Here is an 83794-nt window from a genome sequence, read left to right as displayed (position 1 = left end):
ACGCCCGGTCACATTCCGAACCCGGAAGCTAAGCCTCACAGCGCCGATGGTACTGCAGGGGGGACCCTGTGGGAGAGTAGGACACCGCCGGACTCTTTTTAGTCAAGAAGGCCACCCAATGCTGGGTGGCCTTCTTGCGTTAACGCGATCGCTCCGCGGCGCGGCCCGCAGGACGGACTCAGCGCGCCAGGCGTGCCTCGAGCGTCGCCGCGGTCTCGCGTACCGCTTTCGCCAGCGCAGATTCCCTGCCGTCGTCGTCGGCCCAGGTGACCGCCACGGCGGCGACCGGCCATCCCGCAGCGTCCCGCACCACTGCGCCCACGGAGCGCAGTCCGTCCGCGACCTCACCGTCCTCGGTCGCATACTCGCGGACGCGGACTTCGCGGAGGAGTTCGCGCAGTTCGCCGGGCCTGCGAGGACCGCGCCCTGTGCGGTCGGAGAATGCGGAAGCATCCGGATACAGCGCCCGCACCTGTTCGCGGGGGAGCGCGGCGAGCATCGCGCGTCCCGTTGCGGTCAGATGCGCCGGGAGGCGCACGCCCACGTCGGTCACCAGTGCCGGGCGTCGCGGCGCCCGTTCCTCGACGATGTAGAGCACATCGCCGCCGCTCATCACCGCGAGGTGTGCGCTTTCCCCGAGATGGTCGGAGAGTGCGGCGATGAGCGGACGGCCGAGCCGTGCCAACGGCTGCTGCCGCGCATAGCCCCCTGCCAGCTCGAAGGCCGACGTGCCGAGTCCCCATCGACGCTCCTCACGGAGGTGCAGGACGAAGCCATGTGCGGCGAGCGTGCGGAGCAGGTGATAGACGGTCGACCGCGGGAGCGAGAGCTCGCGGGCGATTGCGGACGCCGCCACCGGAGCCGGTCGGCCTGCCAGGTAGCTGAGGATGCGCAGGGTCTGCGCGGCCGCCGGCACCTGAACGTGGTCGGTCTCCTCGGTGTCTGGTATCACAGACACAGGTTCCCACGAAGCCGCGTCCGCGTCGACTCCATGGGTGTGGAATCGAGACATGAGCGATCCTGCCCCTGTCATCGTCGGCGCCGCCCCTCTCTCCCCGGCGGAGGTCGTCCGCGTGGTCCGGCATGACGTGCCCGTCCGGGTGGATCCCGCCGCGCTGGCGAGGGTCGCCGAGAGCCGCCGTGTGATCGACGGCCTCGCCGCGGACCCGCACCCGCACTACGGGGTGTCCACCGGCTTCGGCGCGCTGGCGACGACTTTCATCGCTCCTGAGCGGCGACTGCAGTTGCAGGCGAGCCTCATCCGCTCCCATGCCGCGGGGACCGGCGCCGAGGTCGAGCGGGAGGTGGTCCGCGGGCTCCAGCTGCTGCGCCTCCAGACGCTCGCCTCGGGGCGCACGGGCGTGCGTCCTGTCGTGGTCGAGACCTACGCCGCGTTGCTCAACGCGGGCATCGTCCCCGTGGTCCGCGAGTACGGGTCACTGGGGTGCTCCGGAGATCTCGCCCCGCTCGCCCACATCGCCCTCGCGGCGATGGGAGAGGGCGAAGTGCGCGACGCCGCCGGGCGTCTCGTCGACGCGGCCGACGCCCTCGCCGCGGCCGGCATCGCTCCGCTCACCCTCGTCGAGAAGGAGGGGCTGGCCCTCATCAACGGCACGGACGGCATGCTCGGCACCCTGGTGCTCGCGCTCCACGACCTCGAGACGCTGCTGCTCACGGCGGACGTGGCGGCGGCGATGTCGGTCGAGTCGCAGCTCGGCACCGACGCCGTGTTCGCCGCCGACCTCATGGCGCTGCGTCCGCAGGCGGGCCAGGCGGTCTCCGCCGGCCACCTCCGGGCGCTGCTCGCCGGCTCGCCGATGGTCGCGAGCCACAAGGGCCCGGAGGACGGCCGCGTCCAGGACGCGTACTCGCTGCGCTGCTCGCCGCAGGTGCACGGCGCCGCACGTGACACGCTCGGGCACGCCGCGATGATCGCGGAACGTGAGCTCTCCAGCGTGATCGACAACCCCATCATCACCCTCGATGGACGCATCGAGTCCAACGGCAACTTCCACGGGGCCCCGGTCGCCGCCGTCCTCGACTTCCTGGCGATCTCCATCGCCGACGTCGCCTCCGTGTCCGAGCGCCGCACCGACCGGGCGCTGGACCCGGCCCGCAGCCACGGGCTCCCGCCGTTCCTGGCGGCGGAGGTCGGCGTCGACTCCGGTCTGATGATCGCGCAGTATGCGGCGGCCGGCATCGTCTCGGAGCTCAAGCGCCTCGCGGTTCCGGCCTCGGTGGACTCCATCCCGTCCTCGGCGATGCAGGAGGACCACGTCTCGATGGGCTGGGCCGCGGCGCGGAAGCTGCGGCGCGCGGTCGACGGCCTCTCGCGGGTCCTCGCGATCGAGATCCTCACCGCGGCCCGTGCGCTCGACCTGCGCGCGCCGCTGCAGGCGGGCCCGGCGACCGGAGCCGTGCGCGACCTCGTCCGCACCGTCGCCGCAGGCCCCGGACCTGACCGCCACCTCTCGCCCGAGATGGAGGCCGTGACCGCCCTCGTCCAGTCGGGCGCCGTCGCCCGTGTCGCAAAGGAGCACATGCATGACTGAGGACACCGCAGCGCGTACGGTACGCGCAGCCCGAGGTGCCGAGCGCACCGCGAAGAGCTGGGGCGCGGAAGCGGCCAAGCGCATGCTCATGAACAACCTCGATCCCGAGGTCGCCGAGCACCCGGAGGATCTCGTCGTCTACGGCGGGACGGGCAAGGCGGCGCGCAACTGGGCGGCGTACGAGGCGATCGTCCGCACGCTCGACGAGCTGGAGCCGGATGAGACGCTCCTGGTCCAGTCCGGGAAGCCGGTGGGGGTGTTCCGCACCCATGAGTGGGCACCGCGCGTGCTCATCGCCAACTCGAACCTCGTCGGTGACTGGGCGACCTGGCCGGAGTTCCGCCGCCTGGAGGAGCTCGGGCTGACCATGTACGGCCAGATGACCGCCGGCTCCTGGATCTACATCGGCACGCAGGGCATCCTGCAGGGGACGTACGAGACGTTCGCCGCTGTGGCCCGCTCGCTGGGCCGGGATTCCCTGCGGGGCACGCTCACGTTGACCGCCGGCGCCGGCGGTATGGGCGGGGCGCAGCCTCTCGCGGTGACCCTCAACGAGGGCGCGGTCCTGATCGTGGACGTCGACGAGACGCGGCTGGCCCGCCGCGTCGAGCACCGGTACCTCGACGAGTACACCACCGACCTCGACGCGGCGGTGGCCCGGGTCGTGGCGGCGAAGGACGCCGGTCACGCCCTCTCGGTCGGCGTCGTGGGCAATGCCGCGGAGATCTTCCCCGAGCTCCTGCGCCGGGGCGTGCCGATCGACGTGGTCACCGACCAGACCAGCGCCCATGACCCGCTCGCCTACCTGCCGATCGGTATCGACGTGTCGCGCTGGAAGGCGGAGGCCGCGCGCGATCCGGAGGAGTTCACCCGGCTGTCCCGCGCGTCCATGGCGGCCCACGTCGCCGCGATGGTCGGCTTCCAGGACGCGGGGGCGGCCGTCTTCGACTACGGCAACTCGATCCGCGCGGAGGCGCAGCTCGGGGGCTTCGACCGGGCGTTCGCGTTCCCGGGCTTCGTCCCCGCCTACATCCGCCCGCAGTTCGAGGAAGGGCGAGGACCGTTCCGCTGGGTGGCGCTCTCCGGAGACCCGGAGGACATCTTCAAGACGGACCGTGCGATCGCCGAGCTCTTCCCCGAGGACGCCGCGCTGCACCGCTGGCTCGACAAGGCGGGGTCGGCCGTCCACTTCGAGGGGCTGCCGGCGCGCATCTGCTGGCTCGGCTACCAGGAGCGGCACCTCGCCGGGCTGAAGTTCAACGAGATGGTCGCGTCGGGAGAGCTCTCCGCACCGATCGTCATCGGCCGCGATCATCTGGACTCCGGGTCCGTCGCGTCCCCGTACCGGGAGACCGAGGCCATGAAGGACGGCTCCGACGCGATCGCCGACTGGCCGCTGCTCAACGCCCTCCTCAACACCGCCTCCGGGGCCTCATGGGTGTCGCTGCACCACGGCGGCGGGGTGGGGATCGGCCGCTCGATCCATGCCGGGCAGGTGACGGTGGCGGACGGTTCGGCACTCGCCGCGGAGAAACTCGCGCGCGTGCTGACCAACGACCCGGGAACCGGCGTCATGCGGCATGCGGACGCCGGTTACGAACACGCCAGGGAGGTCGCGCGCGACCGCGGACTGAAGGTGCCGATGCTGTGACGACCACCCTCATCACCGGGATCGGGGAGCTGACGACCAATGTCGCCGCCGAGGGCGATCCGAGCGGCACGCTCAGAGACGCCGCCGTGCTGGTCGACGGCGAGCGGATCGCGTGGGTCGGTCCGTCCGCGGGGGCCCCCGCGGCCGACGAGGTCGTCGACGCCCGGGGGAGGGCCGTGATCCCCGGATTCGTCGACAGCCACAGTCACCTCGTCTTCGGAGGCGATCGCGCGGCGGAGTTCGAGGCGCGCATGGCGGGGCAGCGGTACGCGGCGGGCGGCATCCGCTCGACGGTGCAGGCGACCCGGGCGGCGAGCGACGACGAGCTGCGGAGCCGGCTGCGTGGCTTCATCGAGGAGCTGCGGACGCAGGGCACCACCACGGTCGAGATCAAGAGCGGCTACGGTCTCGCCGTCGCGGAGGAGGAGCGCCTCGTGCGCCTCGCCGCCGAGGTGACGCCGGAGGTCACCTTCCTCGGGGCGCACGTGGTGCCGGTCGAGTACGCTGACGATCCCGATGCCTACGTCGACCTCGTCGTCGGGCCGATGCTCGACGCCTGCGCCCCGCACTCTCGGTGGATCGACGTGTTCTGCGAGACCGGCGCCTTCACGGTGACGCAGTCGCGGCGGATCCTGGAGGCGGGCATCGCCCGGGGTCTCGCTCCTCGCGTGCATGCGAGCCAGCTCGGCCCGGGCGATGGCGTGCGGATGGCGGTCGAGCTCGGGGCCGCCTCCGTGGATCACGGTACCTACCTCACCGACGCGGACGTCGCCGCGCTCGCCGCGTCGGACACGGTGCTCACGCTGCTCCCCGGTGTGGAGTTCTCCACGCGTCAGCCCTATCCGGACGCCCGCGGACTCCTGGACGCGGGGGTGACCGTGGCGCTCGCGTGCGACACCAACCCGGGGTCGAGCTTCACGTCGTCGATGGCCTTCTGCATCGCCATCGCCGTGCGCGACATGGGTATGACCACGGCGGAGGCGGTCTGGGCCGCCACGGCCGGCGGGGCGCGCGCGCTCCGGCGCGACGACATCGGCCGGATCGCCCCCGGTGCGCGCGCCGACCTCGTGCTGCTCGACGCCCCCTCTCGCGTGCACCTCGCGTACCGGCCGGGGGTGCCGCTGGTGCAGCGCGTCTGGAAGGACGGGACGGCCGTCGTCTGACCGTCCCGCCCCTCATCGCAGGGCTTCGGCGCAGACCACGGCGGCAGCGGCGGACCATGCCTGCGGACGGCAGGCGGCCGGGTAGGGGACCGGTCGGCCGCCGTCGACGCGAGGCTCGCCCGAGTGCAGCTCCGGCACGCGGTAGTCGAAGCCCTCGGCGAGATCGAGCAGCTGGGCGGCGATGCGTCCGGCATGATCGGTGAGGCCGGCGCGGAGCATCCCGTGCACGGCGATCGCGGTGTCGTGGGTCCACACGCTGCCGCCGTGGTAGCTCAGCGGCCAGTATCCCGAGGCCTCCGTGGACATCGTGCGGACGCCGTAGCCGCTCGACATCGTCTCACCGACGAGCAATTCCGCGCAGGCGTGCTCCTCGTCCGGATCGAGCAGCCCGGTGCCGATGAGATGGCCGATGTTGCTGGTGAGCGTGTCGACCGCGGCGCCGTGGGCGTCGAGGGCGATGGCGGGGTACCGCCCCTCCGGCGTGGTGACCCAGTAGGCCTCCCGGAAGCGTCGCCGCAGGTCCGCCGCCCACGAACGCAGGTCGTCACCGCCGGCTGCGCCCAGCTCGTCGAGGAGCGCTGCTCCGCGCACTGCGGCCTCGTAGGCGTATCCCTGCACCTCGCTGAGCGCGATCGGACCTTCCGCGAGACGGCCGTCGCGCCACTGGATCGAGTCGCCGGAGTCCTTCCAGCCCTGATTCGCCAAGCCGTGGCCCGACTCATCCGCATAGTCGATGAAGCCGCTGCCGGAGGCGTCGCCGTGCTCGATCATCCACGTCACTGCGGCGCGCAACGCGGGCTCCAGGTCCTTCAGCTCCGTGATCGTCAGGCCGGCCGCGCGCGCGTCGGCGAGGAGGCAGATCCACAGCGGTGTCGCGTCGACCGTGCCGTAGTAGAGCGGAGGCAGCAGCACCCCCTCGCCGGGGAGGGAGAGCTCCGCGCTGCGGAGCTCGTGCGCGATCTTGCCCGGGGCCTCCGCGGTGCCGGGGTCGTGCACCGTGCCCTGGAGACGCGCGAGCACCCGCAGGGTGGAGGCGGCGATGTCGCGGTCGGCGGCGAGGGCGAGACGGGCCGCCCAGATCGAGTCCCGTCCGAACAGGGTGAAGAACCAGGGGGCGCCCGCGGCGTAGAACGCCTCGTCCGGCTGATCCGGCAGGGCCAGTCGCAGGGCATCGAGGTCGGCGCAGGCGCGCTCCAGCCAGCGCGCGGCGCGAGGGTCCGCTCCGGTGGGGACGGGCCGGACGCCGGCTGTCCGTGGCGACGACGTCACGACCAGGGTCGGATCGTCGAGGTCGACCGACCACGTCACCTCGACCTCGCCGCGCGGAGGGACGGTCACCCGCCAGGCGAGCAGCATCTCCCGACCGTCGATCGACACGGCGGCGTCCACAGCGTGCAGCGTGAACGACGCCTGCCCTGCGCGGCAGCGCTCGCCGTCCCACGACCACTCCTCGCTCCGGGCCACCCCCGCTTTGACGAGCTGCAGGGGGGTGAAATCCGGGCGGATGCGCACCGTGAGCTCGGCCGTCACCTCGTGCATGAGGTGCGAGGACACCCGCAGGGTCTCGGTCAGTCTTCCCGCCTCGACGGTGCGATCCCGGTCGAGGCGCACCTTCGGATCGGCGGCGGCATCGTCGAGTCCGCGCAGCAGGCCGGTGAACAGCGCACGCTGCGGGACCGGCGCCGAGCAGGCGATGGCTTCCAGGGCGGTGTCCCGCACCTCGAGTCCGATCGTGGCGATGTGACGGACGTCGCCGTGGTAGACCCCGTGGATCGGGGCGCCGCCCACGTCGCCGTCGCGGTCGGACCAGACCTGGGTGGGGGCGTCGAGCACCACCACGGCGTCGTCGAGCAGCGGCTGGAGGTGGGGGCGGTCGGTCATTCCTTGACGGCTCCTTCGGTGGAATTCATGATGCGGCGCTGGAAGATGAAGAACATCACGGCGACGGGGATCGTCATGATGAGCGCCGCGGCGAGCTTGAGCGGGTACTGGGTGCCCTGGCTGAGCTGCCCGCTGGCGAGCGAGGCGACACCCTTCGTGAGGGTCGTCAGCGCGGGGTCGTTCGTGGACACGATGAAGTGGCTGAGCTCGTTCCACGACCCCTGGAACGACAGGATGACGATCGTGATGAGGGCGGGCGTCGCCATCGGGAGCACGACCGACCAGAAGGTCCGGAACGCACCGGCTCCGTCGATCCGTGCCTGCTCCTCGACCGAGGCGGGGATCGACTCGAAGAAGTTCTTCATGATGAAGACGCCGGCGGCGTCGACCAGCAGAGGCAGGATCATGCCGGCGTAGGAGTTGAATATGCCGAGCTGGTTGATGACGAGGAACTTCGGGATGAGCAGGACGACGGTCGGCACCGACATCACGGCGACGAGGGCCGCGAACACGACTCCTCGACCGCGGAAGCGCAGACGCGCGAGCGCGTATCCGGCGAGGGAGTTGAAGAACACCCGCCCCGCGGTGACGAAGATCGTCACGATGGCGCTGTTGACGAACCACGAGGGGAAGTCGGAGTTGGCGAAGAGCCGTTCATAGGCGGCGAACGTCCACGACTCCGGGAGCAGGTTCACGCCGGAGCTCGCGGCGTCCTCGTCCGTCTTGAAACTCGTGAACACCTGGATCAGGAACGGGTAGATGTAGATGACGGCGAGCACGATCAGCACGGTGTACAGCACGATCTGCCAGGTCAGCTGCGTGCGCGAGAGCCTCATGACGTCCCTCCCTCGCGCCCGACCTCGTACGCGCGGATGCGGCGCCGCGATACCGGCCGGTCGCGCAGCACCCAGCGCTGCAGCAGTGTGAAGATCACGATGATGACGAAGAGGATGAAGGCGATCGCCGCGCCCTGACCCCACTCCTGGTCCGTGAACGCCGTCTTGTACGACAGGTACGCCGGGGTGAGGGTCGTCTTGCTGGGGGCGCCACGGGTGCCGGTGTAGATCTGATCGAACACCTGCCAGCAGCCGATGAGCCCGAGGGTGAGCACCGTGAACAGCGTCGGCCGCAGCTGCGGCAGGGTCACCCGCCAGAACCGCTGCCACCCGTTCGCCCCGTCCATCATGGCCGCCTCGTCGACGTCCGCGCCGAGATTCTGCAGACCGGCGAGGAAGAGCAGCATGAAGGTGCCGGAGGTCGTGAAGATGGCCATCAGGATGTAGGCGCTCATGGCGATCGACGGACCGGCGAGCCACTCCCACCAGGAGATGCCCAGCATCCCGCCGCCGGCGAGCGCGGCGGGTCCGGTGTCGATGCCGATGCCGCTGAGCGCGAGATGCAGGATGCCGCGGGGGTCGTTGAACCAGTTCGGACCGTTCAGGCCGAACCAGGCGAGCACGCTGTTGACCGCTCCGCTCGCGGAGAACAGGAAGAGCCAGAGCACCGTGATCGCCACCGAGCTCGTGACGGAGGGGAAGTAGTACGCGGTCCGGAAGAACCCGCGGCCGCGCAGCACCGCTCTGTTCACCAGGACGGCGAGGAACAGGGCGATGGCCGTCTGCAGGGGCACGACGAGCAGCACGTACCAGGAGTTGTTGCGCAGTGCGGTCCCGAAGTCCTTGGTCGCGAGGCCGCCGTCGGCCAGCACGGCCGAGTAGTTCTCGGTGCCCACGAACGAGACCGACGGCGAGAGGGGGCTGCCGCGCCCCGCCCAGTCCGACATGCTGACCCAGAGGGCCATGAGCACGGGGACCAGCAAGAAGACGCCGAGGATGAGGATGACCGGCGCCGTGAAGAGCCACCCGGCTGCGGCCTCGCCGCGGCGGAGTCCGGAGGCTCCCCCGCGGCGAGACAGGGCCTGTCCCGCCATCGCTACTCGACGATCGCTTCGAGGTTCGACTGCACGGTGTCGAGGATCTGTGCGGGGTCTCCCGTCTTCAGCGACTCGAGCTGCGCGTTGAAGTCGGCGATCACGTCCGCAGCGCCGTCCTGGTTGGGCGGGAACTGCGCGTAGTCCGCTCCCGCGAGGAAGGGCGCGAGGTCCGGGTTGTCCGCGGTCCACTGGTCGGCGGCGGAGGTGATCGACGGCATCGGGCCGAACGCCTTCGAGAAGGCGAGCTGGCTGTCAGCACTGGTGAGGTACTCGACGAGGTCGAGGGCCGCCTGCTGGTTGGGGCTGTCGGCAGCCATGCCCCAGCAGTTCGTGAACTGCAGGGTGCCCTGGCCGCCCGGTCCTTCGGGAAGCTCGGCGACGGTGTAGTCCACGGAGCCGAAGTCGTTCGCCATCGCACCGGTGATCCAGTTGCCTTCGATCACCATCGCGGCCAGCTCCTTCCCGAGTGCCTCGCCGCCCCAGCCGGCCCCGACGTCCTTCGCGTAGGCGAAGGTGCCGTCGACGAGGTGGGTCTGCACGTACTCCAGCGCCTCGACGTTCGCGGGGTCGTCCGCGATCGCCGTGCCGTCCTTCACGAGCCCGCCGCCGGCCTGCGCCATGAACGTGCCGACGCGCTGGTACTCGGCTCCGAAGGCCAGACCCACGTGGTCGGCGGTGGTGAGCTTCTGCGCGACGGCCGCGAGGTCGTCCCAGCTCTTCGGGAGGTCGGCATCGGTGAGTCCCGCCTCCGCCCACATGCGTGTGTTGATCACGAGCGCGAGCGTGGAGAAGTCCTTGGGCGCACAGTAGAACGTGCCGTCGAGGGTGAAGTTCTCGACGAGGGAGGGGTAGAAGTCGTCCTTGTTCGAGAGCTCGTCGCCGTACGCCTGGAGGGAGCCGTTCGAGGCGTACCCGGCCATCTGCTCCGGTGCGAGGTAGAAGAGGTCGGCGGGGTTCCCGGCGGCGAAGCCCTGGGAGAGCTCCTGCGCCAGGTCGCTCGCCACCTGGAGGTCGACCTCGGTGCCGGACTCCTCGGACCAGGCGTCGAGCGCCGACTGCACTGCGGCGGTCTCGGCGTCGCCCGACGAGCCGATGAGGATCGTGAGGCCGTCGTCGGAGGAGGTGAGGTCCGTGTCGCCCTCGCTCTGCTCCTCGCCTGAGAACCCGGAGCCGCACCCGGTGAGCACGAGGGTGGTGGTGATCAGGACCGCTCCGGCGCCGAGCCAGGCGCGTGTGGTCTGCCGTGTCATGTCTCTCTCTCCTTTGATGAGGGCCGGCGGGCAGGAATTTGAACGATCAAACTCTGCATGGAATACGCTAGGTGCGGCAGTGCGGACGTGTCAAGCCGCCGGGATCGAGGAGTGCGATGGCCAAGGCCCCCACGGTGGAGGATGTGGCGGCACACGCCGGCGTCTCCCGCCAAACGGTGTCGAACGTCCTGAACACCCCGGACATCGTCCGGCCGGCCACCCGGGAGCGCGTGCTCGCCTCCATCGACGAGCTCGGCTACCGTCGGCACGCGGCGGCCCGCCGGCTGCGCCTGCGTCGGAGCTCGACGATCGGCATCCGGCTCGACCCGTACCTGGGCGGGATCTCGGGGGTGGTGCTGGATCGGTTCGTGCACGCCATCACGGAGCGGTCGAGTGATCGCGGCATGCGCATGCTCGTGTACGCGGCACGGACCCCGGAGGAGGAACTCGGCCGGCTCGCCGAACTGTGGGACGGATCCGAGATCGATGCGGCGATCCTCACCGGCACCGTGCGCGACGATCCCCGCGTCACGCGGCTGGACGCGCTCGGTCTGCCGTTCATCTCCTTCGGACGGCCGTGGGCGGACGACGACATCTCCGATCCGATGCATCTCTGGGTCGACGTGGACGGCGCGGCGGGCACCAGGGCGGCGACGACGTATGCGCTCGAGCACGGGAGCGCGGTGACCTTCCTGGGCTGGCCGTCGGGGTCGGGCACGGGGGACGATCGAGAACGCGGGTGGCGCGAGGCCGTCGCGGAGGCGGGGGCGCACGGCGCCAGGGTCGTCGCCGAGGACTCGGTTCCCGAGGCGCGTCGGGCGATCACCCAGGCGCTGGAAGACGGCATCCGGGCGGACGCCATCGTCTGCGCCAGCGACTCTCTCGCCGTGGGGGCCCTGCTCGGCCTCGCCGACGCCGGGAAGACCGTCCCGGTCATCGGGTTCGACAACACGCCCACCGCCGAAGCCTTGGGATTCTCCAGCGTCGAGCAGCGACCGGAGGATGTGGCGGAGGCGATCCTCCATCTATTGATGGGGCCGACGGGGGACGTCGTCGCGCCGCGTCGGGTCGAGTCCGGCTCGGCGCACGCGCTCATCACGCCCGAGCTCGTCGTGCGCTGATCCGGCGCGTCGCCCGGGCCGCTCCTCTGCTCAGCGCGCGGCGAGGCCGGCGAGCAGCTCGAGCACGCAGAGGGCCGCGAGTCGCACGGTGCGACCGTCCTCGGCATCCGCTGTCGCATCGACCTCGGCGATGTCGGCGCTCCGGACCCGCGGGTCGGTGGCGACACCGCGCGTGAGGGCGCGCAGCTCCCACGCCGCCAGGCCTCCGGGGACGCTGGCCGGGCACCCCGGGGCGACCGCGCGGTCGCACACGTCCACGTCGATGTCGAGGTGCACGCGGGGCTCGACGCCCGCCCCCGCGATCTCGACCGCCTCGGCCACGACGTCGGCGATCCCGCGACGGCGCACGTCGTCGAGCGTGACGACCCGGATGCCCCAGTCCGCCGCCCGGCGCGCGTAGGCGGCGGAGTTCGCGAAATCGGCGAGGCCGATCTGCACGATCCGGGTGGGGTCGATGCGGGCGGTGGGGAGGCCGGACGCCGCCGGGGCGTCTTCGACGAGTCGTCGCACCGGCGTGCCGTTGGAGACGCCGTCGCGCAGGTCGAAGTGGGCGTCGAACGTGATCAGGCCCGTGGCCTCCGCACCGAGGGCGACAGGGTAGGTGAGGGAGTTGTCGCCGCCGAGAGCGATGACGAGGTCGGACGCTCGCGCCAGCTCCCGGACCCGCTCGATCGTCCGTGCCTCTCCGGTGTCGCCGTCCGGCTCCGGCACGTCCCCGGCATCCGCGATGCGGAGCACCTCGTCCAGGTCGATCGTCGGCGGGCCGAGGACCGTCGTGCCGTAGCGGGGGAGCGCCTCGCGGATCGCGGCCGGCGTCGCGTGGGCTCCGGTCGGGGACAGCGAGGTGCGCCAGGTCGGGACGCCGAGGAGCACCGCATCGGCCGTGTCCTCGAACGCGGGCCAGGCCCCGGCGCGCGGCCAGGACGGATCGTGGGACAGCGCCATGTCAGACTCCCGGGATCAGGGCGTGGGCGACGGTGAAGATCGCAAGGCCGGCGAGGGCGCCGACGACGGTGCCGTTCAGACGGATGTACTGCAGGTCGCGGCCGACCATGAGCTCGATCTTCTCGGTGGTCTCGGCGGGATCCCAGCGCTCCACGGTGTCGGTGATGATCGAGGCGATGTCGTGCCGGTACCGGTCGACGAGGAAGACGGCCGCGTCCGAGACCCACGTGTCGACCCGGCGCTGCAGGGCGGCGTCGGTCGTGAGCCGCTCGCCGACCTCCTGCAGGGCCTGCACGGCGCGACGCCGCAGCCCGCTCTCCGGGTCGGCGAGGGAGGTGAGGAGTCCGTTCTTGGCGGTGTTCCAGGCCTCCGCCGCCAGGGCGCCGACGCGCGGGCTGTCGAAGAGCGCGGCCTTGGCGTTCTCCAGCTTCTCGCGCGTCGCGGGGTCGTTCTGCAGAGCGTCAGCGAGGCGGGACAGGTACCCGTCGATCGCGAGGCGGGCCGGATGCCGCGGATCGGCCTGCACGGCGCGGACGAACTTGACCGCCTCGTTGTACACCGTGTCGTCGATCAGGCGGTGCGCGATCTTCGGCATCCACCCGGGGAGTCGTCGGGAGACGAGTCCGGCGAAGGACGCGGCGTTCGCGTCGAGCCACCGCCCGATGCTGTCCACCGCGAGGTCGACGGCGCCGTGGTGCGCTTCCGCGTCGACGATCTTCTCCAGCCACGCTCCGGCGGGCGGCCCCCACTCCGGTGCGACGAGGTGCTCGCGGGCGAGGTCGGCGAGGAGGTCGCGCACGTCGTCGTCGCTCAGCGCGTTCAGCACCGCCGTCGCGACCGTCGCGCCCTCGGCAGCGACCCGCTCGGCATGCGGGGTCTCGCGGAGCCACTCGCCGGCGCGGAGGGCGATCGCGGTGCTGGTCAGCTTGGTGCGCACGACGTCGGCAGCGAGGAAGTTCGTCTCCACGAACTCGCCCAGCGTGCGGCCGATCTCGTCCTTGCGGTTCGGGATGATCGCGGTGTGCGGGATGGGCAGGCCGAGCGGACGGCGGAACAGCGCCGTGACCGCGAACCAGTCCGCCAGCGCGCCGACCATCCCGCCCTCCGCCGCGGCTCGCACGTAGGCGAGCCCACCGACCCGCTCCTGGAACGCGAACGCGACGATGAAGGCGAGGGCCATGAAGATGAGGGCGCCGAGCGCGACGGCCTTCATCCGCCGCAGCGCGCGCCGACGCTCCTGGTCGGCGACGGAGAGCAGCGTCGTGGGTGTTCGCGGCATGACGTCATCCTTTCACGGGGCGAGTAGCCTCGATACGTGATCGAAGACATCAAGAAGCGCGCTCTGCACCGCACCAGCATCCTCGAGGGTCAGATGCGCGGTGTCGCGCGGATGATCGAGAACGAGGAGTACTGCATGGACATCATCACGCAGTCCCGCGCGATCCAGCGCTCCCTCGAGTCGCTCAACCGTCTGCTGTTGGAGAACCACCTGCGCACGCACGTCACCCACATGTTCGAGGACGGCGGCGAGGAGCGCGACAAGGCCGTCGGCGAGCTCCTCAAGGCGTTCGACTTCGACCGCAAGTAGGCGGGCGCCGCCGGCCGCTCAGCCGGCGGCGATATCGTCGGCGACCGTCAGCGCCTCCTCGATCCCGGCCAGTCCCCGCACCAGCTCCGCCTCCTCGATCACCAGCGGCGGGGCGATGTGCACGCGGTGGAAGTGCGTGAAGGGCCAGACTCCTGCCCGCTTCGCGGCGGCTGCGAACGCGGTCATCGGCGCGGCATCGGTACCGGTCGCGTTGAACGGCACCAGCGGCTCCCTGGTCTGCTGGTCCCGCACGAGCTCCACCGCCCAGAACAGGCCGCGGCCGCGTACCTCACCCACGCTCGGATGCGACGATGCCCACGCGCGCAGCGTCGGGCCGACGATCCGCTCACCGAGGTCGCGTACCCGTTCCAGGATGCCGTCGCGGCGGTACACCTCGAACGTGGCGACACCGGCCGCGCAGGCGAGAGGGTGTCCGGAGTACGTGAGCCCGCCCGCGAACGGAACGGTGTCGAAGGCTGCGGCGATGCGGTCCGAGATCACGACGCCGCCGAGCGGGACGTAGCCCGAGTTCACCCCCTTCGCGAAGGTGATCAGGTCGGGGCGCCCCTCGAAGGCGTCGATGCCGAACCATTCGCCGAGCCGGCCGAACCCCACCATCACCTCGTCGGCGATGAAGACGATCCCGTAGCGGTCGCACAGCGCGCGCACCCCGGGCAGATAGCCGGGCGGCGGAAGCAGCACGCCGTTGGTGCCGACCACTGTCTCGACGATGATCGCGGCGATCGTCTGCGGGCCCTCGAGCTGGATGGTCTGCTCCAGATGCGCGAGGGCGCGCTCCGTCTCCTGCTCCGGCGTCTCGCTGTGGAACGGGGAGCGGTACAGGTACGGGCCGAAGAACCGCACGGCGCCGGTGTCCGTGACGTCGTTCGCCCAGCGACGGGGGTCGCCGGTGAGGGAGATCGCGGTGGCGGTGGAGCCGTGGTAGCTGCGGTACATCGACAGCACCTTCCGGCGGCCCGTGGCCTGCCGGGCCATGCGCACCGCGTACTCATTCGCCTCCGCGCCGCCGTTCGTGAAGAACACCTTCTCGAAGCCGTCCGGGGCGACCTCGGCGATGAGGCGCGCGAGCTCACCCCGCACATCATTGGCCATCGACGGCTGGATGGTCGCGAGCCGCCCGGCCTGCCGCTGGATCGCAGCGACGAGGTCCGGGTGCTGATGGCCGAGGTTGAGGTTCACGAGCTGGCTGGAGAAGTCGAGGTAGGCGGTGCCCTCGTAGTCCCAGAACGTCGAGCCCTGGCCGGCGGCGACCGGCAACGGGTCGATCAGCGCCTGGGCGCTCCAGGAGTGGAAGACGTGGGCGCGGTCGTCGGCGCGCACCTGCGCTTCGGCGTCGGGGGCGGGGAGGGGAGAGGAGACTCCGTGGCGGTCGGTGAAGGTCGTCATCGTGATCGCTCCTCGTCAGTGGTTGCTCGGGAAGCCGAGGTCGATCTGCGACGGGGTGTGGTCGGGCCACCGCGTCGTCACGACCTTCGACCGCGTGTAGAAGTGCACGGACTCCGGGCCGTAGATGTGCGCGTCGCCGAAGAGGGAGTCCTTCCACCCTCCGAAGGAGTACGCGCCGACGGGCACCGGGATCGGGACGTTGACGCCGACCATGCCGACCTCGATGTCGAACTCGTACTGCCGTGCCGTCCCGCCGTCGCGCGTGAAGATCGCCGTGCCGTTGCCGTAGGCGTTCGCGTTGACCAACGCGACGGCCTCCGCGTAGGAGCCCACGCGCACGACGGACAGGACCGGGCCGAAGATCTCGTCGTCATAGACGCGCATGCCAGGGGTGACCTCGTCGATCAGGCTCACGCCGAGGAAGAAGCCGTCGCCGTCGAACTCCGCGCTCGTGCCGTCGACGACGACCCTGGCGCCCTCTCCGGGGGCTCCCGCGACATACGAGGCGACGCGATCGCGGTGCTCCGCGGTGATGAGCGGGCCCATCGCGCTCGCCGGGTCCGTGCCGGGGCCGATCGAGAGGCCGTCGATGCGGCGGGCGATCGCGGCGACGAGGTCGTCGGCGATGTCGCCCACCGCCACGAGCACGGACACCGCCATGCAGCGTTCGCCCGCGGAGCCGTAGGCCGCGGAGACGGCGGCGTCGGCGGCCGCGTCGATGTCGGCGTCGGGCATCACGACCATGTGGTTCTTCGCGCCACCGAGCGCTTGGACGCGCTTCCCGGCGGCAGACGCCCGCTGGTAGATCGCCCGGGCGATGGGCGTCGATCCGACGAAGCTCACCGCCTGCACCCGCGGGGACTCGAGAAGCGCGTCGACGGCCTCCCGGTCGCCGTGCACGACGTTGAGGACGCCGTCCGGCAGGCCCGCCTCGTGGAACAGCCGTGCGAGCCACACCGCGGCGGACGGATCCTTCTCACTGGGCTTGAGGACGACGGTGTTGCCGCAGGCGATGGCCGAGGCGACCATCCACAGCGGCACCATGACCGGGAAGTTGAACGGGGTGATGGCGGCGACCACCCCGACCGGCTGCTTGACGGAGTGCACGTCGACCCCGCGGGCGACCTGCTCGCTGCGCTCGCCCTTGAGCAGATGTACGAGGCCGGCCGCGAACTCGACGTTCTCGATGCCCCGGGACACCTCGCCGGCCGCGTCGGACAGGACCTTGCCGTGCTCGGACGTGACGATCGCCGCCAGCTCGTCCGTGCGCTCCGTGAGGAGCTGGCGGAGCCGGAAGAACACGTCGGCGCGTTTGATGAGGCTCGTCTCCCGCCACGCCGGGAGTGCCGCAGCCGCGGCGGCGACGGCGGCGTCGACCTCGGCGGCCGAGGCGAAGGCGACCTCCTTCGTGACGGCTCCTGTGGCCGGGTCGAAGACGGGGCCGCGGCGCGCCGCAGCGGCCGTCTCGGTGCCGTTGATGAGATGACGGACGGTGTCCACAGGTGCTCCTTCGCAGTGGGTCGCGTATCGCACACTCTGACCGAGGGTCGCTACGCTGGGGCTCGGCCCATGCTCACAGAGAACGGAGCCCGTGCAGAGTGGCAGAGCGTCAGGAGTTCTTCTTCGGTCGGACAGACCGTCCGGATCGGCGCTCGTCGGCGCTGCTCGTCGGGGACGTCCTCGCTCTTCCCGCGGTCCAGGAGGGAGCGCCGACCGTCCTTGTCGGCGGCCCGGCACTCGAGGCCGGGGTGCGGTGGGTCCACGTCTCGGACAGCGCCGACGTCGCCCGCCTGCTCGACGGCGGCGAGCTGCTGCTCACGACCGGCGCCGCCTGGCCGACCGGCACCGCAGCACTGCGCGTGCTCGTGGCGGAGCTGGCGGCGATCGGGGTCTCGGGCATCGTGATCGAACTCGGCCCGCGGATGTCCCGCGTCCCGGACGCGGTCATCGAGGCCTGCGCCGCCGCCGGTCTCGCCCTCGTCGCGCTCGCGGTGGAGGTGAAGTTCGTCGCGGTGACCGAGGCCGTGCACCGGGCGCTGATCGAAGCGCAGACCGCGGCGCTCCGCGAACGGCAGCGTCTGCATGATCTCTTCACCGCCCTCAGCCTCCGTGGCGCACCGGCCGACCTCATCGTGTCGGAGGTCGCCCGTGCGCTCGACGTCCCCGTCCACCTCGAGAACCTGGCAGGAGAGGTCGTCGCCGTCGAAGCTCTCCGCGTTCCGGTCGGCCAGGCTCTCCGTCCGCCCGGCCCGGATGGCGGTGACCGTGTGCCGGTGCAGGCGCGCGGTGTGCGCTGGGGCTGGCTCATCGCGGCGGACGGTCCACCGCATCCCGCCGGTCGCGCCACCGTCTTGGAGCTGGGGGCGACCGCCCTCGCCTTCGGTTGCCTCGCCGACGGGGAAGGCGCGTGGACCGTGCTCGCGCACCGCAGCCTCATCGAGGATCTCCTCGGCGCGCGCTTCGCCCGTGAGGAGGATGTCGAGGTCCGGCTCCGGCGGCTCGGGCTGGATCTCGCGGGCACCACCGGCACCGGGCTCGTGTTCCGCACCGACGAGGCATCGGACCGGCTGATCGCCCGTGCGCGTGCGGCCGGTCTGGCTGCGGTGGGCTCGCGGCGCGGCGCCGACGTGGTGCTGCTCGTCGCGACCGGCGTCGGCGCCCTGTCCGATGCGGCCGTCCGCCACCTCTCCGGCGGTGCGCCCGCGATCCTCGGTCCGAGCGCCGAAGGCGTGCTCGGACTCCTGGCCTCGACCCGTGCCGCGCTCGACCTCGCCGCGCGGCCGTCCGGGGGTGACGTGCCGCCGGTCCGCCGCGTCGCCGACCGGCCGCTCGAGCGCCTCGTGTCCGCCCTGCGCGACGATCGGCGACTCCAGGCGCACAGCGAGCAGATGCTGGATCCGCTCGTGCGTCACGACAGGGATCGCCGAGGCGATCTGCTCGCCGTGCTCGCCGCTCTCGTGGCGCACCCGGGCAACCGCTCCGCCGCGGCGGCCGCGAGCCACCTCTCCCGCTCGGTGTTCTATCAGCGCCTCGCGCTCATCGGCGACCTGCTGGGCGCGGATCTGGACGACGGGGAGACCCTCGCCGCCCTGCACCTCGCCCTGCTCGCCCGCCGTCGTGATACGGCGCCGCCGCTCTGAGCGGGACGGTCAGCGTGTGCCCCAGGCGAACTGCTGCTTCTGGAGCTTCGCGTAGATGAAGGTCTCCGTCGACACCACGCCCTGGATCGGACGGATGCGGTCGTTGACGAGCGCCAGCAGATGGTCGTCGTCCTCGCACACCGCCTCGACGAGCACATCGAACGATCCGACCGTGATCACGACGTAGTCGACCTCGTCGATGTCGGCGATCGCCTCGGCCACGCCCCGCGCGTCGCCGGCGACCTTGACGCCCACCATCGCCTGCCGGTGGAAGCCGAGCTGCATCGGATCCGTCACCGCGACGATCTGCATGATGCCCGACTCGGTGAGGCGCTGCACCCGCTGGCGGACGGCGGCCTCGCTCAGCCCCACGATGCGGCCGATCTCGGAGTACGAGCGGCGGCCGTCCTCCTGCAGCATCTCGACGATGGTCTTGGAGATCGCGTCGAGGGTGTGGTCCTTCTTCGACGGTGCCATGGTGCGATCCTGGCACTGCGGACGATCGCGGACAACGGGGTCCGCGTGCGCCGATCAGGCCTCGATCGGGCCGAGCCAGGCGCTCGCCGCTGTGGCGTGAGCCGACTCGGGGTCGGAGGGGTGGAACGCCCCGGCGAGGACGTCGCGGTACAGCCGGGAGAGCTCGTTGCCGGAGAAGTACGAGCCGCCACCGGCCACCAGCATCGCCTCGTCGACCACCTGCTTGGCCATCGTCACCGCCCGGTGCTTGACTCCCGAGAGCGCGGGGAACCAGCCGGCGCCGCGGTCCGCGCGCTCATCCACGTCGCGGGCGAGGGCGGCGATCTGCGGCGGGAGCGCGTCGTAGGCGAGGGCCATGTCGGCGATACGCCAGCGGATGTCCGGATCCTGGCTGTACGCGGTGCCGCTCTTCTTCGAGCGACGTCGGTGCGCCGCCGCCACGGCCAGCTCGAGGGCCCGGCGCGCGATGCCGGTGTAGACGGAGGCGAGGAGGATCTCGAAGACGGAGAAGATGCCGAAGACGATCGGGTCCGGGCTGGGTCCCGGGTCGATGCGCCGCACCACGTGCGCCGCATCCGCGACGGCGCCGTCGAGCCGCGTGGTCCGGCTCTGTGTGCCGCGCATGCCGAGGGTGTCCCAGTCATCCGCAGTGGTGACCGCGGACGTGCGGTCGACGAAGGCGAACACGAGCTTCGGCGCGTCCGGGCTCGTGGTGTCGAGGCCGTGCAGCCCGAGCTTCGTCCACACGGGGGCGAGCGAGGTGAAGATCTTGGTGCCGGTGAAGGCGTAGCCGCCGTCGCCGTCCGGGGCCGCCGCCGTGTCGCTCCCGAACAGCACGAGGTCGTTGCCGCCCTCGCTGATGCCGAACGCGAAGACCTCTCCGGCCACGGCGCCGTCCTGCACGAACTCGAGACCGGGGACCCCGCGATCCGAGAAGACCTTGGCCACGCCGGTCCAGACCAGGTGCATGTTGATCGCCAGGGCCGTTGCGGGCGCGGCGCCGGCGAGCCGCTGCTGGAGGACGGCCGCCTGCTCCAGGCCGAGTCCCGCGCCGCCGCGCTCCCGGGGCACGAGGATGGACAGGTAGCCGGCTGCGCGGAGCTCGTCGAGGTCGGCCTGGGGGAAGGTGTTCTCCCGGTCGTGGATCGGCGCGCGTTCGCGGATGCGGTCGAGCAGGTCGTCGGGGAGATACGCCGACGGGTCGAAGTCGTTCATGCCAGAGCCTCCAGGAGCTGTCGGATCGATTCCTCCGGGCGGTCGCGATGCACCGAGTGGCCGGCGCCGGCCACGACCGACAGGGAGATGCGGGGGTTGCTCGCGAGCACCTCGTCGGCGAGAGCTCCGGCGAAGATGCTGTAGACGGCGGGGTCGCCGCCGATCACGTGCGTGGGCACGGTCAGGCGGGCCGCATGTCCGCGGACGTCCCACGGCTGATTCTGGGCGCTGGTCTGCTCGACCGCCCACGCACTCGCCCGCCGGACGGCGTCGACCTTGAGCTCCTGGTCCTGCGGGTGCCAGTGCGGATGCTCCTGCCGCACGGCGTCGAGGCGGTTGTCGGCGAAGGCGCGTTCCTGGCTGTGGCGGACGATGGCCGCATCCCGCTGGACGATGTGGATCGCGGGGTCGATGAGGACCAGGCGGTGCGTCCAGCCCGTGTCGTCGGCGGCGGCCACCGTACCGGCCGCCCCGCCGAGCGAGTGCCCGACGACGGCGTCCCAGGCGCTCGACCCGGCAGGCCGCGTCGCGACGAGATCCGCGGCATACGCCGCGACGGAGTAGTCGAGGGCCCGCGGGGCGTCACCGTGGCCGCGCAGGTCCACCGCCGTCGCGTGCCAACCGGCCGCCGCGAGAGCATCGCCGAGCCGCCACATGAGTGCGCCGGACGAGCCGAGACCGTGCACGAGAAGGGCGCGTCGCCCCGCCGCGGGATCGCCCCAGCTCAGGCGGGGAAGGGTGACGGGAGCGGGCATGGCACCAGCCTACGACCGCGCCAGGACGCGGCGGGCGGAGTCAGCGCGCCGGCTCCAGCGGCGGCAGGTCGGCCGCGATGCGGAGCACTCGCGCTGCGGCCTCGTGTCCTGCGGCCAGGCGGGTCTCGAGGTCGGCGCCGTCGAGCGTCGCGGCCAGGAACCCGGAGGCGAAGGCGTCCCCCGCACCGACGGGCTCCACCACGTCCACGGTCGGCGCGGGCACGAAGACCGGGTCCGCGTCACCGGCGAAGGCCGTGGCGCCGACGTCGCCGTCCTTGACGACGAGCAGACCGCAGTGCGGAAGGTGCGCGCGGATCTCCGCGGCCGTCGCGGTGCCCCAGATGCGCTCGGCCTCGTCGCGGCCGACGAAGGCGATGTCGGCGGCGTCGGCCAGGCGCGTGAGGGTCGCGGCCGCCTCCTCGGGGCTCCACAGCGCCCGGCGGTCGTTCACATCGAAGGAGACGACGGCTCCGGCGGTGCGCGCGTCCGCGAAGAGCTGGTCGACCATCGCCAGGCAGGTCGCAGACAGCGCCGGGGTGATGCCCGTGGTGTGCACGATACGGACGCCGGCGAGCTGCGCGGGGGACAGGAACCCGGGTGCCATGCGCGAGGCCGCGGAGCCGCGACGGTAGTAGTAGACCGCCGAGGACTCCACACCGGGATCCTTGAACATCACTCCGGTCGGCGCCTCCGCGTCGAGCTCGGTCCACAGCTCGACGCGACGCTGCTCCAGCTCCGTGGAGAGGCGGCGGCCGAGAGGATCGTCGCCGAAACGGGAGGCCCAGACGGCCCGGTGGCCGGCGGCCGCGACGCCGACGGCGACGTTCGCCTCCGCACCCGCGTGGGTGATCGACGCGGTGTCGGCGGTCGTGAGGTCGGCGCCGGTCGGCGTGATCAGGGCCATCGACTCGCCGACGCACACGATCGCGGGGGAGGAGGACGGGACGGAGGGGCTCATGAGGGGGTGACCGCCAGGGGCTCGGTGTCGGGATGGGGGCTGGCGTCGCGGTGACGCAGATCGGGGAAGGACCGCACGCACACGATGGAGACGAGCAGTCCGACCGCCGCGAAGATGGTGGCGGCCAGGTACGCACCGCGCCAGTCGCCGACGTCGACGAGGAAGCCGGCGACCGCCGATCCGGCCGCGGCGCCGATGAGCTGCCCGGTGCCCGCCCAGCCGAAGGCCTCGGCGGTCTCGCTGAACTTCACGCTGGCCGTGGTGATGGCGAACAGCACCGCGAGGGCGGGGGCGATGCCGATGCCGGCGAGGATGAGCGTGCCGCCCAGCCAGTAGACGTTGAGCATGACCATCGTGAGGGCGAGGCCCACCGTGACGATGAGCAGGCGGCGCGCCATCGCCCAGGGGCCGATCGGGATGTGGCCGAAGGCGAGGCCGCCGGCCAGGCTGCCGGCGGAGAAGACCGCGAGGACGAGACCCGCCGCGAGGCTGCCGTGCTCGAACGTCGCGACCACGCCGACCTCGACCGCGGAGCAGGCGCCGATGAGCAGGAATCCGATGACGGTCGCGAGGAGCACGGGCGGCTTGAGCACGACCGTGCCCAGCGCGTTGCGGCTGCGCGGGATGCGCACGCGGCCGACCTCGGGGGAGAGGATGAACCACGCACCGCCGGCGACGAGGACGATCGCCACCAGGAGCAGGCCCTCCATGGTGCCGACCTGGGTGGAGACGAGGGTGATGACGACCGGCGCCAGCACCCAGATGATCTCCTGCAGGGACGCGTCGAGGGAGAACAGCGGGGTGAGCTGACCGGCGTTCACGAGCTTGGGGTAGATGGTGCGGACGGCCGCCTGCACCGGCGGCGTCGAGAGGCCGGCGATCATGCCCAGGGCCATGTATCCCGGGACCGAGAGGGGCAGCAGTCCCAGGCCGAGTACCGCGATGACGCAGACGGACAGGGTGAGGGTCAGCACCCGCCGCATGCCCCAGGCTCCCATCCACCGGCTGGTGATGGGGCCGGCGACCGCTTGGCCGACACTGGTCGCGGCGAGCACGAGGCCCGCCGATCCGTACGATCCGGTCTGCTGCTCGACGTGCAGCAGGATCGCCAAGGACATCATCCCGTTGGGGAAGCGCGCGGTGAGCTGGGCGGCGATCATGCGGCCCACTCCCGGCGTGCGAAGAAGATCCCGATAGCCCGCCACCCGACAACGGTACCGGGCGGCGGGGACGTCGGTGCGATGGGCCGGCGATGGACACGCCGCGACACGCCGTGGACACGCCGGACGACGAATTCCACAGGCCTGGGGATGTCGGATGCCCCTCGTAGGGTGCCTCCTGTGGATGGATCTCTCCCAGGCTCCTCCCAGCCGCGATTTCCCGCGGGTCGCCGACCCCGGGAGAGGGGGTCCGCCTGTGGAAGAAACGGTGGACAACCTGTGTTGTATCTGTAGAGAGCGGTGGAAAAACTACACGGATGTAACTACTACCCCTTGTGGTCGCACCGAATGTCCGTCCCTATATGTAGTATTGAGATCCCGGCGGAGGTCTGCCGGAGAAACCAGAGATTTGAGGGGTTCAGATGTCGATCACGGTGTACACCAAGCCTTCCTGCGTCCAGTGCAACGCGACCTACCGTGCCCTGGATGCCAAGGGCATCGAGTACGAGATCCACGACCTGTCGGAGGACCCGACGGCGCTGGAGCAGGTCAAGGCGCTCGGCTACATGCAGGCTCCCGTCGTCGTCACCGACGAGGACCACTGGTCGGGCTTCCGTCCCGACAAGATCGACGAGCTCGCGTCCCGCCTGGCGTAGTCCGACAGGCTCACCGACCCGGCCCTTCGACAGGCTCAGGAACCCAAGGAGAGAGCTATGAGCGCCGTCGCGACCGCTGCGCCGCTCCTGGTCTACTTCTCGAGCGTGTCGGGTAACACCGCGCGCTTCATCGAGAAGCTCGGGCTTCCCGCCCGACGCATCCCCCTCCACCGGAACGAAGAGGACCTCGTCGTCGACGAGCCCTTCGTCCTGGTCACCCCCACCTACGGCGGAGGTGCCGGGCGCGGGGTCGAGAAGGGGGCCGTGCCCAAGCAGGTGATCCGGTTCCTCAACGACGAGCGCAACCGGCGTCACATCCGCGGGGTCATCTCCGCGGGCAACACCAACTTCGGCGACGCGTTCTGCCTCGCCGGCGACATCATCAGCCGCAAGTGCCACGTGCCTCACTTGTATCGGCTCGAGATCTTCGGCACACAGGACGACGTGGATCGCGTGAGCGACGGATTGGAACGACGGTGGAATCTTCAGTGACCGAGACAGTGGCATTCAAGGTGAACCCCGCATACGAGGGTCTGGACTACCACGCCCTCAACGCGATGCTGAACCTGTACGACGCGAACGGGAAGATCCAGTTCGACGCCGACAAGCGCGCCGCGCGGGAGTACTTCCTGCAGCACGTGAACCAGAACACGGTGTTCTTCCACTCGCTCAAGGAGCGCCTGGACTACCTCGTGGAGAAGGAGTACTACGAGGGCGCCGTCATCGAGAAGTACTCGTTCGACTTCGTGCAGAAGCTCAACGACCTCGCCTACTCGAAGAAGTTCCGCTTCGAGACGTTCCTCGGCGCGTTCAAGTACTACACGAGCTACACGCTGAAGACGTTCGACGGCAAGCGCTACCTCGAGCGCTTCGAGGACCGCGTCGTGATGACCGCGCTCGCCCTCGCGGACGGCGACGAGAAGCTCGCCGTGAACCTCGTCGAGGAGATCATCTCCGGTCGCTTCCAGCCGGCCACCCCGACCTTCCTCAACGCGGGCAAGGCGCAGCGCGGCGAGCTCGTCAGCTGCTTCCTGCTGCGCATCGAGGACAACATGGAGTCGATCGCCCGCGGCATCAACTCCGCGCTGCAGCTCTCCAAGCGCGGCGGCGGCGTGGCCCTGCTGCTGTCGAACATCCGCGAGTCGGGTGCCCCGATCAAGCAGATCGAGAACCAGTCCTCGGGCATCATCCCCGTCATGAAGCTCCTCGAAGACAGCTTCAGCTACGCCAACCAGCTCGGCGCGCGTCAGGGTGCGGGTGCGGTGTACCTCAACGCCCACCACCCCGACATCATGCGCTTCCTCGACACCAAGCGCGAGAACGCCGACGAGAAGATCCGCATCAAGACGCTGTCGCTCGGCGTCGTGGTGCCGGACATCACGTTCGAGCTCGCCAAGAACGACGAGGACATGTACCTGTTCTCGCCGTACGACGTGGAGAAGGTCTACGGCGTTCCGTTCGGCGACATCTCGGTCACCGAGAAGTACCGCGAGATGGTCGACGACCCGCGCATCAAGAAGACCAAGATCAACGCGCGCGAGTTCTTCCAGACCGTCGCCGAGATCCAGTTCGAGTCCGGCTACCCGTACGTCATGTTCGAGGACACGGTCAACAGGGCCAACCCCATCAAGGGGCGCATCAACATGTCCAACCTCTGCAGCGAGATCCTGCAGGTGAACACGCCGACCACCTACAACGACGACCTGTCGTACAAGGAGATCGGCAAGGACATCTCCTGCAACCTCGGCTCGATGAACATCGCGCTGTCGATGGACGCCGACGACCTCGGCCAGACGGTCGAGACCGCGATCCGCGCGCTCACCGCGGTCAGCGACCAGAGCCACATCGGCTCGGTCCGTTCGATCGAGGACGGCAACGACCGGTCGCACGCGATCGGCCTCGGCCAGATGAACCTGCACGGCTACCTCGCCCGCGAGCACGTGTTCTACGGCTCGGAGGAGGGTGTCGACTTCACGAACATCTACTTCTACACCGTGCTGTTCCACGCCCTGCGCGCCTCGAACCAGCTCGCGATCGAGCGCGGCACGACGTTCGACGGGTTCGCCGACTCCACCTACGCGTCCGGCGAGTTCTTCGACAAGTACATCGACCGGGCGTGGGTGCCGGAGACCGAGAAGGTCAAGGAGCTCTTCGCGGGCAAGCACATCCCGACGCAGGAGGACTGGGTCCAGCTCAAGGCGTCGATCCAGGAGCACGGCATCTACAACCAGAACCTGCAGGCCGTGCCGCCGACCGGCTCGATCTCCTACATCAACAACTCGACCTCCTCGATCCACCCGATCGCCTCGAAGATCGAGATCCGCAAGGAAGGCAAGCTCGGTCGCGTCTACTACCCGGCGGCGTTCATGACGAACGACAACCTGGAGTACTACCAGGACGCGTACGAGATCGGCTACGAGAAGGTCATCGACACGTACGCCGCGGCCACGCAGCACGTCGACCAGGGTCTGTCGCTGACGCTGTTCTTCAAGGACACCGCCACCACGCGCGACATCAACAAGGCCCAGATCTACGCATGGCGCAAGGGCATCAAGACGATCTACTACATCCGTCTGCGTCAGCTGGCGCTCGAGGGCACCGACATGACCGAGTGCGTCTCGTGCATGCTCTGACACTTCGACAGGCTCAGTGACCCAGGAACTAGGACAAGAATGACTCCTCACTCCCCGCTCAAGCTGGTCTCCAGCGTGCAGGCGATCAACTGGAACCGCATCCAGGACGACAAGGACCTCGAGGTCTGGAACCGTCTGGTGAACAACTTCTGGCTGCCGGAGAAGGTGCCGCTGTCGAACGACGTGCAGTCGTGGAACACGCTCACCCCCGACGAGCAGCTGCTCACCATGCGGGTGTTCACCGGGCTCACGCTCCTCGACACGATCCAGGGCACCGTCGGCGCGGTGTCGCTGATCCCCGACGCGATCACGCCTCACGAGGAGGCCGTCTACACGAACATCGCGTTCATGGAGTCGGTGCACGCGAAGAGCTACTCCTCGATCTTCTCGACGCTCGCGTCGACGAAGGAGATCGACGAGGCGTTCCGCTGGTCCACGGAGAATGCGAACCTTCAGAAGAAGGCGCAGATCATCATGGACTACTACCAGGGAGACGACCCCCTCAAGCGCAAGGTCGCCTCCACGCTGCTGGAGTCGTTCCTGTTCTACTCGGGCTTCTACCTGCCGATCTACTGGTCGTCGAAGGCGAAGCTGACGAACACGGCCGACCTCATCCGCCTCATCATCCGCGACGAGGCCGTGCACGGGTACTACATCGGCTACAAGTTCCAGCGCGGACTCGAGACGGCCGACCAGGCGCGCAAGGACGAGCTCAAGGACTACACGTTCTCCCTGCTCTACGAGCTCTACGACAACGAGGTGCAGTACACGCAGGACCTCTACGACGGCGTCGGGCTGACCGAGGACGTCAAGAAGTTCCTGCACTACAACGCCAATAAGGCCCTCATGAACCTGGGCTACGAGGCGATGTTCCCCTCCAGCGTCACCAACGTGAACCCGGCGATCCTGTCGGCGCTCTCCCCGAACGCGGACGAGAACCACGACTTCTTCAGTGGGTCCGGCTCGTCCTACGTCATCGGCAAGGCCGAGGCCACGGAAGACGACGACTGGGACTTCTGAGTCCGCTTGTGCGGCGTCACGCAGTGTGGCGCCGCACCACGTCCGGGCCCGCGCGCCACACTCTTCGGCAGTTCCTTGAGGCGGCGCAGCTTGATGCGCTCGTACGCGACGTGCTGGTTCCGGCTCCGTGAGGCGGGCGTGAGATAAGACGCAGGGGGCGTCCCTCATGTTGCGGCAGAGGTCGCGGAGCCACAGACGTCAGCGTGCGCTCAGGACGAAGGCCAGAACCGCTCCCAGGACGGTGCCCGCGAGCATCGCGGCGGCCGTCCAACCGACGACGCGACCTCGGGCGACCTGGCGTTTCGTCGCGTACACGCCCGCGCCGAGGCCACCCACCACCACTGCCGCCATCGTCACGCCGGCGACGAGCGCTTGGACCCCGTAGTCCGGCGTCGGCGGGGCAGGATCGACGAGCGGAGTCGCGAAGCGGTAGGTCATGACGACGCCGAGGGCGACGAGCGAGACCGCGGTCATCGCTGCGATCAACCCCCACGCTGTCGATGTGCGCATCCGTCACCTGTTCTTCGCGGAGTTCGATGACCGGAGGTCGCCACAGGCAGAACGCGGGTCAGTGACCCGCGGCGCGCTCCGCTTCCTTCTCCGCGACGATCCTCCGGAGGCCCGAGCTGGAGAACCGATGGTCTCGGCTGTTGAAGTAGAGCTCGATGCCACTCTCCTCGCAGTACGCGCGGCCGGTGAAGTCCCGATCGCGGTACTCATCCCCGACGATGCGCACATCGAGCTTGAAGGACCGAAGGATGTCCTCGAGGTCCTGCTCCGTCGAGTACGGCACGATCTCATCCACGTGCTGACAGCCGCGAAGCTGGATGTAGCGCTCCACGACCGTCTGCGTCGGCGCGTTCTTCTCCGGGCGGTCCAGGGTCGGATCCATCTGCAGGCCGACGATGAGGTAGTCGCACTGCCGCTTCGCCTCGGCGAGCATCATGATGTGCCCTGCGTGCAGCAGGTCGAAGGTGGAGAAGGTGATCCCCACTCGCGGTCCGGGGTTGTAGTCGCGCCGTTGCGCCATGGACTCGTCAGACAAAATGTTCCCCCCTGTTTCCCGTACTCTACCGGCCCGCGCTCGCGCGTCGATTCCGGTCGCGGAGTCGCTCGCGTCAGCCGCCGTCGCCGAGCACCGGAACGCCCCAGATGCGTGCCGCGTCAGAGATCAAACGGTCCATGCCGTCCGGTGACTCCCGGCGAAGCGGCGCGTCGTCCCTGGTCACCGGGACCGGGATCGTGGCCTGTCCCGCTCCCTGCGAGACCACGATCTCGAGGGTCGGGTAGAGGAAGGCGCCCTCCTGGATGGCACCTCTCGTCACGCCCTGGATCCGATCCCGCGGCACGCTGTATGCGGTGAGGAGACGGTCCCCGCCGCGGACCACCCGGAACCCCGAAGGGTCGATGACGCCCGTGGGGCTCGCCGTCAACAGGCCGCGGGGGGCGGGGCCGAGTCCGAGGAGGGGGATCGCACGTGACAGGTAGGCTGCAACACCGTTGAGCGCGTAGGAGCCGAAGGTTCGCGCCTGCGGCTCGCGCTCCCGCAGTGCTCGCCGCTGGGTGCGCTGCAGTCGTTGGATGCGTCCGAGCACGATCCAGATGATCAGACCCGCGAGCAGTACCCCCGTCGCGAATACCAGCGATGTCGCCACAGGCGGCTCGCCCTCGACCAGGGGACGCACGAGTGTTCCCCAGACGAAGAACGCCGCCAGGGCCACAGCCATCGCGAGCATCAGTCTGTTGGCGGGCGGGTTCCGGCGCACGGGGGCTCTCTTTCAGGAAGCAGTGAGGGCGAGGGTTGTTGGGGCTGACTGACACCCTGCTCGCGGCGGTTCAGCCACCCATGAGGAACGCGGCGGTGGGAAGGGCCGACACGGCCCCCAGCACGGTTCCCGCGACCGGCCACGCGTAGCCGACGCGGTCGGCACGGGCGAAGACGAGCCCGATGACGCCGAGGATGAGGGCGGTGCCACCGAAGAGGACCGCGAGCGGCAGCGTGAGGAACAACAGCCATCCGTAGTTCGGGTCCGCCGTCCCCGCCAGGACGAAGACGATCGCGGTCGGCAGGATCCCGACGAGCGCCACGACGGTGGCCGCGACCCCGCATCCGAAGGCTCGGCGACGAGGTGACGGGATGATCTGGCTCACGGGGCGATCCTAGCCACAGCCTGATCGCGCGACGAAAGCGTCGTTCTCGGTGACCACGGCTCCTCGCGATCGGAGGATGCGAAGATGAGGGGCGAGCCGGGGGAGGGGGGGCCGATGAACACCGAACATGACGAGGACGTCAGCGCGTTGCGAGGGGTCGTCGGCCCGGTGCTCCGCGGCGGCGGTCAGTCGACGAGGGGAGCGGAGGGCGCATGCGATCGATGACCCCGATACCGGGGGACCCGTGGCCGCACGACATGATCATCACCGTCGACGATCGCCCTCACGCCCTGCTCGAACTGCTCTGGGTCCGGGAGGCGCACGGGCTGGTCCCCGTCGACGACGCGCTCCCGCCGCTCCTGGTCGACCGGCCAGCGGAGGCGGAGCGGCCCGTGGACGCGCAGACCCGTGATCACTGGGCGGAGGTCTGGCCCCGGATCTGGGACAAGGCTGTCGCGCACGCCGCGACGGAGCCGGATCGGACGTTGTTCGACCGCGCCCTCGATCCGACGATGGGTCCGGATGAGCGGGAGACGCTGCTCGGCCAGCTCGTCGGCCCCACGGCGCGGGATGAGTTCGGAGACGATGTCTTCGACGACGCGGCGTACCGCGAATGGGAGCGGCGTGGCTCCGACGCGCACCTCGCGACGAACCGCACGACACTCGCGGACAGCCCTGAACACGGGGACGTGGCAACGCTCGCCGACGCCTGGCGTCGGGGCCTCGGGAAGGTGGTGACGCTGCCGTGCCGCGGGGTGTACGTCCGGCAGATCGGACCTCGCGCCCTCCTGGTCACCGATGCGGTACGGAACGACGCCGCCACGTATCGCACGGCGCTGGAATCGTTCCGCCGGTCATCCTCGCAGCGACCGTCGACGGCGTGAGGCTTCCGCGCGCGACGTCAGAGGACCAGCGGGAGGAACGACACCATCAGGCCGACGGCACCGACCGCGGCGAAGACGACCCCGACGGTCCGCAGGACCCGGCGCAGATGCGGCGGCTCACCGATCCGGATGCGGGCCGGGTCGTTCGAGCTGTGGAACCCGTCGAGCCATCCATCGGTGGTGGCCGTGGGCTCGCTGCGGCGCAGCGGTCTCTCGTGGAAGTCGCCGCCCGCGAACCAGCGAGCGGTGCGGCGGCCGTCCCGATCGATCACGGCGATCTCGACGGGGATCCACTGCCCCTCGACGAGCCGGATCAGCAGGGCCACGATGAGGAGCGGCACGCCGATACCGAGGCCGATCCAGGACAGCACCTCGCCGACGACGGAGAGGGTGTCGACGAGCTGCACGAGTCCATCGTAGAGACGCATGCATCCGGAGTCGTGCGAGACGCGGCGCCCGATCACGGAGGGCCGCTCGCTGATCCGCCGTCATACTGCATCCTTCCCACGGATAGTCTGACCGGCATGACGGATTCTGCAGACATCCCGACGTCCCGCCCGATGGATGCCTGGCTCGACGCGCTCAGTCAGCCCACCGGTTCGCCTGGCGGAGGTGCGGCGTCGGGGGTCATGCTCGGCCTGGCCGCGGCACTGATGGGCATGGTCGCCGGATACACCCGCGAGGATCCTGCCGTCGCCGAGAGCACCGGCCGCCTCGACCCCGTGCGCGCGGAGCTTCTGCAGGCCGTCGAGGCGGACGGCGTGGTATCGGCGGGCTTCGGTGCCGCGCTCGCGCTGGCACCGGAGGACCCGGCACGGGAGGAGAGGGTGAGGAACGCCGCCCTCGACGCCGCTGCGTCCGTCGCGCGCCTCGGCCGCATCGGCATCACCCTGGTCACGGAGGCGCGCACTCTCGCGTCGCGCGGCAACCCGCACCTCGCCGTGGACCTCGCCGTCGCGGCGGAGGCCCTAGAGGCCGGCCTCTCGGGTGCCTCCCTGAACCTCCGCGCCAACCTGCAGCTCGCTCGCGCACACGGCGCCTCGCCGTCCATGCGGTCCGGGCTCGACGAGGAGGTCGGGCGATTGGCGGAGGCGCGGACCCAGGTCTCGCGGATCACGGCGGAGCTGTCTGCGCGCCTGGACTGACGTGGCGCACGAGGAAGCGCTGCATGCGCGCGCCGCGGAGGTCCTGGACAGGTGGAGTCTCTCTCCGGACGGGCCCCTCCGGTCCGGAGAAGCGGGGATCGTCGTCCCGGTCCGGCGGGCGGACGGTCTCATCGCCGTGGTGAAGGTGCAGCAGCCGGGGCCGGAGTTCGACGCGGCGGTCGTCGGGCTGGGGCGGTGGGACGGGCGAGCCATCGTCCGGCTCCTCGCGAGTGCTCCCGATCAAGGCGCGATGCTCCTCGAACGTCTCGATGCCGAGCGCAGCCTCGAGGCGATGGAGGACGACGATGCCACGCGCGTCGTCGGTTCCCTTCTCGAACGCCTGCACCGCGTCGACCCGCCGCCAGGTCTTCCGCGCCTGGAGGCGGTGGTGTCGCAGATGCTGAACGATGCGGCGGGAGCGGCGGTGCTGCTGTCGGGCGAGGACCGACGACGGTTCGACCGGTGGCTGCACCTCGTCGCGGACGTCGCTGCGATGCCCGGCAGCCGGTTTCTGCACTGGGACCTGCACTTCGGCAATGTCCTCGGCGCGGAGCGCGAGCCGTGGCTGGCGATCGACCCCGAGCCGCTCATCGGCGACGCGGGCTTCGATCTGTGGCCGGCTCTGGACAGTGGATGGAGCCGGGACCCGCGTACCGCCGATGCGGCACGCATCGTGCGTCGTCGGTTCGACATCCTCTCCGACATGCTCCACCTCGACCGCGCATGCGCGGCCCGCTGGACGAGCGCGCGGCTCCTCCAGAACACGCTCTGGGAGATCGAGGACGGCCGGCCCACGATCCCGACCGCCGCGAAGGTGCTCGACGATGCGCTTCGGTCAGCAGGGGTGTCTTGATAGCATCCCGCCCATGAGCACGCCGGACTCCGATGCCGCTCGGCCCGAGCACGACCGCGCCGCGATCAAGGAGCGCGTGTACGCCACCTTCACGGGCCTCGCCATCGTGCTCGTGCAGAACTCCAACGTGGAGCACACCAGCGCCCTGCAGGCCACGGTGACTCTGCTCGTCAGCATCGCCGCCATCGCCCTCGCGGGCTTCGCCGCCGATCTGGTCGCCCATCTCGCGGCGCACGGCAGCTTCCCCCGAGGGTCCGAGCTGCGGGATGTGCTGCGGCTCACCGGTACGGCGCTGGGATCGGCGGCGGTGCCACTGCTCGTCCTCCTCGTCGCCGTGCTCGGATGGATCGAGCTGCGGACGGCGCTGACCATCGCGTCGATCGTCTACGTCGCGATCCTCGGACTCATCGGATACGTCGCCGTCCGCCGGACGGGAGTGAGCGGATGGCAGCAGCTCATCGCCCTGGGGATCCTCGTCGGGCTCGGCGGCATCGTCGTGCTCGTCCAGCAGCTCGCGCACGGACACTGACGGACACACCCGTTGCGCGGTCCGTACGCATGGTTCATCCTGAACGTGCTGCACCGATCGACTCGGGGGGCCTTGCCGGTCGCGCTGCGGCCGACGGAGCGCCTGCCACCCAACTCCCTCCCCCGGCGGGCGCTCCGCTGCGCGAGAGGGTGCTCGCTTGCGCGAGAGTCCCGGGACTCACCCGGGTGAACATCGCTCAGCCCCTTTTCGCCGGAGGAGCTTGTGCCTATCGTCGGTGACCAACGGCGGGCTGTCGCAGGTCGGGGAACCCGTCACTCGGATCATCGGCGAGATCGAGGGACACCATGCACACCGAGACGACGCGATCGCGTACGCGCACGGCAGGGGCTCTTCTGGCGACGGCCATCGCTGCGGCGATGGTGCTCTTCGGAGCTACCCCGGCATCGGCTCTGTGGGATCCCGATCCGGTGCTTCCGCGGGCCGGCTTCTTCACGCAGGTCACCATCACCGGCTCGCAGTACCCGACGAACGTGACCGGCGAGCTGACGACGCTGGGGCCCACGCCCGGCCCCTATCCGGCGACCGGGGCCTCCGTGGAGGCCGTGAGCCCCCAGCTGATCACCATCGCCGATCCGGTCTCGGGGGCGACGGCCTCGGCGTACTGCATCGATTTCAGTACCGAGACCGGCGTCGGGGCGGGCTACAACATCGGCGAGTGGGACGAGTCCAACGTGCCCAACCTCGACTACATCAACTACATCCTCACCAACTACTTCCCGTTCGACACGAGCAACCCGATCTCCGGGCTCACGCTCGCCCAGCAGGTGGCGGCCGTGCAGAGCGCGATCTGGTACTTCAGTGACGGATTCGTCCTGGCCACCGGCACCACCGCGACCATCCGGAACGCCACGGCCGCTGTCGTCCAGGATGCGCTGGACAGCGGAGGTCTCCCGGAGCCGTCGGTGCCGACGCTCGGCATCGAGCCCGGCACGACGACGATCCCGGAAGACGGCTCGATCGTGGGACCGTTCACCGTCTCGGGCACCGCCAGCGGCACGCTCGACGCCGCCGCGGGCGTCGAGGTCTTCCTCGATCAGGCCGGAACCCAGCCCGTTCCGGTCGGCACGGCTGTCGCGTCCGGGGCGCAGCTCTGGGCGCGCTGGACCGGACCCGCGGCACCCGTGAACGGCTTCCGGATCACGGCGCAGGTGCCCCTGACGCAGGGCACGGTCTATCTCTACGACCCGGAGTCCTCGGACAGACCCGCAGCGCAGAAGCTGGTCCTCGCGCAGACGACGACGCTCCCGGTCCGCGCCGGGGTCCGGGCGACGCCCTACGCCTCCGGCGAGATCACCGTGCAGAAGATCATCACAGGTGACGGCGCGGGACTTCAGGGCGCCATCACGATCGACCTGGCCTGCACGCCCGCCCCGGCACCCGGCGTCGTCGTCTCCGCCACGATCCCCGCCGGAGCGACGGCCGCCGACCCCGTCGTCTTCTCCGGGCTGCCGGATGGGGCGACCTGCACGGTCAGCGAGTCCGCGGACGGCGCCAACGACGCGGTCACGCTCGCCGCGCAGACCATCGAACCGGCGACCGTGACGGTGGACGCCGCTGCGACCACCCCGGTGGCGGTGACCGTGACGAACACCTACGATCCCGTCGATTCGCCGAGCAACGGCGGCGGCGAGGAAGGCGGCGAGGGCGGCGGTGAGGGCGAAGGGCTCGCCGCCTCCGGGCCGACGCCGATGACGGGCGCGCTGACGGTGGCCGGGCTCGGTCTCCTGCTCGCGGGTGCCCTGCTACGGGTGCGGCGACGGGCGAACCTGCGCTGACGATGCCTCGTCCTCGTCCTCCCGCCGCGTCAGATGGTCGGCGAGTTCGGGCACGAGCACGAGGACGACGTCGACGAGCTTCCAGTCCAGCTCGTGGCACTCCTGGCGCGCGCGGTCGAGGTCGGCCAGGGAGGGCAGGGCATCGTCGACGGGCACGATGAACGCTTCGACGTGGAAGAACTGGCCTTGATCCCTCGTCCGCACCGCGACGTCGCGGACCCAGGGCAGGGTGCGGAGGTGGTCCAGCACGGCGTGGGAGTCGGGGTGCGGCTTCTCGTCGTCGAAGGTCGTCGCCCTGGTGTCCATGAGGTCGGTGATCGCCGCGCGGGTGTTGCGCCACCCGTCCCAGAGGATGCTCCCCGCGATGAAGGTCGCGGCGGCGGCGTCCGCCCACCACAGCCCGAGCCCGATCCCGCCGACCCCGACGATCGAGCCGGCCGCGGTCATCCAGTCGGCCTTGTTCATGTCCGCATCGGCATAGAGGACCTTGTTGTGCAGATCTTTGGCCAGGCGCATCTTCACACGACCGAAGTAGATCGGCAGCGGAATGGTCAGCGCCATCATGCCCATCATCAGCCAGCCCGACCAGATCACATGGCCGAACACCTGGACCGACCCGATCGGAGGCCGGTCGCCGCTCACCAGCCCGATGACGGAATCGACCAGGAGGAACGCGCCCATCGCGAAGAGGGCGACGCCGGCGACGAGGTGGGCCACACCGACGGAGCGGAAGAACCCGTACGGGTATTTGACGGTCGGCGGCTTCGCGATGATGCGGACGGCGACGAGGAAGGCGATCGGCGGGGCGAGGGAGAGCAGGTCCTCGATCCACGCGGCCTTCATCGCCTGCGAGCTGCCCATGACCAGGTAGACGCCGGTGATCGCCACTGCGAGGAACGCGAGCGTGAACCACTCGTAGCGGATCGCTCGACGCAGGGTGTCCTGCTGCGCGGGCGGAAGGTCGGGGTGAGCCCTCATCGCGCGTCTCCTCGTTCGAGCAGGAAGGACTCCAGGGTGGTGAGGAACCGGTTCTCCCCCAGAACGGTGAGCATCACGTGCTTCTTCGTCTCGCCCGCGGTCGTCGCGTCGTCGAACGGGACGGTCATCGCCGCCTTCTCGACCCAGGGGGTGTCGTCGGTGAACCCGCCGACGGCCAGGTCGAGGGCATGGTCGTGCAACCGCTCGGCCAGGTTCGCCTCGCTGTCGACGGTCCAGACGACGGTCGCGTCCAGCGTCTCGGCGAACTCCTCCACGAGGCGCACTTCGACCCCGGCCGGGTCCGACGGATCGGTCGTGTCCGTCCACGGCGGGTTGTGCGTGATCCCGACCCGGATCTGGCCGTCGCGGGCCTTGTCGAGGGTGCCGTCGACATCGGCGGGGATCGCCGTGCAGCCGGCGAGCGCTGCCGCGATCGCGAGCCACCCTCCGATGATCCCGATCTCGCGGAGAAGTGGTCTTCCGGTGCTCATCCTGCGCATCGGCGCGCGACGACCAGGCCTGCACATCGCTTCGTTCGCTCCACTGGGGTAGGAAAAACGCGCCGCACAGGCGACGCGAAGGGCATGGCTCTCACCATAGCCCGACCGGGTCATCGTCCTCTGGTCGTCCGGCCTTCCGGCTCCGACCCGTCGTCGTCGTCGTTCTCGACGCGGATGCGCCGCCCCTCCTCGATGTCCTTCCGCTCCTTCTCCGCCCGCTTATCGCTCTGGCGGGTGTCGCGTGCGGGGAGCTGGATGTCGCGCTCGGCGGCGATCCCGGCCTGAAGCTGGCGGCCGCGTTCCAGCTCCGCGTCGAATTCCGCGCCGAACAGCAGGGCGAGGTTCGCGATCCACAGCCACAGCAGGAACACGATGACGCCCGCCATCGATCCGTAGGTGCGCTCGTAGTTGGAGAAGGTGGTGACGTAGAGCACGAAGCCGAGGGTGGCGACGGCCAGCACGACGATCGCCACGAGGGCACCCATGCTGATCCACCGGAACTTGGGCTGCTTGGCGTTCGGGGTCGCGTAGTAGAGCATCGCGACGAGGAAGACGACGACGAACAGCAGCAGCGGCCACTTGGCGATGCTCCACGCGAGCTGCACGCCCTCGCCGGCGCCGATCGCGTCGCCCAGCGCCGACACCACATCTCCGGAGAGCACGAGCACGATGGCGACGATGGTCAGCGAGACGACGGTGATGAGCGTGACGAGCAGCTGCATGGGGCGCAGCTTCCAGAACGGCCGCCCCTCCTCGATCTCGTAGATGCGGTTCATCACCCGGCTGAACGCCCCGACATAGCCCGAGGCCGACCACAGCGCGAGGAGGATCCCGGTCACGAGCGCGATGCCGGCGCCGGGAGCCTGGGAGATCTGCTCGATGGGACCGCGGAGAGCGTCCGCGGTCTCCGGCGGTGCCACGTCGCCGATGATGCCGAGCACGGCGTCGGCGGCGGCCCCGCCCTGGCCGAACACGCCGAGCAGCGAGAAGACGGCGATCATGGCGGGGAAGATCGAGAGCACCGCGTAGTACGTGAGGGCCGCGGCGCCGTCCATGCACTGATCGGCGGAGAACTCCCGGACGCTCTTGACCAGGACGTACTTCCACGACCGCTTCTGCAGATCGGTCGGGCTGTCCGGCTTCTCGTCGTGCTCTGGCGATGGAGCGGACGCGGATCCGCTTCGTCCTGTGGCTGCCTTCGACATGGCTCCTCCTCGGCGTCGGCGCGAGCACTGCTCCCGCGATCCAGTCCTATGAGGAGAAGAGGTGTTCCGGCACGGGGGTTGCGCGAAGACGAGACGAGGGGGATGCTGTGCCGGCGTGCGGTCATGCGGCCGGGTAGGTGACCGTCCCGTCCGCGCGGACGACCGCGCCGGCGCTGAGCTCGGCCGGATCGACGTGCCCGGGACCGAGGATGTGGCGGACGACTTCGTCCCGCGCGAGGAGGTGGTCGGCGATGATCCGTCGATGGCACCGCCACCACACGCTCTCCGAGCACATCACCGTGACGCGCCGCTCGCGGCCCTCGGCGCGGAGCTCGTCCAGGGCCTGCCCGAAATCCGCGGAGAGGGCGTGATCGGCGTAGTTGTGGAAGCTGCGGTTCTGCCACCACGCGTTGGTCTCGAAGGGAACGTCCCTGCTCACGGGGCGGCGACCCGTCAGCCCCTCTGCACGGTGGTAGGCGATCCCGGCGGTGCGGAGGGAGGACGCGAGTGCGTCCTGGTCGAACTGCGGATGCCGCTTCGAACCGGGGAGGCGGCGCACGTCCACGACGCTCTCCACACGGCTCTCCTGCACCAACGCGAGGAACTCATCGATCGTGCGGGTGGAGTGCCCGATGGTGAAGAACGGCTCGGCCATGAGGCGACCGTAGCCCACCCCTCCCCATCCGTCGGCAACCCTTGCCCTGACGAGGTCCTCGCCCCTACGGTGAGGTGACGGGTGGCTGCGGGGCCGGAGCCGCGTCGACGCGGTGTCCGCCGTGATGAGCTCGGTGCGACTCCGCAGCCGCGGACTCGGGCAGACGATGGAGACGCTGTCCGGCGGGAACCAGCAGAAGGTCGTGCTGGCACGGTGGCTCACCGGTGAGGTGAAGGTGCTGCTGCTCGACGAACCGACCCGAGGCGTGGACGTCGGCGCCCGGAGCGAGATCTACCGGATCATCACCGAGCTCGCCGCCGCCGGCATGGCCGTGATCATGGCCTCCAGCGACATGCCGGAGATCCTCGCGCTGTCGCACCGCGCGCTCGTGCTCAAGGACGGCGGGATCGTCGCCGAGCTCGACCGTACGGACCTCCAGGCCCCCGACGTGCAGGACCGCATCTTCCGGCTCGCGAGCGGATTGGAGACGTCGGACGCCGGCGCCCGCCTCGCCCCCTCTGCAAAGGACGACCAATGACCGACACCCGTACCGCACCGCAGACCTTCACGTCTGACGCCGAGGTGCGACGATTCAGCCCCACCTGGTTCGGGGACCTCGCGATCCGCTACGCGATGGTCATCGTGATGGTGCTCATCATCGCCTTCTTCCTCTACCGCAGCGCGCGCTTCGGCACCGTCGACAACCTCCAGACGATCCTCGTCGCCGCTGCGCCTTTCGCGCTCATCGCCCTCGGGCAGACGCTGGTCATCCTCACGGGAGGCATCGACCTCTCCGTCGGCAGTGTGATCGCCGCCTCTGCGGTCTTCGGCAGCCTCACGGCCAAGGCGTTCCCCGACCAGGTGTGGCTGGCGATCGTCGCCGGTGTGGTGGTCGGCTTCCTGGCCGGGGCGATCAACGGCTTCGTCGTCTCCGTGATCAAGGTCCCACCCTTCATCGCCACCCTGGGCATGCTCACCCTCGCCTCCGGCGTCGCCTTCGTCGCCGGCAACGGCGCCCCCATCACCGGGCTCCCGCCGGAGTTCTCCCGCATCGCCAACGCCCAGTTCGGCGGCCTCACACTGCCCGTGATCCTGATGATCGTGGGGATCATCGGCCTCGCGATCGTCATGCGGCGCACCGCGTGGGGCATGCGGGTCTATGCGATCGGCGGCAACCCGGTCGCGGCGGCCATCGCCGGCATCAACGTCGGAAGGACGATCTTCAGCGTCTACGCCATCTCCGGCATGCTCGCGGGGATATCTGGAGTGATGCTCGCCAGCCGGGTGACCCTCGGGGCCCCGAACCTGGGCGTCGGGTACGAGCTCGATGCCATCGCCGCCGTCGTCATCGGCGGGGCGAGCCTGCTCGGAGGACGCGGTTCCATCTGGGGAACGGCCCTCGGCCTCCTCCTGATCCAGACCCTGAACAACGGTCTCGACATCCTCACGGTCCCCGCCTACTGGCAGAAGGTCATCAAGGGCGTCCTCATCGTCGCGGCCGTCGCCGTCGACGTCTGGGCCACCCGCCGCCGAAGCCGCTGATCCCATCCCGTCCCGTCCGCACCATCTGTTTCATCGCTCCACACACGAGAGGAACCTCATGTCCATCAAGAAGAGCCGCATCGTCGCGGCTTTCGCCGTCAGCTCCGTCGCCGCCCTCGTCCTCGCCGGCTGCGGCGCCGGCGACCCGAACGCCGGCGGCGGCGACGGCGAGAGCGCGGAAGAGCGCATCACCATCGGCGTCAGCGTCTACGACATGTCCTCGTTCGTCACGGAGGGCAAGGAGGGGATCGAGCGGTACGCCGACGAGAACAACATCGAGATCCTGTGGAACTCCGCGGGCCTCGACGTCAACACGCAGGCCAGCCAGGTCGATCAGTACATCACCGCGGGCGTCGACGCCATCGTGGTGATCCCCGTGCAGGCCGACTCGCTGCAGCCGCAGATCGCCGCGGCGAAGGCGGCGGAGATCCCGTTCTTCGACGTCAACGCCTCGCTGTCGAGCGACGACCTCGCGGGCTCCGTGCAGCCGGACGACGTCGCCGCGGGCGAGCAGGAGGCGCAGATGATGATGGATGCGCTCGGCGGCAAAGGCAACGTGATCATCCTGCAGGGGCCGCTGGGCGGGTCCGGCGAGATCAACCGCGGCCAGGGCATCGACAACGTCCTCGCCGAGTATCCGGACGTCTCGGTCCTCGCGAAGGACACCGCCAACTGGAAGCGGGACGAGGCGGTCAACAAGGTGAGCAACTGGATCTCCGCGTTCGGCGACGACATCGACGGCGTGATCGCGCAGAACGACGACATGGGCCTCGGGGCGTTGCAGGCGCTGAAGGAGGCCGGGATGACCGACGTGCCGATCGTCGGCATCGACGGGATCGCGGATGGTCTGGAGGCCGTGAAGAACGGCGACTTCATCGGCACCTCGCTGCAGAACGGCACGGTCGAGCTCTCGGCCGGCGTCGCGTACGCGGCAGCGGTCGTCCGCGGCGAGGACGTGAAGGAGAACCCCGTCTATCTGATGCCGGCGATCACGAAGGACAATGTCGACGAGGCCATCGCCCACGTCGTCACCGAGCGTGAGGCGTTCCTCGAGAACCTCAGCGACATGACGAACAAGAACCTCACGACCGGGAACATCGCCTTCGAGGGGCTCACGGGCCAGACCGAATGACCCCGTCCCGGACCGCGGGAGACTCCCGCGGTCCGGGACGCTCGCAGAGGAGGATCCGAATGCCGCCGACCCTCGTCGCAGGGGTGGACTCGTCCACGCAGAGCTGCAAGGTGACCGTGCACGATCTCGCCACCGGGCAGGTGATCCGCTCCGGGCGCGCGCCGCACCCGGCCGGCACCGAGGTCGATCCCGCGTCGTGGTGGGCGGCGCTGCAGGAGGCGATCGTCGACGCGGGTGGTCTGGACGACGTCTCAGCCGTCTCCGTCGCCGCGCAGCAGCACGGTCTCGTGGCTCTCGACGCGCGTGGCGAGGTCGTCCGCGACGCCCTGCTGTGGAATGACGTCCGCAGCGCCGGGGCGGCCGCGGATCTCGTCGCGGAAGTCGGTGCCGAGGAGTTCGCGCGACGCGTGGGCGTCGTACCGGTGGCCTCCTTCACCGCCGCCAAGCTGCGCTGGCTGCAGGAGCACGAGCCGGCGAACGCGGCGCGGGTGGCCGCGGTCGCGCTCCCGCACGACTGGTTGTCGTGGCGGTTGCGCGGGTATGGTCCTGCCGGAGACAGTGTGCGCGGCCCCGACCTCGACGCGCTCGCGACCGATCGATCCGACGCCAGCGGGACGGCATACTGGAGCCCGGCGACCGGTGCCTACGACCTGGACCTCCTGGCCCGCGCCTTCGGAAGCGTCCCCGTCGTTCCCCGGGTGCTCGCCCCCGATGAGCGGATGGGGACCACGCCCGCCGGTCTCGTCGTCGGAGCCGGCCTCGGCGACAACGCCGGTGGCGCGCTCGGCCTCGGGGCCACTCCCGGCGACGCGGTGATATCGATCGGCACCAGCGGCACGGTCTTCGCCGTCGCCGAACAGGCGATCCGAGACCCGAGCGGCGTCGTGGCGGGCTTCGCCGACGGCAGCGGGCACTATCTGCCTCTCGTCGCCACACTGAACGCGGCGCGCGTGCTCGATGCGATCGCCGGGCTGCTGGGCGTCGGACACGAGGAGCTCGCCCGCCTCGCCCTGGCGGCGCCGCCCGGCGCCAGAGGCCTGGTGCTGCAGCCCTACTTCGAGGGTGAGCGGACGCCCAACCTGCCGGATGCGACGGCGACGCTGTTCGGGATGTCCCTCGCGTCGACGCGACGCGAGACTCTCGCCCGCGCCGCCGTCGAGGGGCTGCTGTGCAGCCTCGCCGAGGGGCTCGATGCGATCAGACGGTGCGAGGTGGGCGCCACCCGGGTGCTGCTGATCGGGGGAGCCGCCCGGAATCCGGCCGTCGGCCGGATCGCCGCGCAGGTCTTCGACATCCCGGTGGAGGTGCCGGGAGTCGAGGAGGCCGTGGCCAGGGGTGCCGCGGTCCAGGCCGCCTGGGCCCTCACCGGCGCGCGCCCATCCTGGGATGACGCGCAGGCGCAGACGTTCCCGGTCGATCACCACGCCCTCATCCGAGAGCAGTACACGGCGCACTGCTGACGGCACGGGGCGGGCGTCCTCCGGTCAGGCTCAGGCCCCCCAGCCGGCCTGCACGCCGCCCACGCGCTCCTCCGCGATCCGCTGCCCGTACCCGGAGGCCGCGTAGGCCGCCATCGGGTCGGCGGGGAGACCCCGTCCCTCTCGCCATTCGGCCAGCGCCGGACGGACGTCGGTGGAGAAGGCGTCCATGAAGACGGCGTTCGCCGTCAGCACGTCCCCGCTGCGCTGAGCGGTCGTCAGGGCTTCGCGGTCGACGAGCAGCGCACGCGCTGTCATCTCCTGCACGTTCAGCACGGAGCGGATCTGTCCGGGGATCTTGTCCTCGATGTTGTGGCACTGGTCCAGCATGAACGCGACGTCGGGGTTGTTCAGCCCTCCGCCCCGGATCACCTCGAACAGGATCCGGAACAGCTGGAACGGGTCGGCGGCACCCACGATGAGGTCGTCGTCCGCGTAGAAGCGGGAGTTGAAGTCGAACGAGCCGAGCTTCCCGAGGCGCAGCAGCTGCATGACGATGAACTCGATGTTGGTGCCCGGCGCGTGGTGACCGGTGTCGAGGCAGACCATCGCCTTGTCACCGAGGGCGGTCACCTGCACGTAGGACGTCCCCCAGTCCGGCACGTCGGTGTGGTAGAACGCGGGCTCGAAGAACTTGTACTCGAGCACGAGGCGCTGGTGGTCGCCGAGGCGCGCGTAGATCTGCTGCAGAGAATCGTGCAGCCGATCCTGCCGCCCGCGCAGATCCGCTTGCCCGGGATAGTTCGAGCCCTCCGCGAGCCAGATCTTCAGGTCGCGGCTGCCGGTCGCGTCCATGACGTCGATGCAGGCCAGGTGGTGATCGATGGCCTTGCGGCGGACGGCCGCATCCTCGTGGGTGAGGGCGCCGAACTTGTAGTCGTCGTCCTGGAAGGTGTTGGAGTTCACGGTGCCGAGGGAGACGCCCTGGTCCTCGGCGTGACGTCGCAGGTCGTCGAACGAGTCGACGAGGTCCCACGGGATGTGCAGCGCCACGGTCGGGGCGAGCCCGGTGTGGGCGTGGACCTGCGCGGCGTCCGCGATCTTCTCGTACGGGTCGCGGGGCGTGCCGGGAGTGCTGAACACCTTGAACCGGGTCCCGGAGTTGCCGAACGCCCAGCTGGGCAGCTCGATGCTCTGCTTCTCGAGCGCGGCGAGGATGTCGGGGGTGAGGATGCTCACGATGCACGGCCTTCGTTGTCGGTGGCGGGTGTGGCGCTCTCGCCGGCGGCGGCGAGCTGGTCTTCGAGGTGGAACACCTCGGTGAGAGGGGTGGCGGCCTGATCGGGACGGCCGTCGAGGTCGAGGAAGAAGGGGGCCATCTCGGCTTCCCAGCGTGCGGCGACGGGGGAGGCGGCGAGGTAGGCCTGCGCGGCCGCATCGTCATCGGTCTCGTAGTAGCCGAAGAGCACGCCGCCGGCACCGAGGAAGAGACTGTAGTCGCGCCGGCCGGCGGCCGCGATCTCGCGGAGCATCTCGGGACGCACCGGCGTGTGGCGGGCGAGGTACTCGGACAGCAGCTCGGGCTTCACCTGGAGCTGGAAGGCGACGCGGGTCATGCGATTCCTCTCGGAGGTCCGGCCGGCGCCCGCGGGGAGCGCCGGCCGGAGGGCGACTCAGAAGTCGAAGTCGCCGATGTTGTCGGCGTCGAACACGAACGGGTCGCCCAGCAGGACGACGCCGTCGGCGCCGACGGTGTACTCGCCGAGGTCGCCGGCCTCGAAGGTGTCGCCTTCCTCACCGGTGATGTCACCCGCGATCAGGGCCTGCGCGGCGTAGGCGGCCAGGTAGCCGAGGTCGGCCGGGTTCCACAGCGCGAAGGCGGTGACGGTGCCGTCCTCCACGTACTCGCGCATCTGGTTGGGCGTGCCGAGGCCGGTCAGCGCGACCTGGCCCTTGAAGTCGGACGTCGACAGGTAGCGCGCCGCGGCGGCGATGCCGACCGTGGTGGGCGAGACGATGCCCTTGAGGTCGGGGTGGGTCTGCAGCAGCGCGGCCGTCTTGTCGAACGACGTCTGGTCGTCATCGTCGCCGTAGACCGTCTCCACGATCGTGATGTCGGGGTACTCGCTGGCGACGTACTCCTCCATCAGCTCGATCCAGGCGTTCTGGTTCGTGGCGTTGGCCGAGGCGGAGAGGATGGCGATCTCCCCGGCGCCGCCGATCTGCTCGGCGATGAGGTCGATCTGCACCTTCGCGATGCCTTCGGAGTCGGCCTGGTTGATGAACAGGTCGCGGCAGTCGGTGTTGGTGTCGGAGTCGAAGGTGACGACCTTGACGCCGGCGTCCCTGGCCTCGTTCAACGCGTCGCAGATGGCCTGCGGGTCGTTGGCCGAGACGACGAGGGCGCCGACTCCCTGCTGCGTGGCCGTGTTGATGTAGCTGACCTGGGCGTCGGGCGTGGCCTCGGCCGGGCCGACCTCGGAGAACGTGCCGCCGAACTCCTCGACGGCTTTCTTGCCGCCCTCGCTGGACGTGTCGAAGTACGGGTTGCCGAGGTTCTTGGGCAGGAAGGTGATCGAGGCGTCCGACCCGTCGCCGCCGCCGTCTCCTCCGCCGTCGGTGGAGCCGGCGCAGCCGGTGAGTGCGACCGCCGCCGCCACCGCGAGGGCGGCGAAGGCGGTGACACGCTTGCGTGCAAACGTCATTGTTCGTTCCTTTCGTCGGGAGATGCCGCGGATGCGGCGTCCATCGGTGCCTTCGTCGCTGTGGCGGCACCGGCGGGGGGTCTGCCCGGTCGGCGGCGTGCCTTCTGCAGCCAGGCCAGGAAGCTTGCGGCCACCACCGAGATCACGAGGAGCGTGCCGGTGATGATGTTGATGACGTCGGAGGTGACGTTCACCAGGCGGAGTGCACTCGCGAGCGCTCCGATGAGGAAGGCGGCGGCGATGACGCCGTAGATCTTGCCGCGACCGCCGAACACCGACACGCCGCCGAGCACGACGGCCGCGATGACCTGGAGCTCGAGGCCGGTGGCGTTGTCGCCGCGGGCGCTGCCGTAGCGGAGCGTGTAGAAGATGCCGGCGAACGCGGCGACCGCCCCGGACAGCACGAACAGAATGAGCTTCGTGCGCTCGACGTGCACACCGGAGAAGTGCGCCGCGTCCTTCGACAGACCGATCGCGTACACCCCGCGGCCGAACGGCGTGAAGTGCAGCAGGACCGAGAAGACCGCGACGAGCACGAGGAACGGGATCGTGATGACGGGGATCGGGGTCCCCGTGATCTTCGCCTTGGCGAGAGCCGTCCAGAACTCCGGGAAGTCGGTGACGGCCGCCGTGCCGAGCAGCCCGACGGCGAGGCCGCGGAAGAGCGCGAGCGTGCCGATCGTGACGGCGAGCGAGGGCAGGCCGACGACTGTCACGAGGAAGCCGTTGAACGCTCCGCCGACCACGCCCACGACGAGGGCGGCGAGGGCCGCGAGCTCGAAAGGGATCCCCGCCTGCACCAGCGCGCCGGTGACGACGCTGGACAGTCCGACCATGCTGCCCACCGAGAGGTCGATCTCACCGGTGATCATGATGAGGGTCATCGGCAGGGCGATCAGCAGGATCGGGGCGATGTCGAGCAGCAGGTAGGTCAGCGTGATGGGCTGTCCGAACCCGCGGATGCTGGACGCCGAGACGATCGCGACGAGCAGGAGCAGACCCACGATCGCGGCCTCGCGGGTGAGCAGGAGGCGACGCCACAGGGGCTTGTCGTAGTCGCGGATGACGCGGGTGGTCGCGGTGACGGTCGCGGTGGTCATGATTCGTCCCTCGCCTCGATGAGACGCCGTCTCTGCCGTACCGCGAGCACGCGGTCGAGCACGATGGCGCCGATGATGAGCAGGCCGACGACGGCACGCTGCCAGAAGTCGGGGATGCCGAGGATCGGCAGCGCCCGGTTGATGGTCAGCAGGAGGACGGCGCCGATCGCCGCACCCCAGACCGAGCCGATGCCGCCGGTGATCGCGACGCCGCCGATGACGGCCGCGCCCACCGCGTCCAGCTCCCATCCCGCTCCCGCCTGGGAGTTGATGGTGCCGTAGCGGGCCGCGTAGAAGACGCCGGCGAGTCCGGCGAGGGCCCCCGACAGGACGAAAGCGGTGAGCACGCGGCGGGTGACACGCAGGCCGTACAGCTCGGCCGCCGCCGGGTCGGAGCCGATCGCGTAGAACTCCCGGCCGCCACGGGTGTTCTTCATGTACCAGGCGGCGACGGCGAGCACGAGGACCGCGACGATCGCGAGGATCGGGATGCCGAGGAGCTGGCCCGTGCCCAGGGCCAGGAAGTCGCGCGGCATGTCGGACGCGTTCACGCGGTCGCTGCCGGTCCACAGCACGTTGATGCCGCGGTAGGCGTAGAGGGTGCCGAGGGTGATGACCATCGCCGGCACCTTGGCGTACGCGACGAGGGCGCCGTTGATGAGGCCGAGGAGGGCGCCGAGCACCACGGCGGCGACCACGACCAGCACGATCGGGATGCCCGGGATGTCGATGAAGAGTCGTCCGGTCAGGTAGGCGGTCAGACCCATCACGGACCCCACGGACAGGTCGACGTTGCGCGTGATGAGGACGATGGCCTGTCCCACCGCGACGAGCACGAGGATCGAGGGCGTCAGCAGCAGGTCGCGCCAGCCGTCGGCGCTGAACAAGAACTTGGGGTTGTTGAGGGTCGCGGCGGTCACCACGAGCACGAGGGCCAGGAGGATGCCGAACTCGCGGGCTCTGCCGAGACCGGAGATGCGCTTGGTGAGCGCGGAGACGGGGATGGCGGTGGTCACGAGCTGAGCTCCGATGCGTGCGTCGCGGCGAACATGACGTTCTCGGAGGTGGCCTCCGAGCGGGGGATCTCGGCCGTGATGCGACCCTCGCGCATCACGAGCACGCGGTCGGCCATGCCGAGGACCTCGGGCAGCTCGGACGAGATCATCAGGATCCCCATGCCCTGACCGGCGAGCTGGGACAGCAGACGGTGCACCTCGGACTTGGTGCCGACGTCGATGCCGCGGGTGGGCTCGTCGATGAGGAGCACCTGCGGCTGCGTCGCGAGCCACTTCGCGAGCACGACCTTCTGCTGGTTGCCGCCGGAGAGCGTGGCGGCGACGGTGTCGAGCGCGTGCGTCTTCACCTCCAACCGCGAGGCCCACTCCCGGGCGGCACGGTTCTCCATCGCCGTGGTGAGCAGGCCGAGGCGGGCGAGGCGCCGACGGATCGCGAGGGTGATGTTCCCACCGACGCCGGCTTCGATGACGAGGCCCTGCTTGCGGCGATCCTCGGGGACGAGGGCGAGCCCGGCGCGCATGGCGTCCACCGGGCGCCGGGCGCGGATACGGCGCCCCTTCATGTGCACGCTGCCCTCGCGGTACCCGTCCACGCCGAAGACGGCGCGGGCGACCTCGCTGCGTCCGGCGCCGACGAGGCCGGCCAGTCCGACGATCTCGCCGGCGCGGACGGAGAAGGAGATGTCGTGGAAGAGGCCGGGGCTGGTCAGCCCCTCGACCTCGAGCAACGGTTCGCCGATCGTCGCCTCCTGCTTCGGGAACAGCTCGGACACCTCGCGACCCACCATCTGATGGACGAGCTCGTCCACGGTGGTCTCGGCGATGGCGGAGGTCGCGATGTACGCGCCGTCCCGCATGACCGTCACGGTGTCGCAGAGCGCGAACACCTCGTCGAACCGATGCGAGATGAAGATGAGGCCGCGGCCCTCGTCGCGCAGGCTCCGGGCGATCGCGAACAGACGCTCCACCTCGACGCCGGACAGTGCCGCGGTGGGCTCGTCCATGATGAGCAGCGTGGCGTCGAGGGAGACGGCCTTGGCGATCTCGATGACCTGCTGGTCCGCGATCGACAGGCCCTCGGCGGGACGGTCGGGGTCGATCGTGACGCCGAGGCGGGTGAAGAGGCGCTCGACCTCGTGGCGCATGGCCTTGCGATCGATCCGTCCGAACCGCCCGACCGGCTGGCGGCCCATGAAGATGTTCTCGGTGACGGAGAGGTCGGCGAAGAGTGTCGGCTCCTGGTAGATCACCGCGACGCCGGCGGCCTTCGACTGCGCGGTCGAGGTGAAGTCGACGTCCTCGCCGCGGAGGCGGAAGACTCCGCCGTCGCGCTGGTAGAGACCGGCGACGATCTTCACGAGGGTCGACTTGCCGGCACCGTTCTCGCCGACGAGCGCATGGATGGAACCGGGGTGGACGGCGATGGTGCCGGAGCGCAGGGCGATCACCGACCCGAAGGCCTTCTGGACGTCGGCGAGCTCGAGCACGGGCGCCGTCGTGGGTGAGGACATCATTTCTCTCTCCATTGAGGGAATGAATCGTTTCAAACCCTGATGGAGTTGAGACTAGGGGCTGTGTTGACGCGTGTCAATACGGCGTGAGAGTCTGAGGCGATCCCCGCGGATGAGTCGTTTCAGCGGCGGGAACCGGAGGGAGGGCGCGATGGCCGTCAGTGTGCGGGAGGTCGCCGAGGACGCGGGTGTCTCCGTCGGGACCGTGTCGAACGTGCTCAATCGGCCGGAGAAGGTGGCCGCGGAGACCGTCGCTCGCGTACAGGCGTCCATCGACCGTCTCGGGTTCGTGCGCAACGACGCGGCGCGGCAGCTCCGTGCCGGGCGCAGCCGCACGATCGGGCTCGTCGTGCTCGACATCCGGAACCCGTTCTTCGCCGAGGTGATCCGCGGGGCCGAGGAGCGCGCCGACCAGCACGGACTCTCCGTCCTCGTCGCGAACAGCGACGAGAAGCAGGAGCGCGAGGCGATGCACCTGGACCTCTTCGAGGAGCAGCGGGTGACGGGTGTGCTCGTCACCCCGGTGGCGGAGTCACTGCCGCGGCTGGTGCGGATGCATGAGCGCGGTACGCACGCCGTCCTCGTCGACCGGGAATCGCAGGATGAGCGGTTCGCCTCCGTCGCCGTCGACGACGTGGAGGGCGGGCGCATCGCGACGGAGCACCTGCTCGCGGTCGGCCGTCGCCGGATCGCCTTCGTCGGCGGCCCGGTCGCGCTGCGCCAGGTCTCCGATCGCCTGAGCGGCGCGCAGGCCGCGGCGGCTGCGGCAGGGGTCGGGCTGGAGTTCATCGCGACCTCCGCGCTCACCGTCGAGGAGGGGCGGCGCGCCGGTGCGCAGATCCTCGACCGTGCCGCGGGGGACCGGCCGGACGCCGTCTTCGCGGCGAACGATCTCCTGGCCCTCGGCCTCCTGCAGAGCCTGGTGATGACCGGCGATGCCCGGGTCCCCGAGGACATCGCGCTCGTCGGCTACGACGACATCGACTTCGCCGCGGCCGCCGTGATCCCGCTCAGCTCGGTGCGGCAGCCGGCCGCGCTGATCGGCTCCACCGCGGTCGACCTGCTGCTGCGGGGCCAGGACGACGTGGCGCCCGCGCCGGAGCACGTGCTGTTCCGGCCGGAGCTCGTCGCCCGCCGCTCGACCACCGGGGAGTGACCGCGGTCAGGCCGGCGTCGGCGTGGAGCGCTGGGCGCTGGCGCCCCGCATGATGCGCGCCACGGCGGTGATGAGGAAGAGCTGCCCGGTGATCCCCTCGGCGATGGCCACCGCCTGCACGCCCGATCCGACGGGGACGAGGTTGCCGTAGCCCGTCGTCGTCAGGGCGGTGAACGAGAAGAAGAGCTGATTGCCGAGCGAATCGCTCGCCGCATCGCCGAACAGCGGGGTCGGCAGCAGCAGGGACAGCAGGTTGTAGACGAAGGCGAAGAACATGCCCACGAGGATGTAGGCCGTCACGGCGGCCAGGAGGGCCTCGACGTCGAGGCCTCGGCGGGTGACCTGGTGCGCGATGATGGCCCACGGCGCGACCAGCAGCGCGATCATGGAGGCGGCGGAGAGGGCGACGGCGAGGGCCGGACTGTCCGTGGCGAAGAACGCCGCGAGGAGGGCAGCGAGCCCGGCGGCCGAGAGCACGACCCACGACACCCGCTGCACGAGGGCGCGGGCCCTGGTCACGCGGAACACGATCGCGACCGTGACCAGCATCGCCAGGAACGCCCAGGGGCTGGGAACCGTGCCGGGCTGGGCCGCGCACAGTCCGTACGAGACGATGAGGAGGGCGAGCACCGTGGCATAGCCGAGGGCGCCGCGCCTCGGGTCGGCCGGGGCGGCGAACCCCGCGCGGACGTGCGCTCCCGATGGCTCGGACATGGCGTCTCCTCTCGCGTCCGCGGGGGCGGGCCCTCGCAACGTGCGGCCAGTATCGCAGGGCGGCCGGCCCGCGCCGGGGAGCGTCCGAGACCGGCGGTTCGTGACCACGCGTCGGACCCGTTATGATGGTGGGGTGCATCCGTGCTCTCGAGCCGGATGCCTGGAGACGTCGCATAGTCCGGCCTAGTGCACCACCCTGCTAAGGTGGAGTCCCCTCACGGGGACCAGGGGTTCAAATCCCCTCGTCTCCGCACGGAGAAGCCCCGACGAGTCCGCTCGCCGGGGCTTTCGTGTTCGCGGCTGCGGGGGCTGTCCTCCTCACGCCTGCGTCCCGGGCATCCAGGTCGGATCGGGGGAGAGTGCGGCGGAGATCTTCCGGCTGGCCGCACCGAGCTGCCGCGCCTGCGCCGGTGTGAGGGCATCGAAGACGACGCGGCGGATGAGGGCCTGGTGGGCGGGAGTCGACTCCTCGACCTTCCGATGGCCGGCGTCGGTGAGGATGCCGAGGGTGAAGCGCCCGTCCTCCGCGTCGACTTCGCGTCGGACCCAGCCTTTCGCCTCCAGGCGAGTGATGGCGCGGGAGAGCCGGGACAGCGTGCTGTTCGCGTAGCCGGCGAGGACGCTGAGGCGGAGGGTGCGCTCCGGCGCCGAATCGAGGGCGAAGAGGATCCCGTGCTCGAAGTGGGTGAGTCCGCTGTCCCGCTGCAACTGCGCGTCGAGGGCCGCCGGGAGCCGTTCGAGGAGCGTCGCGAGTGCCGACCAGACGTCCATCTCTTCGGCGTTCAAGGGGGCGGGGGAGAGCGGCGACATTCCTCCACCGTAGCGGTTGAGCCATGCTCTTCGCTTGCTTAGGAAAGTGAACAGTGGCTAGTATGACTTGCGCAGGCAAGTCATGCGGGAGGTCCGCTGAAGCGAGAGGGAGACGGATGGAACTGGGGCTGCGCGGCAAGAGGGCGTTCATCAGCGGGTCGAGCCAGGGGATCGGCTATGCGGTCGCGTCCGCTCTCGCTGCCGAGGGGGTCGATGTCGTGATCAACGGTCGTGACGAGGGACGCGTCGACGCGGCGGTCGCCGCCGTGGCCCTCGCGCATCCCGGTGCGGCCGTCTCCGGGATCGCCGCGGACTTCACCGATCCCGACCAGGTGGCCGCATTGACGGAGAAGCTCGGTCAGGTGGACATCCTCGTCAACAACGTCGGTCTCTTCGGACTCGCCGACTTCGCGGACATCACCGATGAGGACTGGGCGCGCTACTTCGAGGTGAACGTGATGAGCGGAGTGCGCCTCTCCCGGGCTCTCCTGCCGGGGATGCGGGAACGGGGCTGGGGACGCATCGTCTTGGTCAGCAGCGAGTCCGGCGTGAACGTCCCGGCCGACATGGTGCACTACGGCGTGACGAAGGCGGCGATGATCGCCCTCGGCAACGGGTTGGCCAAGCTCACCCGCGGCACCGGCGTGACGGTCAACACCGTCCTGGGTGGCCCGACCTACTCGGAGGGCGTCGCGGCGAGCGTCGCCGCCGTCGCAGCAGCCCAGTCCGTCTCCGTGGACGTGATGAAAGAGGCGATCATCGGACAGAACACGACCACACTCCTGGAGCGCTTCCTCGATCCGACCGAGGTCGCGGACCTCGTCGTCTACCTCTCCAGCGTCCGGGCCTCCGCGACGAACGGCGCCGCGCTGCGGGCGGATGGGGGCGTGCTGACGGCGATGCTCTGACCCGAGCGCGTCACTCGCCGGGGCCCATGGCTTCCGGTATCCTCGCGGGCATGCCTAGACCCACCCAGACGCCGCAGCGCGAGGCCTTCGGCTCGCGGAACGTGTTCATCCTCTCGGCGATCGGCTCGGCCGTGGGTCTCGGGAACATCTGGCGCTTCCCGTACGTCGCCTACGAGGGCGGCGGCGGTGCGTTCCTCATCCCGTATCTGTGCGCGCTGCTGACGGCCGGCATCCCGCTGCTGTTCCTGGACTACGCGATCGGCCACCGGTTCCGGGGCTCCGCGCCGCTCGCGTTCCGACGCCTGCACCGGGCCGCCGAACCGCTGGGGTGGTGGCAGGTGCTGATCTGCGTCGTCATCGCGGTGTACTACGCCGTGATCGTCGCCTGGGCCGGCATGTACACCTGGTTCTCGGCCCAGCTCACCTGGGGAGCGGGCAACGAGAACGACTTCTTCTTCGTCGACTTCCTGCAGTCGGCCGATGTCGCGGAGGTCGGTCTGTCCGGGGAGTTCGTGCCGCAGGTGGGCCTGCCGCTGATCGCGGTGTGGCTGATCGTCATCGTCATCATGGCCCTCGGCGTCAAGCGCGGCATCGGGCGCGCCAACATGATCCTGATGCCGCTGCTCACCCTCATGTTCGCCGTGCTCGTGGTGCAGGCCCTCTTCCTTCCCGGCGCCCTGGACGGTCTCAACGCCTTCTTCACGCCGAACTGGGAGGCACTCGCCGACCCGGCCGTGTGGGCCTCCGCCTACGGGCACATCTTCTTCTCGCTGTCCGTCGCTTTCGGCATCATGGTGACCTACGCCTCGTACCTGAAGCGCAAGACCGACCTCACCGGCTCGGGCCTCGTGGTCGCGTTCGCCAACTCCGGCTTCGAGATCCTCGCCGGCATCGGCGTGTTCGCGGCCCTCGGGTTCATGGCACAGGCGCAGGGCACGGATGTCTCCGGCGTCGCGACCTCGGGCATCGGCCTCGCCTTCGTCGCGTTCCCGACGATCGTGTCCCAGGCGACCGGCGGGTCGATCATCGGCGTGCTGTTCTTCGGCGCCCTCGTCTTCGCGGGGATCACCTCGATGATCTCGATCCTGGAGGTGATCGTCGCGGCGCTGCAGGACAAGCTCGGCTGGGCGCGGGTGCGCACCACCCTCGTCGTCTCGATCCCGCTGGCGATCATCTCCGCCGCGCTGTTCTCCACCACCACCGCGCTGTCGGTGCTCGACACCACCGATGCGTTCGTCAACGCCTTCGGCATCATGGCGGTCGCCCTCGTCGCGGTGATCGTCGTGGCCTGGGTGCTGCACAAGCTGCCGCAGCTGCAGGAGCACCTGAACCGCCGTTCGAGCTTCCGCGTCGGCCTCCTCTGGCGCCTGCTCGTGGGCGTGCTGGCCCCGCTCGTGCTCGGGTACCTGCTGATCACCGAACTCCTGACGAAGATCGCCGAGCCGTACAGCGGCTACCCCGGCTGGTTCCTCGGCGTGTTCGGCTGGGGCATGGTCATCGCGTTGGTGGTCGGCGGAGTACTGCTGTCGCTGGTGCCGTGGAGCAGGCGCTCCCGCGCCAAGGACGACGTCGGCTACGACGACTTCCTGGACCAGGAGGAGTACGCCGCCGATCCGGAGACGACGAGCATCGCCGTCCCGGCTGCGCAGACGAAGGGAGCGGGGGCATGACCACCACTGCGATCGTCATGATGATCATCGCCATGGTCACGGTGTGGGGCGGCCTCATCGCCGCCGTCGTGAACCTCGCTCGGCACCCCGAGGTGGAGGACGCCGAGCCGGCGGTGCCGACCGAGCTCTGAGCTCCGACCCGATCGCATCGGACCGGGACGATCGGGTGCCGGGAGGGCTGCGGCGACACGATGGTGGGGAAGGAGGACCCCCGTGATCGGCACGCTCAACGCCCTGGTCGACCTCGTCGACGCGGACAGCGGTCAGGAGATCGACGTCGCCGCGTTCGCCCGCGCGCACGGCACCACCGAGTACCACCTGCGCCGGATGTTCTCGGCGCTCGCCGGGGTGCCGTTGACCGAATACGTGCGGCGTCGTCGGATGACGCTCGCGGGTGCGGAGCTCGCCGCCGGTGCACCGAGTCTGCTCGATGTCGCCGTTCGGCACGGCTACGGCTCGACCGAGGCGTTCGCCCGGGCGTTCCGCGCCGTGCACGGCATCGGGCCGGCGGACGCGCGTCGGCACGGGGGTCCTCTCCACACACAACCTACGCTCCGGTTCCGCCTGAGCGTCGAAGGGAGCACCCCGATGGATGTCACCATCACCCACCGCCCCGCGTTCGCCCTCGTCGGTCATGCCGCGGAGGTCCCGCTCATCCACGTCGGCGTCAATCCGCACATCCAGGCGCACATCGCCGCCATCCCGCCGGAGGAGCACGCCCGCCTCAAGGCGCTCGGCAACGAGGAGCCCGCGGGCATCCTCGCCGTGACCGCCGACATCGATCCGGATGCCCCGGAGGGGACGCCGCTGACCTACCTGCACGGGGTGGCCGTGCGCGACGACACCGCGGTTCCGGACGAGCTCGACACCCTGCGCGTGGCGGAGGGCACGTGGGCCGTGTTCGGCGCGAGCGGCCCCTTCCCGGAGACTCTGCAGAATCTGTGGGCGGCGACGGCGACCGAGTGGTTCCCGTCGAACCCGTGGCGGCTGCGACCCGGGCCCTCGATCGTCCGCTACCGGGAGTTCACCGGCGACACGGCCTCCTGTGAGCTCTGGCTCCCCGTCGAGCAGAGCTGACCGTGGATCGGGTCGGGCCCGTGGGGCTCGACCCGATGTCGGTGCCCTGGGGCACACTGACCGCACGACGACGAAGCGGGGCAGGCCATGACGGCGACCGATCCAAAGAAGACGCTCGATGCGTACCAGGCGAAACGGGGGACCTTCCGGATCCTCGAGGTGCCGCCACTGACCTATCTGATGGTCGACGGCGCCGGCGATCCGAACACCGCGCCGGCGTTCTTCGACGCGGTCGCGGCCCTCTACCCGCTGGCGTACACGCTCAAGTTCGCCAGCCGTGCCGAGCTCGGCGTCGATCAGGTCGTGATGCCCCTGGAAGGCCTGTGGCACGCGCCGGACATGGCGTCCTTCACCACCCGACGCGACAAGTCGACCTGGCTCTGGACGCTGATGATCATGGTCGGCGACCACGTCACTCCCGTCCTCTTCGACCGTGCCGTCGAGACGGTCGCGGCGAAGAGCGCGAAGAAGGGGGAGGAGCTCCCGGCGCTGGCCGCGGTCCGGCGGGGGGTGCTAGCCGAGGGGCTGTGCGTGCAGACGCTGCACGTCGGACCGTTCGACGATGAGGGCCCCGTGCTGGAGGAGCTGCACGAGCGGTTCGTCCCGGAGAACGGGTTGCGGATGCGCGGTCGGCACCACGAGATCTATCTCAGTGACCGTCGCCGGACGGCCCCGGAGAAGCTGCGTACCATCCTGCGGCAGCCGGTGGAGCGGATCACCTGAGCGCTTCCGCACCGCGCGTCCGGAAAGCAACCCCCTGATTCCGACCGCCCGCGGCGGATACTCTTCGAGCATGAGCACCGTCAAGCATGCGGCGCGTGTGGCGAAGGACTCCACCGCGTTCCGGCGGACCGCCCGCGCGGGTTTCGTCGTCCTCGGCGTCATCCACATCATCATCGGCGCGATCGCCATCACGATCGCCGCGGGCGGGTCGGGTGACGCCGACCAGGACGGCGCGATGGAGCAGGTGCGCAACAACCCGGTCGGGGGACTGCTGCTGCTCGCGATCGCCGTGGGCCTCCTCGCGCTCGCCGTGTGGCAGGTGGCGAGCGGGTTCCTCGCCGCCGACCCCGCCGAGACGAAGAAGTGGGGCAAGCGTCTCAAGCTCTTCGGCATCTCCGGCACGTACCTCGTGATCGCCGGACTGGCGCTCATCTACGCCGTGGGCGGCCGGGCGGAGTCCTCCGACGCCTCGAAGACCCTGAGCCAGGTGGTCCTGTCCGCGCCCGGCGGGGTGGCGCTGCTCGTGGTGATCGGTCTCAGCGTCATCGGTGTCGGCATCGGCTTCATCGTCGGCGGGGTCATGCGCTCGTTCCGCAAGCTCATCGACGTGCCGACCGGAGCCGCCCGAGCCGGAGTGATGGCCCTCGGCATCGTGGGCTACGTCGGCAAGGGCATCGCGGTGGGAGTCACCGGCGTGCTGTTCGTGGTGGCCGCTGTGACGCAGGATCCGGAGCGCGCCGCGGGGCTCGACGCCGCCCTGCACAGTCTCCTCACCCTGCCGTTCGGCCGCCTCATCCTCGGGGCGGTCGGCGTCGGCTTCGCGCTGTACGGCGCCTTCTGCATCGTGCGGGCCCGTCTCGCCCGCATGTCGTAGTCCTTCCGCCCGGGCCACGCGGAAGATGGGAGACTGGAACGATGAGCGCTTCTCCCGGAGTCGACGTGATCACCCCGCTGACCGAGACCGAGGTGCAGCGGATCCGCGAGGACTTCCCGATCCTGCACACCCGCGTGCACGGCCACCCCCTGGCGTACCTCGACTCGGGCGCGACGTCGCAGCGTCCGGAGTCCGTGCTCGACGCCGAACGACGCTTCGCCACCACCATGAACGCGGCCGTCCACCGCGGCGCCCACACGCTCGCGGCAGAGGCGACCGAGCTGTTCGAGGATGCCCGCAGCACGCTCGCTCGTTTCGTGGGCGCCGACGACGACGAGATCGTCTGGACCTCGAACGCCACCGAGGCCGTCAATCTCGTCGCCTACTCCCTCTCCAATGCCTCGCTCGGCCGGGGCGGTGCCGCCGCTGCAGGCCTCCGGCTCCGCGAGGGGGACGAGATCGTCACCACCGAGATGGAGCACCACGCCAACCTCATCCCCTGGCAGGAGCTCGCTGCGCGCACCGGGGCCACGCTCCGGGTCATCCCGCTCGACGACGACGGGGCCCTCCGTCTGGATGCGGCCGCGGAGCTCATCTCGGAGCGCACGAAGCTCGTGGCCTTCACCCACGTATCGAACGTGTTGGGCGTGATCAACCCCGTCGAGACCCTCGTCGCGCTGGCCAGGGAGGTCGGCGCCCTCACGCTGCTCGATGCGTGCCAGTCGGCTCCGCACCTGCCGCTGGACCTCCACGCGCTCGGGGTCGATCTCGCCGTCCTCTCCGGCCACAAGATGCTCGGCCCCACCGGCATCGGGGCGCTCTACGGCCGTCGCGAGGTCCTCACCGCGATGCCCCCGTTCCTCACGGGCGGTTCCATGATCACGACCGTCACCACGACCGAGGCCGAATACCTGCCACCGCCGCAGCGCTTCGAAGCGGGCACGCAGCGGGTGTCCCAGGCGATCGCGCTCGCCGCCGCGGTCGACTACCTCTCCGCGGTGGGGATGGATCGCATCGCCGCGCACGAGGCCGCGTTCGGGCAGCGACTCGTCGACGGGCTCGGGGCGATCGACGGCGTGCGGGTCCTGGGCGCGGGCATCGACCTGCCGCGCGTGGGGCTCGCGAGCTTCGACGTCTCCGGGATCCACTCGCACGACGTCGGGCAGTTCCTCGACGACCAGGGCATCGCCGTGCGCGTCGGGCACCACTGCGCGCAGCCGCTGCACCGCCGGCTCGGTGTGACCTCGTCGACGAGGGCGAGCACCTATCTGTACACGACAGCGTCCGAGGTGGATGCCGTCATCGAGGCGGTCGCCGGGGCGATCGCGTTCTTCGGGAGGGGCGCATGAGCGACCTGCAGAGCCTGTACCAGGAGCTGATCCTCGACCACTCGCGCACGCCGCACGGCTTCGGGCTGCGCGAGGAGATCGCGGCGCAGTCGCATCAGCTCAACCCGACCTGCGGCGACGAGATCACCCTGCAGGTGCATCGCGGCGCCGACGGCGACGTGGAGGCGATCGCGTGGGAGGGGCACGGGTGCGCCATCTCCCAGGCATCCGCCTCCCTGCTCGCCGAGCTCGCCGAAGGCCTCACCGTGGACGAGCTCGAGGTGCGCATCGCGGCCTTCCGCGAAGCGATGCGCTCCCGGGGCACGATCGAGCCGGACGAGGAGCTGCTCGGCGACGCCGCGGCCCTCGGCGGGGTCTCCCGGTATGTGGCTCGCGTGAAGTGCGCCATGCTCGCCTGGGTGGCGGCCGAGGACGCGCTCACGCGCCTCTGACCTCGTCCGCTCCTGTCTCGGACCGGGAATAGCATCGGGCGGCAGGCGTTGGCCCGAGCATGACAACTCTCGGAATCATCGGAGCAGGCAACATCGGCAGCCAGGTCGCCCGAGTGGCGGTGGCCAACGGCTATGACGTCGTGATCGCGAACTCGCGAGGGCCGGAGACCTTGGCCGACCTCGTCGCAGAGCTCGGGCCGCACGCGAAGGCGGCGACGGCGGAGGAAGCGGCCGCCGCGGCGGACGTGGCCGTGGTGACGGTGCCGCTGCACGCGATCGATCAGCTTCCCGCCGCACAGCTCGCCGGGAAGATCGTGCTCGACACGAACAACTACTACTTCGAGCGCGACGGGCACATCGAGTCCCTCGACAAGGGCGAGACCACCACGTCCGAGCTCGTGCAGGCGCAGCTCCCGGAATCGAGGATCGCCAAGGCGTTCAACCACATCTACGCCGCGGACATCACGACCGACGGGACTCCGGCCGGTACGCCGAACCGGCGGGCGCTGGCCACCGCGGGTGATGACGCCGAGGCTGTGGCCTTCGTGACCCGCTTCTACGACGAGGCCGGCTTCGACACGGTCAACGTCGGCCCGCTCAGCGAGTCGTGGCGGGTCGAGCGCGACCGTCCGGCGTACGTCGTCCGGCAGAACGCGGAAGAGCTGACCGCGAACGTCGCGCGGGCGAACCGTCTGCCCTGAGTCGGCTCGCGCCTCCGGTCTGGGATACCAAACTTGGCCAATCCCGGGCCGGGGTGCGAGAATGCCCGGATGGCGGGGGCTGTGGGGGTAGGCGGGGAACTCGAGTCGGTCAGGGTCACGAGGATCCTCCGAGACGACATCGTGCTCGGGCGACGCCCACCGGGATCGCGTCTCGTGGAACGGGACATCGCGGCCGAGCTGCAGGTGTCGCGTCTCCCGGTGCGGGAGGCGATCAGGACCCTGGTCGCGGAGGGCGTGGTGGTCGCACGACCGCGGACGTGGGCGGTCGTGCGGGAGTTCACCCATGACGACATCCGCAACTTCGCCGAGGTGCGGGAGGCGATCGAGACCCTCATCTTCGTCTTCGCGGCCGAGCGGCATGACGCCGCCGGGCTCGCACGCCTGCGGGATGCCTATGAGCGCGAGGCTGCGGCGGCGCGGGCAGGAGACGCCGAGACCGCGCGCACAGCGGCGGCGGAGTTCCACGAGATCGCCGTCGATCTGGCGGGCAACGAGATGCTGGGCGAGCTCATCGCGGTGTTCCTGACCCGCCTGCGGTGGCTGTTCGGACAACACGACGATCTGGCGGCGATGGCGGACGAGCACCGCGTCATCCTCGAGGCCGTCGCCGCGCGGGACGTCGAGGCGGTGCGCCGGATGGTCCCCGCTCACCTGGCCAGCGGACATTCGGCAGCCGAACGACGGCTGGCGCAGACCGTGACCGGCTGAGCGCGTCCGTCTGCGATGACACCCCCACCGCGCGGAAGGCCGGTTGTATCCTTGTCCGGTCGGAGTCGGTCCGGTCTGTTCGCGCTGTCCTGGGGAGCGAGATGCGAAATCTTGCTGTCGTCGTCGGGGGAATCCTCCTGCTCGGCGGTGCTGCGCTCCTCGTCGTGGCCGACCAGGAGCGTGCCGCGGACGTCGCCGCTGTGAAGGCCGAGATCGCTCGGATCGAGGACGTGCTCGACGAGTCGCAGACGGAGAACCTCGCCCTCGCGGAGCGTCTCACCGAACTCCGGTCCCGTATCGCTGAGCAGGACGCCGATCTCTCGGACACGACGGGCTTCCTGCCGTGATGCGCCGGAAACTGGCGGTGACGGTGTCGGTGGCCGTGCTCCTCGCGGCGGCCGTCGTCGCCCGGGCCGACGCGCTGGACCACGAGCGGGCGGAGGCGTTGGCGCAGCTCTCCGTTCTGGCCGACCGATCGCACGACGCCGCGCAGCGCACCGACCACCTGTCCGGCGCCGTCGCGCAGGCCGAGCAGGACACCGCGGATCGGGCCGCCGTGCTGGCCGTGCGTCCCGCGTTCCTCGAAGAGCTCTCGACGCTCGCGGCCGTCCTCCGTGGTGCGGACGGCAAGGTCGACACCGCGGCGCATCTCGCGTCCGCCCGGTCGGCTCAGGAGACGGTGCGCGCCGAGCGCCACGATCCCGACACCGTGGTCGCGGCGACCGCGACGGTCGAGGCGCTCACGCAGAAGGTCGGCACCGAGGTCGCAGGGTGGCAGGCATCGCAGAGCGCCGGTCCCGGCGGGCCCGTGTGGACGTCGAGCGGGCCGGACGGCTATGCGCGGGTGCGCGCGGCCCTCGACCGGGTGGGCGGCGGGGGCGTCGGGCTGTACGAGTCGTCGTCGTGTGCGGGCGGCACATCGCCGGCCTGCGCCAACAGCAACGGCTACATCAAGTACCGTGCCGACATCACCGGGTGGAGCGACGGACGCCTGAACTGGGCGATGGCGCACGAGCTCGCCCACATCCATCAGTTCCGGGTCTGGGGTGCCCTCACCTCGTCCGGCGCCTACGCGACGATGTTCGGCGGCGATCCGGAGTTCCTGGCCAACTGCATGGCCGTCGTCCGCGGCTTCCCGGGTTCGGTCGGGTGCTCCGGCGAGCAGCAGACCTGGGCCTCCGGTATCTGGGTCGGGGTCGTCCGCTAGCCCCGGCCCGACACGGGCTTCGATGTCGGAGGTGTGCGGCATGCTGATCCAGAGCCAATCCGGCCGAGACTGCGCGGCATCGGTACCGGTACGCTCGAGAGAAGGAGGTGCCGGTGGGACGGACTGCGGATGCCATCGCCGAAGGCGTCGCGATCGCGACGGCCGCTGCGCGCCTCGCCGTGAAGAATCACATCCTCATCGGCACCATCGCCGAGGACGGCGTCTTCGACCTCGACAAGTACGTCGAGGATGCGAGGGCTGCGCTCGGGGCGATGGCCGAGGAGTCCGAGGAGGCCGCGGCCACGGTCACGGCCTTGCGCAAGCGCGCCCGCGGTCGGCATTCCGATCCGGTCGGCACGCACGACTACCGCGACCGCGATGTGCGCAATCTCCGGAGGCGGGCGAAGCAGTCGCTCGGCGTCGCGCAGCGTCTGCGCGAGATGATGGATGACCGTGCCCAGCTGGAGAGCATCGTCGAGGAGGCGCGCGCGGCGGCCTGGGCCGACGTGCGGCACAACCTCGACCGTCGACTGCGCGTCGAGGGCATGCGACCCGATCAGGATCCCGACTACGCACGTATGCGTGAGGCGCGGATGCAGGCACTGCGGCTCGTCGACCTGCAGGCGCTCTCCTCGCAGCAGCGGGCCAGGGAGAAGCGGCGGAAGAAGCAGGAGAAGGTGGCCGCGAAGGGGGAGTGAGCCCTCGTTTCGCTTTCCGGTCTCGTCTGTTGTAGGCTGGTCGTCGGCCCGCTGAGCGGTAAAGCACCGCGGGTCCTGCGCCTCTAGCTCAATGGATAGAGCATCTGACTACGGATCAGAAGGTTGGGGGTTCGAGTCCCTCGAGGCGCACACTGTGTTGAGACAGTACGGAAACCCCCGTCGCGGAAGCGGCGGGGGTTTTCGCTGTCCGGGGGCAGGTGCCGCGGTCAGAGCAGGCTGGTGATAGCGGGATCGCGTTCCGCGAGGTCGGCCGCCGTCGCCATGATCGCCGACCGCATCGCGGCGACCGCGACGGCGGGCGTCACGTCGGAGCGGTGGGCGAGGCTGATCGTCCGGGACATCGCGGGGTGGGCGAGACGCGCGGATCGCAGTGCGGGGCGTTCGTACAGCACCATCGCCGGGACCACCGCGACGCCGACGCCGCGCTCGACGAAGCGCAGCACCGCATCCATCTCCGCGCCCTCCAGCGCGAGGGTCGGGGTGAGATCGGCGGCCCGGAAGACGGCGTCCATCGCGGCGCGCAGTTCGTAGCTCTCGTCGAACTGGATGAGCGGGAGCGTGGCGAGGTGCGCCAGGCTCACGGACGAGCCGTGGGTCACCGGAGGGGCCGCCGCCGACGAGATCACCACGAGCTCCTCGGCGAGCAGCGGGACGTGCGTGAGGCTGACCCCTGCCGGCACCGGACCCTCGGACTGGGTCACGAGGGCGATGTCGACCGCGCCGACCGCGAGCTGCTCGACGAGCAGGCGAGAGCCGCCCTCCGTGAGGTGCAGATCGATGCCGGGGTGGGTGGCATGGAACGAGCTGAGAGCTTCCGCCACGAGGCTGATGCACAGGGTGGGCGGGGCGCCGAGTCGCACCCGTCCACGGCGGAGCCCGGCGAGCTCGGCCACCTCGTCGCGGATGGCGTCGGCTTCGGCGAGCATGCGCTGCGCGCGAGGGAGGACCGTCTCCCCGGCCGCCGTCAGGGCGATGTGGCCGCGCGCGCGATGGAACAGCTCGGCGCCGAGCTCGCGTTCGAGGGTCGAGATCTGACGGCTCAGCGACGGCTGGGCGAGGTGGAGGTGCTCGGAGGCGCGGGTGAAGTGGCCGAGGCGGGCGACTTCGACGAACCCGCGGAGCTGCTCGAGGTTCATATCCATAGCGTACCCGCATGGTTTCCAGACAAACTATGCATTGGAGTTATTAGGATCGCCTAACTAGCGTCGAGAGCATGAATGCACCCGAACGTCAGATCTCCACCACGGTCCTCGTGATCGGCACCGGAGGCTCCGGGCTCCGCGCCGCGATCGAGGTCGCCGAGCACGGCGTCGACGTGCTCGCCGTCGGCAAACGCCCGCGGCAGGACGCCCACACGTCGCTCGCGGCCGGCGGCATCAACGCCGCTCTCGGCACGATGGACGCCGAAGACAGCTGGCAGCAGCACGCGGCGGACACGATCAAGGAAAGCTACCTCCTCGCCAACCCCCATACCGTCCAGATCGTCACCCAGGGCGCCGAGCGCGGCATCCGCGACCTCGAGCGCTGGGGCATGGACTTCGCCCGCGAGGGCGACGGCCGCATCTCGCAGCGCTTCTTCGGTGCGCACACCTACCGCCGCACCGCCTTCGCCGGCGATTACACCGGCCTCGAGATCCAGCGGACGCTGGTCGCCCGCGCCGAGCAGCTCGACGTCCCCATCCTCGACAACGTCTACATCACCCGTCTGCTCGTGCGCGACAACGTCATCTTCGGCGCGTACGGCTTCGATCAGGCGGACGGCACGCGCTACCTCATCCATGCGGACGCGGTGATCCTCGCCGCGGGCGGGCACAACCGCATCTGGCGCCGGACGTCGTCGAGGCGTGACGAGAACACCGGAGACTCCTTCCGGCTCGCGGTCGAGGCGGGGGCGCGACTCCGCGACCCCGAGCTGGTGCAGTTCCATCCGTCCGGCATCATCGAGCCCGAGAACGCCGCCGGCACCCTCATCTCCGAGGCCGCGCGCGGGGAGGGCGGCATCCTCCGCAATGCCCGGGGCGAGCGGTTCATTGAGAAGTACGACCCCGAGCGGATGGAGCTGTCGACGCGCGACCGTGTCGCGCTCGCCGCCTACACGGAGATCCAGGAGGGCCGCGGTACGGGGAACGGCGGCGTCTGGCTCGACGTGTCGCACCTGCCCCGCGAGACCATCATGACCCGGCTTCCGCGCGTCTATCAGACGATGATGGAGCTGCAGATGCTCGACATCACCGCGGACCCGATCGAGATCGCGCCGACCGCGCACTACTCGATGGGCGGCGTGTGGGTGCGGCCGGACGACCACCAGACCGACGTCGACGGGCTGTACGCGATCGGGGAGGCGTCGAGCGGACTCCACGGCGCGAACCGTCTCGGCGGGAACTCGCTCATCGAGTTGCTCGTCTACGGCCGGATCGTCGGTCAGGCCGCCATGGCCCACGCCGCGGGGCTCGACGCCCAGCGCCGGTCGGCCGATGCGGTCGCCGCCGCGCGTGCCGAGATCGACGACCTCCTCGCCGCGGAGGGGCGCGAGAACGTGCGGGCTCTGCAGCGCGCGATCCGCAACCTCATGACGGAGTACGCCGGCGTGGTGCGGTCGGAGGACGGGCTGAACGCCGGCCTCGCGGACCTCGACATGATCGAGGGGCGGATGGAGGACATCGGCATCCACCCGGACATCGCCGGATTCCAGGACCTCGCGCACGCCTTCGACCTCAAGGCCTCCGCGCTCGCTGCCCGGGCCACGCTGGAGGCGGCGCGGGAGCGTCGGGAGACTCGCGGATGCCACAACCGCAGCGACTTCCCGGACATCGATCCCACGCTGCAGGTGAACCTCGTGTGGTCCCCGTCCGCCGGCGTGACCCGCGAGGAGATCCCCGCGATCCCCGAGGAGATCGCCGAGCTCATGCGCGACGTCGATACGACCGGCAAGCTCGTCGAGTAGACCCCCGAGACCCCGCTCTCGCGTCGAGACCCCGCCCTGCAGACGTCTGCAGGGCGGGGTCTCGGCGGTAGTGCGGGGTCTCGGGGAGGGGGTCAGTCGACGCCGAGGCCGACGGCCTCGTGATCCGGTTCCGGGTCGTCGCGCTTCGGGGCCTTCGGCTCCTCGCCGGGGGACTTCTCGGTGCTGGGCTCCTCCAGCTCCTCGGTGCTCGGGACCTCGGCCGGGTCCGCGTCCTCCGGGGAGTCCGCCTGCTCCGGCGTCGTCGCCTCGCCCTCCGAGGTGTCGGACGCGGGGGTCGGCGTGGGGGTCTGCGCCTCGGGCGAGAGCTCGTCGTTCGCGGTCGGTTCGGGAGTGCTGTCGGTCATGATCGTCCCTTTCTGCGATGTCGTGCTCTCAGCCTGCCTCCGCCTCGACGCGAGATGAAGGGCCTTGACGCGGACCCGTCGGCGACGCGGTTAATCGCGGTGAACCGGATCCGCGAAGTCGGCGTAGCCTGGAGGGGTGACTGCGTACGTCTCGGCCTTCGACCTCTTCTCCATCGGCGTCGGCCCGTCCAGCTCGCACACCGTCGGACCGATGCGGGCGGCACTCGACTTCGCGCGCCGGCTCTCCGGCTCCGGCGAGCTCGACCGCATCGCCCTGGTCGAATGCACGCTGTACGGTTCGCTCGGCGCCACCGGCATCGGCCATGGCACCCCGGACGCGGTGGTCGCGGGGCTGCGCGGTCTGGCACCCGAGACCTGTGACCCGGCGGCGGTGCGCGCGGCCTGGTCCGCCTACCCCGAGGGGGAGCCGCTGCGGATCGACGGCGCCCACGCGGTGCCGTTCCGGAAGGACGACATCGTGTTCGCGCCGCGGACCCGCCTCCCCGGCCATCCGAACGCCATGACGCTCATCGCCCGTGACCGGGACGGAACCATCCTGTTCGAGCAGACGTACTACTCGATCGGCGGCGGGTTCATCCGGCGCGAGGGGGAGGAAGCGCAGCTCTCCACCGGCGCCTTCCCGCACCCGTATGCCGATGCCGCCTCGCTGCTCGCCCTGTGCGACGAGCTGGGACTGTCCATCGCCGAGGTCGCCCGCCGCAACGAGACGGCGCTGCGGAGCGAGGAGGAGGTCGCCGCCGGCCTCGACGCGATCTGGGATGCGATGTCGGGCTGCGTGGACGCGGGGCTCCACGCCGACGGGGTGCTTCCGGGCATGCTGCAGGTGAAGCGCCGCGCCGGCACGATCCGCGCACAGCTCGAGGCGGTCGAAGCCGAGGGGCACCGAGAGCTGCCCGGCGAGTGGCTCGGCGCGTTCGCGCTGGCCGTGAACGAGGAGAACGCGGCGGGTGGGCGCGTTGTGACCGCTCCGACCAACGGCGCGGCGGGCATTCTCCCCGCGGTGGCGATGTACTGGTGGCGCTTCCTCGCCGACTCGGGGCTCGGCGCCGGGAACGCGGTGACGCCGTACGGGGAGCTCGTCGCCAGCGCGCTGCTCGGGTTCGACGGGGCCCCGCCGCCCGCTCCCGCACTCGACGGGGAGGACGCGGAGATCGCGGAGGCCAATCGCCGCCGGGGCATCCGCCGGTTCCTGCTGACGGCTACCGCCCTCGGGTCGCTGTTCAAGGCCAACGCCTCGATCTCCGGCGCCGAAGGCGGGTGTCAGGCCGAGGTCGGCTCCGCGTGCGCGATGGCCGCGGGTGGGCTCACCGCGGTGATGGGCGGCACGAACCGGCAGATCGAGAACGCCGCGGAGATCGCGATGGAGCATCACCTCGGCCTCACATGCGACCCGATCGGCGGACTCGTGCAGATCCCGTGCATCGAGCGCAACGCGATCGCCGCCTCCACCGCGGTCACCGCCGCACGTCTCGCGCTCCGCGGCGACGGGAGCCACTATGTCTCGCTGGATGCCGTCGTCGAGACGATGCGCCAGACCGGTCTCGACATGTCGACCAAGTACAAGGAGACCAGCGAGGGCGGTCTGGCGGTGAACGTCATCGAGTGCTGACCTCGCCGACCCACCCCCTCTCGTGCGTTCCGGCCCGTTGCGTGCGCATGAAGAGGGGTGGCAGGCACACAGAGGGGTGGGTCGACGGAGGAGGGAAGGGAGAGGCATATGCGGCAGCAGCCGGTCGTCGCGGTGCGGGCGAACGACGAGGCGCCGACCCCGGACGGGACGTGGCCGACGAACATCCCCGCGGTGGCACAGGTGCTGCGCGAGGGACTGGATCTGGGACCGGGAGTGACCTTCCTCGTCGGCGAGAACGGCAGCGGGAAGTCCACCCTCGTCGAGGGCATCGCGATCGCGTACGGTCTCTCCCCGGAAGGCGGATCCCGGCAGGCGCAGCACCGGACACGTCCGACCGAGTCGCCGCTGTCGGACTGGCTGCGCCTCCAACGGGGCGTCGGCGCGCACCGCTGGGGATTCTTCCTGCGGGCCGAGACGATGCACTCGTTCTACACGTACCTCGAGGAGAACCCCTCCCTGCGCGGCGACGTGCCCTTCCACGAGATGAGCCACGGGGAGTCGTTCCTCGCCCTGCTCGACAGCCGCTTCGATGATCCGGGGTTCTACTGCCTGGACGAGCCGGAGGCCGCCCTGTCGTTCCATTCGACTCTCACGCTGATCGCCGTGCTGCAGCGCATCGCCGACGAGGGCGGCCAGGTGCTGTGCGCCACGCACTCCCCGGTGCTCGCGGCGCTCCCGGGCGCCACCATCCTGGAGGTCGGGGAGTGGGGGCTCCGCCCTGCCGCCTGGGAGGACCTCGAGATCGTGAACCACTGGCGCTCGTTCCTCGGGCAGCCGCAGCGGTATCTCCGGCATCTGCTCGACGAGCGAGGCTCCGCGGAGCCGTAGGCTGACGGGCATGACCGAGCAGAGGGCGCCGAGACGACGCGGGCGCCCGCGCGGCGGCACCGACTCCCGCGAGCGCATCGTGTCCGCGGCCGTCGACGAGTTCGGCGCGCAGGGGTACGACGGCGCCACGGTGCGGTCGATCGCCGCCCGCGCCGGCGTCGACTCCGCGCTCGTCCACCACTACTTCGGCACCAAGGCCGACCTGTTCGCAGAGGCCGCCGGGATCCCGTTGCGCCCCGACCTCGACGTCCCGGAGATCCTCGCGGGGCCGAAGGACGAAGCGGGGGCCCGGCTCGTCCGCTATGTGCTCGACGCGTTCGAGAAGCCCGACGTGCGCCGCCGCGGGATGCTGCTCCTGCGCACGGCGATCGGGAGCAGGCTGACGACCCCCCTGCTCGCCGGCTTCCTCTCCCGCGAACTGCTCTCCCGCGTGGCACGACGCCTCGACGTGGAGGACGCTGACCTCCGCGCCGCCCTCGTCGCCTCGCAGATCGCCGGCATGCTCATCGGTCGCTACGTGCTGCAGCTCCCCGCGCTCGCCGGAGCCTCCGTCGACGAGCTCGTCCGCCGCGTCGGCCCCACCGTCCAGCGCTACCTCTTCGACTGACGCCCGCGTCCCCGGGCACGGCTGCGGAGATCTCGGCCGCCGCGCCGGACGGCACGGGCCGGCGACGGCGTGTCGATCCGGCGCTCCGCAGCTGTGCCCACCGAGCCGTTGACGCCCGACGAGGCGAGGCGCATAATTCATCGCATGATGAATAACGCGGCGGTCGAGATCACGCAGCTCCGCGTGCGGCGTGGGGCCGTATCCGTGTTCGACGGCATCGACCTCGCCGTCCCGCGCGGGCAGATCACGGGTCTCCTCGGCCCCTCGGGGTGCGGCAAGACCACGCTCATGCGGTCGATCGTCGGTGTGCAGCGGATCGCCTCCGGCGACGTGACCGTTCTGGGTGAGCCGGGCGGTTCGCGTCGGCTCCGGCACCGCGTGGCCTACGGTACGCAGGGCGCCTCGGTCTACGGCGACCTCAGCGTGCGGCAGAACCTCTCGTACTTCGCGTCGCTCCTGAAGGCGCCGAAGGGTGATGTCGACCGGGTCATCCAGGAGGTCGGCCTCGGCGCACAGGCCACGCAGCTCGTCGATGCGCTGAGCGGCGGCCAGGGGACGCGGGTGTCGCTCGCGGTGGCTCTGATCGGCTCGCCGGAACTGATCGTGCTGGACGAGCCGACCGTCGGACTCGACCCCGTGTTGCGGGCGGAGCTCTGGACCCTGTTCCGCCGGCTGGCCGACCGGGGCGTCACGCTCATCGTGTCCAGTCACGTGATGGACGAGGCGGTGCGCTGCGACCGGCTGCTGCTGATGCGGGAGGGGAGGATCATCGCCGACACCACGCCGTCGTCCCTGCTCGCCGACACCGGCACGACCGACGCCGAGGCCGCGTTCCTGGCGCTGATCGAACGTGACAGGGCCGCCGGCGCCGCGACCACCCGGCGGGCGCGGCGAGAAGCGCACGAGCGCCAGGAGGAGGACGCGACATGAACGGCCGCCGGCTGTTCGCGACCGCCGGCCGTGTGCTCACGCAGCTCCGACACGACCCGCGGTCCATCGCCCTGATGCTCATCGCCCCGAGCCTGCTCGTCGGTCTCTTCGCCTGGCTGTTCAGCGAGCAGGACGGTGTGTTCGATCAGTTCGGGGGTGCCATCCTGGCGCTGTTCCCGTTCATCGTGATGTTCCTCATCACGTCGATCACCACCTTGCGCGAACGCCGTTCCGGCACGCTCGAACGGCTGATGACCACGCCGCTCGAGAAGGCCGACTTCATCCTCGGGTACGCGCTCGCCTTCGGGCTGATGGCCGTGCTGCAGGCGGTGATCACGGTGTCGTTCGCGGTCGGGGTGTGCGGGCTCGACGTCGACGGACCGCTGTGGCAGCTGGGCCTCGTCGCGGTGGTCGACGCACTGCTCGGCACAGCCCTCGGCCTGCTGGCGAGCGCGTTCGCCCAGACCGAGTTCCAGGCCGTGCAGTTCATGCCGTTGCTGGTGTTCCCGCAGATCATCCTCGGCGGGTTGTTCATGCCGCGCGACCAGATGCCCGACGTGCTGTACGCCATCTCCGACTGGCTGCCGCTCAGCTACGCGATCGACACGATCAACGCCGTCACGGCGGGGGACGAAGAGTGGGACGTGTTCGGTCCGCTGCTCATCGTCGTGGCCTTCGCGGTCGGCGCTCTGGTGCTCGCCGCCCTCACACTGCGGCGGCGTACACGCTGAGCCGGAGTCCTGGCCTGGGTCAGCGCGCGGCGCGGTTCTTGGTGTGCTTCGTCGGCACGGCGGCCCAGGGGTCCTCGGGCCAGGGGTGCCGGGGGTAGCGGCCGCGCATCTCGGCGCGCACCTGGGCATAGGGGCCGGACCAGAACGAGGCGAGGTCGTCGGTGACGGCGAGCGGGCGGCCTGCGGGCGACAGCAGATGGAAGAGGACGGGAACACGACCGTCGACCAGCCGGGGAGTCGCCGCCCACCCGAAGCACTCCTGCAGCTTCACCGCGACGACGGGGCGTGCGGTCGGATCCCCGTCGGGTTCCGGGTAGGTGATGCGGACGCGGGAGCCGCTGGGGACCTCGAGCCGCTCCGGTACGAGGGCCTCGAGGTGCACGGCCTCGGGCCAGGGCAGCAGACGGCGCAGCGCCGAGGACAGATCCAGCCGACTCGCGGGGGTGCCGGATGCGAGAGCCTCGAGCTCCGGCGCCATCCAGGCATCGAGGGCGTCGATCAACCCCGCGTCCGACACATCGGGCCATGGCTCTCCGAGCTCACGTCGGAGCAGCGCGAGTCTGCGGCGGAGGGCCTCCGCCCCGTCGGACCAGGTGAACATACCGAGGCGCCCGCGTCGGACCGCCCGGGCCACGGCATCCCGCCCTGTCGATGCCGCCGCTCGCACCGGCACCGAGGAACGCAGGATCGCACCGATCCGGCGCTCGCGGCGGGCCTGCACACGACCTCCGACGAACTCGGCCTCCACGCGGTCGCTCATCAGGGGGCCCGCCGCGCGCTCCGCCTGCTCCTCGGTGAGGGTCGCCGCCGTGCGGATGACCGCACCGGAACCGGCGGCCGCCCGGGACGAAGCGCGGGCGACATCGGCCACGGCGAGCCATTCCGAGGACGCGAGGGAACCGCTCACTCCGGCCCGCGTGCCGGAGGCCAGCAGGAACGTGGCTCCCGATCCCGTGTGCTCGACGCGGTGGGCGACACGTTCGGGGAAGGCCAGCGCGATCACGAGACCGACGCCGTCGAGACCCGCGCGGGTGTCCGGCGTCGGATCGGCGAGGCGTTCCAGACGACGCGCGTCCTCGCGCCAGCGACGGGCCTCCGCAGTCCCGCCGCCCCGCAACGCGACAAGAGCGTGGGCGACGTCGGCATCCGGGACGCGCTGATCACCGCCCAGAAGCGCGACGACCTCGGCGGCGAGCCGGCTCCCCACCACGGGGCTGCCGTCCCGCAGCGCCCTGGCCAGCCGGGGGTCGGTCGGGATGCGGGCCAGCACGCGGCCCTCGGCCGTGGCGCGCCCGTCGTCGTCGATCGCTCCGAGACCGCGAAGCACCGCGACGGCGTCGGCGAGACTGTCGGCTCGCAGCGGTTCGATCAACCGCAGGCCTGCTCCGCCCGGGGCACCCCAGCACGCGAGGAGGAGGGCGGCGCCGGTGAGGTCGGCCGTCGCGATCTCCGGGGACGGACGCGCGGGAGCCGCCGCGTAGGCGCGCTCGTCCACACACCGGACGACGATGCCGGGGCCCTGACGCGTCGCGCGTCCGGCACGCTGCACGCACGAGGAACGGGAGGCGGCGGTGGTGACCAGACCCGTCATGCCGCGGGCGGCGTCGCGCTGCGGCTGCCGGAACAGACAGCTGTCCACGACCATCCGCACACCCGGCACCGTGATCGACGACTCGGCGAGCGAGGTGGCGACGATGATGCGGGGCACGCCCCCCGGTGCACGACCGCGGATCACGGCATCCTGTTCCGCCGGCGGGGTCTGGCCGTGCAGCTCCCGCACGTCGAAGGCGCCGTTCAGAGTGCGGACGCGTCGGGCGATCTCCGACACCTCGCGAGCGCCCGGGGCGAACACGAGCACGTCGGCTTCGGGGTCTTCGCGGACCAGCTCGGTGGCGGCGGAGGCGGAGACACTCGCGATGTGGTCGAGGAAGCCGCGGGTGACTCCCCGTTCGTCGAGGCGGGGCGTGGGACTCGGAGCCCAGCGCTCGGTGAGGGGGAAGGCTGCGACGTCATGGTCGACGATCGGCGCGGGGGACTCGGCGGTGCCGATGACGGCGGCGAGCCGGGCAGCGTCGAGGGTGGCGGACATCGCGACGACGACGAGGTCATCCCGCAGCTCCCGCACCTCCGAGAGCAGGCCGACGAGGAGGTCGGTCTCGAGGGCACGCTCGTGCACCTCATCGATGATGACCGCACTCACGCCGTCGAGTCCCGGGTCGTCCAGCAACCGTCGCAGGAGCACGCCGGCGGTGACGAACTCGACCCTCGTATCCGGCCCGGCTGTGCGCTCGCCGCGGACGGTGAAGCCCACCCGGGATCCGAGCGGGGAGCCATCGAGGTGTGCGAGTCGGCGGGCGGCGGCACGCGCGGCGACCCGGCGGGGTTGGGTGACGATCACGCGGTCGGTGGTTCGTGAGGCGACGAGCGGCGGTACGAGGGTGGTCTTGCCCGTGCCCGGCGGCGCGGTCACCACCACGGAGCCGCTCGTGTCGAGGGCAGCGGAGAGCTCCTCGAGGGCGCCCGCGAACGACAGGCCTGCACCGATGGCGGCGAGGTCGAAGGCAGCGCGGGTCACCCGTCCAGTCTGCCCGGTTGATCGACGCCCGGAGCCGTTCGCAACTCAGGAGATCCGGGGGGATTCGGAGCAGCGGGACGGATCGCCGCGTCCGTGCCTGCCGATCTCCTGAGTTGTGAACCGGCGGAAGCGGTGCTCCGACGACAGACAGCGGATGCCGCGACCGAGTCGGTCGCGGCATCCGCTGTCCTGTGCTGCTTACTCCGCGTCGCGAGCCGGAGGAGCGGGGGGCGGCGGGGTGGTCGGTGCGGGCGTGCGCGGCGCCGGGGTCGGTGCGGACGCTTCGGCGACTCCGGCTCCGAAGCCGCGACCGACGGCCTGCCCCTGGATGATTCCGGCCAGGTCGAGGCCTGTGGCGGAGTGCACGCTGTCGAACACCGAGCGCATGGCCTTCGCGCTGTCGGCGCCGACGACGTTCGACGCGCCGTCCTCGGCGGATCCGCCGACGATCGAGACGCTGCCGATGGCGGCGTAGCCCTTCGCGAACTCCGACATGATCGACGGCAGCACTTCCAGCACGCGCTGCGAGAGGAAGGCATCCTGGTTGGAGGCGATGGCCTTGGCCTCGGCCTCGACAGCGGCTGCACGGGCCTCACCCTCGGCGCGGATCGCCTCGGCCTCGGCGTTGGCGCGGAGGCGACGGGCCTCGGCTTCGGCCTCCGCCTGGGCGCGCAGAGCATCCGCGTCACCGGTCGCCTTCGCGATCGCGGCGGCAGCCTCACCGTCGGCGCGCGCCTTGTCGGCCTGCGCCTGCTGCTCGGCGATGCGGGTGCGCGCCTCGGCCTGCTTGACCTGCTCGATCGCCGCCGCCTCGGCCGCCCGCTCACGCGTGTAGAGCTCGGCCTGCGCGCGGGTCTCCGCCTCGTACCGCTGGGCGTCCGCGACGCGCTTGACGTCGGCGTCGAGCTGCGCCTGCTTGTTCTCGGCCTGTTGCTGCAGCACGGCCTGCTCGGCCTGGGCGCGGGCGAGCTGCTCGGCCTGCTCCGCCTCGGCGCGGGCCCGGCCGATGCCGGCGTTGGCGTTGGCGGTGTTGGTGTCGAGAGCGGTCTGCTCGACGAGGTTCGCCTCCTGGTTGGCGATGTTCTTCTGGTTGATCGCGCGGTCGGCGTTGGTCTGCGAGATCTCCGCGGCCTGGCGCTTGGCCTGGATCTCCGGCGCACCGAGGGACTGGATGTAGCCGACCTTGTCGGTGATGCCCTTGATCTGGAAGGAGTCGAGGATGAGGCCCTGTTCGGCGAGCTCCTGGGAGACGTCGGCGGCGATCTGGTCGGAGAACTTCTTGCGCTCCCGCATGAGCTCCACGACGGAGAGCGTCGCGACGATGCCGCGCAGGGCGCCCTCCAGCTGCTCGGTGGTGAACTGCTCGATGGCCTTGTCCTGGGAGGCGAAGCGCTCGGCGGCCCGGCGCACCAGCAGCGGGTCGGAGCCGATCTTGACGATGGCGACGCCGTCGACGTTGAGCGTCACGTTGTCGAGCGACTGGGCCTCGGCGTTGAGCGACACCTGCCGTGAGCGGAGGGAGATGATCTCGTGGCGCTGGGTGATCGGGTTGACGAGCGACTTCCCGTTCACGATGACCGTGACGGGCGATTCCGACATCTCCGAGCTGCTCGTGCCGTCGGCGCCGATCACGGCACGCTGCACCTTCTGCTTGCGTCCGGAGATGACGAGCGCTTCGTCGGCGCGAGCCACCTTGATCCAGCTGCGGGCGAACAGCAGCAGGATCAGCAGGACGACGATCGCGGCGACGACCGCGATCCCGATGACGATGAGGATGCCGACGATTCCGGCGATCTCCATGGATGACCTCCCTGGTTCCCCCCGAGGGGGCGGTCCGATATGCCCACGGTCGATGTGGGCGTGCGCAACCCACCCTGCCAGAAAAGAGACGCCCGCCACCGCGTCGGGCGCCATCATGCCGGTATCGGTGGGCGTTCCTCCCGCCGCCCTGCCTGTGGAGGAGGGGAGCGGTCAGCGGGTGCGGAGTTTCTCCGCGAGGTCGCGCAGCAGGCGCAGCTCCTCGTCGTCGAGGCGTGACATCCGGTCGGCGATCGACCGGCCGTGCACGGTCGCGAGCGCTCGGAAGGCCCGGGCGCCCTCGTCCGTCGCGCGGATCAGGGCGCCGCGGCCGTCGTCCGGGTCGGCGCACTTCGCGACCAGTCCCCGCGTCACCATCCGGTCGACGAGGCGGGAGACGCTCGGCTGGCTGATGAGCATGTTGGCGGTGATGTCGCGCAGGCGCGAGGTCATCTCCGGCGAGCGCGTGACGGTGAGCAGCACGTCGTACTCGGCCTGCGTGATGTCGCTGGTGTCGAAGTCGGCTGCCATCTCGGTGAACAGTTCGTGCTGCGCGCGGAACAGGCTTTCCCAGGCCTCCAGCGCGAGCTTCCGATCGGTCATCCTCACAGAGTACCGGGCGCAGTAAAGGGCCGGTCGGAGAGGCTCCCGACCGGCCCTTGTCCCTTGCACCAAGAGTGTCCTGCAATCACATGCGGTGGATGCCACAGCAAACATTCACCGTGCGATCACTGTATAACGGCGAGGTAACGAATGCAACGGTTTGATCACAAATGGCAGACCCCCCGCGACGATGGTCCGCGCATCGCCTCAGCCGATCACATCGCGGCGTCGCAGCGCCCAGGCGCTTGCGGCGACGAATGCGACGTTCACCGCCCAGAGCGCCACGGCGCCGCGGGGATCGAACCCCTGAGCGAGCGGAGCCTGGTGGAACGCCCAGGAGTACGGTGAGATCGCCCGGAGCCACTCGGCGTTCTCCACCTGGTTCGCGATCGCGTTGAAGGCGTACCCGGCGACGGCGATTCCCGCGCCCCCTGCGACAGCCCAGGAAGTGCGACCGAAGAGAGCGCCCAGCAGGAGCGCGGCACTCCCCGAGAGCATCGTGAGGCCGACGAAGACGACGGTGGTGTCGATGATGCGGATCGGATCGATGTCGAGCTGTGCCGAGTCGTTGAGCAGGGCGACGACAGCGCCCGCGAACACGCCCAGCCACGCGAGCCGGGCGAGGATGGCGAAGGCGGACGCGATCGCGTATCCGACCCGTCCCACACCGTGAGCCAGGTCGAGTTCGAGGCGCCCTGACGCCTCCGCGCCGGCGATGGCGCCCGCTCCCCAGGACGTGCCTGCGATGGTCAGGAGGAGGAAGCCGATGAGGCCGTAGAAGGTGCCCTGGGCGTAGCCCGCCCCGGTGCCGATCTGGTCGTAGCCGAGTGCTCCCACGAGCTCCGGGGGCAGGCTGTCGATGATCTGCTGCATCTGCCCGTTGCCGCCGATGCTCGGGAACAGGGGCAGGTACAGGAGCAGCACTGCCGCGACGCCGATGGTCCAGCCCACCGTTCCGCGCCAGGTTTCGCGGAGAGCGCGCCGGAAGATGGGAAGCGCGTCACGCATCGCCCTCACCCGCCTCGAGACGCGAGGAGTCACCGTAGAGCCGCAGGACCGATTCCTCCAGGTCTGGTTCCTCGATCGCGAGGTCGAGGACGTGGTGCTGCGCCAGCACCTTCACCAGCGGGTCGATGGCACCTTCGACGGTGGCATTCACCTGCACGATGTCCGTCTCGCCGCGGACGTCGAGCTCGGAGATCTGCGGCAGTGCACCGAGTTGCTCCCGGATCAGGGTCGCTGCCGTCGTATCGAGACCGACGCGTACGCGCCGGATCGCGCCGAGTCTGAGTGAGGCCACATCACCCTCCGCCACGACCCTTCCTCGACTGAGGACGGCGACGATGTCGGCCGTCTGCTGGATCTCACTCAGCACATGGGAGCTCAGCAGCACGGTCTGGCCGCGATCTCTGGCTTCGGTGACGAGGTGGAGGAACTCTCTCTGGACGAGCGGGTCGAGCCCGCTGGTCGGCTCGTCCAGCACGAGCAGCGGCGGTTCGTGCATGAAGGCTTGGACGATCCCGAGCTTCTGCTTGTTGCCCTTCGAGAGCGCGCGCACCGGTCGACTCAGATCGAGGTCGAGTCGGTCCGCGAGGCGGTCGATCGTGCCGGGGTTCACCGGGCCGGACACCTCGGTGTAGAAGTCGAGCATGCGGCGTCCCGTCGTGCGGTCGTCGAGTCGGAGCTCGCCGGGGATGAAGCCGATGCGTCGTCGGAGGGCCGGGCCGCCGCGACGCGGGTCTTCGCCCAGGACCCGGATAGCGCCCGACGTGGGGCGGATGATGTCGAGGATCATGCGCAGCGTGGTGGTCTTTCCTGCGCCGTTAGGGCCGATGAGCCCGAACACGGTGCCGGGATCGACGCGGAGATCGATGGAGTCGACCGCTGTGTGCCGACCGTACTGTTTGCGAAGGTGAGTGAGTTCGATGGCAGGGGTCATGGCCCTGCTCCTTTCGGAGGGTAAGGGGGACCAGGTTCGGAGATCTCGTCAGCGGGGAGGATCCGGGTCCTGATTCGGGTCGTTCTCCCCCTTGTCCGAGGAGGGCCCGCTGCTTCTGGCGAGCGCTTCCTTCGCGGCGACGAGCAGATGGTCGTCGGCGTAGAGCCCGTGCGTGTAGAGCTCCAGCACGGGAACGGTCGACCGTTCCAGCAGCGATGTCGTCAGCGTGCTCTCTCCGAAGGCGCGCGCGAGGTGCCGCCGCAGGATGACGGGACCGAGGCCGTAGAGGGTCATATACACGGCAGTGGCTTCCAGGTCGGACTGCTCGCGCATCGTGCCCGCGGCGATCTGTTCGCGCAGCATGTCTCTGGTGCTGGCGAGGAACATGTCGAAGAGATGGTCGGACGCGGCGGAGTCGTCGAGAAGCATCCGGGCGAGGTAGTCCAGTGCGATATTGCGACCCTCTAACGAGTCCAATGCCTCCCGCATCAGGCGCGCGGCGTCGGCACCCGTCATGCCGTCTCGCTCGGCGAGGAAAGTGCTCACGACGTGCGCGTCGCACACGTCGCGCAGTCCTTCCTTGCTTCCGAAGTGGTGCAGGATCAGCGCCGGGCTCACGCCCGCATCCTGCGCGATCTGCCGCAGACTCGTGCCGTCGAATCCGCGCTCGCTGAACCGGACGATCGCGGCGTCGCGAATGCGCGCCCTGGTGGTGAGGTCGTCGGCTCCTGAACGCATAGTCAGCATGCTAAACGAGCGTTCAGTCCGGGACAAGGGTCAGGGTCATCTCCGTTCCGTCGGTCTCGCAGACTGAGCGTCTGAGGCGGCGATGGATGTGGTCATCGCCGACGCGACGCGGGGAGATCGATCGGTCCCGTGACCGACAACTCGTCCTCCCAGACCTCGATCCCGCTGACCTCCGGAAGACGTGCCCTCGTGAAGACCGGGTCCAGCCCTTCTCGTCGTTGCTGGGTGTAGTCCTTCAGCAGCTTGAAGGCGATTCCGGACAGCAGCGCGATCGCGACGAGGTTGACGAGGGCCATGAATCCCATCGCGCCGTCGGCGAAGTTCCACACGACATCGGCGGAGACGAGGGCCCCAGCGAACACTGCGGCGATCGCGAAGAGACGATAGCCGAGCAGGACTCCGGTGCGGGAGGTGATGAACTCCACGTTGGTCTGCCCGTAGTAGTAGTTGCCGAGGATCGAGCTGAACGCGAGCAGGAAGATGATGACGATCAGGAGGATGTTCGACCAGGTGCCCAGCGCGCTGACGACCGCGCCCTGCGTCAGCCCGATGCCGCGTTCGGCGCCGGCCAGGTCTGGAACCGAGACCAGGATGATGAACGCGGTGATCGAGCAGACGAGGAAGGTGTCGAAGTACACGCCCAGCGTCTGCACGAGACCTTGTTTGACCGGGTGCGTCACCGCCGCGCTCGCTCCTGCGTTGGGGGCCGACCCCAGTCCGGCTTCGTTGGAGAACATCCCCCTCTTGACGCCGGTGAGGATGATGTAGCCGAGCGCTGCGCCGACGACCTCGTTCGGGCCGAAGGCTTCGAGGAAGATCGTGGCGAAGACTCCGGGAAGGCGCTCGATGTGCATCGCGACGATCACCACGCCGAGAAGCAGATACAGCAGTGCCATGATCGGGACCAGCGTCTGGGTGACGGAGGCGATGCGGCGCACGCCCCCGAAGATGACGAGCCCCATGAGCAGTGCGAGTGCGCCGCCGGTGACCCACGGCAGCCAGGCAGCAGACTCTCCGCCGAGGCTGCCCGCGATCGTCGCCTGGATGGTGTTCGCCTGCAACGAGCTGAAAGCGATGGGGAAGCAGATGATGAGGATGACGGCGAAAAGCACGCCCATCCATCGCGCTCCGAGTCCGCGTTGCATGTAGTAGGCGGGGCCGCCGATGAACCCGTCCCTATCGCGCCTCTTGTACAGCTGTGCCAGCGAGGACTCGATGAACGCGGACGCTCCACCGATGAATGCCATCAGCCACATCCAGAAGACCGCGCCGGGACCGCCGATCGCGATCGCGGTTCCCACTCCCGCGATGTTGCCGACGCCCACTCGTGAAGCGGCGGAGATGGTGAATGCCTGAAAGGAGGAGACCGATTGAGGCTCGCCGGTCTCCGTGCGGGGCGTTCGATCCTTCAGAGTGCGGAACATCTCCGGAATCAAACGGAACTGCACGACGCCCGAGCGAATCGTGAAGTAGAGCCCGAGGAGGACGACGATCGGAAGGACGATCCATGTCCACAGGTTGTCGCCCCAGGTCAGCAGCCACTCGTTAACAGCATCCATCCGCACAGTATGGCGACGTCGACGCCGGCTCACCAGGCTGAGAAAAATCCAGGAGCTGAGAAGCTGCCGGGGCCGCCGGTGTCTGCCCGCCCTGCGGAAGACGAGGAAGGCCCCGATCGGGCGGATACTGGAAGGGACGGTATCGAGAGCCCCCGCCTCCGCACCGCGCGGCAGACCTCTCGACGCCAGGAAGAAGATGCTCATGAAAGCTCTCCGCTACGTCGAGATCGGCAAGCCCCCGGTGGTGGTCGACATCCCGATTCCGAAGCCCGGCCCCGGCCAGGTCCTGCTCAAGATCACCGCGGGTGGTGTCTGCCACTCCGACGACTACGTCATGGGGCTCCCCGAGAAGGACTACCACGAGCAGGGTTACCCGCTGCCGCTGACGCTCGGGCACGAAGGCGCTGGCATCGTGCACGAGATCGGCGAGGGCGTCGACTCGACGCTCAAGGTCGGGGATGCCGTGGCCGTCTACGGTCCGTGGGGCTGTGGTCGCTGCCACAACTGCTCGATGGGCAAGGAGAACTACTGCACGAACGCCGCCGCCGAGGGCATCCGTCCTCCGGGGCTGGGCAGCCAGGGCTCGATGGCCGAGTACATGATCGTCGACGACGCGCGCCACCTCGTGCCGCTCGGTGACCTCGACCCCGTGCAGAACGTCTCGCTGACCGACGCGGGTCTCACCCCGTACCACGCGATCAAGAACTCGCTTCCGAAGCTCGGCGCCGGCACGTTCGCCGTCGTGATCGGCACCGGCGGTCTCGGCCACGTCGGCATCCAGATCCTCAAGGCCATCTCGGGGGCCACGGTCATCGCCCTCGACGTGAACGACGAGAAGCTGAAGCTCGCCACCGAGGTGGGCGCCGATCACGTGCTGATCAGCGATGCATCGGCCGCCGAGAAGATCCGCGAGCTCACCGGCGGTCTCGGCGCGAACGCGGTGTTCGACTTCGTGGGCGCGAACCCGACGATCGCCCTGGCCCAGAGCGTGGCCGCGCTCGAAGCCGACATCACCATCGTGGGCATCGGCGGGGGCAGCATGACGCTCGGGTTCGGCTCGATCGCCTACGACGCCGCCGTGCGCATTCCCTACTGGGGCTCACGCGCCGAACTGATCGAGGTGCTGGACCTCGCCCGCGCCGGGAAGATCCACGTCCAGACCGAGAGCTACACGCTCGACGACGGCCCGAAGGCGTACGAGGACCTCGCGTCGAACAGCATCCGCGGACGCGCCGTCATCGTCCCCTGACGCCGGCCTCGAACGCCTGGGAGGGATCGCCCTCCCAGGCGTTCTCCGTTTCCGTGCGGCCTCAGGCGCGGCGTCGCCGGTCGGCGAGGAGTGCGAGCGCCGCATCGATCGCACTCGCCGCGGCGTCGGGGGCGACGCGGACGAGGGCGAATGCGGAGACCACCAGACCCGTAGAGGCGTCCGCCAGGGTCGCGACTTCCGTTCCCGCGAGCTCGGGGAGGGCGGCCCGGACGCCGCGGGCGAACGCCGCACGGAGCTCCGCGCGATAGGAGGCGACGACCCGGGCGACCGCGTCGTCGGTGCCGATGGGGGCGGCGGCGGTGTTGACCAGCAGGCAGCCGCTCGTCGCCGGGAGGCTGCCTGCTGTCAGCAGTGCCGTACGCAGTCCGCCGAGGTAGGTCTCCAGAGCCTCCGGCGCCACGCTCTCACCCGTCAACGGGGCGAGGCGCGGGCGGATCACCTCGTCCAGATAGCTCTCGACGGCGGCGTCGAAGAGTCCGCGCTTGGAACCGAAGGCGTGATAGATGCTGGAACGACTGAGGCCGGTCGCGCGCTCGAGCTCCGGCAAGGGAGCGCTCTCGAAGCCGCGCTCCCAGAACACGCCGCGTGCCGCGCGGACCGCTTCCGCGGTGTCGAAGGTCTGTGTGCGCCCCATTCGCCGTGCTCCTGCCCCTTTTGTGAATCGCTCGATCCAGTATATATTGGAACGACCGATACAGAATGCGCGGCCTCGCCGCGTCGAAGGGGGACTGTCATGGTCATCGCCGGACTCGTGCTCGCAGGCATCGCAGCACTCGTGCACGTCTACATCTTCTGGCTCGAGTCGTTCGCCTGGACGAGCGCGCGCGCTCGCCGCACGTTCGGCACGGGCACGGCGGAGGAGGCCGCGCGACAAAAGGAGCTCGCGTTCAACCAGGGCTTCTACAACCTGTTCCTCGCGGTCGCCGTCCTCCTCGGCATCGTCCTCTTCGCCACGGGAGCGACGGCCGTCGGCGCGACTCTCGTCTTCACCGGCGCCGGATCGATGGTCGCCGCGAGCCTCGTGCTGCTGCTGTCGAGCCCCGACAAGGCGTCCGCCGCCCTGAAGCAGGGCGTCATCCCGGCGCTCGGCGTCATCGCGCTCGCCATCGGCCTCCTCGTCTGAGTCCGGCCGCAGCACCCCTAGATCCTCACGAAGGAGAGAAATGTCCCACGCCATCAGCACGCAGATCCAGCTCGCCCGCCGCCCCGAGGGGTGGCCGACCCACGACGACTTCCGCACCGTCGAGGTGGAGCTGAGCGATCCGGCGCCGGGGGAGGTGCGCGTGGCGAACGAGTTCGTCTCCGTCGACCCCTATATGCGCGGGCGGATGAACGACGTCCGCAGCTACGTCGCCCCCTACGCCCTCGACGAAGTCATCGCCGGTGGCGCCATCGGCCGGGTCGTCGCCTCTGCGGCGGACGACCTCCCCGTCGGCACCGTTGTGCTGCACCAGCACGGCTGGAGCGATGTCGTGCAGGCGGACGCGTCGACCTTCCGGGCCGTGCCCGAGGTGCCCGGCATGCCGCTGTCGCTGCGCCTGCACATCCTCGGCATGACCGGCCTCACCGCGTACGTCGGGCTCACCGCGATCGCCGGACTCGCCCCGGGCGACACCGTCTTCGTCTCCGGCGCCGCCGGTGCCGTCGGCACGGCTGTCGGTCAGATCGCCAAGCTCCTCGGCGCGGGCCGCGTGATCGGCTCGGCGGGCTCGCCCGAGAAGGTCGCCCTGCTGACCGAGAAGTACGGCTACGACGCGGCGTTCAACTACAAGGACGGCCCGGTGCGCGAGCAGCTCGCCGCCCTCGCGCCCGAGGGCGTGGACGTGTTCTTCGACAACGTCGGCGGCGACCACCTCGAAGCCGCGCTCGACGTGATGAACGACGGCGGTCGGATCGCGCTGTGCGGCGCCATCACGAGCTACAACACCACCGAGCCGGTGCCCGGCCCCGACAACATGGCGAACATCATCACGCGCGGTCTCCGTCTCCAGGGATTCACCCTCGCGAACTACCTGCACCTGTCGCCGGAGTTCAGCGAGAAGATGACCCGCTGGTTCGCAGAAGGGCGGATCGCGTACGACGAGACCATCGTCGACGGCATCGAGAACACGGTCGACGCGTTCCTCGACATGATGCGCGGAGCCAACACGGGGAAGATGCTCGTGCGGGTCGCACCCTCCGCCTGACGTCGGAGCGGGCCGCCCGCGCATTTGAGATATATTGCTTGAGACGTAGAACTTCACTCTCCATGACCCCCACTGGAGGCAGTGTGACACTCTCTGGCGGCCCCCTCGAACGCCGGTCGATGAGCGACGAGGCTTTCGTGCGCCTGCAGGATGCGATCATCAGCGGCGAACTCCAGCCCGGCGAGCGCCTGCGCGATTACGAGCTCGCCGAACGCCTCGGCACCTCGAAGACGCCGATCCGTCACGCCCTTGACCGCCTGGCCGACAACGGCCTCGTCGAGATGCAGCGGAACCGGTACACCCGCGTGGCCCCGATCGATCTGGAGCGCGTGCGGAACGCGGTCGACCTGTTCGGCGACATCTGGATCGGCTCGGTCCGTCACGTCATGCCGGTCATCCAGGACGACGATGTGGCCTACCTCGTCGAGCTGGCCGACGACATGGCGGCGTCGGTGCAGGAGCGGGACATCATCGCGTTCGGGGCGGCGCTCCGCAGCGCGGCGACGGGCTTCGCCCGGATCGAGGGCAACGCCACGCGCGCCAACTCCATCGAGCGCCTCGGGCCGCAGATCCGTCGCTTCACCCAGCATGCGAAGGACGCCGTGGACTGGTCCGCCGTCGAGGAGTTCGTCGGCGCGATCCGCGAGGCGACGTCCGAACGGGACGCGGTCAAGACCCGGGCCGTGCTGGTGAGCTTCTTCGACGAGACGCTCCCCGCGATCATCGATCGGGCCGAGCAATCGGGGCTGGCCGAGATCACGGACTGATCCGCCGCTGACGAACGAGGGCGACCGCACACCGCGGTCGCCCTCGTCGCGTCCCGGGGCTACGGCGTGAGGCGATGGACGTCGCGCGGGAACAGCGTCACCTCACGCACGTTGGTCGCCTCGACCAGTCGGCCGACCCAGCGCTCCAGTCCGATCGCGAAGCCGCCGTGCGGAGGCATCCCGTGCGCGAACGCCTCGAGGTAGCCGGCGTACGCCGAGGGCGACTCGCCCCGAGCTTCGATCGCCGCGATGACCTCGCTGTGCCGATGCAGCCGCTGTCCGCCGGTCACGAGCTCCAGACCGCGGAACAGGAGGTCGAAGCTGTTGCTCCCCTCCGTGTCGTCGGGCTGCGGATGCGTGTAGAACGGGCGCTTGCGCATCGGGTATCCCTCGACGGCCAGCACGTCGCTGCCGAACTCCTCCTTCGCCCACGCCCCGAGCGTCCGCTCGTGTGCGGGGGAGAGGTCGGGCTCGTCGGCCGGAGCACCGACCCGGCGCAGCGCATCCCGGAAGTGCACGACGGGGATGTCCTCGGGGATGACGGGGAGCGTCACGTCGAGCAGCGCGAGTTCCTCCGCGGCGTCGGTACGGATGCCGTCGAG

The 83794-nt window shown here is 70.1% G+C and carries 85 protein-coding genes, 2 tRNA genes and 1 rRNA gene (1 of these 88 cut by a window edge); 46 read left to right on the top strand and 42 right to left on the bottom strand.

Annotation, left to right across the window (positions count from 1 at the left end; genetic code table 11):
• A 5S ribosomal RNA gene (gene rrf, locus AB0N68_RS16790) occupies positions 1 to 93 on the top strand; the annotation flags it as partial.
• Between the two features lie 85 nt (positions 94 to 178).
• Here rrf and AB0N68_RS16785 read toward each other — a convergent pair.
• Positions 179 to 916, bottom strand: a complete 738-nt coding sequence (locus AB0N68_RS16785; RefSeq protein WP_280570085.1) for an IclR family transcriptional regulator — start codon at positions 914 to 916, stop codon at positions 179 to 181.
• Positions 917 to 1010: 94 nt separating this feature from the next.
• On the opposite strand from AB0N68_RS16785, the gene hutH reads away from it, so the two are divergent.
• Genes hutH through hutI form a run of 3 tightly spaced genes read left to right on the top strand, consistent with a single transcriptional unit; the run spans position 1011 to position 5366 of the window.
• Positions 1011 to 2552 carry a histidine ammonia-lyase gene (gene hutH / locus AB0N68_RS16780; protein WP_280570082.1) on the top strand — a complete coding sequence of 514 codons (1542 nt, stop codon included), beginning with the start codon at positions 1011 to 1013 and terminating at the stop codon, positions 2550 to 2552.
• Positions 2545 to 4203, top strand: coding sequence for a urocanate hydratase (gene hutU / locus AB0N68_RS16775; RefSeq protein ID WP_280570079.1), 1659 nt, complete (start codon positions 2545 to 2547; stop codon positions 4201 to 4203). The genes hutH and hutU overlap by 8 nt, the downstream gene beginning before the upstream one ends.
• Positions 4200 to 5366, top strand: a complete 1167-nt coding sequence (gene hutI, locus AB0N68_RS16770) for an imidazolonepropionase (RefSeq protein ID WP_292796063.1) — start codon at positions 4200 to 4202, stop codon at positions 5364 to 5366. The genes hutU and hutI overlap by 4 nt, the downstream gene beginning before the upstream one ends.
• Before the next feature lie 12 nt (positions 5367 to 5378).
• Here hutI and AB0N68_RS16765 read toward each other — a convergent pair whose 3' ends face one another.
• The 4 genes from AB0N68_RS16765 to AB0N68_RS16750 are packed head-to-tail and all read right to left on the bottom strand — an operon-like array spanning position 5379 to position 10430.
• Entirely contained in the window at positions 5379 to 7247 is a 1869-nt protein-coding gene (locus AB0N68_RS16765; protein WP_292796066.1) for a glycogen debranching N-terminal domain-containing protein, read from the bottom strand.
• Positions 7244 to 8083: a carbohydrate ABC transporter permease gene (locus AB0N68_RS16760; protein ID WP_187662420.1), complete on the bottom strand. Its 840-nt coding sequence runs from the start codon at positions 8081 to 8083 to the stop codon at positions 7244 to 7246. The genes AB0N68_RS16765 and AB0N68_RS16760 overlap by 4 nt, the downstream gene beginning before the upstream one ends.
• On the bottom strand, positions 8080 to 9177 hold the full coding sequence (locus AB0N68_RS16755) for a carbohydrate ABC transporter permease (protein WP_292796071.1): 1098 nt from the start codon (positions 9175 to 9177) through the stop codon (positions 8080 to 8082). Before AB0N68_RS16755 ends, AB0N68_RS16760 begins: the two co-directional genes overlap by 4 nt.
• Before the next feature lie 2 nt (positions 9178 to 9179).
• A complete protein-coding gene (locus AB0N68_RS16750; RefSeq protein WP_280568692.1) occupies positions 9180 to 10430 on the bottom strand; it encodes a sugar ABC transporter substrate-binding protein in 1251 nt (416 codons plus the stop codon).
• 116 nt (positions 10431 to 10546) lie between these two features.
• Between AB0N68_RS16750 and AB0N68_RS16745 the strand changes: the two genes are divergently transcribed.
• The gene (locus AB0N68_RS16745; RefSeq protein ID WP_292796078.1) at positions 10547 to 11551 is read left to right on the top strand and encodes a LacI family DNA-binding transcriptional regulator; all 1005 of its coding nucleotides are present in this window, start codon (positions 10547 to 10549) and stop codon (positions 11549 to 11551) included.
• A gap of 30 nt (positions 11552 to 11581) precedes the next feature.
• Here AB0N68_RS16745 and AB0N68_RS16740 read toward each other — a convergent pair whose 3' ends face one another.
• Together AB0N68_RS16740 and AB0N68_RS16735 are read right to left on the bottom strand one after the other, a co-directional pair.
• Positions 11582 to 12496, bottom strand: a complete 915-nt coding sequence (locus AB0N68_RS16740) for an agmatinase family protein (protein WP_292796081.1) — start codon at positions 12494 to 12496, stop codon at positions 11582 to 11584.
• A 1-nt stretch (position 12497) separates the two neighbouring features.
• On the bottom strand, positions 12498 to 13775 hold the full coding sequence (locus AB0N68_RS16735) for a DUF445 domain-containing protein (protein WP_187662415.1): 1278 nt from the start codon (positions 13773 to 13775) through the stop codon (positions 12498 to 12500).
• 36 nt (positions 13776 to 13811) lie between these two features.
• Between AB0N68_RS16735 and AB0N68_RS16730 the strand changes: the two genes are divergently transcribed.
• Entirely contained in the window at positions 13812 to 14084 is a 273-nt protein-coding gene (locus AB0N68_RS16730; RefSeq protein WP_025102619.1) for a metal-sensitive transcriptional regulator, read from the top strand.
• An 18-nt stretch (positions 14085 to 14102) separates the two neighbouring features.
• Here AB0N68_RS16730 and AB0N68_RS16725 read toward each other — a convergent pair whose 3' ends face one another.
• Together AB0N68_RS16725 and AB0N68_RS16720 are read right to left on the bottom strand one after the other, a co-directional pair.
• The gene (locus tag AB0N68_RS16725) at positions 14103 to 15491 is read right to left on the bottom strand and encodes an aspartate aminotransferase family protein (protein ID WP_187662414.1); all 1389 of its coding nucleotides are present in this window, start codon (positions 15489 to 15491) and stop codon (positions 14103 to 14105) included.
• A 15-nt stretch (positions 15492 to 15506) separates the two neighbouring features.
• Positions 15507 to 16991, bottom strand: coding sequence for a CoA-acylating methylmalonate-semialdehyde dehydrogenase (locus AB0N68_RS16720; protein WP_292796086.1), 1485 nt, complete (start codon positions 16989 to 16991; stop codon positions 15507 to 15509).
• A 98-nt stretch (positions 16992 to 17089) separates the two neighbouring features.
• On the opposite strand from AB0N68_RS16720, the gene AB0N68_RS16715 reads away from it, so the two are divergent.
• Positions 17090 to 18631: a PucR family transcriptional regulator gene (locus AB0N68_RS16715; RefSeq protein WP_313366723.1), complete on the top strand. Its 1542-nt coding sequence runs from the start codon at positions 17090 to 17092 to the stop codon at positions 18629 to 18631.
• A gap of 9 nt (positions 18632 to 18640) precedes the next feature.
• Here AB0N68_RS16715 and AB0N68_RS16710 read toward each other — a convergent pair whose 3' ends face one another.
• From AB0N68_RS16710 to AB0N68_RS16690, 5 genes are read right to left on the bottom strand one after another with little or no spacing between them, the layout of a single operon-like run.
• Complete coding sequence (locus AB0N68_RS16710) at positions 18641 to 19108, bottom strand: Lrp/AsnC family transcriptional regulator (protein WP_187662412.1); 468 nt, start codon at positions 19106 to 19108, stop codon at positions 18641 to 18643.
• 54 nt (positions 19109 to 19162) lie between these two features.
• Entirely contained in the window at positions 19163 to 20323 is a 1161-nt protein-coding gene (locus tag AB0N68_RS16705; RefSeq protein WP_292796093.1) for an acyl-CoA dehydrogenase family protein, read from the bottom strand.
• Positions 20320 to 21078: an alpha/beta fold hydrolase gene (locus AB0N68_RS16700; protein ID WP_268776578.1), complete on the bottom strand. Its 759-nt coding sequence runs from the start codon at positions 21076 to 21078 to the stop codon at positions 20320 to 20322. The genes AB0N68_RS16705 and AB0N68_RS16700 overlap by 4 nt, the downstream gene beginning before the upstream one ends.
• A gap of 40 nt (positions 21079 to 21118) precedes the next feature.
• Complete coding sequence (locus tag AB0N68_RS16695) at positions 21119 to 22036, bottom strand: sugar kinase (protein ID WP_292796097.1); 918 nt, start codon at positions 22034 to 22036, stop codon at positions 21119 to 21121.
• The gene (locus AB0N68_RS16690) at positions 22033 to 23196 is read right to left on the bottom strand and encodes an MFS transporter (RefSeq protein WP_313366722.1); all 1164 of its coding nucleotides are present in this window, start codon (positions 23194 to 23196) and stop codon (positions 22033 to 22035) included. The genes AB0N68_RS16695 and AB0N68_RS16690 overlap by 4 nt, the downstream gene beginning before the upstream one ends.
• A 422-nt stretch (positions 23197 to 23618) precedes the next feature.
• Between AB0N68_RS16690 and nrdH the strand changes: the two genes are divergently transcribed.
• From nrdH to nrdF, 4 genes are read left to right on the top strand one after another with little or no spacing between them, the layout of a single operon-like run.
• Positions 23619 to 23852 carry a glutaredoxin-like protein NrdH gene (gene nrdH / locus AB0N68_RS16685; protein WP_017202656.1) on the top strand — a complete coding sequence of 78 codons (234 nt, stop codon included), beginning with the start codon at positions 23619 to 23621 and terminating at the stop codon, positions 23850 to 23852.
• Positions 23853 to 23909: 57 nt separating this feature from the next.
• Complete coding sequence (gene nrdI / locus AB0N68_RS16680) at positions 23910 to 24344, top strand: class Ib ribonucleoside-diphosphate reductase assembly flavoprotein NrdI (RefSeq protein WP_060922465.1); 435 nt, start codon at positions 23910 to 23912, stop codon at positions 24342 to 24344.
• Complete coding sequence (gene nrdE / locus AB0N68_RS16675) at positions 24341 to 26485, top strand: class 1b ribonucleoside-diphosphate reductase subunit alpha (RefSeq protein ID WP_292796103.1); 2145 nt, start codon at positions 24341 to 24343, stop codon at positions 26483 to 26485. The genes nrdI and nrdE overlap by 4 nt, the downstream gene beginning before the upstream one ends.
• Before the next feature lie 39 nt (positions 26486 to 26524).
• Positions 26525 to 27505, top strand: coding sequence for a class 1b ribonucleoside-diphosphate reductase subunit beta (gene nrdF / locus AB0N68_RS16670; RefSeq protein WP_060922463.1), 981 nt, complete (start codon positions 26525 to 26527; stop codon positions 27503 to 27505).
• A gap of 198 nt (positions 27506 to 27703) precedes the next feature.
• On the opposite strand, the gene AB0N68_RS16665 is transcribed toward nrdF, so the two are convergent.
• The 4 genes from AB0N68_RS16665 to AB0N68_RS16650 form a co-directional block, all read right to left on the bottom strand.
• Positions 27704 to 28015, bottom strand: a complete 312-nt coding sequence (locus AB0N68_RS16665; protein WP_259962771.1) for a hypothetical protein — start codon at positions 28013 to 28015, stop codon at positions 27704 to 27706.
• A 58-nt stretch (positions 28016 to 28073) separates the two neighbouring features.
• Positions 28074 to 28550 carry an adenylyltransferase/cytidyltransferase family protein gene (locus AB0N68_RS16660; RefSeq protein ID WP_259954064.1) on the bottom strand — a complete coding sequence of 159 codons (477 nt, stop codon included), beginning with the start codon at positions 28548 to 28550 and terminating at the stop codon, positions 28074 to 28076.
• Positions 28551 to 28623: 73 nt separating this feature from the next.
• Positions 28624 to 29271 carry a hypothetical protein gene (locus tag AB0N68_RS16655; protein ID WP_363333129.1) on the bottom strand — a complete coding sequence of 216 codons (648 nt, stop codon included), beginning with the start codon at positions 29269 to 29271 and terminating at the stop codon, positions 28624 to 28626.
• Between the two features lie 70 nt (positions 29272 to 29341).
• A complete protein-coding gene (locus tag AB0N68_RS16650; protein WP_187662404.1) occupies positions 29342 to 29656 on the bottom strand; it encodes a hypothetical protein in 315 nt (104 codons plus the stop codon).
• Between the two features lie 212 nt (positions 29657 to 29868).
• Between AB0N68_RS16650 and AB0N68_RS16645 the strand changes: the two genes are divergently transcribed.
• Positions 29869 to 30540 (top strand): hypothetical protein, encoded by a 672-nt coding sequence (locus AB0N68_RS16645; protein ID WP_313366721.1) that lies wholly within the window; start codon positions 29869 to 29871, stop codon positions 30538 to 30540.
• 17 nt (positions 30541 to 30557) lie between these two features.
• Here the strand turns inward: AB0N68_RS16645 and AB0N68_RS16640 are convergent, their stop codons facing one another.
• Positions 30558 to 30968, bottom strand: coding sequence for a hypothetical protein (locus tag AB0N68_RS16640; RefSeq protein ID WP_292796115.1), 411 nt, complete (start codon positions 30966 to 30968; stop codon positions 30558 to 30560).
• 96 nt (positions 30969 to 31064) lie between these two features.
• Between AB0N68_RS16640 and AB0N68_RS16635 the strand changes: the two genes are divergently transcribed.
• The 4 genes from AB0N68_RS16635 to AB0N68_RS16620 all read left to right on the top strand — a co-directional run bounded on the left by AB0N68_RS16635 (position 31065) and on the right by AB0N68_RS16620 (position 34863).
• Entirely contained in the window at positions 31065 to 31685 is a 621-nt protein-coding gene (locus tag AB0N68_RS16635; protein WP_292796118.1) for a cyclodeaminase/cyclohydrolase family protein, read from the top strand.
• A gap of 1 nt (position 31686) precedes the next feature.
• Positions 31687 to 32538 carry an aminoglycoside phosphotransferase family protein gene (locus tag AB0N68_RS16630; protein ID WP_292796120.1) on the top strand — a complete coding sequence of 284 codons (852 nt, stop codon included), beginning with the start codon at positions 31687 to 31689 and terminating at the stop codon, positions 32536 to 32538.
• A 13-nt stretch (positions 32539 to 32551) separates the two neighbouring features.
• On the top strand, positions 32552 to 33067 hold the full coding sequence (locus AB0N68_RS16625) for a hypothetical protein (RefSeq protein ID WP_292796123.1): 516 nt from the start codon (positions 32552 to 32554) through the stop codon (positions 33065 to 33067).
• A 305-nt stretch (positions 33068 to 33372) separates the two neighbouring features.
• A complete protein-coding gene (locus AB0N68_RS16620) occupies positions 33373 to 34863 on the top strand; it encodes a thioester domain-containing protein (protein WP_292796126.1) in 1491 nt (496 codons plus the stop codon).
• On the opposite strand, the gene AB0N68_RS16615 is transcribed toward AB0N68_RS16620, so the two are convergent.
• From AB0N68_RS16615 to AB0N68_RS16600, 4 genes are all read right to left on the bottom strand, one after another.
• On the bottom strand, positions 34831 to 35841 hold the full coding sequence (locus AB0N68_RS16615) for a cation efflux transmembrane domain-containing protein (RefSeq protein ID WP_259954052.1): 1011 nt from the start codon (positions 35839 to 35841) through the stop codon (positions 34831 to 34833). The genes AB0N68_RS16620 and AB0N68_RS16615 overlap by 33 nt on opposite strands.
• Positions 35838 to 36332: a transporter substrate-binding domain-containing protein gene (locus tag AB0N68_RS16610; protein WP_280568110.1), complete on the bottom strand. Its 495-nt coding sequence runs from the start codon at positions 36330 to 36332 to the stop codon at positions 35838 to 35840. Before AB0N68_RS16610 ends, AB0N68_RS16615 begins: the two co-directional genes overlap by 4 nt.
• Positions 36333 to 36451: 119 nt before the next feature.
• Complete coding sequence (locus tag AB0N68_RS16605; RefSeq protein WP_292796131.1) at positions 36452 to 37546, bottom strand: YihY/virulence factor BrkB family protein; 1095 nt, start codon at positions 37544 to 37546, stop codon at positions 36452 to 36454.
• A gap of 121 nt (positions 37547 to 37667) precedes the next feature.
• Positions 37668 to 38201 carry a DUF488 domain-containing protein gene (locus AB0N68_RS16600; RefSeq protein ID WP_187662395.1) on the bottom strand — a complete coding sequence of 178 codons (534 nt, stop codon included), beginning with the start codon at positions 38199 to 38201 and terminating at the stop codon, positions 37668 to 37670.
• A 112-nt stretch (positions 38202 to 38313) separates the two neighbouring features.
• Between AB0N68_RS16600 and AB0N68_RS16595 the strand changes: the two genes are divergently transcribed.
• Genes AB0N68_RS16595 through xylB form a run of 4 tightly spaced genes read left to right on the top strand, consistent with a single transcriptional unit; the run spans position 38314 to position 42335 of the window.
• Positions 38314 to 38739, top strand: coding sequence for an ATP-binding cassette domain-containing protein (locus AB0N68_RS16595; protein ID WP_363333123.1), 426 nt, complete (start codon positions 38314 to 38316; stop codon positions 38737 to 38739).
• Positions 38736 to 39743 carry an ABC transporter permease gene (locus AB0N68_RS16590; RefSeq protein ID WP_268777630.1) on the top strand — a complete coding sequence of 336 codons (1008 nt, stop codon included), beginning with the start codon at positions 38736 to 38738 and terminating at the stop codon, positions 39741 to 39743. Before AB0N68_RS16595 ends, AB0N68_RS16590 begins: the two co-directional genes overlap by 4 nt.
• 58 nt (positions 39744 to 39801) lie before the next feature.
• Positions 39802 to 40875 (top strand): substrate-binding domain-containing protein, encoded by a 1074-nt coding sequence (locus AB0N68_RS16585; protein ID WP_313362690.1) that lies wholly within the window; start codon positions 39802 to 39804, stop codon positions 40873 to 40875.
• A gap of 59 nt (positions 40876 to 40934) precedes the next feature.
• Complete coding sequence (xylB, locus tag AB0N68_RS16580) at positions 40935 to 42335, top strand: xylulokinase (protein WP_280570218.1); 1401 nt, start codon at positions 40935 to 40937, stop codon at positions 42333 to 42335.
• Between the two features lie 30 nt (positions 42336 to 42365).
• Here the strand turns inward: xylB and rhaI are convergent, their stop codons facing one another.
• The 6 genes from rhaI to AB0N68_RS16550 are packed head-to-tail and all read right to left on the bottom strand — an operon-like array spanning position 42366 to position 48628.
• Positions 42366 to 43532 (bottom strand): L-rhamnose isomerase, encoded by a 1167-nt coding sequence (gene rhaI, locus AB0N68_RS16575; RefSeq protein WP_280570215.1) that lies wholly within the window; start codon positions 43530 to 43532, stop codon positions 42366 to 42368.
• Positions 43529 to 43909, bottom strand: coding sequence for an L-rhamnose mutarotase (locus AB0N68_RS16570; protein WP_187663235.1), 381 nt, complete (start codon positions 43907 to 43909; stop codon positions 43529 to 43531). The genes rhaI and AB0N68_RS16570 overlap by 4 nt, the downstream gene beginning before the upstream one ends.
• A gap of 57 nt (positions 43910 to 43966) precedes the next feature.
• Positions 43967 to 44998 carry a rhamnose ABC transporter substrate-binding protein gene (gene rhaS, locus AB0N68_RS16565; protein WP_187663236.1) on the bottom strand — a complete coding sequence of 344 codons (1032 nt, stop codon included), beginning with the start codon at positions 44996 to 44998 and terminating at the stop codon, positions 43967 to 43969.
• Positions 44995 to 46098 (bottom strand): ABC transporter permease, encoded by a 1104-nt coding sequence (locus tag AB0N68_RS16560; RefSeq protein WP_292794510.1) that lies wholly within the window; start codon positions 46096 to 46098, stop codon positions 44995 to 44997. Before AB0N68_RS16560 ends, rhaS begins: the two co-directional genes overlap by 4 nt.
• A complete protein-coding gene (locus AB0N68_RS16555) occupies positions 46095 to 47114 on the bottom strand; it encodes an ABC transporter permease (protein ID WP_232089176.1) in 1020 nt (339 codons plus the stop codon). The genes AB0N68_RS16560 and AB0N68_RS16555 overlap by 4 nt, the downstream gene beginning before the upstream one ends.
• The gene (locus AB0N68_RS16550; protein WP_363333118.1) at positions 47111 to 48628 is read right to left on the bottom strand and encodes a sugar ABC transporter ATP-binding protein; all 1518 of its coding nucleotides are present in this window, start codon (positions 48626 to 48628) and stop codon (positions 47111 to 47113) included. Before AB0N68_RS16550 ends, AB0N68_RS16555 begins: the two co-directional genes overlap by 4 nt.
• Before the next feature lie 148 nt (positions 48629 to 48776).
• Between AB0N68_RS16550 and AB0N68_RS16545 the strand changes: the two genes are divergently transcribed.
• Positions 48777 to 49781, top strand: a complete 1005-nt coding sequence (locus AB0N68_RS16545; protein ID WP_259953641.1) for a LacI family DNA-binding transcriptional regulator — start codon at positions 48777 to 48779, stop codon at positions 49779 to 49781.
• Between the two features lie 6 nt (positions 49782 to 49787).
• Here AB0N68_RS16545 and AB0N68_RS16540 read toward each other — a convergent pair whose 3' ends face one another.
• Positions 49788 to 50495, bottom strand: a complete 708-nt coding sequence (locus AB0N68_RS16540) for a potassium channel family protein (RefSeq protein WP_187663240.1) — start codon at positions 50493 to 50495, stop codon at positions 49788 to 49790.
• Between the two features lie 162 nt (positions 50496 to 50657).
• On the opposite strand from AB0N68_RS16540, the gene AB0N68_RS16535 reads away from it, so the two are divergent.
• Positions 50658 to 50746 (top strand) — tRNA-Ser (locus AB0N68_RS16535).
• A 67-nt stretch (positions 50747 to 50813) separates the two neighbouring features.
• Here the strand turns inward: AB0N68_RS16535 and AB0N68_RS16530 are convergent.
• A complete protein-coding gene (locus AB0N68_RS16530; protein ID WP_187663241.1) occupies positions 50814 to 51305 on the bottom strand; it encodes a MarR family winged helix-turn-helix transcriptional regulator in 492 nt (163 codons plus the stop codon).
• A gap of 116 nt (positions 51306 to 51421) precedes the next feature.
• On the opposite strand from AB0N68_RS16530, the gene AB0N68_RS16525 reads away from it, so the two are divergent.
• The 14 genes from AB0N68_RS16525 (at position 51422) to AB0N68_RS16460 (ending at position 61822) form a co-directional block, all read left to right on the top strand.
• On the top strand, positions 51422 to 52213 hold the full coding sequence (locus AB0N68_RS16525) for an SDR family NAD(P)-dependent oxidoreductase (protein ID WP_292794520.1): 792 nt from the start codon (positions 51422 to 51424) through the stop codon (positions 52211 to 52213).
• A 50-nt stretch (positions 52214 to 52263) separates the two neighbouring features.
• A complete protein-coding gene (locus AB0N68_RS16520; RefSeq protein ID WP_280569294.1) occupies positions 52264 to 53883 on the top strand; it encodes a sodium-dependent transporter in 1620 nt (539 codons plus the stop codon).
• Complete coding sequence (locus tag AB0N68_RS16515; RefSeq protein ID WP_187663244.1) at positions 53880 to 54014, top strand: methionine/alanine import family NSS transporter small subunit; 135 nt, start codon at positions 53880 to 53882, stop codon at positions 54012 to 54014. Before AB0N68_RS16520 ends, AB0N68_RS16515 begins: the two co-directional genes overlap by 4 nt.
• A gap of 82 nt (positions 54015 to 54096) precedes the next feature.
• On the top strand, positions 54097 to 54960 hold the full coding sequence (locus AB0N68_RS16510; RefSeq protein ID WP_292794524.1) for an AraC family transcriptional regulator: 864 nt from the start codon (positions 54097 to 54099) through the stop codon (positions 54958 to 54960).
• A gap of 87 nt (positions 54961 to 55047) precedes the next feature.
• Positions 55048 to 55683: a GyrI-like domain-containing protein gene (locus AB0N68_RS16505; RefSeq protein WP_187663246.1), complete on the top strand. Its 636-nt coding sequence runs from the start codon at positions 55048 to 55050 to the stop codon at positions 55681 to 55683.
• A 70-nt stretch (positions 55684 to 55753) separates the two neighbouring features.
• On the top strand, positions 55754 to 56557 hold the full coding sequence (locus AB0N68_RS16500; RefSeq protein ID WP_187663247.1) for a DUF1206 domain-containing protein: 804 nt from the start codon (positions 55754 to 55756) through the stop codon (positions 56555 to 56557).
• Between the two features lie 41 nt (positions 56558 to 56598).
• Complete coding sequence (locus AB0N68_RS16495) at positions 56599 to 57906, top strand: aminotransferase class V-fold PLP-dependent enzyme (protein WP_268777613.1); 1308 nt, start codon at positions 56599 to 56601, stop codon at positions 57904 to 57906.
• Positions 57903 to 58337 carry a Fe-S cluster assembly sulfur transfer protein SufU gene (gene sufU / locus AB0N68_RS16490; RefSeq protein ID WP_187663249.1) on the top strand — a complete coding sequence of 145 codons (435 nt, stop codon included), beginning with the start codon at positions 57903 to 57905 and terminating at the stop codon, positions 58335 to 58337. Before AB0N68_RS16495 ends, sufU begins: the two co-directional genes overlap by 4 nt.
• Before the next feature lie 59 nt (positions 58338 to 58396).
• Complete coding sequence (locus AB0N68_RS16485) at positions 58397 to 59038, top strand: NADPH-dependent F420 reductase (protein ID WP_268777612.1); 642 nt, start codon at positions 58397 to 58399, stop codon at positions 59036 to 59038.
• Between the two features lie 69 nt (positions 59039 to 59107).
• Complete coding sequence (locus tag AB0N68_RS16480) at positions 59108 to 59767, top strand: GntR family transcriptional regulator (protein ID WP_187663251.1); 660 nt, start codon at positions 59108 to 59110, stop codon at positions 59765 to 59767.
• Positions 59768 to 59868: 101 nt separating this feature from the next.
• Entirely contained in the window at positions 59869 to 60114 is a 246-nt protein-coding gene (locus AB0N68_RS16475) for a hypothetical protein (protein ID WP_292794537.1), read from the top strand.
• Positions 60114 to 60974 carry a hypothetical protein gene (locus AB0N68_RS16470; protein ID WP_292794539.1) on the top strand — a complete coding sequence of 287 codons (861 nt, stop codon included), beginning with the start codon at positions 60114 to 60116 and terminating at the stop codon, positions 60972 to 60974. Before AB0N68_RS16475 ends, AB0N68_RS16470 begins: the two co-directional genes overlap by 1 nt.
• Before the next feature lie 113 nt (positions 60975 to 61087).
• Positions 61088 to 61672 (top strand): asparagine synthase, encoded by a 585-nt coding sequence (locus AB0N68_RS16465; protein ID WP_187663254.1) that lies wholly within the window; start codon positions 61088 to 61090, stop codon positions 61670 to 61672.
• A gap of 77 nt (positions 61673 to 61749) precedes the next feature.
• Positions 61750 to 61822, top strand: a tRNA-Arg gene (locus AB0N68_RS16460).
• Between the two features lie 77 nt (positions 61823 to 61899).
• Here AB0N68_RS16460 and AB0N68_RS16455 read toward each other — a convergent pair.
• Positions 61900 to 62835: a LysR family transcriptional regulator gene (locus AB0N68_RS16455; RefSeq protein WP_370428368.1), complete on the bottom strand. Its 936-nt coding sequence runs from the start codon at positions 62833 to 62835 to the stop codon at positions 61900 to 61902.
• 71 nt (positions 62836 to 62906) lie between these two features.
• Between AB0N68_RS16455 and AB0N68_RS16450 the strand changes: the two genes are divergently transcribed.
• Positions 62907 to 64637: an L-aspartate oxidase gene (locus tag AB0N68_RS16450; RefSeq protein WP_292794546.1), complete on the top strand. Its 1731-nt coding sequence runs from the start codon at positions 62907 to 62909 to the stop codon at positions 64635 to 64637.
• A 92-nt stretch (positions 64638 to 64729) separates the two neighbouring features.
• On the opposite strand, the gene AB0N68_RS16445 is transcribed toward AB0N68_RS16450, so the two are convergent.
• Positions 64730 to 65002, bottom strand: coding sequence for a hypothetical protein (locus tag AB0N68_RS16445; RefSeq protein WP_280569267.1), 273 nt, complete (start codon positions 65000 to 65002; stop codon positions 64730 to 64732).
• A gap of 136 nt (positions 65003 to 65138) precedes the next feature.
• Here AB0N68_RS16445 and AB0N68_RS16440 point away from each other — a divergent pair, with 136 nt between their 5' ends.
• From AB0N68_RS16440 to AB0N68_RS16420, 5 genes are all read left to right on the top strand, one after another.
• Complete coding sequence (locus AB0N68_RS16440) at positions 65139 to 66632, top strand: L-serine ammonia-lyase, iron-sulfur-dependent, subunit alpha (RefSeq protein ID WP_292794549.1); 1494 nt, start codon at positions 65139 to 65141, stop codon at positions 66630 to 66632.
• A gap of 108 nt (positions 66633 to 66740) precedes the next feature.
• Complete coding sequence (locus AB0N68_RS16435) at positions 66741 to 67481, top strand: AAA family ATPase (RefSeq protein WP_187663259.1); 741 nt, start codon at positions 66741 to 66743, stop codon at positions 67479 to 67481.
• A gap of 10 nt (positions 67482 to 67491) precedes the next feature.
• Positions 67492 to 68088, top strand: a complete 597-nt coding sequence (locus AB0N68_RS16430) for a TetR/AcrR family transcriptional regulator (RefSeq protein ID WP_292794551.1) — start codon at positions 67492 to 67494, stop codon at positions 68086 to 68088.
• A 147-nt stretch (positions 68089 to 68235) separates the two neighbouring features.
• The gene (locus AB0N68_RS16425) at positions 68236 to 69018 is read left to right on the top strand and encodes an ABC transporter ATP-binding protein (RefSeq protein WP_370428398.1); all 783 of its coding nucleotides are present in this window, start codon (positions 68236 to 68238) and stop codon (positions 69016 to 69018) included.
• Positions 69015 to 69749 (top strand): ABC transporter permease, encoded by a 735-nt coding sequence (locus AB0N68_RS16420; RefSeq protein WP_292794557.1) that lies wholly within the window; start codon positions 69015 to 69017, stop codon positions 69747 to 69749. The genes AB0N68_RS16425 and AB0N68_RS16420 overlap by 4 nt, the downstream gene beginning before the upstream one ends.
• Positions 69750 to 69768: 19 nt before the next feature.
• Here the strand turns inward: AB0N68_RS16420 and hrpB are convergent, their stop codons facing one another.
• The 7 genes from hrpB to AB0N68_RS16385 all read right to left on the bottom strand — a co-directional run bounded on the left by hrpB (position 69769) and on the right by AB0N68_RS16385 (position 78969).
• A complete protein-coding gene (hrpB, locus tag AB0N68_RS16415; RefSeq protein ID WP_363333108.1) occupies positions 69769 to 72324 on the bottom strand; it encodes an ATP-dependent helicase HrpB in 2556 nt (851 codons plus the stop codon).
• A gap of 198 nt (positions 72325 to 72522) precedes the next feature.
• Positions 72523 to 74124, bottom strand: coding sequence for an SPFH domain-containing protein (locus tag AB0N68_RS16410; protein WP_292794563.1), 1602 nt, complete (start codon positions 74122 to 74124; stop codon positions 72523 to 72525).
• Positions 74125 to 74295: 171 nt separating this feature from the next.
• Positions 74296 to 74724: a MarR family winged helix-turn-helix transcriptional regulator gene (locus tag AB0N68_RS16405; RefSeq protein WP_280570147.1), complete on the bottom strand. Its 429-nt coding sequence runs from the start codon at positions 74722 to 74724 to the stop codon at positions 74296 to 74298.
• 207 nt (positions 74725 to 74931) lie between these two features.
• Positions 74932 to 75732 carry an ABC transporter permease subunit gene (locus tag AB0N68_RS16400; RefSeq protein ID WP_280567495.1) on the bottom strand — a complete coding sequence of 267 codons (801 nt, stop codon included), beginning with the start codon at positions 75730 to 75732 and terminating at the stop codon, positions 74932 to 74934.
• Positions 75725 to 76663 carry an ABC transporter ATP-binding protein gene (locus tag AB0N68_RS16395; protein ID WP_280567499.1) on the bottom strand — a complete coding sequence of 313 codons (939 nt, stop codon included), beginning with the start codon at positions 76661 to 76663 and terminating at the stop codon, positions 75725 to 75727. The genes AB0N68_RS16400 and AB0N68_RS16395 overlap by 8 nt, the downstream gene beginning before the upstream one ends.
• A 48-nt stretch (positions 76664 to 76711) precedes the next feature.
• The gene (locus AB0N68_RS16390; protein ID WP_280567502.1) at positions 76712 to 77401 is read right to left on the bottom strand and encodes a TetR/AcrR family transcriptional regulator; all 690 of its coding nucleotides are present in this window, start codon (positions 77399 to 77401) and stop codon (positions 76712 to 76714) included.
• A gap of 101 nt (positions 77402 to 77502) precedes the next feature.
• Positions 77503 to 78969, bottom strand: coding sequence for an alanine/glycine:cation symporter family protein (locus AB0N68_RS16385; protein ID WP_259953493.1), 1467 nt, complete (start codon positions 78967 to 78969; stop codon positions 77503 to 77505).
• Positions 78970 to 79171: 202 nt separating this feature from the next.
• On the opposite strand from AB0N68_RS16385, the gene AB0N68_RS16380 reads away from it, so the two are divergent.
• On the top strand, positions 79172 to 80218 hold the full coding sequence (locus AB0N68_RS16380) for an NAD(P)-dependent alcohol dehydrogenase (protein ID WP_259953491.1): 1047 nt from the start codon (positions 79172 to 79174) through the stop codon (positions 80216 to 80218).
• Between the two features lie 61 nt (positions 80219 to 80279).
• Here AB0N68_RS16380 and AB0N68_RS16375 read toward each other — a convergent pair whose 3' ends face one another.
• Positions 80280 to 80873 (bottom strand): TetR/AcrR family transcriptional regulator, encoded by a 594-nt coding sequence (locus AB0N68_RS16375; protein WP_259953485.1) that lies wholly within the window; start codon positions 80871 to 80873, stop codon positions 80280 to 80282.
• Between the two features lie 99 nt (positions 80874 to 80972).
• Between AB0N68_RS16375 and AB0N68_RS16370 the strand changes: the two genes are divergently transcribed.
• The 3 genes from AB0N68_RS16370 (at position 80973) to AB0N68_RS16360 (ending at position 83192) form a co-directional block, all read left to right on the top strand.
• Positions 80973 to 81362 carry a DUF1304 domain-containing protein gene (locus AB0N68_RS16370; protein ID WP_187663270.1) on the top strand — a complete coding sequence of 130 codons (390 nt, stop codon included), beginning with the start codon at positions 80973 to 80975 and terminating at the stop codon, positions 81360 to 81362.
• A gap of 40 nt (positions 81363 to 81402) precedes the next feature.
• Positions 81403 to 82425 (top strand): NADP-dependent oxidoreductase, encoded by a 1023-nt coding sequence (locus AB0N68_RS16365; protein ID WP_259953484.1) that lies wholly within the window; start codon positions 81403 to 81405, stop codon positions 82423 to 82425.
• A gap of 119 nt (positions 82426 to 82544) precedes the next feature.
• The gene (locus tag AB0N68_RS16360; RefSeq protein WP_280567513.1) at positions 82545 to 83192 is read left to right on the top strand and encodes a GntR family transcriptional regulator; all 648 of its coding nucleotides are present in this window, start codon (positions 82545 to 82547) and stop codon (positions 83190 to 83192) included.
• Between the two features lie 59 nt (positions 83193 to 83251).
• On the opposite strand, the gene aspS is transcribed toward AB0N68_RS16360, so the two are convergent.
• Positions 83252 to 83794, bottom strand: partial view of an aspartate--tRNA(Asn) ligase gene (aspS, locus tag AB0N68_RS16355; RefSeq protein ID WP_280567516.1) — the final stretch only. The gene runs 759 nt beyond the window's last position; only the last 543 of its 1302 coding nucleotides appear in the window; the start codon falls outside the window, past its right edge; its stop codon occupies positions 83252 to 83254.

Origin of the sequence: Microbacterium meiriae (genome assembly GCF_040685015.1) — a bacterium.
Taxonomy (GTDB): domain Bacteria; phylum Actinomycetota; class Actinomycetes; order Actinomycetales; family Microbacteriaceae; genus Microbacterium; species Microbacterium meiriae.
This window is presented reverse-complemented; position numbering and strand designations above follow the sequence as displayed.

What these genes read in the sequence shown, in the direction of transcription:
- AB0N68_RS16360 (WP_280567513.1), top strand. Translation starts at nt 82,545, where the DNA reads ATGAGCGACGAGGCTTTCGTGCGCCTGCAGGATGCGATCATCAGCGGC.
- AB0N68_RS16400 (WP_280567495.1), bottom strand. Translation starts at nt 75,732, where the DNA reads ATGCGTGACGCGCTTCCCATCTTCCGGCGCGCTCTCCGCGAAACCTGG.
- AB0N68_RS16560 (WP_292794510.1), bottom strand. Translation starts at nt 46,098, where the DNA reads ATGACCACCGCGACCGTCACCGCGACCACCCGCGTCATCCGCGACTAC.
- AB0N68_RS16610 (WP_280568110.1), bottom strand. Translation starts at nt 36,332, where the DNA reads ATGAGCACCGGAAGACCACTTCTCCGCGAGATCGGGATCATCGGAGGG.
- AB0N68_RS16370 (WP_187663270.1), top strand. Translation starts at nt 80,973, where the DNA reads ATGGTCATCGCCGGACTCGTGCTCGCAGGCATCGCAGCACTCGTGCAC.
- AB0N68_RS16375 (WP_259953485.1), bottom strand. Translation starts at nt 80,873, where the DNA reads ATGGGGCGCACACAGACCTTCGACACCGCGGAAGCGGTCCGCGCGGCA.
- AB0N68_RS16590 (WP_268777630.1), top strand. Translation starts at nt 38,736, where the DNA reads ATGACCGACACCCGTACCGCACCGCAGACCTTCACGTCTGACGCCGAG.
- AB0N68_RS16725 (WP_187662414.1), bottom strand. Translation starts at nt 15,491, where the DNA reads ATGACGACCTTCACCGACCGCCACGGAGTCTCCTCTCCCCTCCCCGCC.
- AB0N68_RS16745 (WP_292796078.1), top strand. Translation starts at nt 10,547, where the DNA reads ATGGCCAAGGCCCCCACGGTGGAGGATGTGGCGGCACACGCCGGCGTC.
- AB0N68_RS16695 (WP_292796097.1), bottom strand. Translation starts at nt 22,036, where the DNA reads ATGAGCCCCTCCGTCCCGTCCTCCTCCCCCGCGATCGTGTGCGTCGGC.
- sufU (WP_187663249.1), top strand. Translation starts at nt 57,903, where the DNA reads ATGAGCGACCTGCAGAGCCTGTACCAGGAGCTGATCCTCGACCACTCG.
- AB0N68_RS16600 (WP_187662395.1), bottom strand. Translation starts at nt 38,201, where the DNA reads ATGGCCGAGCCGTTCTTCACCATCGGGCACTCCACCCGCACGATCGAT.
- AB0N68_RS16480 (WP_187663251.1), top strand. Translation starts at nt 59,108, where the DNA reads ATGGCGGGGGCTGTGGGGGTAGGCGGGGAACTCGAGTCGGTCAGGGTC.
- AB0N68_RS16710 (WP_187662412.1), bottom strand. Translation starts at nt 19,108, where the DNA reads ATGGCACCGTCGAAGAAGGACCACACCCTCGACGCGATCTCCAAGACC.
- AB0N68_RS16540 (WP_187663240.1), bottom strand. Translation starts at nt 50,495, where the DNA reads ATGTCCGAGCCATCGGGAGCGCACGTCCGCGCGGGGTTCGCCGCCCCG.
- hutU (WP_280570079.1), top strand. Translation starts at nt 2,545, where the DNA reads ATGACTGAGGACACCGCAGCGCGTACGGTACGCGCAGCCCGAGGTGCC.
- AB0N68_RS16665 (WP_259962771.1), bottom strand. Translation starts at nt 28,015, where the DNA reads ATGCGCACATCGACAGCGTGGGGGTTGATCGCAGCGATGACCGCGGTC.
- hutH (WP_280570082.1), top strand. Translation starts at nt 1,011, where the DNA reads ATGAGCGATCCTGCCCCTGTCATCGTCGGCGCCGCCCCTCTCTCCCCG.
- AB0N68_RS16625 (WP_292796123.1), top strand. Translation starts at nt 32,552, where the DNA reads ATGAGCACGCCGGACTCCGATGCCGCTCGGCCCGAGCACGACCGCGCC.
- AB0N68_RS16505 (WP_187663246.1), top strand. Translation starts at nt 55,048, where the DNA reads ATGACGGCGACCGATCCAAAGAAGACGCTCGATGCGTACCAGGCGAAA.
- nrdI (WP_060922465.1), top strand. Translation starts at nt 23,910, where the DNA reads ATGAGCGCCGTCGCGACCGCTGCGCCGCTCCTGGTCTACTTCTCGAGC.
- AB0N68_RS16690 (WP_313366722.1), bottom strand. Translation starts at nt 23,196, where the DNA reads ATGATCGCCGCCCAGCTCACCGCGCGCTTCCCCAACGGGATGATGTCC.
- AB0N68_RS16570 (WP_187663235.1), bottom strand. Translation starts at nt 43,909, where the DNA reads ATGACCCGCGTCGCCTTCCAGCTCCAGGTGAAGCCCGAGCTGCTGTCC.
- AB0N68_RS16420 (WP_292794557.1), top strand. Translation starts at nt 69,015, where the DNA reads ATGAACGGCCGCCGGCTGTTCGCGACCGCCGGCCGTGTGCTCACGCAG.
- AB0N68_RS16500 (WP_187663247.1), top strand. Translation starts at nt 55,754, where the DNA reads ATGAGCACCGTCAAGCATGCGGCGCGTGTGGCGAAGGACTCCACCGCG.
- AB0N68_RS16385 (WP_259953493.1), bottom strand. Translation starts at nt 78,969, where the DNA reads ATGGATGCTGTTAACGAGTGGCTGCTGACCTGGGGCGACAACCTGTGG.
- AB0N68_RS16765 (WP_292796066.1), bottom strand. Translation starts at nt 7,247, where the DNA reads ATGACCGACCGCCCCCACCTCCAGCCGCTGCTCGACGACGCCGTGGTG.
- AB0N68_RS16515 (WP_187663244.1), top strand. Translation starts at nt 53,880, where the DNA reads ATGACCACCACTGCGATCGTCATGATGATCATCGCCATGGTCACGGTG.
- AB0N68_RS16405 (WP_280570147.1), bottom strand. Translation starts at nt 74,724, where the DNA reads ATGACCGATCGGAAGCTCGCGCTGGAGGCCTGGGAAAGCCTGTTCCGC.
- AB0N68_RS16735 (WP_187662415.1), bottom strand. Translation starts at nt 13,775, where the DNA reads ATGCCGCGAACACCCACGACGCTGCTCTCCGTCGCCGACCAGGAGCGT.
- AB0N68_RS16390 (WP_280567502.1), bottom strand. Translation starts at nt 77,401, where the DNA reads ATGCGTTCAGGAGCCGACGACCTCACCACCAGGGCGCGCATTCGCGAC.
- AB0N68_RS16455 (WP_370428368.1), bottom strand. Translation starts at nt 62,835, where the DNA reads ATGGATATGAACCTCGAGCAGCTCCGCGGGTTCGTCGAAGTCGCCCGC.
- nrdH (WP_017202656.1), top strand. Translation starts at nt 23,619, where the DNA reads ATGTCGATCACGGTGTACACCAAGCCTTCCTGCGTCCAGTGCAACGCG.
- AB0N68_RS16760 (WP_187662420.1), bottom strand. Translation starts at nt 8,083, where the DNA reads ATGAGGCTCTCGCGCACGCAGCTGACCTGGCAGATCGTGCTGTACACC.
- AB0N68_RS16410 (WP_292794563.1), bottom strand. Translation starts at nt 74,124, where the DNA reads ATGGAGATCGCCGGAATCGTCGGCATCCTCATCGTCATCGGGATCGCG.
- AB0N68_RS16550 (WP_363333118.1), bottom strand. Translation starts at nt 48,628, where the DNA reads ATGATGTCCTCACCCACGACGGCGCCCGTGCTCGAGCTCGCCGACGTC.
- AB0N68_RS16750 (WP_280568692.1), bottom strand. Translation starts at nt 10,430, where the DNA reads ATGACACGGCAGACCACACGCGCCTGGCTCGGCGCCGGAGCGGTCCTG.
- AB0N68_RS16430 (WP_292794551.1), top strand. Translation starts at nt 67,492, where the DNA reads ATGACCGAGCAGAGGGCGCCGAGACGACGCGGGCGCCCGCGCGGCGGC.
- AB0N68_RS16740 (WP_292796081.1), bottom strand. Translation starts at nt 12,496, where the DNA reads ATGGCGCTGTCCCACGATCCGTCCTGGCCGCGCGCCGGGGCCTGGCCC.
- AB0N68_RS16645 (WP_313366721.1), top strand. Translation starts at nt 29,869, where the DNA reads ATGCGATCGATGACCCCGATACCGGGGGACCCGTGGCCGCACGACATG.
- AB0N68_RS16395 (WP_280567499.1), bottom strand. Translation starts at nt 76,663, where the DNA reads ATGACCCCTGCCATCGAACTCACTCACCTTCGCAAACAGTACGGTCGG.
- AB0N68_RS16530 (WP_187663241.1), bottom strand. Translation starts at nt 51,305, where the DNA reads ATGTCGCCGCTCTCCCCCGCCCCCTTGAACGCCGAAGAGATGGACGTC.
- AB0N68_RS16620 (WP_292796126.1), top strand. Translation starts at nt 33,373, where the DNA reads ATGCACACCGAGACGACGCGATCGCGTACGCGCACGGCAGGGGCTCTT.
- AB0N68_RS16485 (WP_268777612.1), top strand. Translation starts at nt 58,397, where the DNA reads ATGACAACTCTCGGAATCATCGGAGCAGGCAACATCGGCAGCCAGGTC.
- AB0N68_RS16470 (WP_292794539.1), top strand. Translation starts at nt 60,114, where the DNA reads ATGCGCCGGAAACTGGCGGTGACGGTGTCGGTGGCCGTGCTCCTCGCG.
- AB0N68_RS16755 (WP_292796071.1), bottom strand. Translation starts at nt 9,177, where the DNA reads ATGGCGGGACAGGCCCTGTCTCGCCGCGGGGGAGCCTCCGGACTCCGC.
- AB0N68_RS16700 (WP_268776578.1), bottom strand. Translation starts at nt 21,078, where the DNA reads ATGCCCGCTCCCGTCACCCTTCCCCGCCTGAGCTGGGGCGATCCCGCG.
- AB0N68_RS16545 (WP_259953641.1), top strand. Translation starts at nt 48,777, where the DNA reads ATGGCCGTCAGTGTGCGGGAGGTCGCCGAGGACGCGGGTGTCTCCGTC.
- xylB (WP_280570218.1), top strand. Translation starts at nt 40,935, where the DNA reads ATGCCGCCGACCCTCGTCGCAGGGGTGGACTCGTCCACGCAGAGCTGC.
- AB0N68_RS16445 (WP_280569267.1), bottom strand. Translation starts at nt 65,002, where the DNA reads ATGACCGACAGCACTCCCGAACCGACCGCGAACGACGAGCTCTCGCCC.
- rhaS (WP_187663236.1), bottom strand. Translation starts at nt 44,998, where the DNA reads ATGACGTTTGCACGCAAGCGTGTCACCGCCTTCGCCGCCCTCGCGGTG.
- AB0N68_RS16425 (WP_370428398.1), top strand. Translation starts at nt 68,236, where the DNA reads ATGAATAACGCGGCGGTCGAGATCACGCAGCTCCGCGTGCGGCGTGGG.
- AB0N68_RS16475 (WP_292794537.1), top strand. Translation starts at nt 59,869, where the DNA reads ATGCGAAATCTTGCTGTCGTCGTCGGGGGAATCCTCCTGCTCGGCGGT.
- AB0N68_RS16525 (WP_292794520.1), top strand. Translation starts at nt 51,422, where the DNA reads ATGGAACTGGGGCTGCGCGGCAAGAGGGCGTTCATCAGCGGGTCGAGC.
- AB0N68_RS16640 (WP_292796115.1), bottom strand. Translation starts at nt 30,968, where the DNA reads ATGCGTCTCTACGATGGACTCGTGCAGCTCGTCGACACCCTCTCCGTC.
- AB0N68_RS16635 (WP_292796118.1), top strand. Translation starts at nt 31,065, where the DNA reads ATGACGGATTCTGCAGACATCCCGACGTCCCGCCCGATGGATGCCTGG.
- AB0N68_RS16495 (WP_268777613.1), top strand. Translation starts at nt 56,599, where the DNA reads ATGAGCGCTTCTCCCGGAGTCGACGTGATCACCCCGCTGACCGAGACC.
- AB0N68_RS16380 (WP_259953491.1), top strand. Translation starts at nt 79,172, where the DNA reads ATGAAAGCTCTCCGCTACGTCGAGATCGGCAAGCCCCCGGTGGTGGTC.
- AB0N68_RS16435 (WP_187663259.1), top strand. Translation starts at nt 66,741, where the DNA reads ATGCGGCAGCAGCCGGTCGTCGCGGTGCGGGCGAACGACGAGGCGCCG.
- AB0N68_RS16450 (WP_292794546.1), top strand. Translation starts at nt 62,907, where the DNA reads ATGAATGCACCCGAACGTCAGATCTCCACCACGGTCCTCGTGATCGGC.
- nrdF (WP_060922463.1), top strand. Translation starts at nt 26,525, where the DNA reads ATGACTCCTCACTCCCCGCTCAAGCTGGTCTCCAGCGTGCAGGCGATC.
- AB0N68_RS16520 (WP_280569294.1), top strand. Translation starts at nt 52,264, where the DNA reads ATGCCTAGACCCACCCAGACGCCGCAGCGCGAGGCCTTCGGCTCGCGG.
- AB0N68_RS16585 (WP_313362690.1), top strand. Translation starts at nt 39,802, where the DNA reads ATGTCCATCAAGAAGAGCCGCATCGTCGCGGCTTTCGCCGTCAGCTCC.
- AB0N68_RS16615 (WP_259954052.1), bottom strand. Translation starts at nt 35,841, where the DNA reads ATGAGGGCTCACCCCGACCTTCCGCCCGCGCAGCAGGACACCCTGCGT.
- AB0N68_RS16365 (WP_259953484.1), top strand. Translation starts at nt 81,403, where the DNA reads ATGTCCCACGCCATCAGCACGCAGATCCAGCTCGCCCGCCGCCCCGAG.
- AB0N68_RS16605 (WP_292796131.1), bottom strand. Translation starts at nt 37,546, where the DNA reads ATGTCGAAGGCAGCCACAGGACGAAGCGGATCCGCGTCCGCTCCATCG.
- AB0N68_RS16705 (WP_292796093.1), bottom strand. Translation starts at nt 20,323, where the DNA reads ATGAACGACTTCGACCCGTCGGCGTATCTCCCCGACGACCTGCTCGAC.